The organism is Enterococcus sp. DIV1937 (assembly GCF_050535975.1).
GTDB classification, from domain to species: Bacteria; Bacillota; Bacilli; order Lactobacillales; family Enterococcaceae; genus Enterococcus; species Enterococcus faecalis.
In genome coordinates this window covers 960,344-1,075,686 of the sequence record NZ_CP172909.1, presented here as the reverse complement: position 1 = coordinate 1,075,686, position 115,343 = coordinate 960,344, and the positions used below count along the sequence as shown (strand labels likewise).

General features: G+C 37.1%; 114 protein-coding genes (2 of these 114 running past the window's edge). 22 read left to right on the top strand and 92 right to left on the bottom strand.

What is annotated here, in order from left to right:
• The 10 genes from IGL13_RS05275 to IGL13_RS05230 form a co-directional block, all read right to left on the bottom strand.
• Nucleotides 1–2,153 carry the 5' portion of a phage tail protein gene (locus tag IGL13_RS05275; protein WP_016627154.1) on the bottom strand. It extends 781 nt beyond the left edge of the window, so only the first 2,153 of its 2,934 coding nucleotides appear in the window; its start codon is at nt 2,151–2,153; its stop codon lies off the left edge, out of view.
• The gene (locus IGL13_RS05270) at nt 2,143–2,511 is read right to left on the bottom strand and encodes a hypothetical protein (RefSeq protein ID WP_002365551.1); all 369 of its coding nucleotides are present in this window, start codon (nt 2,509–2,511) and stop codon (nt 2,143–2,145) included. The genes IGL13_RS05275 and IGL13_RS05270 overlap by 11 nt, the downstream gene beginning before the upstream one ends.
• Nucleotides 2,512–2,528: 17 nt before the next feature.
• A complete protein-coding gene (locus IGL13_RS05265; protein ID WP_002357848.1) occupies nt 2,529–2,888 on the bottom strand; it encodes a tail assembly chaperone in 360 nt (119 codons plus the stop codon).
• Nucleotides 2,889–2,920: 32 nt separating this feature from the next.
• Nucleotides 2,921–3,433, bottom strand: a complete 513-nt coding sequence (locus IGL13_RS05260) for a phage major tail protein, TP901-1 family (protein WP_002380206.1) — start codon at nt 3,431–3,433, stop codon at nt 2,921–2,923.
• A gap of 12 nt (nt 3,434–3,445) precedes the next feature.
• On the bottom strand, nt 3,446–3,862 hold the full coding sequence (locus IGL13_RS05255) for a hypothetical protein (RefSeq protein ID WP_002403209.1): 417 nt from the start codon (nt 3,860–3,862) through the stop codon (nt 3,446–3,448).
• Nucleotides 3,863–4,083: 221 nt separating this feature from the next.
• Nucleotides 4,084–4,491 carry a RinA family phage transcriptional activator gene (locus tag IGL13_RS05250; protein WP_002379371.1) on the bottom strand — a complete coding sequence of 136 codons (408 nt, stop codon included), beginning with the start codon at nt 4,489–4,491 and terminating at the stop codon, nt 4,084–4,086.
• Nucleotides 4,492–4,510: 19 nt separating this feature from the next.
• Nucleotides 4,511–4,903: a hypothetical protein gene (locus IGL13_RS05245; protein ID WP_002360492.1), complete on the bottom strand. Its 393-nt coding sequence runs from the start codon at nt 4,901–4,903 to the stop codon at nt 4,511–4,513.
• Nucleotides 4,904–4,969: 66 nt separating this feature from the next.
• Nucleotides 4,970–5,812 (bottom strand): ATP-binding protein, encoded by an 843-nt coding sequence (locus IGL13_RS05240; RefSeq protein WP_002379370.1) that lies wholly within the window; start codon nt 5,810–5,812, stop codon nt 4,970–4,972.
• Nucleotides 5,813–5,830: 18 nt separating this feature from the next.
• Nucleotides 5,831–6,586 carry a DnaD domain protein gene (locus IGL13_RS05235; protein WP_002391825.1) on the bottom strand — a complete coding sequence of 252 codons (756 nt, stop codon included), beginning with the start codon at nt 6,584–6,586 and terminating at the stop codon, nt 5,831–5,833.
• A gap of 45 nt (nt 6,587–6,631) precedes the next feature.
• Nucleotides 6,632–6,814, bottom strand: coding sequence for a hypothetical protein (locus tag IGL13_RS05230; protein WP_073459191.1), 183 nt, complete (start codon nt 6,812–6,814; stop codon nt 6,632–6,634).
• A gap of 167 nt (nt 6,815–6,981) precedes the next feature.
• Here IGL13_RS05230 and IGL13_RS05225 point away from each other — a divergent pair, with 167 nt between their 5' ends.
• Nucleotides 6,982–7,464 (top strand): helix-turn-helix domain-containing protein, encoded by a 483-nt coding sequence (locus IGL13_RS05225; RefSeq protein WP_194180156.1) that lies wholly within the window; start codon nt 6,982–6,984, stop codon nt 7,462–7,464.
• Nucleotides 7,465–7,498: 34 nt separating this feature from the next.
• Nucleotides 7,499–7,984: a toxin gene (locus tag IGL13_RS05220; protein ID WP_002382232.1), complete on the top strand. Its 486-nt coding sequence runs from the start codon at nt 7,499–7,501 to the stop codon at nt 7,982–7,984.
• A gap of 372 nt (nt 7,985–8,356) precedes the next feature.
• Here IGL13_RS05220 and rbfA read toward each other — a convergent pair whose 3' ends face one another.
• The 8 genes from rbfA to IGL13_RS05180 all read right to left on the bottom strand — a co-directional run bounded on the left by rbfA (nt 8,357) and on the right by IGL13_RS05180 (nt 18,223).
• Entirely contained in the window at nt 8,357–8,707 is a 351-nt protein-coding gene (rbfA, locus tag IGL13_RS05215; protein WP_002360497.1) for a 30S ribosome-binding factor RbfA, read from the bottom strand.
• A gap of 24 nt (nt 8,708–8,731) precedes the next feature.
• Nucleotides 8,732–11,125, bottom strand: coding sequence for a translation initiation factor IF-2 (gene infB / locus IGL13_RS05210; RefSeq protein ID WP_002366550.1), 2,394 nt, complete (start codon nt 11,123–11,125; stop codon nt 8,732–8,734).
• A gap of 12 nt (nt 11,126–11,137) precedes the next feature.
• Nucleotides 11,138–11,443, bottom strand: coding sequence for a YlxQ-related RNA-binding protein (locus tag IGL13_RS05205; protein ID WP_002357860.1), 306 nt, complete (start codon nt 11,441–11,443; stop codon nt 11,138–11,140).
• Nucleotides 11,433–11,732, bottom strand: coding sequence for an RNase P modulator RnpM (gene rnpM, locus IGL13_RS05200; protein WP_025194437.1), 300 nt, complete (start codon nt 11,730–11,732; stop codon nt 11,433–11,435). Before rnpM ends, IGL13_RS05205 begins: the two co-directional genes overlap by 11 nt.
• A gap of 20 nt (nt 11,733–11,752) precedes the next feature.
• Nucleotides 11,753–12,952 carry a transcription termination factor NusA gene (nusA, locus tag IGL13_RS05195; protein WP_002357862.1) on the bottom strand — a complete coding sequence of 400 codons (1,200 nt, stop codon included), beginning with the start codon at nt 12,950–12,952 and terminating at the stop codon, nt 11,753–11,755.
• Between the two features lie 143 nt (nt 12,953–13,095).
• Nucleotides 13,096–13,569 carry a ribosome maturation factor RimP gene (gene rimP, locus IGL13_RS05190; protein ID WP_002357863.1) on the bottom strand — a complete coding sequence of 158 codons (474 nt, stop codon included), beginning with the start codon at nt 13,567–13,569 and terminating at the stop codon, nt 13,096–13,098.
• Nucleotides 13,570–13,774: 205 nt separating this feature from the next.
• Nucleotides 13,775–15,661: an Ig-like domain-containing protein gene (locus tag IGL13_RS05185; RefSeq protein WP_002378237.1), complete on the bottom strand. Its 1,887-nt coding sequence runs from the start codon at nt 15,659–15,661 to the stop codon at nt 13,775–13,777.
• 141 nt (nt 15,662–15,802) lie between these two features.
• On the bottom strand, nt 15,803–18,223 hold the full coding sequence (locus tag IGL13_RS05180) for a cation-translocating P-type ATPase (protein ID WP_002401532.1): 2,421 nt from the start codon (nt 18,221–18,223) through the stop codon (nt 15,803–15,805).
• Between the two features lie 218 nt (nt 18,224–18,441).
• On the opposite strand from IGL13_RS05180, the gene rnhC reads away from it, so the two are divergent.
• Nucleotides 18,442–19,359: a ribonuclease HIII gene (gene rnhC, locus IGL13_RS05175; protein ID WP_002401533.1), complete on the top strand. Its 918-nt coding sequence runs from the start codon at nt 18,442–18,444 to the stop codon at nt 19,357–19,359.
• A gap of 66 nt (nt 19,360–19,425) precedes the next feature.
• Here rnhC and IGL13_RS05170 read toward each other — a convergent pair whose 3' ends face one another.
• Nucleotides 19,426–20,598 (bottom strand): class I SAM-dependent rRNA methyltransferase, encoded by a 1,173-nt coding sequence (locus IGL13_RS05170; RefSeq protein WP_002378233.1) that lies wholly within the window; start codon nt 20,596–20,598, stop codon nt 19,426–19,428.
• Nucleotides 20,599–20,855: 257 nt separating this feature from the next.
• Here IGL13_RS05170 and IGL13_RS05165 point away from each other — a divergent pair, with 257 nt between their 5' ends.
• The 3 genes from IGL13_RS05165 to IGL13_RS05155 all read left to right on the top strand — a co-directional run bounded on the left by IGL13_RS05165 (nt 20,856) and on the right by IGL13_RS05155 (nt 24,337).
• Nucleotides 20,856–22,964: an LTA synthase family protein gene (locus tag IGL13_RS05165; protein ID WP_002357869.1), complete on the top strand. Its 2,109-nt coding sequence runs from the start codon at nt 20,856–20,858 to the stop codon at nt 22,962–22,964.
• Between the two features lie 105 nt (nt 22,965–23,069).
• Nucleotides 23,070–23,771 carry a hypothetical protein gene (locus IGL13_RS05160; RefSeq protein ID WP_002357870.1) on the top strand — a complete coding sequence of 234 codons (702 nt, stop codon included), beginning with the start codon at nt 23,070–23,072 and terminating at the stop codon, nt 23,769–23,771.
• 14 nt (nt 23,772–23,785) lie between these two features.
• Nucleotides 23,786–24,337: a hypothetical protein gene (locus IGL13_RS05155; RefSeq protein WP_002357871.1), complete on the top strand. Its 552-nt coding sequence runs from the start codon at nt 23,786–23,788 to the stop codon at nt 24,335–24,337.
• 37 nt (nt 24,338–24,374) lie between these two features.
• On the opposite strand, the gene IGL13_RS05150 is transcribed toward IGL13_RS05155, so the two are convergent.
• Complete coding sequence (locus IGL13_RS05150) at nt 24,375–25,844, bottom strand: sensor histidine kinase (RefSeq protein ID WP_002357872.1); 1,470 nt, start codon at nt 25,842–25,844, stop codon at nt 24,375–24,377.
• Entirely contained in the window at nt 25,844–26,563 is a 720-nt protein-coding gene (locus IGL13_RS05145; protein ID WP_002381953.1) for a response regulator transcription factor, read from the bottom strand. The genes IGL13_RS05150 and IGL13_RS05145 overlap by 1 nt, the downstream gene beginning before the upstream one ends.
• Before the next feature lie 214 nt (nt 26,564–26,777).
• Between IGL13_RS05145 and IGL13_RS05140 the strand changes: the two genes are divergently transcribed.
• Nucleotides 26,778–27,557 carry a Cof-type HAD-IIB family hydrolase gene (locus IGL13_RS05140; protein ID WP_002378232.1) on the top strand — a complete coding sequence of 260 codons (780 nt, stop codon included), beginning with the start codon at nt 26,778–26,780 and terminating at the stop codon, nt 27,555–27,557.
• 17 nt (nt 27,558–27,574) lie between these two features.
• Here the strand turns inward: IGL13_RS05140 and IGL13_RS05135 are convergent, their stop codons facing one another.
• Nucleotides 27,575–27,781 carry a hypothetical protein gene (locus IGL13_RS05135; RefSeq protein WP_002357875.1) on the bottom strand — a complete coding sequence of 69 codons (207 nt, stop codon included), beginning with the start codon at nt 27,779–27,781 and terminating at the stop codon, nt 27,575–27,577.
• A 231-nt stretch (nt 27,782–28,012) separates the two neighbouring features.
• On the opposite strand from IGL13_RS05135, the gene IGL13_RS05130 reads away from it, so the two are divergent.
• Nucleotides 28,013–28,789, top strand: coding sequence for a threonine/serine exporter family protein (locus tag IGL13_RS05130; RefSeq protein ID WP_002378231.1), 777 nt, complete (start codon nt 28,013–28,015; stop codon nt 28,787–28,789).
• Nucleotides 28,790–28,800: 11 nt separating this feature from the next.
• Nucleotides 28,801–29,262 carry a threonine/serine exporter family protein gene (locus IGL13_RS05125; protein WP_002357877.1) on the top strand — a complete coding sequence of 154 codons (462 nt, stop codon included), beginning with the start codon at nt 28,801–28,803 and terminating at the stop codon, nt 29,260–29,262.
• Nucleotides 29,263–29,294: 32 nt separating this feature from the next.
• On the opposite strand, the gene IGL13_RS05120 is transcribed toward IGL13_RS05125, so the two are convergent.
• From IGL13_RS05120 to IGL13_RS05105, 4 genes are all read right to left on the bottom strand, one after another.
• A complete protein-coding gene (locus tag IGL13_RS05120; protein ID WP_002357878.1) occupies nt 29,295–30,062 on the bottom strand; it encodes an ABC transporter ATP-binding protein in 768 nt (255 codons plus the stop codon).
• A complete protein-coding gene (locus tag IGL13_RS05115; RefSeq protein WP_002357879.1) occupies nt 30,059–30,946 on the bottom strand; it encodes an ABC transporter permease in 888 nt (295 codons plus the stop codon). The genes IGL13_RS05120 and IGL13_RS05115 overlap by 4 nt, the downstream gene beginning before the upstream one ends.
• 24 nt (nt 30,947–30,970) lie before the next feature.
• A complete protein-coding gene (trpX, locus tag IGL13_RS05110; RefSeq protein WP_010710171.1) occupies nt 30,971–31,960 on the bottom strand; it encodes a tryptophan ABC transporter substrate-binding protein in 990 nt (329 codons plus the stop codon).
• Nucleotides 31,961–32,998: 1,038 nt separating this feature from the next.
• The gene (locus tag IGL13_RS05105; protein WP_002386659.1) at nt 32,999–33,658 is read right to left on the bottom strand and encodes a hypothetical protein; all 660 of its coding nucleotides are present in this window, start codon (nt 33,656–33,658) and stop codon (nt 32,999–33,001) included.
• Between the two features lie 219 nt (nt 33,659–33,877).
• Here IGL13_RS05105 and efbA point away from each other — a divergent pair, with 219 nt between their 5' ends.
• The 3 genes from efbA (at nt 33,878) to IGL13_RS05090 (ending at nt 36,424) form a co-directional block, all read left to right on the top strand.
• Nucleotides 33,878–35,590, top strand: a complete 1,713-nt coding sequence (gene efbA, locus IGL13_RS05100) for a fibronectin-binding protein EfbA (RefSeq protein ID WP_002378229.1) — start codon at nt 33,878–33,880, stop codon at nt 35,588–35,590.
• A gap of 155 nt (nt 35,591–35,745) precedes the next feature.
• Nucleotides 35,746–36,009 carry a hypothetical protein gene (locus IGL13_RS05095; RefSeq protein ID WP_002381957.1) on the top strand — a complete coding sequence of 88 codons (264 nt, stop codon included), beginning with the start codon at nt 35,746–35,748 and terminating at the stop codon, nt 36,007–36,009.
• 73 nt (nt 36,010–36,082) lie between these two features.
• Nucleotides 36,083–36,424: an iron-sulfur cluster biosynthesis family protein gene (locus tag IGL13_RS05090; RefSeq protein ID WP_010710170.1), complete on the top strand. Its 342-nt coding sequence runs from the start codon at nt 36,083–36,085 to the stop codon at nt 36,422–36,424.
• 38 nt (nt 36,425–36,462) lie between these two features.
• Here IGL13_RS05090 and IGL13_RS05085 read toward each other — a convergent pair whose 3' ends face one another.
• From IGL13_RS05085 to IGL13_RS05075, 3 genes are all read right to left on the bottom strand, one after another.
• Nucleotides 36,463–36,921, bottom strand: a complete 459-nt coding sequence (locus IGL13_RS05085) for a DUF441 domain-containing protein (RefSeq protein ID WP_002357887.1) — start codon at nt 36,919–36,921, stop codon at nt 36,463–36,465.
• A gap of 473 nt (nt 36,922–37,394) precedes the next feature.
• Nucleotides 37,395–38,444, bottom strand: a complete 1,050-nt coding sequence (locus IGL13_RS05080) for an oxidoreductase (protein WP_002385973.1) — start codon at nt 38,442–38,444, stop codon at nt 37,395–37,397.
• Between the two features lie 24 nt (nt 38,445–38,468).
• Nucleotides 38,469–39,902 carry a glycoside hydrolase family 1 protein gene (locus tag IGL13_RS05075; protein WP_002375063.1) on the bottom strand — a complete coding sequence of 478 codons (1,434 nt, stop codon included), beginning with the start codon at nt 39,900–39,902 and terminating at the stop codon, nt 38,469–38,471.
• Nucleotides 39,903–40,144: 242 nt separating this feature from the next.
• Between IGL13_RS05075 and IGL13_RS05070 the strand changes: the two genes are divergently transcribed.
• Both IGL13_RS05070 and IGL13_RS05065 read left to right on the top strand, forming a co-directional pair.
• Entirely contained in the window at nt 40,145–40,858 is a 714-nt protein-coding gene (locus IGL13_RS05070; protein ID WP_002363775.1) for a GntR family transcriptional regulator, read from the top strand.
• Between the two features lie 270 nt (nt 40,859–41,128).
• On the top strand, nt 41,129–41,659 hold the full coding sequence (locus IGL13_RS05065; protein ID WP_002384665.1) for a DUF5067 domain-containing protein: 531 nt from the start codon (nt 41,129–41,131) through the stop codon (nt 41,657–41,659).
• A 32-nt stretch (nt 41,660–41,691) separates the two neighbouring features.
• On the opposite strand, the gene IGL13_RS05060 is transcribed toward IGL13_RS05065, so the two are convergent.
• From IGL13_RS05060 to IGL13_RS04950, 23 genes are all read right to left on the bottom strand, one after another.
• Nucleotides 41,692–42,657, bottom strand: coding sequence for a LacI family DNA-binding transcriptional regulator (locus IGL13_RS05060; RefSeq protein WP_002357893.1), 966 nt, complete (start codon nt 42,655–42,657; stop codon nt 41,692–41,694).
• Between the two features lie 15 nt (nt 42,658–42,672).
• Entirely contained in the window at nt 42,673–45,948 is a 3,276-nt protein-coding gene (locus IGL13_RS05055; protein WP_002378227.1) for a GH36-type glycosyl hydrolase domain-containing protein, read from the bottom strand.
• A 17-nt stretch (nt 45,949–45,965) separates the two neighbouring features.
• Nucleotides 45,966–48,116: a glycoside hydrolase family 3 N-terminal domain-containing protein gene (locus tag IGL13_RS05050; protein WP_010710169.1), complete on the bottom strand. Its 2,151-nt coding sequence runs from the start codon at nt 48,114–48,116 to the stop codon at nt 45,966–45,968.
• Between the two features lie 4 nt (nt 48,117–48,120).
• Complete coding sequence (locus IGL13_RS05045) at nt 48,121–48,885, bottom strand: endonuclease/exonuclease/phosphatase family protein (protein ID WP_002378225.1); 765 nt, start codon at nt 48,883–48,885, stop codon at nt 48,121–48,123.
• Nucleotides 48,866–49,783: an acetylxylan esterase gene (locus IGL13_RS05040; RefSeq protein WP_002385975.1), complete on the bottom strand. Its 918-nt coding sequence runs from the start codon at nt 49,781–49,783 to the stop codon at nt 48,866–48,868. Before IGL13_RS05040 ends, IGL13_RS05045 begins: the two co-directional genes overlap by 20 nt.
• A complete protein-coding gene (locus IGL13_RS05035) occupies nt 49,776–50,369 on the bottom strand; it encodes a DUF624 domain-containing protein (RefSeq protein WP_002357898.1) in 594 nt (197 codons plus the stop codon). The genes IGL13_RS05040 and IGL13_RS05035 overlap by 8 nt, the downstream gene beginning before the upstream one ends.
• A 56-nt stretch (nt 50,370–50,425) precedes the next feature.
• Nucleotides 50,426–52,024, bottom strand: coding sequence for an ABC transporter substrate-binding protein (locus tag IGL13_RS05030; RefSeq protein WP_002357899.1), 1,599 nt, complete (start codon nt 52,022–52,024; stop codon nt 50,426–50,428).
• A 17-nt stretch (nt 52,025–52,041) separates the two neighbouring features.
• A complete protein-coding gene (locus IGL13_RS05025) occupies nt 52,042–52,923 on the bottom strand; it encodes a carbohydrate ABC transporter permease (RefSeq protein ID WP_002357901.1) in 882 nt (293 codons plus the stop codon).
• Nucleotides 52,924–52,937: 14 nt separating this feature from the next.
• A complete protein-coding gene (locus IGL13_RS05020) occupies nt 52,938–53,849 on the bottom strand; it encodes an ABC transporter permease (protein ID WP_002382199.1) in 912 nt (303 codons plus the stop codon).
• Between the two features lie 291 nt (nt 53,850–54,140).
• Nucleotides 54,141–55,031, bottom strand: coding sequence for a metallophosphoesterase (locus IGL13_RS05015; RefSeq protein WP_002384670.1), 891 nt, complete (start codon nt 55,029–55,031; stop codon nt 54,141–54,143).
• Nucleotides 55,032–55,288: 257 nt separating this feature from the next.
• Nucleotides 55,289–55,963, bottom strand: a complete 675-nt coding sequence (locus IGL13_RS05010; protein ID WP_002401417.1) for an AP2 domain-containing protein — start codon at nt 55,961–55,963, stop codon at nt 55,289–55,291.
• A complete protein-coding gene (locus tag IGL13_RS05005) occupies nt 55,914–57,404 on the bottom strand; it encodes a helix-turn-helix domain-containing protein (RefSeq protein ID WP_002378222.1) in 1,491 nt (496 codons plus the stop codon). The genes IGL13_RS05010 and IGL13_RS05005 overlap by 50 nt, the downstream gene beginning before the upstream one ends.
• Nucleotides 57,405–57,815: 411 nt before the next feature.
• Nucleotides 57,816–59,072 (bottom strand): NADPH-dependent oxidoreductase, encoded by a 1,257-nt coding sequence (locus IGL13_RS05000; RefSeq protein ID WP_002360528.1) that lies wholly within the window; start codon nt 59,070–59,072, stop codon nt 57,816–57,818.
• A gap of 18 nt (nt 59,073–59,090) precedes the next feature.
• Entirely contained in the window at nt 59,091–59,699 is a 609-nt protein-coding gene (locus tag IGL13_RS04995; RefSeq protein ID WP_002363762.1) for an NADPH-dependent FMN reductase, read from the bottom strand.
• A 26-nt stretch (nt 59,700–59,725) separates the two neighbouring features.
• The gene (locus IGL13_RS04990) at nt 59,726–60,661 is read right to left on the bottom strand and encodes an FAD:protein FMN transferase (RefSeq protein WP_010710168.1); all 936 of its coding nucleotides are present in this window, start codon (nt 60,659–60,661) and stop codon (nt 59,726–59,728) included.
• A gap of 219 nt (nt 60,662–60,880) precedes the next feature.
• The gene (locus IGL13_RS04985) at nt 60,881–61,771 is read right to left on the bottom strand and encodes a helix-turn-helix domain-containing protein (protein ID WP_002382193.1); all 891 of its coding nucleotides are present in this window, start codon (nt 61,769–61,771) and stop codon (nt 60,881–60,883) included.
• 184 nt (nt 61,772–61,955) lie between these two features.
• Complete coding sequence (locus IGL13_RS04980; protein WP_002415179.1) at nt 61,956–63,284, bottom strand: amidohydrolase; 1,329 nt, start codon at nt 63,282–63,284, stop codon at nt 61,956–61,958.
• The gene (locus IGL13_RS04975) at nt 63,268–65,052 is read right to left on the bottom strand and encodes an adenine deaminase (RefSeq protein ID WP_002401414.1); all 1,785 of its coding nucleotides are present in this window, start codon (nt 65,050–65,052) and stop codon (nt 63,268–63,270) included. Before IGL13_RS04975 ends, IGL13_RS04980 begins: the two co-directional genes overlap by 17 nt.
• A complete protein-coding gene (locus IGL13_RS04970) occupies nt 65,028–66,092 on the bottom strand; it encodes an ABC transporter substrate-binding protein (protein WP_002357914.1) in 1,065 nt (354 codons plus the stop codon). Before IGL13_RS04970 ends, IGL13_RS04975 begins: the two co-directional genes overlap by 25 nt.
• Nucleotides 66,093–66,118: 26 nt before the next feature.
• Nucleotides 66,119–67,159, bottom strand: a complete 1,041-nt coding sequence (locus tag IGL13_RS04965; protein WP_002384674.1) for an ABC transporter ATP-binding protein — start codon at nt 67,157–67,159, stop codon at nt 66,119–66,121.
• A gap of 38 nt (nt 67,160–67,197) precedes the next feature.
• Entirely contained in the window at nt 67,198–67,977 is a 780-nt protein-coding gene (locus IGL13_RS04960) for an ABC transporter permease (protein ID WP_002357916.1), read from the bottom strand.
• Entirely contained in the window at nt 67,970–68,806 is an 837-nt protein-coding gene (locus IGL13_RS04955) for an ABC transporter permease (RefSeq protein ID WP_002382189.1), read from the bottom strand. Before IGL13_RS04955 ends, IGL13_RS04960 begins: the two co-directional genes overlap by 8 nt.
• A 207-nt stretch (nt 68,807–69,013) precedes the next feature.
• Complete coding sequence (locus IGL13_RS04950; protein ID WP_002392180.1) at nt 69,014–69,394, bottom strand: hypothetical protein; 381 nt, start codon at nt 69,392–69,394, stop codon at nt 69,014–69,016.
• 230 nt (nt 69,395–69,624) lie between these two features.
• On the opposite strand from IGL13_RS04950, the gene IGL13_RS04945 reads away from it, so the two are divergent.
• A complete protein-coding gene (locus IGL13_RS04945; protein ID WP_002378217.1) occupies nt 69,625–70,386 on the top strand; it encodes a WxL domain-containing protein in 762 nt (253 codons plus the stop codon).
• Between the two features lie 114 nt (nt 70,387–70,500).
• Here IGL13_RS04945 and IGL13_RS04940 read toward each other — a convergent pair whose 3' ends face one another.
• The 3 genes from IGL13_RS04940 to alsS form a co-directional block, all read right to left on the bottom strand.
• On the bottom strand, nt 70,501–71,583 hold the full coding sequence (locus tag IGL13_RS04940; protein WP_002378216.1) for a PA2928 family protein: 1,083 nt from the start codon (nt 71,581–71,583) through the stop codon (nt 70,501–70,503).
• 157 nt (nt 71,584–71,740) lie between these two features.
• The gene (budA, locus tag IGL13_RS04935) at nt 71,741–72,445 is read right to left on the bottom strand and encodes an acetolactate decarboxylase (protein WP_002378215.1); all 705 of its coding nucleotides are present in this window, start codon (nt 72,443–72,445) and stop codon (nt 71,741–71,743) included.
• A gap of 11 nt (nt 72,446–72,456) precedes the next feature.
• Nucleotides 72,457–74,109 carry an acetolactate synthase AlsS gene (alsS, locus tag IGL13_RS04930; protein WP_002357923.1) on the bottom strand — a complete coding sequence of 551 codons (1,653 nt, stop codon included), beginning with the start codon at nt 74,107–74,109 and terminating at the stop codon, nt 72,457–72,459.
• Between the two features lie 277 nt (nt 74,110–74,386).
• Here alsS and IGL13_RS04925 point away from each other — a divergent pair, with 277 nt between their 5' ends.
• Nucleotides 74,387–75,298 carry an LCP family protein gene (locus tag IGL13_RS04925; protein WP_002385983.1) on the top strand — a complete coding sequence of 304 codons (912 nt, stop codon included), beginning with the start codon at nt 74,387–74,389 and terminating at the stop codon, nt 75,296–75,298.
• Nucleotides 75,299–75,350: 52 nt separating this feature from the next.
• Here IGL13_RS04925 and IGL13_RS04920 read toward each other — a convergent pair whose 3' ends face one another.
• The 3 genes from IGL13_RS04920 to IGL13_RS04910 all read right to left on the bottom strand — a co-directional run bounded on the left by IGL13_RS04920 (nt 75,351) and on the right by IGL13_RS04910 (nt 79,103).
• Nucleotides 75,351–76,694, bottom strand: coding sequence for an NADH peroxidase (locus tag IGL13_RS04920; RefSeq protein WP_002378213.1), 1,344 nt, complete (start codon nt 76,692–76,694; stop codon nt 75,351–75,353).
• Nucleotides 76,695–76,879: 185 nt separating this feature from the next.
• Nucleotides 76,880–77,572, bottom strand: coding sequence for a response regulator (locus IGL13_RS04915; RefSeq protein WP_430604626.1), 693 nt, complete (start codon nt 77,570–77,572; stop codon nt 76,880–76,882).
• A complete protein-coding gene (locus tag IGL13_RS04910; RefSeq protein ID WP_002378211.1) occupies nt 77,553–79,103 on the bottom strand; it encodes a Spo0B domain-containing protein in 1,551 nt (516 codons plus the stop codon). The genes IGL13_RS04915 and IGL13_RS04910 overlap by 20 nt, the downstream gene beginning before the upstream one ends.
• 147 nt (nt 79,104–79,250) lie before the next feature.
• Between IGL13_RS04910 and IGL13_RS04905 the strand changes: the two genes are divergently transcribed.
• Nucleotides 79,251–80,576, top strand: coding sequence for a 2-hydroxycarboxylate transporter family protein (locus IGL13_RS04905; protein WP_002378210.1), 1,326 nt, complete (start codon nt 79,251–79,253; stop codon nt 80,574–80,576).
• 31 nt (nt 80,577–80,607) lie between these two features.
• Nucleotides 80,608–81,777, top strand: a complete 1,170-nt coding sequence (locus tag IGL13_RS04900; RefSeq protein WP_002378209.1) for an NAD(P)-dependent malic enzyme — start codon at nt 80,608–80,610, stop codon at nt 81,775–81,777.
• A gap of 72 nt (nt 81,778–81,849) precedes the next feature.
• Here the strand turns inward: IGL13_RS04900 and IGL13_RS04895 are convergent, their stop codons facing one another.
• The 4 genes from IGL13_RS04895 to ireB form a co-directional block, all read right to left on the bottom strand.
• Entirely contained in the window at nt 81,850–82,698 is an 849-nt protein-coding gene (locus tag IGL13_RS04895; RefSeq protein ID WP_002385984.1) for a helix-turn-helix domain-containing protein, read from the bottom strand.
• Between the two features lie 500 nt (nt 82,699–83,198).
• Nucleotides 83,199–83,504 carry a DUF1292 domain-containing protein gene (locus IGL13_RS04890; protein ID WP_002357933.1) on the bottom strand — a complete coding sequence of 102 codons (306 nt, stop codon included), beginning with the start codon at nt 83,502–83,504 and terminating at the stop codon, nt 83,199–83,201.
• Between the two features lie 37 nt (nt 83,505–83,541).
• A complete protein-coding gene (gene ruvX / locus IGL13_RS04885; RefSeq protein WP_002357936.1) occupies nt 83,542–83,964 on the bottom strand; it encodes a Holliday junction resolvase RuvX in 423 nt (140 codons plus the stop codon).
• Entirely contained in the window at nt 83,961–84,230 is a 270-nt protein-coding gene (gene ireB / locus IGL13_RS04880; RefSeq protein ID WP_002357937.1) for a regulatory phosphoprotein IreB, read from the bottom strand. The genes ruvX and ireB overlap by 4 nt, the downstream gene beginning before the upstream one ends.
• Before the next feature lie 435 nt (nt 84,231–84,665).
• Between ireB and IGL13_RS04875 the strand changes: the two genes are divergently transcribed.
• Nucleotides 84,666–85,418, top strand: a complete 753-nt coding sequence (locus IGL13_RS04875; RefSeq protein ID WP_002357938.1) for a threonine/serine exporter family protein — start codon at nt 84,666–84,668, stop codon at nt 85,416–85,418.
• Nucleotides 85,419–85,423: 5 nt separating this feature from the next.
• Complete coding sequence (locus IGL13_RS04870; RefSeq protein WP_002382172.1) at nt 85,424–85,924, top strand: threonine/serine exporter family protein; 501 nt, start codon at nt 85,424–85,426, stop codon at nt 85,922–85,924.
• Between the two features lie 51 nt (nt 85,925–85,975).
• On the opposite strand, the gene IGL13_RS04865 is transcribed toward IGL13_RS04870, so the two are convergent.
• The 17 genes from IGL13_RS04865 to IGL13_RS04785 form a co-directional block, all read right to left on the bottom strand.
• Nucleotides 85,976–86,842 carry a TIGR03943 family putative permease subunit gene (locus IGL13_RS04865; protein ID WP_002357940.1) on the bottom strand — a complete coding sequence of 289 codons (867 nt, stop codon included), beginning with the start codon at nt 86,840–86,842 and terminating at the stop codon, nt 85,976–85,978.
• A gap of 18 nt (nt 86,843–86,860) precedes the next feature.
• A complete protein-coding gene (locus tag IGL13_RS04860) occupies nt 86,861–87,775 on the bottom strand; it encodes a permease (protein ID WP_002357942.1) in 915 nt (304 codons plus the stop codon).
• A 210-nt stretch (nt 87,776–87,985) separates the two neighbouring features.
• The gene (locus tag IGL13_RS04855) at nt 87,986–88,792 is read right to left on the bottom strand and encodes an MBL fold metallo-hydrolase (protein WP_002357943.1); all 807 of its coding nucleotides are present in this window, start codon (nt 88,790–88,792) and stop codon (nt 87,986–87,988) included.
• A gap of 56 nt (nt 88,793–88,848) precedes the next feature.
• A complete protein-coding gene (locus IGL13_RS04850) occupies nt 88,849–89,703 on the bottom strand; it encodes a two-component system regulatory protein YycI (protein WP_002365516.1) in 855 nt (284 codons plus the stop codon).
• Nucleotides 89,703–91,013 (bottom strand): YycH family regulatory protein, encoded by a 1,311-nt coding sequence (locus IGL13_RS04845; RefSeq protein ID WP_002415183.1) that lies wholly within the window; start codon nt 91,011–91,013, stop codon nt 89,703–89,705. The genes IGL13_RS04850 and IGL13_RS04845 overlap by 1 nt, the downstream gene beginning before the upstream one ends.
• On the bottom strand, nt 91,010–92,839 hold the full coding sequence (gene walK, locus IGL13_RS04840) for a cell wall metabolism sensor histidine kinase WalK (protein WP_002357946.1): 1,830 nt from the start codon (nt 92,837–92,839) through the stop codon (nt 91,010–91,012). The genes IGL13_RS04845 and walK overlap by 4 nt, the downstream gene beginning before the upstream one ends.
• Before the next feature lie 6 nt (nt 92,840–92,845).
• Nucleotides 92,846–93,550 carry a response regulator YycF gene (yycF, locus tag IGL13_RS04835; protein WP_002357947.1) on the bottom strand — a complete coding sequence of 235 codons (705 nt, stop codon included), beginning with the start codon at nt 93,548–93,550 and terminating at the stop codon, nt 92,846–92,848.
• 173 nt (nt 93,551–93,723) lie between these two features.
• Nucleotides 93,724–94,425: an MIP/aquaporin family protein gene (locus tag IGL13_RS04830; RefSeq protein ID WP_002390101.1), complete on the bottom strand. Its 702-nt coding sequence runs from the start codon at nt 94,423–94,425 to the stop codon at nt 93,724–93,726.
• A 117-nt stretch (nt 94,426–94,542) separates the two neighbouring features.
• Entirely contained in the window at nt 94,543–95,403 is an 861-nt protein-coding gene (locus IGL13_RS04825) for a DegV family protein (protein ID WP_002357950.1), read from the bottom strand.
• On the bottom strand, nt 95,396–95,965 hold the full coding sequence (locus IGL13_RS04820) for a DUF1836 domain-containing protein (RefSeq protein ID WP_002361647.1): 570 nt from the start codon (nt 95,963–95,965) through the stop codon (nt 95,396–95,398). The genes IGL13_RS04825 and IGL13_RS04820 overlap by 8 nt, the downstream gene beginning before the upstream one ends.
• A 126-nt stretch (nt 95,966–96,091) precedes the next feature.
• Nucleotides 96,092–96,745 carry a TIGR01906 family membrane protein gene (locus tag IGL13_RS04815; RefSeq protein ID WP_002381967.1) on the bottom strand — a complete coding sequence of 218 codons (654 nt, stop codon included), beginning with the start codon at nt 96,743–96,745 and terminating at the stop codon, nt 96,092–96,094.
• Nucleotides 96,733–97,503 carry a TIGR01457 family HAD-type hydrolase gene (locus tag IGL13_RS04810; protein ID WP_002357953.1) on the bottom strand — a complete coding sequence of 257 codons (771 nt, stop codon included), beginning with the start codon at nt 97,501–97,503 and terminating at the stop codon, nt 96,733–96,735. Before IGL13_RS04810 ends, IGL13_RS04815 begins: the two co-directional genes overlap by 13 nt.
• Nucleotides 97,504–97,508: 5 nt before the next feature.
• A complete protein-coding gene (locus IGL13_RS04805) occupies nt 97,509–98,144 on the bottom strand; it encodes a YutD family protein (protein ID WP_002369593.1) in 636 nt (211 codons plus the stop codon).
• Between the two features lie 34 nt (nt 98,145–98,178).
• On the bottom strand, nt 98,179–99,561 hold the full coding sequence (locus tag IGL13_RS04800; protein ID WP_002378202.1) for a bifunctional metallophosphatase/5'-nucleotidase: 1,383 nt from the start codon (nt 99,559–99,561) through the stop codon (nt 98,179–98,181).
• A 124-nt stretch (nt 99,562–99,685) separates the two neighbouring features.
• Complete coding sequence (locus IGL13_RS04795) at nt 99,686–101,374, bottom strand: ribonuclease J (protein WP_002357956.1); 1,689 nt, start codon at nt 101,372–101,374, stop codon at nt 99,686–99,688.
• Nucleotides 101,375–101,404: 30 nt separating this feature from the next.
• The gene (gene dapA / locus IGL13_RS04790) at nt 101,405–102,277 is read right to left on the bottom strand and encodes a 4-hydroxy-tetrahydrodipicolinate synthase (protein WP_002361644.1); all 873 of its coding nucleotides are present in this window, start codon (nt 102,275–102,277) and stop codon (nt 101,405–101,407) included.
• A gap of 33 nt (nt 102,278–102,310) precedes the next feature.
• Nucleotides 102,311–103,378 (bottom strand): aspartate-semialdehyde dehydrogenase, encoded by a 1,068-nt coding sequence (locus IGL13_RS04785; protein ID WP_002381968.1) that lies wholly within the window; start codon nt 103,376–103,378, stop codon nt 102,311–102,313.
• Nucleotides 103,379–103,584: 206 nt separating this feature from the next.
• On the opposite strand from IGL13_RS04785, the gene IGL13_RS04780 reads away from it, so the two are divergent.
• Entirely contained in the window at nt 103,585–104,043 is a 459-nt protein-coding gene (locus tag IGL13_RS04780; protein WP_002357960.1) for an S-ribosylhomocysteine lyase, read from the top strand.
• Nucleotides 104,044–104,126: 83 nt separating this feature from the next.
• Complete coding sequence (nfsA, locus tag IGL13_RS04775) at nt 104,127–104,861, top strand: oxygen-insensitive NADPH nitroreductase (RefSeq protein ID WP_002357961.1); 735 nt, start codon at nt 104,127–104,129, stop codon at nt 104,859–104,861.
• A 57-nt stretch (nt 104,862–104,918) separates the two neighbouring features.
• On the opposite strand, the gene IGL13_RS04770 is transcribed toward nfsA, so the two are convergent.
• The 13 genes from IGL13_RS04770 to IGL13_RS04710 form a co-directional block, all read right to left on the bottom strand.
• Entirely contained in the window at nt 104,919–105,167 is a 249-nt protein-coding gene (locus tag IGL13_RS04770; RefSeq protein ID WP_002357962.1) for a YtxH domain-containing protein, read from the bottom strand.
• Between the two features lie 90 nt (nt 105,168–105,257).
• On the bottom strand, nt 105,258–106,136 hold the full coding sequence (scrK, locus tag IGL13_RS04765) for a fructokinase ScrK (protein WP_002357964.1): 879 nt from the start codon (nt 106,134–106,136) through the stop codon (nt 105,258–105,260).
• A gap of 226 nt (nt 106,137–106,362) precedes the next feature.
• The gene (locus tag IGL13_RS04760; RefSeq protein WP_002357965.1) at nt 106,363–106,575 is read right to left on the bottom strand and encodes a hypothetical protein; all 213 of its coding nucleotides are present in this window, start codon (nt 106,573–106,575) and stop codon (nt 106,363–106,365) included.
• Entirely contained in the window at nt 106,568–107,632 is a 1,065-nt protein-coding gene (locus IGL13_RS04755; protein WP_002378201.1) for a DUF916 and DUF3324 domain-containing protein, read from the bottom strand. The genes IGL13_RS04760 and IGL13_RS04755 overlap by 8 nt, the downstream gene beginning before the upstream one ends.
• A gap of 138 nt (nt 107,633–107,770) precedes the next feature.
• Nucleotides 107,771–108,181: a glycerol-3-phosphate cytidylyltransferase gene (gene tagD / locus IGL13_RS04750; RefSeq protein ID WP_002384695.1), complete on the bottom strand. Its 411-nt coding sequence runs from the start codon at nt 108,179–108,181 to the stop codon at nt 107,771–107,773.
• A gap of 52 nt (nt 108,182–108,233) precedes the next feature.
• The gene (locus tag IGL13_RS04745) at nt 108,234–108,827 is read right to left on the bottom strand and encodes a hypothetical protein (protein ID WP_002378200.1); all 594 of its coding nucleotides are present in this window, start codon (nt 108,825–108,827) and stop codon (nt 108,234–108,236) included.
• The gene (locus IGL13_RS04740) at nt 108,828–109,574 is read right to left on the bottom strand and encodes a WecB/TagA/CpsF family glycosyltransferase (RefSeq protein WP_002360559.1); all 747 of its coding nucleotides are present in this window, start codon (nt 109,572–109,574) and stop codon (nt 108,828–108,830) included.
• Nucleotides 109,564–110,676: a teichoic acid biosynthesis protein TagB gene (tagB, locus tag IGL13_RS04735; RefSeq protein WP_002378198.1), complete on the bottom strand. Its 1,113-nt coding sequence runs from the start codon at nt 110,674–110,676 to the stop codon at nt 109,564–109,566. Before tagB ends, IGL13_RS04740 begins: the two co-directional genes overlap by 11 nt.
• 316 nt (nt 110,677–110,992) lie before the next feature.
• A complete protein-coding gene (locus tag IGL13_RS04730) occupies nt 110,993–111,262 on the bottom strand; it encodes a type B 50S ribosomal protein L31 (protein ID WP_002357967.1) in 270 nt (89 codons plus the stop codon).
• A 99-nt stretch (nt 111,263–111,361) separates the two neighbouring features.
• The gene (gene rho / locus IGL13_RS04725) at nt 111,362–112,654 is read right to left on the bottom strand and encodes a transcription termination factor Rho (RefSeq protein WP_002357968.1); all 1,293 of its coding nucleotides are present in this window, start codon (nt 112,652–112,654) and stop codon (nt 111,362–111,364) included.
• A complete protein-coding gene (locus IGL13_RS04720; protein WP_002357969.1) occupies nt 112,651–113,943 on the bottom strand; it encodes a UDP-N-acetylglucosamine 1-carboxyvinyltransferase in 1,293 nt (430 codons plus the stop codon). Before IGL13_RS04720 ends, rho begins: the two co-directional genes overlap by 4 nt.
• Before the next feature lie 173 nt (nt 113,944–114,116).
• Nucleotides 114,117–114,986 (bottom strand): class II fructose-bisphosphate aldolase, encoded by an 870-nt coding sequence (locus tag IGL13_RS04715; RefSeq protein WP_002357972.1) that lies wholly within the window; start codon nt 114,984–114,986, stop codon nt 114,117–114,119.
• A gap of 202 nt (nt 114,987–115,188) precedes the next feature.
• Nucleotides 115,189–115,343, bottom strand: the 3' portion of a protein-coding gene (locus IGL13_RS04710; protein ID WP_194181325.1) for a YitT family protein. The gene runs 802 nt beyond the window's last position; 155 of the gene's 957 nt are visible here — the last part of the coding sequence; its start codon lies beyond the right edge, outside the window; its stop codon occupies nt 115,189–115,191.

Below are 115,343 nucleotides of genomic sequence, written 5' to 3'. Positions count from 1 at the left end.
GCTGCAGTAACCAGTTGCGGTAAAATTGAAATAATCCCTTGGATCAAAGCCATTAGCAATTTGACGCCTGCGCTGATGATTTGTGGCAAGGCACCAATTAAGGCATTTACCAATGTCAAAATTAAGGTAATAGCTGCCGCAACTAAGGTTGGTAAAATCGAAATAATCCCTTGAATTAACGCCATTAACAATTTGACACCTGCGCTGATAATCTGTGGCAAGGCACCTACCAACGCAGTCACTAACGCTAGAATAATCGTCAGCGCTGATTGAATTAACTGAGGTAAAATCGTCATAATCCCAGTGATTAATGCCATCAAAATTTGTAAACCAGCAGTCAAAATCAACGGTAACATCGTAACAAATGCATTGACTAAGGCTGTGATAATTGAAACACCTGCAGTAACTAGCATTGGTAACGCTGTGACAAAAGCTGTCACTAATGTAGTGATGATATTAATCGCTGCAGTTGTAATTGTTGGCAAGGCGGTGACAATCGCATTAACTAAAGTCATTAATAAGCTCAAACCAACTTCTATCAACATTGGTAAGACTGTTGTAATCCCCTGAATCAACGTAGTAATAATTTGTGTTGCCGCTTCAATTAAGACTGGCAAATTGGCAACAATCGCACCAACAATTAACGTAATTAAACTAGATAACGCGGTTACGATGCTTGGAATAGCTTCTGTTATTTTCCCGAGAATACTGGTTAAGACTGTTGTAAAAAGTTGTATAACTTTCGGTAGATTAGCCGCAAGCATTGTTGTAACAGATGTAATCGTGTTACCTAAATTATCAAAGACTTGGGTAATACCACCCGCACTCAAATCACCGGTTTTCATCCAGGCCGTCACGAATGAAACAATCAAGGAAATAATTAGACCAAACGGCCCAGAAATTCCTAATGCAGCCAGTGCAACCTTTGTCAGAACTTTTACCAAAAGACCAACCGCTAAACCAGCTTTGTCAAAGGTGCCACCAAATTGCCCTAATAAGTTACTACCTAATTGCAAACCGCTGGCAAAAACGCCTGCTAGCACACGACCAATTGTTGAAAAAATAGTCGCCATTTTCTCTAAGCCTACTGCAAAAAATTGTTTAAAAACTGCCATTACTTGCTGAAAGGCCGGCTGGATCTGTTGTAGCAGTCCTACCAATTTGCCAAACGCCGCTGAAACAGCTCCTTGAATGGCACTAGCTAAGCTATTGATACTATTTCTAAATGTTTCATTGGTTTTATAGAAATAAATAAACGCTGCTACCGCTGCTAAAACGGCTGCTACAATTAAAATTAATGGTCCTCCACCTAAGGCACTAAAACTAGCACTTAGTTTTGATAAGCCACCACCTAACTTCCCAATGTTTCCTTGTACAAGAGCCAAACCAGCACTAAACTGTTGAAATTTTTGCTGAGCCATCGTTACCATAATCAACATGGGCCCAATGGCGGCTAAAATGCCCATAATGGCAACAATAAAAACTTGGACGGGTTTTGGTAATTTGATAAATAAATTCACCAAAGCTGTAATGCCTTTGACGACTGTGATAACCACTTGAACCAAAATTTCCATTCCTGGAGCCATCACGCTTTGAATCACTTGTGCCGCCGCTTCAAATGATTGATTCATCTGAGTCAATGCCCCTTGCAACTCGCCTTGCAATGAATCAGAAATCCCTCCTGCACTGGCCATAATCAGTCCTTGCATTCCTTGAAATTCGCCACTGACCCCAGCACCGACGCCCATAGCTGTTTTTAAAACGTTCAGCATAGGTAAGGAAACGGCACTAGTCATGGCCGTCCCAAAGCTCAGCATATTATTTTGTGCATTAGTAAAGCCATCAGAGGTTTCTTTCCCCGCTTTTTTAGCTGCTTCACCGGCTTGTTCAGCAGAATCTGTTAACTCTGTGTTCATTTGATCTGCTGCCTTTGCTGTTTCGTCTCCTGTTTTTTTCACTGTTTCTCCAGATTGTTGCATGACGGTTTTAAATGTGTTCATGACCGTGGCTGACTGATTGACACCCGCACTAATTTTCCCTAAATATCCACTTAATAAGGCATACTCACCGCTCATACTTTTTAATGCTTGTTGGACGCCTGCAAGGCTTTTCTTTGCCTCCGACAACGGCGTTTTTTCTTTGTCATTCTCCATCTACTCTCCTCCCTTCTCGATAGCGGCGTAGACGCTCTGCCACAGTGGCAAGTTGCGTTTTTTTCCGCTCATTTAATTTCGTTCGTTGTGGCTGGTTAGCTGCCAGAACTTCAGCAACTCGTTTTTCATAATCATAAAAACTTTTAAAGCTTTCAAAAACGGGTTTTCCTTTTTTGTTCGTCGCTTGCGCTTTAACATTTAAGTAGGCAAGCTCGTGCCTTTTCCGCTCTTCATCTACTTCTGCTAAATTAAAAGCAATCATTCGTAATTCAAATTCAGACATGGTCATCCGATCCACTTCTTCAAATGAATGACAGCCTAAGTAGCGAAAAGCAGAAAGAGCGATGTCGTGATACACGTCATCGCTCGTTTTAATTAGTTGGTCGCTTGCGCTTCTGCTTTCTTCGCTTCTTTGCTGAACTGATCGATCATTGGTTTTGTAAGAGGTTGCTTTCCCATTTCTTTAAGCAAATCATCTGAAAGTTTTTTGACATCTTGGGTCATTAACCATGCTTCAATTTCCGACTTACCTATTTTTAATTGCCCACTTTGTAAAGCTTCCATGATGTCAACTAAGATTACTGGATTGTATTGGCGTAAATAAATCATTGCTGAACTGATGCCCATGCCGAATTTGGCAGCGCCATTTTCAATTTGGTAACGTTTATCTAATTCGCGAATCGCGCCAATCGTAAATTTCACTTCAATTGTTTTTCCGTTAATCTCTAAATTCATTTTTTATCCTCCTAAAATTCAACACTTTTTGATTATTCGCCAGGTTGTGGTACTTTATCTGGAACAGTATCTTGGAACGCATATTGTGCTTCCGCAATAATATCTGCTTCTACTGTTGCAAAACCATCTTGTGGTTTGCCATTAATAGAGGCTTCTGTTTCAATTTCTACTAATTCTTCTACATTGGCTGGTAAACTCCATGAATTTACATAACCTTGGGCATAAATTGCTGGATATTTACCTTCCGCATTTTTTTCACCTTTTAAATCAACATCCCAAAATTCCATTAAGATGCCATCTTCAACTGCGTCTTTCATGTATAAATTTTCATCATCTCGAGAGGCTAAACCGCTTAACGATAACGTAACTTCTAAACCAGAAACAGCATTCGCAACGCCATCTTTTGTTTGCGTACCGCTCGATTCACGTGAGAATTCCCATTCATGTTCAATTTGAAATAAGGGTTTCATTGCTTTCTTTGTCGCTGCTTCATCCAAGCGACGAACTAATAAAATACGGTCTTTTCCTTGCATAACTTCTCCCATTGATAATTCCTCCTAGTAAAATTGCATGTGTAATGGTAGTACAGCATGCCAAATTGTTTTTTTCATTTGTTTGGTATCTTTTACCATTTGTGCTTTGACTTCTTGATGTTTGATACCCCAATTAAAATGAGCCGTTCGTTTTAAGTTACTGGTTGCCTGCCGTAAAATCGTTCCTTTAATTGTAGAAATTTGTTGTCGTTCAGATAACGCACCGTAAACATGCATTATTAATTCAATTTCTCCCAAAATAGCTGATTTAGTTGGCTTAGGTAATTCTTTACTATCACCTAAGTAAACAAATGGCTGATCTGGTAAATCTGTCGGCAGTTCCTCTAGCAACAAAAATCCTGACGTCTGGCAGATTGTAACAAGGGCTTCATATAACTCTTGTTCCGCTTCATTCATTTTTAGCGCCACCTTTCCATTCAAAAAATTCAGGATTGGTTAACAAATTGGCTCTCTTCTAGTCAAAATGAAGGATCTTGAAAGTAGCCGGCATTTTCTGCTCCTTCATAGCTGACACAAGAAAGCAGTCAAAATCATAGAATTCCGTGTCTTCATTTTTTTGGTTGCCTCACGTTTATCTATCTCTTTCGACACTATTAATTTACCATGTTGACACCTGAAAAAATTCCACGCTTTTTCCATGTTTACATCCCTAGTTCATCCGCCACCGCTTCAAAGAAATGATTTCTTAATTTATAGGCTTGGCTTTTACTAATAAATAATTGCTGGGCAAGTCCAATTAATGTTAAAGAGGGCCGTTTTTTCATATATAGTTCTTCAATAATCACGCGCGTTTGTTCATCCGCTTCGGCTAAACAATTTTTGATAATGTCTCGATTTCTCTCTAAGTTCCACAGACGACGATCCATAGCTATCGTAATCGCCATTCGTTCGGTCACTACAGAGTGAAGTCCTTGTCCTCTAATACCAGCATTTAAATCTGCTTCTTGATAAGGGTGCCGTAATTCTTCTTCCCGTTGACGGATATACTCTTCTGTTTTATAAAAGTCTGCTAAAATATCTTTGATATAATTAAATGTTGACGTACGCATTGGTTAATCTCCTTTACTTTTATTCATTTAAAAGTGTTAATCGATAAATAAAATAACACTCTTTCGACATATCTAAGCCGTGACGAATCGCTTCATCTGAATAACCGAGCCAAATTAAATAGAGATACTCGCTTTTTGTAAACGATGCGGCCTTGATGGATTGGATGGGTCTTGATTGATCCATCGACCAATTACCGATTGCTTGTCCTAATTCTTGAATTTCCTGCATAATAAGTTTATTTTTTTGACTTGCCCAATCGGGATATTGATTCATTAGTTGTAAGAGTCGTTTTCTTTTTTGTGCTTTTTCGCTTTGTTGCTTTGAAATATCTTTAAATACAACGCTTTTCATTTCAAATAAATCTTTTTTACGTTTTGTTAAATTACTCATGTTTACGGCCTTCTCTTTCACCAATTAGATAACCTAACATTAGTGTCATTGTCCAAAAGATAAACCCAATAATAATTGTTAACATATTTATTTCACACTCCTCATTCGTTTGTCTGTTGTGTCTTTATATTGGAAAACATAGCCACTGGCGTGCTTCATTAGACGAGAAATAATGCGTGTTCCATAGGCCTCCACCAGTTGTTTTCCAGAAAAATTAGTAGTAAAAATAGTTGCTTTATTCTGTCTAGCTTCTAAAATTCGGTTTAAGATGTCATTATTAAAATCCGTACTAACTTTATTTTTAATTCCTAATTCAGCACCTAAATCATCTAAAACCAAAACGTCTGCTTTTTTCATTCTAGTAATATACGCTTGAGCCTTTGCTTGGCTTTTGGCCGATTCATTCATGGACATTTTTAGTTTTTCTAATAACTCAGAGTAGCTGACAAATAAACAATACTTTTGATATGCAGAGCGTTCTAAGACTTCAACTAAAATACTGATAGCCAAATGACTTTTACCGACACCAGGTTTCCCTGAAAAAATAACGTGGATTGGCTTTCCTTCAACAATCGCTGAAACTGCTGCTAAGGCCCGTTCTTTTGCTTGTCTTGTTTCTAATTCAGTGGTTTGGTAATTGGTTAAACGACATTGCCGTAGCGCATCATCAGCAATTAAGGACCCTTGATGAAAAAATTTTTGTGTACGTGCCATAAAACTCTCTTGAGAACGTTGTTGATTGGCTTGTTGTTCATGTTTTTTTAGCATTTTATACCCACACGACCAACAAGTTGGGGCACAACGTTCTGTGCCATCTTTATTTTTTTGTTGCCAAACATATTGTTCACTGCCACATTCAGGACAACGGTCTTCAACTTTTTCTAACAATTGACTCAATAGTATTTGAAAAGTTTGATCTGTCGCATGCATACTGATTTCCTCCTTTCTTTAAAAACCTAACTCTTGATATTCTTCTGTCATTTGCGGCGCATGCTCCAACACTTGTTTTTTATCATTTACCAGAACTTCATGTACGGATAAATAATTTTGTTGCTCCCAACTTTTCAAAATAGCATTTACATAGCCGTAATTCCGTTTATTTCGATCGACGGCAATTCCTAAAGCATGCAAGATTAATTGGCATGCTTCCTCTTGGCTAGCCCCTTTTTGTATAAAATCTTGCAACCAATACTTAAAATCTTGGCTTGTTTTTGAGGCCAGTGTACCAAAGCCGTTTTCCTCATAAAAATGATAAATCGTCTTTAAACAATCGTTTTCTGAACTACTACCTTGACTCTGACCTAACTTAGACTGGACTATGCTTTCCTGTGGTAACCGTTGGTAGTCAGCTGGTTGACCACTGACAGACGATTCTGCTTTAAACGTATAAGCTTTGCTATTTTTTTCAACAATCTGATTTTTCTCTTCTTGATACAAGGTTGGTTTGTAACGATCACTGCGAATATAATTATGAATTTTCCAATGTTTGATAACGATCACACCACTTTCAAATACTAGAATAAATTTTTTAACCATTAGCAATTTTAGATCGTCTTCCCCACAACCAACCATTCGCTGCAATTTTTTGGGATTATTGATAAATCCATCATCATCGGCACGCATCGCTAAATGAAAATACAGGGCCTGACTTGATAAGGGCATATCTAAAAACGCATCACTATCAATAATCGTTTTTGCAAACATGCGTCGTTCTGCCAATCCGCTTCTCTCCTTTTGACTAAATTATTGTTACTCTGTTAGTAATTCCATGAGGCCAATCATACCAATCACGATGGCCCCAATTTTTATTGAGACACTGCTTATTAATAAAATAATTGCTAAAAGTAACATATCCGACAACGTTTTTTTATAATTCCGACTCATTTCTTCACCCTTTCTACAAAAATACGGTTTTCCGAACAAAATGTTCAAAAAATAGTTCAGTTAACCGAACATTTGAATGGCTCTATCTTAGCATCAAATATTTTCACTGTCAACTCATAAGTTCGGTTTTATGAACATCTAATTTTAATTGCGATTGTTACTTGCCTTCTCTAAACAGATATAGTATACTTTGAGGCAATAGGAGGTTCGGAAATATGAACATTTTTGCTGTCCGTTTAAAAGAGGCTTTAACAGCCAAGAACATCAAACCTAGTGAATTAGCGAAAAAAACTGGCATCGGTAAATCTTCGATCAGCGATTGGCTAGCTGGTCGTTACGAAGCAAAACAAGACAAAGTTTATCGCATTGCAGATGCATTAGACATTAATGAGGCCTGGTTGATGGGACAAGAGGTTCCCATGGAAAAAAATGCCTCAACTATCGACCGCATTTATAAAAAATTAGAACCCCAACGACAAGCCATCGTTTATCAATTTGCCGAACAACAATTACACGAACAACAAACGCAAGAAGAAATTCTCTCATTCCCTCGCCGTGACGAAATGACACTGGCTGCCCACGCTGGGGATCCAGAAAAGATATTTTCAAAAGAAGAGATCGAGAAAATTCACGATTACTTGGATGAAATTGATGCCAAATATCAACAATCGATTTCTTCTGACAAAAAAGAGGATTAACTTCCCATCTACTCTTTTTATTAAGTAATGGCAGGTGAATGGTAAAGTGAATGATTATGAAAAACTCGTCAGTTCCATTCAAAAGGATGTGACGGTTTTAGAAATTGATTTATACAATCAAACAGGTTGTTATGGGTTGTATCGAAATGGCAAAATTTATATTGAAAAAACATTGAGTACCCGTCAAAAGAAGAACATTTTAGCCGAGGAATACGGGCATTATCAAACATCCGTTGGCACTATTTTAAATCAAAATTGTACAGAAAATCGGAAGCAAGAGTTGAAAGCTCGCAATGTGGCCTTAGAGCAATTAGTTACATTAGACGATTTAATTCGTTGCTCTGAAGCTGGCTTAAGTAACCATTATTCTTGTGCTGAATTTTTGGAAATCGATGTTGAAACATTAAAAAATGTGATTACGTACTATCGACAAAAGTATGGCGCCACTTATCTTTATAAAGGACGGATTTTTGAATTTAGGGATTATTCTGTGATGGTATTAAATACTGGGTTAACTTAAAAAGCATGGAACAAAATCAATAAGGATTTTGTTCCATGCTTAAAAGTATTCTGGAAAATTCAAGAGCGGTTTTGGTACCAATGGTTAATATGTCCGACGCCAAGCATAAGATTTGGGACAAGTATGAGGACGAATATAAATGACGGCCAAAATCCGATGAACTGAATAATATGTTCCCGCATACTATGTAGTACAAAGAAGAAAAGAAAAAAGTACAGGGAACTCTTGCCTGAACCCATTTCTTTTAAATAACGATCTCCATTTTTATAGAAAACAACAATTCTTTTCATCTTTGCACCTCCATGACTATTTTATCAAGAAATCATGAAAAGAAAAAGCACACCATTCGTCTGGTGTGCTTTTTCTTTTTAATTATTCACCTTGATTCAACTTACGAATCAACTCATCAATGTGATTTCCGTATTGGACAGATTCGTCTCTTTCAAAAATCAACTCTGGTGTTTTATACAAGGTTAACCGTTGTCCTAATTCTTTACGAATCAGTCCTTTGGCTTTGTCTAAGCCTTGTTGAGCTTTTTGTTGTTCGGAAGCTAAATCAGATAACAAGCTGTAATAAATCGTTGCTTGTTGTAAATCACCGGTCACACGAACATCTGTAATAGTGATGCCTTGGACGCGTGGATCTCTGATGCGTTTGTTCAAGATATCATTCACTTCACGCATGATTTCTTGACCTACACGACGGTCACGATAATTTGCCATAGTGTCTTCCTCCAATTACTAAAATTATTGTTTGATTTCTTCCATAATGAAGCCTTCAATCGCATCATCTACACGTAAATCATTGAAGTTTTCAATCATAGCGCCACATTCAAAACCAAGTTTGACTTCTTTCACGTCATCTTTAAAGCGTTTCAAGCTTGCTAATTTACCTTCATAAATAACAATACCATCACGAATGACACGCACGCCACTATCGCGGCGAATAAAGCCTTCTGTAACATAACAGCCAGCGATTGTGCCAACTTTAGATACTTTGTACAATTCACGAACCGTCATTTGACCCGTAATTTTTTCTTCAAATTCTGGATCTAATAACCCTTTCATCGCTGTTTCGATTTCTTCTAGGGCTTTATAGATAATACGGTGTAAACGAATATCAACTTCTTCTTGTTCTGCTTGTTGTTTCGCTTGTGGTGTTGGGCGAACGTTAAAGCCGATAATAATCGCATTACTTGCTGCGGCTAAAGTTACGTCGCTTTCATTGATGGCCCCAACTGCCGCGTGAACAATTTTCACACGAACGCCTTCTACATCAATTTTTTGTAAACTTGCTGAAACGGCTTCGGCAGATCCTTGTACGTCTGCTTTGACAATGATATTAACTTCTTTTAATTCGCCTTCTTTTAGGCTTTCAAATAAGTTATCCAATGTCACACGGCTACTTGCTGAACGTTGTTCAAGCAACGCACGTTTAGCCCGTTCTTCCCCTGCTTGACGTGCTGTTTTTTCATCTTCAAAGACCACAAAACGATCACCCGCTTGAGGAACATCATTTAATCCGGTAATTTCCACAGGAGTTGCTGGTCCTGCTTCTTTATCACGGCGGCCCATGTCATTGGTCATCACACGAACACGTCCGTAAGTATTACCAACAACGATTGGATCACCAACATGTAAAGTTCCTTGTTGAACGAGTAATGTCGCAACCGGACCTTTACCTTTATCTAAGCGCGCTTCAATCACTGTTCCAATTGCTTTTTGCGTTGGATCAGCTTTTAAGTCTTCTACTTCAGCAATCAATAAAATATTTTCCAATAGCTCATCAATGTTTTGATTGAATTTCGCTGAAATATTGACGAAAATCGTATCTCCGCCCCATTCTTCAGGAATTAATTCATGTTCACTTAATTCTTGTTTCACATGATCAGGGTTCGCACCAGGCTTATCAATTTTGTTAACTGCTACAATAATCGGCACTTTTGCCGCTTTCGCATGGTTAATCGCCTCGATTGTTTGTGGCATTACTCCATCGTCCGCTGCAACAACTAAGATGGTAATATCAGTGATGCTGGCACCACGTGCGCGCATACTTGTAAAGGCCGCATGTCCTGGTGTATCTAAGAACGTAATTGGTTTGCCATCAATATCTAACTGATAGGCACCAATATGCTGCGTGATACCGCCCGCTTCACCTGAAGTCACACGAGAATGGCGCAATGTATCTAATAATGTCGTTTTCCCGTGGTCTACGTGTCCCATGATTGTGACAACAGGGGGACGTGTAGTTAAGTTTTCTTCAACAACTGCTTCCGGTTCGAAGAATTTATCAATGTCCGCAATATCAACTTGGACTTTTTCTTGCGGTTCCATGCCATAGTCCACAGCTAATAATTCAATTGTATCTTTATCTAAGGCTTGGTTTTGGTTAACCATGACACCCATCATAAATAATTTTTTGATGATTTCCGCTGGTTCGCGGTGGATTTTTTTCGCAATATCCGCCACGTTCATACCTTCTGTATATTCTAAAACATCTGGTAATTCACGGAATTTACGTGCTGGTACTGCTGGCTTCGCTGATTCTTGTTGATGTTTGCCTTTTTTCCCTTTTTTGTTGAAACGATTGCGGTTTTGGTTATTAAAGTTATTCCGGTTATTACGATTTTGACCGCCACCAAAATTGTTGTTGCGGTTTTGGCCGCCACGGTTTTGGTTGTTCCCGCCATTGTTATTTTGGCTGGTCCGATTTTGATTCGTTGTAGAACCGTTATTGTTTTGGGTATTGCGGTTTTGATTGTTTGTATTTGTTTGATTGCTACGGTTTTGTGTGTTGCTTTGGCCGTGACGATTTTGGTTGTTGTTTCTTTGTTGTCCATTCGTTGATTGATTGTTTGGACGATTTTGGTTATTTCTTTGTTCACCAGGTTTATTGTTCATTGGTTTCTTATTGGCTGGTTTATTTTGTGTTGTTTGTTGCTTTTGGTTGTTTGTTGCTTTTGATTGAGTATTTACGGTACTTCCTCCTCCGAATGCTTGACGAAGCTTTGTTTCTTGCTCGGAACTAATTGCGCCCATATGGTTTTTAACATCCATACCTAATTGATGCGCTTTATCGACAACGTCTTTGCTTGCTTTATTCATTTCTTTTGCTAGTTCATAAATTCTTTTTTTTCCCATGCAATCACCTTCCTAACCTTTTAGTAATTCCTTGATTTTGGTGGCAAATCCTGCATCAGTTACTCCGATAACCATTCGTGGTCGCCCAATCGCTTGGCTGAGCTCGAATTGACTGAACAGTTCGCTAACAGGAACATTATAATAAGAACTTTTGTCCTTGATTTTCTTTCTAGTATTCTCACTGGCATCTTGCGCAACAAACACAAATTTCGCTTTGTTTGCACGAATATCTTTAAGAGTTAATTCCTCGCCTGTGACTAATTTACCGGCGCGCATTGCTAAACCTAAAAGGTTCAAAATTTTGGTTTTATTTTCCATCGCCAAACAACTCTTTGCGGGCTTTTTGATGTGTTACATAATCCAATAGTTCTTGATAAAATTCATCACTTAATTTTGTTTCTAAGACACGATCAAGAATTTTTTTATCCCAAGCTTTTTGGACTTCCGCAGGATCCAAATCAACGTAAGCGCCACGTCCTGGTAATTTACCAGTTGGATCTATGGCCACTTCGCCTTCTTTGGAGCGAGTAATTCTGACTAATTCTTTTTTCGGTTTCATTTCGCCTGAAACAACCGATTTACGCATTGGAATTTTTCTCTTTTTCATTTTTTCACCCTCCAAAAACGTTATTCTTGTTCAGGTAATTCTTCTGTAATTTCTGCTTCAACAACTGCTTCTTCAGCAGCCAAGTTTTCGTAATCATCTGCCGTCATATCTGAATGGATAATTGCTTCATCCATTTCTTCTGCCACTTCGGCAACTTCTTGATTGGCTTGTTGTTCATAAAATTCAGCCATATCAGATTCTGATTTGATATCAATTTTATGGCCCGTTAATTTAGCAGCTAAGCGCGCATTTTGACCACGTTTACCAATTGCTAATGACAATTGATAATCAGGTACAACAACTGTACATGCTTTGCTATTTTCTGGATCAAAAATAACATCTAATACTTGAGCTGGATTCAAGGCATTACTAATATAAATAGCTGGATCTTCGTTCCATTCCACAATATCCATATTTTCGCCTTTTAATTCATTCACAATCGCTTGGACACGTTGGCCTTTTGGACCAACACAGGTACCCACTGGGTCAATATTAGGATCTGTTGAACGAACGGCTACTTTTGAACGATCGCCAGCTTCACGAGCGACGCTTACGATTTCAACAATTCCATCATAAACTTCTGGAATTTCTTGTTCAAAAAGACGTTTTAGTAAATCTGGATGACTACGGCTTACAAAAACTTGTGGGCCTTTTGATGTGTTTTCAACACGTGATACGTAAACTTTAATCCGATCATGCGGTTGGTAAAATTCATTTGGCATTTGATCTTGTTTTGATAAGACTGCTTCGATTTTACCTAAGTTTACATAGATATAACGACGATCTTGACGTTCAACAATTCCTTGCATGATGTCATTTTCGTATTCGCTAAATTCATTATAAATAATTGTTCTTTCTGCTTCACGGACACGTTGTAAAATTACTTGCTTTGCTGTTTGGGCAGCAATGCGGCCAAAGTCTTTTGGCGTAACTTCAAAACGAATTTTGTCGCCGATTTCATATGCCCCATTTAATGCAACGGCATCTTTTAATGAAACTTCCAATTGTGAATCAAATACTTCTTCTGTTACTTCTTTGACAGCATACACGTGAATATTGCCTTTTTTTGGTTCAAATTCAACTTCGACGTTGCTTGCTTGTCCATAATGTCTTTTATATGCAGAAACTAAAGCTGCTTGTAACGCTTCAATCACCGTATCTTTAGGAATCCCTTTTTCAGCTTCTAATACGTCTAATGCATTTAACATTTCTTTGCTCATTGTTTTTCTTTTCCTCCTATGGATTCGTTAAAGCTGAACGAGTGGTTCTTCTTCCAAGGGAAAAACTTCTCGTTAAAACTTGTCACAGGCCTAGCTAAAAGTAAAACTTTTAGTGGACCCTTTTTTACATTCGAGTCTGTTGATTAAAATTGAATGGCTAAACGAGCTTTTGCGATATTTTTACGTTCAAAAGTCATTTCCTTCACTCTGGTTTTAATTTTTACACTTAATGTTAATTGTTCTGAATCAAGATGGACTAAGGTACCCTCAATCTGTTTTTCTCCATCAACTGCTTGATAAAGAGAAATATGAATGTACTTACCTACCGCTTGTTCATAATCGCTTTCTTTCTTTAACGGACGTTCTGCTCCCGGAGAAGAAACTTCCAGAAAGTACGCTTGCGGAATTGGATCTGGATCCATTGCATCTAGTTTTTCACTTAATTTTTCGCTGACAAAGGCACATTCCTCAATATCAATGCCACCTTCTTTATCGATAAATACTCGTAAAAACCAATTTTTTCCTTCCTTAACAAACTCTACTTCCACAAGTTCAAAATTTTGTTCTTCTAAGATTGGTGTGACTAACTTTGTTACAGTTTCCACAGCACTACTCAAAATTTTCGCCTCCTTCGAGATTGATGTAACGAACCGTGTCCTGATGACTTTTCCATCAAAAAGAGTGAGCAGAAATCCGCTCACTCCCAACTAGTATCATTACGCTAAAGATAGTATAGCACAGAACCACTCCAAACTCAAATGAACAAGCTAAATCTCTCGAAATTTGCACATTTTGTCTCGATTACTGAAACTATCTAAGCGATTATTTTTTCGTTTTAAAATAGATAAATAATCCTTGAATCAAAAGAAGGCTACCTAAGAAAAGAAACGCGTTTTCTTTTTTTTCTCCTGTTTTTGGCAATTCCTTATTACGAATCGCCTGTTTTTCAATGGTTATTGAAGTAGTTTCTGTGGTTGAATTCGTGGTAGTATCTGTTGTCCCACTCGTTGGTGGTGTGGTACTTTCTATAGGTTTTTCTGGCGTATAGTGATTAGTAAATACTTGACCTCCATCATACTGAGTAGTTGCTACAAGATTTCCTAAAAGCGCCTCGACGGTTACTTGAACTTGAAGGTTGTGCGTATCGTAGGAAACACCTGTCTGTTGCGTGTTTACTTCCCGAATGGTGTATTGATAGTTTCCAGGAGTTTCAAAGGTTAATGGTGAAAATTGAATTTTCCCTAAAGTATCGTTACTAACCGTTTCTAGTACTGTGCCTTTCTCATCTAACAATTCAAATTGAAATTCAGCATCCTTCAGTGGTTTTCCTAAAAGAACTTTTCCAGCTAAAAATGAAGCAGCGACTGGTTGATATGAAATCTTATGATTCACAACAGTTTTCAGTGCAACTAAGTTTTTACCAAAGTCTTCAGGTGTTATTGGAATCTTGTTTTGCGAAAGTTGGTAACCGGTAGGTGCTTTGGTTTCTACTAAAGTATAGTTATCTTTTAACAAGCCTTTAACAATCGCTGTTCCGTTTTGATCTGTTGTGATTTTAGCCACTGTTTGATTGGTTGAGTTTCGAATGAGTTCAAATTCTGCACCTGCTAAACGCTGGCCTGCTTCATCTTCTTTATGAATTTCAACAACATATTGTTCACCATTAGCTTCTCCACCACCCGTTTGTGAGACACGACTCACTTCGACTTCTTCCACCACCGTTTGATTTTCTGTTAATTTTGCATAATTTGTGAAGGTTTCACCTTTTTCGGGAAGATGATCGATTTTGGTTTTATAGGTGATACGATATTCATTAGTCCCAATATTGCCAAAATGCACCGAAAAATTACGGTCATCAGGACCATACTGGACAGCCAACTGACCAGTTATATCTTCCTCTGGCGTGAACTGCCAAATAGCATTTCCATCCAGTGTCCATTGTCCTCGTTCAATTTTCATAGTGTCTTTCATATAACTTAAACTTTCTGTTTTTAGCACATCTTCCACTTCTAAATCAGTATACGTTTGCCCTGTTGGATTAATCCGTAGTACATTGTAAATTTCGGTTGGATCGTCTTCGATAAACCACGAATACTTGCTAAATTTTTCGTTAACATCATCGCCTTCACCTTGGTAATCAAGATCGCCAGCAAATATTTTTTCCCCTTCAACCGTGACGTAAATAGGAATCTTGGATTCATTTTCGACATTTTCGAAATCAATCAAACTTGTAAAATATAAAGACCCACTAATATTGGCATGGTTTTCTACGTAATCTGTATACGTTAACGTGACCGTTTTATTTGCTACATCGGTCTGTGCGATTGCAACCACAGCACCTGTATCATCTACTACATTAAAGGTCATATTTTTCTCGAGACGTAGCTCTTCGGGTAAAGTAATCACACTCGTATCCCCACTATTAACGGTATTATCCGGTAAGTTGAACTCAATTCGGAGGTAGATGTCTGTATATTGATTAATGGTCCCAAGTGGGTTTCCCTCTTTATCCGTTAGCTGAATCGCTGTCACAATGTTGCCCACTTGCTTACGCGGCACTACGTTTGGCGTAGCAGAAATTTGATTGGTTTCACTGGTACTAGTTGGTTCCGTTTGCGCATATCCTGTTTCAAGTTTCAGAAAAGGCGTTATCAGCATCGACAAAAGAATGAAAAACATTCCCCAATAGACAAAACTTCTTTTTTTCATTTTTATTCAATCCTTCCTATCTAAAATAATTGGTTAGGTTTATACTATCAAGGATTAACTAGGTACAAGTGTTTTTATTTTTCCCAACAATAAAAAACAAAAAACACCGAACCAAAATAATTTTGGCTCGGTGTTTTGCTCCTAATGTCTTTTCTTATAAAACCATAATTGAACTTTTTCAGAAATGGTTGATAAATGTTGGAAAGTTGAGTCTGCTGCAAAGAAAAGAATGGCTAAAAGTAACAAGGCTGTTGGCGATACCGAAGTTAACGAGAACAAGTTTTTCATGGAAATACTTGTAACAACCATTCCGATTAAACAGCCAATCATTACGCGCTTGCGGTAACGATTCATTGGTGAACTAATTTTATAAAGAACCATAAAGCCGACTGAAACTAGCAACAATGTTGCAGTCGTTGAAATGTCCGTTTTTTGAAGTGCAAGAATATCACCACAAATTAGTAAGGCACCGACTACTAACATATCCGTTAACCCACCAGGAATTGCTTTTGATAACACATTGAAAAGAAATTTCCCTTCAATGCGACGATGATTTGGTTCCAAAGCTAGAAATGTCGAAGGAATCCCAATTGTAAATAAACTAATCAATGTGACTTGTGTCGGTTGTAAAGGATATGTCACGGCAAAAATCATAGCAAAGACAGACATTAGCAAGGAGAAAATATTTTTTACAAGGAATAAACTTGAAGAGCGTTCAATGTTATTAACTACTTGGCGGCCTTCAAAGACAACCTCCGGCATCGTTGAAAAATCAGAATCCAACAACACAACTTGCGAGGCTTGTGCTGTAGCTTGATTTCCTGAAGCCATGGCAATACTACAATCTGCTTCTTTCATGGCTAAAATATCATTGACTCCATCCCCTGTCATCGCCACTGTATGATCTAATTTTTTCAACAATAGTACAAATTGTTTCTTTTGTTCTGGCGTGACACGACCAAAAACGGTGTATTTTTCTAAAGCTTCTGTCTGGGCTTCCATTGTAGTTAATGTTCGCGCGTCCACATAATTTTCAGCACCAATAATGCCTGCCGCTTGTGCTACATTGGATACTGTTAAAGGATTATCGCCAGAAATGACCTTAATGGCCACATTTTGTTCAGCGAAATATTCAAAAGTTGCTTTGGCTTCTTTACGAATCGGATTCCAAAGAAGAATGTAGCCTAGAGGTTGAACCTCTGCTGCCAACGTTTCCTGAAATTCTCCTAAATACTTTCCGAACACCAATAAGCGATAGCCTTGACTTGTATAATGTTCCACTTCAGATTGATACATTTCATAATTGTCTCTCAAAATCATCTCTGGCGCCCCAAGAATATACGTCGCTTCTGGGAAAGTCACGCTACTAAATTTTTCGACAGACGAAAACGAGGTATAGCTAACGGCTTCCCTCTGATTATTAGTAACAAAAAATTCTTTCATCGCTTTCATCGTATCATTGTCAGCTGACATTGTTCGGCAAAAATCGCCAATTAATTTTTCGACATTGGTTAAGTCTGTACCATCATTTTCGATACTCACCACAGGAACCAACTCTTGGACTTCCATCGTGTTTTCAGTAATTGTTCCTGTTTTATCTACACATAACACATCGACACGTGCTAAGGATTCGATACTTTTCATGTTGTGCAATAAAACGCCGCGCTTCGCTAAGCGCATTGTGCTGGCAGCTAATGCAACGGTTGTTAAAAGGTACAACCCTTCTGGAATCATCCCAATCAAGGCAGCTTCCATGGAGACAATGCTGTCATGAAGCCCTTGATGGTTGATGAAATAACTTTGGAAAAATAGAACACAGCCGATCGGGATAATAATAATCCCTACCCATTTCACCAAACGGTTAATGGAACCGACCATCTCTGATTGTTCCCCTTTTTTAATTGACTTCGCTTCAAGCGTTAATTGATGAACATAGGCCTCAGCGCCAATTTTATCAATTCTTGCATAACAAGAACCTGACACAATAAAGCTACCTGACAAAAGTTGGCTATCTGCTACTTTGGTAATCTCATCAGATTCCCCAGTTAACAAGGATTCATTCACACGGACTTCACCAGATAAGACAATTGCATCCCCAGAAATCTGTTCACCCGATTTAAAGAGCACCACATCGTCCAAAACCAGTTCATCTGGCGAAATTTCTTGTTCTTGGCCATCCCTCACAACGGTTACTTTTGTAGCATTTAGAATATTTAAGCTATCTAATACTTTCTTCGACTTAATTTCTTGGTAAATTCCAATGACCGTATTAATGATTACTACTGGCAAAAAGGTCATATTTTTATAAGATTGTACCAGCATTAATAACACACCTAGTACCACAAAAATTAAGTTGAAATACGTAAATACGTTATTAATAACAATCTGTTTCGTTGTGATAAATTCTGTATCGACGGCGGCATTGACTAAGCCTTTTCGCTGTCTTTCTTCAACTTGTGCGGCCGTCAAGCCTTGTTTATCTTCTGGATAATAGCGTTCCGCGTTAGCAGTCACTGCTATTGGTTCATTTTCTTGCATTTCTTTTTTTCTTCTCAAACACATCACCCCTTGTTCTAGTCGACTCTTTCATCGTCTCCTTCTCTCCCACAGTATAGCACTGAATAAAAATTTAGATAACAACTAGCGCCCAACTATAGAAAAAAATTATACATTTCCTAAACATTGTCATTTTCAGGAACAAGCTAACGCAAAACCTTTTCATTTACTTGTTTTTCCTTTACTATAGTAAAGAAGAAATATCAAGAAATGAGGAACAATTGATGGCACAGAATCACGTAATTAAAGTTAGTAAAAAAACATTAGCAGAGATGACCACTGTTTATCAACCCAATCGTTTAAATAAAACGGTCCCTTATACTGTCTTTGTGGCCAAGGTTGGCACCACTACCATCACTGCTTATCAATCAGGTAAAGTCATGTTTCAGGGAGCTCAAGCTGAAAAAGAGGCCGCTCGTTGGGAAGGAACGAGTACCACACCAAAGAAAAAAATTTCTCCCCAGACTACTACACTGCCTGCTGATTTTGGCAACTGGTCTGTGATAGGTTCCGATGAAGTCGGTAATGGTAGCTATTTTGGTCCAGTAACTGTCTGTGCTGCCTATGTTGATAAAAGCATGATTAGCAAACTAAAAGCATTAGGTGTTCGTGATTCCAAAGAATTAACCGACCCACAAATTATTCAATTGTCACATGTCATTAAAGAACTGATTCCTTACAAGTTATTAATCGTTGAACCAAAAAAATACAATGAGATCCAACCAAACTACAATGCTGTACACATGAAAGTCGCTTTGCATAACCAAGCGATTTATCTGTTGCTACAAGAATTGGCTCCCACAAAACCAGAAGGGATTTTGATTGACCAGTTCACCCCTGAAAATAATTATCGGAAATATGTTCGTAATGAAAAAAATCAAGTCACTGAAAAATTGTTCTTCGTCACTAAAGGAGAGCAGTATCATGTTGCTGTTGCTGCCGCCTCTATTATTAGCCGCGCTGCTTTTTTAGAAGAGTTAGACAAAGAATCTGCAGAATTGGGTTTCTCTGTGCCCTCTGGTGCCGGCAGCAAATCAGACCAAGTAGCCGCCCGTATTTTGAAAAAAGGCGGCCTAGACTTATTAGCGAACTACGCGAAGCTGCATTTTGCAAACACCCAAAAAGCCCAAAAGTTACTATAAAATAAACACCAAGCAAAAGTCCCAATGCCGATTAGCGGCGCTGGGACTTTTGCTTGGTGTAAAAAATTATTTTTCAATTTCGATAAACAGGACTTTTAAGTAATTACCTTCTGGAAAATTAGGATTCACTTGAAAGTCTGCCGGTAATTGATACGTGTCCGTAATCTTGTAACGGACATTTTTCTCTTGCAAGGCAGTAATCACCATTTTTTGATATTTGGCTAAGGATAAATTTGCCGCATTGGTTGAGGCAATAAGCGTTCCCTTATCCGTTAAAATATCAATAGAATCTTTCACTAGCTCCCCATAATTTTTAGCAACGGAAAAAACTTTCTTTTTGTTGCGAGCAAAACTCGGCGGATCCAAAATGATCATGTCATAACTCAAGCCTTTACGTGAAGCATATTTAAAGTAGTCAAAAACATCCATGACAATAATCTTTTGCGCGGCAAGATTTAAATGATTGACTTCAAATTGCTCAGTCGTTTTCGGTAAGCTTCGTTTAGCTAAATCCACACTAGTGGTGGCCACGGCACCTCCCATAGCGGCAGCTACTGAAAAAGCACCTGTATAACTAAACATATTTAAGACTGTTTTACCTACTGCAAAACCATCTACTAATCGACCACGAACTTCTTTTTGATCTAAAAAGATGCCTGTCATTAATCCTTCGTTTAAATAGGTAGCAAATTGAACGCCATTTTCAGTGACAAGTAATGGCTCGGGTGCTTGTTCGCCATACAAAAACTGTGATTCTGGTAAATCTTTTGTGGAAAAGCGAATCTTTTCGTAGGCACCAATAATGTCAGGGTAAACTGTGCGAAACGCCGTCAAAAGTTCGGCTTTTTTCTGATAAAGGGTTTCATTATACCATGAAAAAACGGCGTAATCTGCATAGCGATCGATGATCACTCCCCCAATGCCATCCCCTTCTCCATTAAATAATCGATAAGCGGTTGTCAGCGAATCCTTTTCAAAAGACGTCCGCTTCTCACGACTTATTTCAAAAAGTTGCTGAAAAAAAGATTGATTAATTGGTCCATGCCATGACAGCAACCAACCAATTCCTTTATTTTGTTCGCCTAAATATCCTTCGGCTAAACGCTGGCCTTTACTATCAATCAAAGTAAGCCAATCTGTTGGCAACGGCGCTGGCACTTGTTGCAAATCTTCTTTCTGAATTAAAGGATATCCTTTTTTAAATTTATGTTCTGCTTTTTTAGTTACTTGAAGTTTCATTCTGTACACCTACTTTTCAAAGTCCTATCTAGTATAGCAAAAAAAGGCCCATCTGTCTTTAAAGGATTCAAGCTTCACGTCATTTAACGAACTAAAAAGTTTAAGGAAATAGTAAGTTTTCTTTAACATCCCCATTCCTCACTTCGGTAAGAATTGACATAAAATTTGTGAAAGAGTAAAATTAAAGCGATATTGTAAAATACGAAATTTACCTAATTTTACTTTTATAGAATCATCGTTTAGAAAGGACGTTTATTTTGAAAAAATTATTTAAAACAAATATTTTGAACACGCGACTGGGGTTATTCTCGCTAATCGCCATCTTACTGTGGCTAAAAAACCTCTTTGCGTACGCCGTTGATTTCCATTTACGTTTGGAAAATATTAACGAGTATTTCATACTCTTAATTAATCCAATTGCCACAACGGTCTTTTTATTAGCCATCGCTTTGTATGTTCGCCGTAAAAAAGCTTCTTATATTACAATGATGATTATTTACTTCTTGATGAGTTTACTGCTCTTCTCAAATGTCGTGTATTATCGAGAATTTACTGACTTCATCACAGTTAATACGATGCTTGGTGCTGGCAAAGTAGCTAGCGGTCTTGGCGAAAGTGCCTTACGTCTCTTTAGACCTTATGACGTCATTTATTTCTTAGACTTCATTATTATTGGCGTATTATTATTAACGAAAAAAATTAAAACAGATGCGCGTCCAGTCCGCGCACGTGTAGCAGTCTCTGTCACACTCCTTTCTGTTGTCTTTTTCTTATTCAATCTATTTATGGCTGAAACAGAACGTCCCCAATTATTAGGACGTCAATTCTCTCGTGACTATATCGTGAAATTCTTAGGCTTAAATGCCTTTACCGTATACGATGGCATTACAACTTACCAAACAAACCAAGTCCGTGCCGAAGCCAGTGCTAACGATATGAAACAAGTTGAAGATTACGTGAAACAACAATATGCGGCACCCGATGATAGTAAGTTTGGTATTGCAAAAGGCAAAAATGTAATTTATATCCATTTAGAGAGTTTCCAACAATTTTTAGTTAATTACAAATTAAAAGATGAAAATGGCGTAGAACACGAAGTCACACCATTTATCAATAGTCTTTACAATAGTAAAAGTACCTTTAGCTTTGATAACTTCTTCCACCAAGTTGGTCAAGGAAAAACAAGTGATGCCGAAACGTTACTTGAAAATTCACTATTTGGTTTAGACCAAGGTTCACTCTTTACACAAGTTGGTGGGAAAAATACGTTTGAAGCAGCACCCGATATTTTAAAACAAACGCAAGGATACACTAGCGCTGCTTTCCACGGAAATGCCGGTAACTTCTGGAATCGAAATGAAACCTATAAACGTTTAGGCTATGACTATTTCTTTGATGCTAGTTATTATGATGTTAATTCAGATAACTCATTCCAATATGGGTTACACGATAAACCATTCTTTAATCAATCCGTTCAATATTTAGAACATTTACAACAACCGTTCTATTCTAAATTTATTGCTGTGTCCAATCATTATCCTTATTCTCAATTTACAAACGATGAAGCAGGATTCCCAATTGCAAAAACCTCTGACGAAACAATTAATGGTTACTTTGCAACAGCGAATTATTTAGATAAAGCGGTCGAAGAATTCTTTAACTACTTGAAATCTTCAGGTCTCTATGAAAACTCAGTCATTGTTCTTTATGGCGATCACTATGGGGTTTCTAATTCAAGAAACCAAAACTTAGCAGAGTTAGTAGGTAAAACCAAAGCAGATTGGAACGATTTTGACAACGCCAATATGCAACGTGTTCCTTATATGATTCACGTTCCTGGTCAAGAAAATGGCGGTGTGAACCATACGTATGGCGGCCAAGTTGATGCCTTACCAACCCTTCTACACTTGCTTGGTGTCGATACGAAAAACTACATTCAGTTAGGCCAAGATTTATTCTCTAAACAACACAATCAAATCGTTGCTTTCCGGAACGGCAATGTTGTAACACCTAAATATACTATTTTAGGTTCTAGCATTTACGATACTAAAACAGGCACTTTAATTACAGAGCCAACCGAAGAAGTTAAGAAAGAAGTCGCTGATTTAAAAGCCAAAGCGACGAAACAATTAGAAACGTCTGACCAAATTACTAACGGTGACTTGCTTCGTTTCTATACCAATAGCGGCTTAAAACCAGTTAATCCAGAAGACTATGATTACAAGAACCAATTGCAACAACTGGAAGCAATTGAAAAAGAAAAAGGTGAAAAATCAACGAGTGTTTACAGTAAAAACAATAATAAATCCACCGTTGATGAATATCACACTGACAGTTATCAAGGCTATCAAAAAACTGGTAAATAAATCTTCAAAAAGCTTGAGCAATTTGCTCAAGCTTTTTTGCTACTTTTTCATAATTAATTCATATTATTTCACTATACTAAAGATAGTTTAGAGAGGTGAAAGTTGATGAGAAGTGTCCGTTACGCTACAGCTAGTAGTTTTTATCATAAAAAAATCACGTTAATCACCGCACTCTTCTTCTTCCTGTTCTCTTTCTTATTGACTGGGCTGTTTAACTTAATTGATTTTGAAAAAGAGTTTTTACGAACGATGCCAGACTTTGTCGATATTGAAAAACAAACTAGTTACCATTACCAACTGATCCAATACTATTGGCACCTCTATCTAGGTAGTGTCATTTTCTTTGGTGTTACTTTTCTTCTGTTGATGTATGTGACATTACGCATAAAAAAGGAAGAAATACATACATGGTATCACATGCACTTTTCAAATATGTATGTCACAAAACAGCTCTTACTAGAGTTATGTTTACCGGCTCTATTAGGAATTTTCAGTTTTTTACTTTTCACTTTAATGTTTCAAGAAACGTATAATACTGTTCTTTGGGCTGCTCGTGATGCTATTTTACAGTGGTCTCATTTGGAAACTCCAGCATTTTTAGCTAAAAGTACCGACCAGGATGTCACGATTACAAATATCCAGCATTTAGGGATTCAAACGATCCAAGCGTTTTCTTTTGATTTTAAAAGTATGCAGTCACTTTATACAATCCGTAATTGCTTTGTTAACTGCTTAATCTTGCTTGGTATTCCTCTTGTTTGCGGGACTCCTTTTACATTGATTTATTTACGCACACATCAGAAATAAGGGAGGGATTTTCTATGAATGTCACACCATCATTCAAAAAAACAACCGAAAAAAAATCCTCATTCGACGCGTTAGCTTTGCGAGAAGTTTATGGAATCATTTATTCTGCTCCAGAACAAGAACTCGCATTGGCCGATGTTTTCCAAACAAACCAACTAACCATTACTAGGCTTTCTTCTAGTGAAACCTTTCTGCCCTACTTGCCATTAGAAGAAAATTTATTTATCGCTAGTACGATCAAAGAACGGGATCGAAAAGTAGTTCTAGCCGAAGCTTTCCAGGTGTTCCAATTAGAACCTGCCTTACTTGGTCGTTCATTTACTTCTTTTACGACTTTTGAAAAAATTAAAATGCGCATAATACAACTTTTGCTTTCAAAAACAAGTACGTTAGTGATTGATGACATCTTTTCTTCATTAACGATTGGACAACGTCAAGAAATTTTACCTCAATTAAAAATAGCAGTTCAAAAAAGAAACAAGCGCTTGCTATTTCTGACAAAAGATCCACAAATTATTGATAGTCCCTATGTGCACCCTCTGTCTCTACATGCGTTATTAAACTAAAAAAACGTCTGGCACTGATTGTGACCAGACGTTTTCTTTAGTTTTCAGTAATTTCAACATCAGGAAATGAAATAATAAATGTGGTGCCTTTACCAAGTTCACTTTCAACATTGATTTTTCCTTTATGCAAACGGACCAATTGTTGAACGATTGGTAAGCCTAATCCTGATTCTCCATATTTCGTATTTTTACGGGATGGATCTACTTTGTAATAACGATCCCAGATATTCAGAATTTGCTCTTCCGTCATGCCGATTCCTGTATCAGAAATACGGACAATAGTTTCTAAATAGCCTTTTTCTAAAGCAATATGAATTTCGCCATTTTCAGTAAATTGGATGGCATTTTGAACAATATTGACAACTACTTGAACGAAACGATCATAATCGGCATACACATCAATTGGTTCGGTGGTGTCTAAATACAATTGATTACCGGCGGCTTCAGCTTTGGCCGTTAGTTGAGTCACAATATTTTCTAAAGCTTCTGTTCCGTTGAACTTCTTCACAACAATTTGAATCTGGTTGGTCCGAATTTTTTCATAATCAAGATTTTCATTGACTAAGCGAATCAAGCGAGCGGTCTCATTTTGCATCAGTTTAATCGCATTCTCTTTTTGATTTTCAGGAATAGCATTATACTGCAATCCCTCTAACAAGCCATTAATAGTTGTTAAAGGCGTCCGCATTTCATGAGAGGCATCCGCCATAAATTGACGACGGCGCTCTTCTTGCCGATTGATTTCTTCTTGTGATTCTTTTAAAGACGCAGCCATTTTATTAAAATCTTCTGCTAGGTCATCAAATTCATCTTTGTCATGAACCGGTAATTGAATATCAAAATTTCCACTAGTGATTTCTTTGGTGGCTTTGCGCATCCGATTAATTCGTTTCACTTGGAAAGTCGCAAATAGATAACTTAGTAACAAGGCAATCACACCAGAAAAAATAAAGCCTTTAATCAAGTTTTGTGTCACGGACTGAACACTTCGGTCAACGTTTTTGGCAGGTTGTGTAATAACGAGTGAACCAATAATCACTTTTTTATCAGAAGACTGATTTGATGCATACACCGGTAACATTACATAGGACGAAGTATTTCGGGCCCCGTAAATATCAATGTTTTCTGTTGCATAAACACGATTGCCTTTCATGATTTGATCCCAATTTTTATCGATTAAGGAAAAGTCTAATTTTTTTGTGCTATCAACTGGTGGGTACTGCACTTCGCGGTCCTTGTTAATAAACACAAATTGCACATCTTGCTTCTGGAGTACACGCTCAGTCAACTGAAATGAATAGGATAAAACATCTCGATCCGAAACGCCTGCGACATTAATAAAAAAGTCACGTGTTTCTAAAGCCGATTCTGCATAACCATATAGCTGTTCATAGTTATTTTCTTGCATTGTGCGCTTGGTCAATTGTGTGAAAGACGTTCCGACAATGAGAATAATCAGAGCGATCACACCTATAAAAGCAAGTAATTGTTGATACAAATACTTCATTAAGCAACACCTGAATCGTCGAATTTATACCCTACGCCCCAAACCGTTTGGATGACTTGAGGACCTACTTTTTCAATTTTTTGTCGTAATTTTTTGATATGGGCATCAACTGTCCGTTCATCGCCAAAGTATTGATAGTCCCAAACCAATTCTAGTAGTTGTTCGCGTGAAAAGACTTGGCGTGGTTTTTTTGCTAAAGTGTATAGCAAATCAAATTCTTTAGGTGTTAAGCCTTCAATTAATTGATTATCTAAATATGTTTCTCGTGTTTTCGTATTCATTTTAAAATGATCCGTAATCACATCAAACGTTTCATCTGTATTCTCAGACGTATCATGCGCAGCCTCTGCCACCTCGGCACGACGATGTAGAGCTTTCATCCGTGCAATCAAAGTTAATGGACTAAATGGTTTTGTCACATAATCATCCGCACCCATTTCAAGGCCAATTACTTGGTCACTTTCAGAATCACGAGCGGTCAACATAATAATGGGAACATTGGCTGAAACTTTGCGAATTTCACGACAAACAGCCATCCCATCCATACTAGGTAAGTTTAAGTCTAACGTAATCATGTCCCATTTTTCTGGCGAAGCAAGAAAAGTCGCCAATCCTTCTTTGCCATCATCTTTAAAGGTAGCTTCCCACCCTTCATTTAAGAAAAACATTTGCATCATTTCTGAGACGGATTCATTGTCTTCAATCATTAATATATTCATTTCATTCACTCCTTATTCACTTTTCATAAAACTGCTCTATTGTAGTATACTCTAAAATTGAATTTGTACCAACCGATTCTATATTTCTTCAAAAATCCTTTACAGAACCATCAAAAATCACTTTTTTTCCTGCTCTTTTAAAGAAAACGAAAGGAACCCATTGTCTTTTCAGAAAAGTTTGTTAAAATAACAAGCGTAGAGAGGATGTTAGGGTATGGATAAAATGAAAGCTATTACTTTTTTTGATTTAGATGGAACTTTGTTAGATGGAACATCGCAAATAACTCCTGAGATTACCGCAGCAGTGGCGGCCTTGAAAGACAATCAAATTTTACCTTTAATTGCGACAGGACGGACCTTGTGTGAGATTCAGCCAATTATGAAAGACAGTGGCATTGATTCTGCGATTGTAATGAACGGGCAATTTATTCATTATGAAGGAAAAACGATTTATTCAGATGAATTTACAACAGAGGAATGTGTTTCACTGCATGAACATGTCAAACAGCGTGGTCATGAATTGGCTTTTTACAATGAGCGCCGTATTTTTTGTACAGGGCATACTGGCACAGTGAAACAAGCCTATGATTATATTCATTCAGCTGTTCCAGAAATTGATCCCACAGGTTATGAGAATGATGCCGTCAACATGATGTTGGTCTTAAGTCAACATGGCGATGATGATGAATATTACTATGAGCGGTTTCCTGAATTGACCTTTTATCGCAATGGTCCTTTTTCAATTGATATTGTTCGTAAAGGGGTTTCTAAAGGCTCTGGTGTCAAAAATCTTTTTAACACCTTGGGATTAAACGGCATTCCGACTTATGCCTTTGGTGATGGCATCAATGATTTGGCGCTGTTTGAGGCCTGTGATTATGGAATTGCCATGGGTAATGCGCGAGAAGAACTAAAAGAAAAAGCCACCTTTATTTCAACTAAAAATACTGAGAATGGCATTGTTAATGGCTTGAAAAAATTTGATTTACTATAAGAGAAAACTACCTTCTTCTATTGATGTACTTTAGAAGAAGGTAGTTCTTTTGTATGTTCATTTTTCTTTTTCTGCTGTGCACAGAGAGCTACTCCCACTACTTGAATCAGCAAAATCGCTCCCAACAAACAACTTAATACGATGTTTCCTGATAGGATTGTTCTTCTGATTAAAATAATTAATACGACACTGCTAATTCCGTAGAGTAACCATTGGTTGTCCATTTTTATTGACCCCTTTGTTTTTCTATGTTTAGGATAGGATGTTTCCTACTAAAATGCAAGGAAAGATCCTAGATTCTTACAACTAAGCCATAATTTTTACTAATTCCTTATTTGTTTTCATTTATTCTTAAGATTCGTTTCATTTTTGTAAAAAATCACACTTTTTTTCTATCTCTGTTTTAAATTGCGTACAGTTCTTAAAAAAAATGATACACTAAAAGTGAACTCGAAATGAAAGGAGCCATTCCTTTGGTTAATAGCGAAAAAAGAAAACAATTAATTATTGATACATGCATTTTAGCTGGAAAAATTATGCTGGAAAGCGGATCTGAAGTATATAGAACCGAAGATACAATTACTCGGATTGCAGCAAATGCTGGCGAGCCAGAGAGCGTTTGTTACACGACGGCTACAGGGATTTTCGTGGGCTTTCGTTCCAGTAATTATACGCAATTAGAAAACATCCCCCAGCGCTCGATTAATTTGGAAAAAGTTAGCCTTGTCAATCAGTTATCAAGAGAATTTGCGCAAAAAGAGATTACTTTACCAGAGCTTTATCAGCGCTTAACTCTATTAGAAACAGATACCCCCACTTTTTCAATTTCGTTACGCTTGTTAGCAGCCGGGATTGTTAGTTGTACGTTAATGTACATTTTTGGTGGCACTTGGCAAGATTTTATTGCAACTTTTTTTGTTGGCGTGATTGGGTATGCCAGTTATCTTTTTACCCAAAAGTTATTCCAAGTTCCTTACCTCGATTCATTCGCAGCCGCTTTTGTCATTGGTTTGTTGGCCTATTTGGCTGTGCATTTTCACTTAGCGGTCAACATCGATAATATTATTATTGGTGCGGTGATGCCGTTAGTTCCAGGTGTGGCGATTACGAACTCTTTTCGCGACATTTTAGCCGGCCACCTCATCAGCGGGACGGCGCGAGGAACAGAAGCTATTTTTATTGCTGGGTCTGTTGGCCTAGGGATTGCCTTGATTTTTAAATTATTTATGTAAGGAGTGTTCAAATGGAACTAATTTTTCATCTTCTCTTTAGTTTTTTAGCGACTGTGACGTTTGGTATTATTACGAACATTCCTCGTAAAGCACTGGTGGCTTGTGGCATTACTGGCATGACAGGCTGGATGATTTATTATGTCTTAACGCAAACTTTTGATGCTAGTCAAACCTTTGCAAACTTTTTAGGAACGGTCGGGTTAGGAATCGCTAGTATCTTTTTTTCCCGTTACAAAAAAATGCCGATGATTATTTTTTATATTCCAAGTTTGGTTCCTTTAGTGCCAGGAGGCCCTGCCTATCAAGCGGTTCGGAGCATTTTGTTAGGAAATATTGATGACGGTTTGCAGTTGATTTTAAAAGTTGTCTTTACTGCTGCAGCTATCGCAGCGGGCTTTATGGTGACCTCGCTACTGGAACGAATTGTCAAACGTTTTTTCCCCAAGCGACTCTTCCGATTGGTCAAAAAATAAAAAAAAACAAGCTCAGAAAACGAGCTTGTTTTTTATTCTACTTCTTCAAAGAACAGCAACAAATCTTGTAGCGTTAATTGTGCTTTTTCAGCAGCGTTTAAATCTTGAACAATTTTACCTTTTTGTAAAACAATTAAACGATTGCCATATCGTAAAGCATCTTCCATTCGATGGGTAATCATCAAACAAGTTAAGTTCCCTTCTTCAATCCGTTGTTCCGTTAAGTGCATCAGCTGCTTGGATGTTTTGGGATCTAAGGCAGCAGTATGTTCATCTAAAAGTAATAATTCTGGTTTTGTGATAGTGGCCATTAATAAACTTAAGGCTTGGCGTTGACCGCCAGAAAGGTTACCTGTCGGTGTATCCAGATGATTTTCTAAGCCATTGCCAACTTCTTGGCAGATTTTTGTAAACAAGGCGCGTTGCTCATTTATCTTCCGTAATGTTAAGGGACGTTTTTGTCCGCGTTTCATGGCAAGCAATAAATTTTCTGCCACAGTCATTCTTGGTGCTGTCCCCATTTTAGGATCTTGAAAAACACGCGCTAAAGATTTAGCCCGTTTGACTTCAGAAAGATTGGTGCGATTGACTCCTTCAATTAAAAATTGTCCCTCTGTTAGTGTCAAAGTTCCTGCTAAACTATTGAACAGCGTACTCTTGCCTGCGCCATTTCCACCTAAAACAGTAATGAAGTCCCCAGGATAAATGGCTAAGTTCACATGATCCAAAATCACTTTTTTTTCGTTCATCCCATTATCAATGATTTTTGTCGCATTTTTTAATTCAACAACTGGTTTCATTTCGTTTCCCCCTTATCAGAAAAGCCATGTAGTCGTAATGCTTTTTTCAATTGTGGGATCATTAAACAGATTGCTAAAATCACTGCTGAAAAGATTTTCAAATATGTCGTATCAAAGCCTAATTTAATCACTAATAAAATCAATAGTTGATAAATAATACTCCCTACAACAATCGCCATCAACCGTTCACCAAACGTTAATTCTCCAAACAGTACTTCACCAATAATGAGTGAAGCCAAGCCAATCACAATGACGCCGGTTCCTTTACTTACATCCGCATATCCATCATTTTGGGCAATCAAAGCGCCAGATAAGCCAATCAAGCCATTCGATAAAACCAATCCTAAAATTTTCATGCGATCCGTTTGAATGCCAATCGAGCGAGCCATTTCTTCATTGTCACCTGTCGCAATATAGGCTTGTCCTAAACTAGTGTTAAAGAAAAATAACAGTAAAATCATTACCACAGCCAAAACACTAATCCCTAAAAAAATAGTATCATAATAATCTGGTAAGGCCATTTTTTGAAAAACATCTTGAATCTTCGGTTGGTTTAATAAAGACTTATTTGGCGATTTCATCACAAATAAAATCACGGAATTTAAACCAGACATCACTAAAATTCCTGCTAAAATAATTGGAATTTTTCCTTTTGTAAATAGTAAACCAGTCACTAAACCGGCAAGCATTCCTGCTCCGACCCCTAAAAGAGTCGCTACAAATGGTGAAACCCCTGTTGTAATGGCAGTTACACAAACCGCCCCTCCTAACGGAAATGAACCTTCTGTGGTCATATCTGGAAAATTTAAAATACGATAAGTCATAAAAATACCTAGTCCTAACAAGGCCCATAACATTCCTTGTCCAATTGCTGAAACAATCATCGCTTCTCCTACTTTCTTTGATAATTAGTTAATCAATTTCGATTTTTTTGCTAACTCTGCGGGAATCGTAATTCCTAACTTTTGAGCTTGTTTTTCATTGATAATTGTGTCGCCTGTATTAAAGGTATAAATGGGTGTAGTTGCTGGTTGACTTTTTCCAGACAGAACCTCTGCTGCCATTTTGCCGGCTTGTACCCCCAACGCATGTTGATTAATCCCAACAGTTGCTAAACCGCCTTGTTCTACCATCGTATCCACCGAAGGAATAATCGGCGTCTTGGTTCGATTTGCTTCTCCGACTACCGTTTGCATGGCATTAGCAATCGTATTATCAGTTGGTATATAAATCACATCTGTTTCCTTAGTCATCACTTGAACCGTTTGTGCAATTTCATTACTTGATGGCACAGCATATGTTTTCACTGTCAATCCTTTGGCTTCAGCTGCTTTCTGCGCTTCAGCTACTTGGTATCGAGAGTTTTCTTCTGAGGAAGCATAGAGAATACCTATTTTTTTGGCAGCTGGTATCAATTCTTTTAGTAAATCCATCTGGGCTGACAAAGGTGATTGATCACTAACACCCGTGATGTTACCGCCTGGCTTTTGATTGTCTTTCACCAATCCTGCACTAACAGGGTCCGTAATGGCGCCTAAAATGATTGGGATTTCTTGGGTAGTGTTGGCTAACGCTTGCGCAGCTGGCGTGGCGATGCCAATTAAAACGTCTGCCTTTTTTTGTACTAATTGTTGACTCATGATTGCTAACTTACTCTGGTCGGCTTGACCATTTTGAAAAATAATTTCTAAGTTTTTGCCTTTGTCATAACCATTTTCCTTTAATCCTTCTTCGACACCTTTATAAATTTCGTCCAATGCGGGGTGACTGACAAACTGCAAAACCCCTACAGTAACTGTTTCTTTCTTTGAATTCGTCTCTTTTTGATTCACAAAAAAAGCACCAATTAAATAAATAGCTAATAAAGACACGACAACCGTTAAACGTTTATTTTTCATTTTGCATTCTCCTAACTGCCCTTTTGTTTGGCAACTTTTTCTTTTTAATAATATAACCATTATCTATAGGGCGTTTCTTCCGTTGAAAGTGAAACTGAGATTCGTAATCCTCTACTTAGTCAAAATCCTAGGAACACTTTTTTACAAATGTCAGGATTTAACTGCGACGAGAATCGCAACTTTGGTGAGAACCGCAGGAGCACTTTTCTACGATTGTGACAACGTTCTCTTCGTTCACCTTGTGCTACTCATCACTCTTGAAGGCCAAACTGCGGCGAGTATGCGCAGCCTGCATCTACTCTGTCACTTCGTGCCAATCGTAGTGCTTGTCAGGATTTAACTGCGACGAGGATCGCAACTTTGGTGAGAATCGCAGGAGCACTTTTCTACGAATGGGACAACGTTCTCTTCGCTCACCTTGTGCTACTCATCATCTACTCTGTCACTTCGTGCCAATCGTAGTGATTCGTAGCAAAAAAACAACGACTTATCCTAAGTGTTTAGGAGTGGTCGTTGTTTTTATGCAAAACAAAAACCACATAGATGGGTCCTCTATGTGGTCGTTTTTTCTTCTTGAATATAACCAGCATAGATACACTTTTTAGAATAAGTCTTCTAAAGTTGTATCTATGAAAGAATCATACATACAACTATCTACGCCAGTTTTGCCATGATTGGTGCATTTCTTTTACGTTAGATAATTGTGTCATGTATTTTCCCTCCTAGTTATGTTGTTAAAGGTAGTCTACACTATATTGATTTTGTTCGTCAAGAAAAAGTTTTTATTTTCTTGCATTTCTTTTACTTCTAAAAAACGAGCCACTCTTATGAGAGGCTCGTTTTTCTTTATTTCAGCATATTTACCACTTAATTGTTTCGGTTTCTTTCAATTTTCACGGGAACTTTAACTGCTTGTTTTTGCGATTGAATCAGCCATAAACTTACTAAAATCGTCATTGAAATTACTAATGCCATCGAAAATCCCCTCTTTCTAATTCCTTAAAACTTTCTACAATCTAAGTTTAACATAGCTAGCTATTATTCACCAGTTTCTGGTACTGTATCAGTGCTTTCTGTCGTCGTTTCAGTAGATTGAGCAACGCCAGTCGTGCTGGTCGTCGTCTGTGTTTCCGCGGTCTTTGCTGCTTCTTTTTCAGCTTCTTGCGCCGCTTTTTGCTGGTCTTTCAAAACGCCAGCCATTGGTAATCGATTTAATTCTGGTATTAATTGTGTTTTTAAATCCATAGATTTTTCGACAACCGTCCGTGTCTTTTCTTTGCCGTTTTCAAAGAAAACAAGCGTAATCTCATCGCCGCTAACATTGTATTGCTCTTGTGCTTTGCCAGCATTATAAATTAACGGATAGATATACAGCGAACGATGAAATTCATTCATTTTATCTGAATTAAACAGCTTCACCATTTGATCGTATTGCTTGCCAGATGGTTTAGCAAACATGACTGACATGGCTCCTGTTTCTTGGATTTTCTTGTCTGCTGTTTTGTAATCTAAGACACTGACTTTCTCTGATTTGATGGGTCCTGCGACTAACGATTCAACTTGAGCAGCTCGAATATTTTTTTGCATCGTTGGAATAAAAATGATTGAGCCAATTATTAATACTAATGCTACAATAGCGGTAATCATTAACAGTTTTCTTTGTCTTAATTCATAAAGTGCCTCTTTTAGTTCTTCCATAAAATTATTCAACTTCTAATCGCTCCTCGCTTTTAGTTCTTATCTATTATACTAATCATTTTCTTTCTTGCCTACCCTTGCGCTTTAATTACTAAAAAAACCAGCAAACTTCCCCAGCTTTCTAAGGAAAACCCAACTCCTTTTTAACAAGCTTCTTTCTTAAATTCAAAAACTCCGCTATAATAAAGCTATTAGTCGGAAAGAAACGAGGGATTTATTATGTCATTTGATGGCGTATTTACTCATAGCATGGTTCATGAGTTGACAGAAACACTCGTAAGTGGCCGGATTTCAAAAATCCATCAGCCTTATGAAAACGAAGTCGTTTTAGTCATTCGTGCGAAAGGTAAAAACCATAAATTATTATTATCAGCACATCCTAGTTATGCGCGCATACAACTATCTACAATTACCTATAGCAATCCAGAAACACCTCCTAATTTTGTGATGATGTTACGAAAATTTCTAGACGGTGCCATTTTAGAAACGATTCAACAAATAGAAAATGATCGCGTGATTCACTTCACCTTTTCAAAAAGAGATGAACTAGGTGACTTACAAAATATTGTTTTGATTGTTGAATTAATGGGACGTCACAGTACAATCGTTTTAGTTAACCAATCTTCTGGAAAAATCTTAGATGCAATAAAACACATTGGAATGAGCCAAAATAGTTATCGTTCGTTGCTTCCTGGAGCAACTTATATTGAACCGCCAAAACCAATGGGACTTAATCCGCTCACGGCCTCAAAAGAAGAAGTCTTTGCGCTTCTTTCTACAGCTCCTGAATTAAACGGACGCTATTTACAACAACATTTCCAAGGTCTAGGCAAAGATACAGCAGACGAATTAAGTGCCCGTTTACTTGCACAACCAAATGAAAAAATGGCCATCTGGACGGAATTTTGGTCCTCAGTCACTGAAGCTGTTGTACCGACATTAACAGTCACTGAAAAAAAAGAATATTTTACGCCCATTCCTTATCAATCATTAGTTGGTGAACAAACAACGTATCCGACACTCAGTGAATTACTAGATGCCTTTTATTCTGGTAAAGCAGAGAAAGACCGTGTCAAACAACAAGGCGGCGAACTAATTCGCAAAATTGAAAATGAACTAAAAAGAAATCAAAAGAAACTTAAAAAATTACAACAAACCTTAGCCGATACAGAAAACGCTGAAAATTACCGTCGCGACGGAGAACTATTAACAACCTTCATGGCACAAGTCCCAAAAGGAGCCACCGAGGTGGAATTACCAAATTATTATGAAGAAAATGCACCGTTGCGTATCTCGCTAAATCCTGCACTTTCACCTAATCAAAATGCACAAAAATATTTTCAAAAATACCAAAAATTGAAAAATGCTGTTCGAGTTGTTAAGACACAAATTCAGCAAACGCAACAAGAAATTTCTTATTTAGAGTCAGTTGTGGCACAACTTGAAATTGCGACACCAATGGACATTGAAGTGATTCGTGAAGAACTGATTGAGCAAGGCTATTTAAAACGAAAAAAAAATAAAAAACAAAAACAGCCGAAAAAAAGCCAACCCGATCTTTTTTATGCCACAGATGGCACACCTATTCTCGTTGGAAAAAACAATTTGCAAAATGATCAATTGACTTTACGAACCGCTAAAAAAACTGATTATTGGCTCCATGCCAAAGATATTCCTGGATCTCATGTAATTATTCGTGACGCACATCCTAGCGAAGAAACCCTTACTGAAGCCGCACTTCTAGCAGCTTATTTTTCAAAATATCGACTTTCTTCACAAGTGCCTGTTGACTATGTCCAAGTAAAACATGTGCATAAACCCAATGGAGCAAAACCAGGTTATGTGATTTATGAAAACCAACGAACGTTATATGTGACGCCAACAGAAGAATCGATCAAAAAAATCCAGCAAAATAAGGATTCTACTTCCTAATTATATTAAACTAAAAAACAACGTACTGCCGATTGATCGTACGTTGTTTTTTTGCATTGGCAAAAACATTTATCAAGTGATAAATAACACAAGTAAGCTCAATTAGTTTACAAACTAGCTATTTCTCTCTATACTGACTGTTGGAGGTGAAATTCATGGTCTTTTTACACATTATTTTTGGGATGTTTGCCTTTATTGGCGCTTTAGGTTTAGGTGTCGCCTTCCGCGATAGCTTTACAGAACTTTCAACACCAAAGAAAGCAGCGATTATTTTATCTTACGTAGGTGCGATTGGTTCAACAGTCCTAGGGTTCACATCAGCAACAAAAAATCCATTTGTTTTAGCTGCAACAGTTGTCTTAGTTGTCGCCTTTTCTATTGCTCTTTTCAAAAAAAGCAGTAAAGAAACAAGCAAATAACAAAACCTTTGAAGAGCGGCATAGCGACAAGCTACCCTCTTCCTTTTACATACTATTTAAAGGAGTGAGGCAAATGTCTCTGACTATTTCTGAAGAAGCAAAACAACGTTTAGCCCCTTTCTTAACTGAAGCGAACACCTTCTTGTTGGTAGCAAATGACGGCTCTAATCCTTATTCTTCCGCAGAAGGTTGTTGTATGATTGGCGATCGTTTCATTATCGTTCCTGTTGATCAAGCGGAAGCGCCTTATACCGAAACAATTGCTAATGATTCTTTTCACGTCTACACTTCGACGTATGACCAAATGTTTTTAACAGGGCATTTACAGCTAGTGATTCATCCGAATGCGGGAACCATTACTTTAAAAAATGAAAGTGGCATATTAGATAGTAATGTGGACATTTATCAACACTAAAAAAGCAAACAAAACGCGTAAACGTTTTGTTTGCTTTTTTAGTGTTGAAAGGCTTGAAAGGTAGTAATGATTACGTACATCATGCCCGATGCAATAATCGGACCAGCTGCAATTCCTTTTAAAAAAACGACGCCAAGAATCGTTCCAAAAACTAAGGCCACCGTAATCTCTGGCGATTGATTAATTAAACCTACTCCTTTTGAGGATAAAACAGCCACCAGAATTCCACAAAGTATCCCCAGCCATCCCATCGGTGTTTTGAATGATTGGATTAAATCCTTTAAGCCAATTTGTCCTGTAGCAATCGGGACTAAAATGGTAATTGAAATAATTGTGACGCCTAAATTAATGCCTTTATCTGACAACCACGACATGATTTTCGCACTATTTGGTAAAGCTTTTAAAGCAAGCACAACAACTGACGCAATTAATAAACTTTGATTTTTTGCAACAAACGCAATCAAGGCAATCAGTAGTAAAAAAAGCCAACTTTCCACTGGTTGTCCTCCTTTCTGATTTGGTTCTTTCGTTAACCAAACTTTCTTGTCTTTCCTATTTTAGCAAAGAACCTCTTTAATTACCATTCAGCTTCAGTAATTATTGTCTTTTTCACACGAATCTTGCTTAGAAAAAACGAGTTAAAAATTAATTTTTTCTCATAACAAGCCTTTTTCTCTTTGAAAAATTATTTTATGAAGTATACTAATATTAACTATAAAGTAGTTTACTTGCATTTATACTGGATATTCGATATCCTATTTAAGGCTCTTCAATTGAGCGAGCATCACAAAAGACATTTTAGTAGCAATTCTTGGGGAAGTAGTGCTACTAAGATGTCTTTCCTTTTTTTATTTTCACTAACGATATACGTTTCTTATATTAAAATTCACAACTCTTTATAAATAAAAGCGCCTGCCCCACAGTTGTCTGGACTGTGGGGCAGGCGCTTTTCAAGTCATTTAAACAAGCTTTAGTTTTCTTTCAAGCGATAAATACTTGGACTTGGGTTAAGAAAACCTGCTTCTAAAATTTCGATGTTAGTTAATGCTTGCTCTTTAGTTACTAGTTGCGGTGCACCATTTTTCAACGTTTCATAGACGGCATCATAATAACGACCGTAATCACCTACAGGCGTTTTAATTTGTTTTTTAATCCAGTCGCCATTGCCATTACGGTAGGTCACTTCTCCATAATACATTGGTGAATCTTCTCCAAAGCCTGGTGCATCCGGCATGATTCCGGCTTTTAAATCATTTTCTTGTTGATCTTCGCCATATTTGATGAACGAGCCATTGCTGCCATGAACAATAAAACGTGGATACGGACTAGCGACAGAATGATTCGTTTTAACTTTTACTTTTAATTTTGAACCATAATGTAAATCAACGTCAAAATAATTATCGACTGCCTCGCTCACTTCATTATTACGAATATCATAAGTGACTTGATCTGGACGCCCGAAAAGAGCAATCATGCGATCCATTAAATGAATGCCTAGTCCGTAAAACGAACCATTTTCTTTAGGTCCTTGTTCCGTGATACTTCCTGGTCGATAATAATCAATATGCGTTTCCACTTCATTGATTTCTCCTAAAAAGCCTTGCTCTACTACTTGCTTCATCGCTAGGTAATCGCCGTCGAAACGTCGATTTTGATAAGGCATCACTACTACCCCTTTTTCTTGCCCTAAAGCAAATAATTCCTCTGCATGTTCTAACGTATCACAGAATGGTTTTTCCACAATCACTGATTTACCAGCTAAAATGGCTTGTTTGGCTAAATCATAATGTGTATGCGCAGGCGTACAGATTGTGACCAATTCAATTTCTGGATCCGTCAATAATTCATTAAGGTCAGTGGTAAAATTTACGCCTTTTTCTTTAAAGGGCGCTGCTGCTTTTTCATTAACATGTAAATCGAAAATCGTTTTCACTTCTAGTGTTTCTCGAATCATTACGTAAGGTAAATGGTAGCGGTTGGCACTTTTACCAAATCCAATAAACCCCATTTTTACTGTCATATTTTCCACACTCTTTTCTTATAATTAGATAAGTCCATTTGTTTCAATGACTTTTTGATACCAATAATAACTGTCTTTCGGGATTCTTTCTAAGGAACCTTTTTGTGTTTCATCTTGATCCACATAGACAAAACCATAACGCTTCTGATAGCCGTTGAGCCACGACAGTAAATCGGTGTAACTCCATGTACAATAACCAATAACTGAAACGCCATCCGTAATCGCCTCTTGAATCGCTTGGATATGGCTTCGTAAATAATCAATGCGATACGTATCATGAATTTGTTTATCTTCTGTTAAGGTATCATATTCGCCTAACCCATTTTCAGTAATTAAAATAGGCACTTGATAGCGACTAGCTAATCGTCGTAAGGCAATTCTCAAACCTTGCGGGTCAATGGCCCAATCCCAGTTCGTTCGTTCAACATATGGATTATTTACTTTTTTAAATAAACCCGGTACCCCAGATTCCGTTTCAGAACCCTTTTCACCCGTTGTATTCATCTTCCCTATTCCAACACCATCTAATGGATTAGCAGCAACCGTATCCGTCCGATAATAATTAATACCTAGAAAATCAGGTTTGGCTGAACGTAGTAACGCTAAATCGCCCTCTTTTATCGTTGGGGCCACACCTTGCTCCTGTAAGTAATTTAATGCGGCAATTGGGTATTCTCCCCAAAGATAGACATCTAACCAAAAATGCGACAGCAAATCTTCTGCATTTTCAGCCGCTAAAACATTGGCAGGATGCGCATCAACGGCATAAACAGGCGTATAAGCAAAGCTAGGGCCAATTTTGCCAGGCATTTCTAATTCATGAAACGCATTAATCACTGCTGCATTGGCTAAATTAGCAATATGATTGGCCTCATACATCCGTTTATTGTCTGTTACGCCGGGAGGATGCACGGCTAATTGATAACCTAACGAAGTAAACACATTTTGTTCGTTTAAACTAATCCAATAGCGAACTTTGCCACGGAAAGCGTCAAATAAAATTTTCGCATAGGCCACAAAATCAGCAATAATTTTTCTTGATTCCCAGCCACCATATTCTTTTTGCAAAACAGCTGGTAAATCCCAATGATATAAAGTTACCATTGGTTCAATTCCTGCCGCTAATAACTCATCAATTAAATCTGAATAAAATTTCAGTCCCGCTTGATTTACTTGACCACGCCCTTCAGGTAAAATTCGTGTCCATGCAATCGAGAAACGATATGCTTTTAAACCTTGTTGTTTCATTAAAGCCACATCTTCTTTGAAACGATGATAATGATCGACGGCTAAATCGCCAGTTGTCTCTTTGAACGTTTTTCCTGGTAGCCGAACAAATTCATCCCAAACAGATGCGCCTTTGCCGTCTTCATTCCAAGCACCTTCCACTTGATAAGCTGCCGAAGCAGAGCCCCATAAAAAATCTTGCGGAAATGCTTTTAGTTGATGATGTTCCATTGTCATACCTCCCTCTTTTCTGTGCTACCCTTTTATTGTAAAAGGTTTTCACAAAAAGTACCAATCAGATCAATAAGTTCTTCTGTTTACTTTTAAAACTATATAGTTTTAAAAAGAATAAGTCAACTACTTTTATTTAAGCACTTGATTATTAAGTGGTTACGTTAAAAATAAATATATAGTTTTAATACGTTAAATTCATGGTATAATGAGAGAAATACTGGTGATAAAGGAGGACTCTGATGCGGACAAATACACGTTATAAAGAAATTTATGCAGCTATAAAACAGGATATTGAAGCAGGTGTTTATCCAATTAATCAAAAGTTACCCCAAGGTCGTCTTCTTGCAGAAAAATATCAGGTCAGCGAACTAACCATTACAAAAGCCTTACATTTGCTTGTGCAAGAAGGTTATGTTGTCAGACGACGTGGCTCGGGCAGCTTTGTTCAAGACTTTCAAAATCGAACCATTACTAAATTTTCTCCGTTAACCGGCACTTACTCAACCTACGATGGAAAAGTTGAATCCGTGGTTTTAGGCTTTGCAACAGAAGTACCTGAGCCTTGGGTGACTGAAAAATTAAGTATTACAGAAGAAGAGTTAGTCTACAAAATTATTCGCTTACGGATTATCGAAGATGTGCCCTCAATTATTGAATACACTTGGATGCCCGTTGCTTTAATTCCGAACTTGACAATGAAAGAATTGAAAGTCTCCATTTATCAATATATTTCGGAACAATTGCATCAAAAAATTCAAAGTGCGCGGGTCAGCATTTCTGGGATTCGTCCTTCTCCGTTGGAAAAAAAATATTTAAACTTAACCGATAATGATTTCCTGATGCGTGCAGAACAAATTGCTTACCTAGGCAATGGGCATATTTTTGAATACTCAATTGCGAATCATATTCCTAGTGAATTCACTTTTGAAACTGTCTTAATTGCAGAAAAATAGAAAACTTTTATGTTGCCATTTCTCATTTCTAACAAAACGATCTCTTTACTTTGAGCCAATACTTTTTGTTAGAAATGTTTTTCTGCTAGTTAAAAATATTTTTCAAATTATATTTCCAAACATGAATTTTGATAAAAGTATTGCTATTTACTAGAACTACGATTAAAATATTGCTTGTAGCACTCTTTTTAATATAGATACAAGCAATTTGTTTTTTACATAGTCAATTAACCAAAGTGAGGACTTTATATGAGGAAACCCTACATTTTAATGAGCTTACTCGTTCTAAGTACCTTATTAAGTGCTTGTTCAACTGTAAGTGGCAGCCCAGCAAGTCAAAGTGCGCCCGCACCTGATGAAGTGTTGGCGACAAGTATTGGGACGTATGAAAATCGAACATTGTTGGTTCCAGATGGGCGTTTAGCCTTAACTGCCTTGCATAAAGGAAAAGATTATCAAGGCAAACCAATGTTTTATGTCCTGTTTGAATTAACCAATACAACCGAAAAAACACAAAATATTCAGCTAATGATTCAAAGTTTTATGGAAGTTAGTCAAACTGTCCACGGAAAAGCCCAAAATTTACAATATGCAGTCTTAACAGATTCACCTTTCCAAGACAAATTAGATCGTTTAGCAGATGAAATCAATCCTGGTGAAACAATCCAAGGCGCTTACCCGTATGAATTTATTAATGAGAACAAGCCGGTCCATTTTAAATTTAGAGATCGCCTTCTCAGTCTGGATGAACCCATTGCATCAGAAGAAATTACCATTACAGAAAAAAGTTTGGTCCGCTAGCTTAGCTAGCATTGGACCAAACTTTTTATTTATTATTCAGATGGAAAAGATTCTCCTTCTATAAAACGTGTGTAAATGTGTTCGCTCTCAGCAAGTTCTCCCCGCATTAAATGAATAATTTTCTCTGCAGCCACCATGCCCCATCGATGTTTAGAATAGGCAATTGTTGCTAATCGCGGTTGCACAAACGCACCTAGTTCAGAATTATCAAAACCAATAATCCGAATGTCTTTCCCCATTTGGTAATTTGTTTCTGCAACATATTTATAGACACCGATCGCCATTTCATCATTAAAAGCAAAAACATCGACTGGTTCTGTCTGTGGTTGACTCAAAATTTTTTTAGCAGCAGCATAACCAGAAGGTTCGGTAAAATCGCCTTGGATAATTTCATAAGGTATCCCAAAACGAGTTAATTCTCGTGTACTAACAGCCAATCGTTCTTGGCTATCATAACCTTTTTCTGGTCCAGAAAGCAGAAGAACCTTTTTTGAACCCACATTGACAAATTGCTCAATTGCCTGCGTGGCACCGCCACGATTATCCAAGAGAACTTGCCGAATATTCCTATGCTCAGTGGTTCGATCAAGGACAACGATCGAATGGCCACGTTCAGCAAACTTTTCAATTTCTTTTGTTGGAAATGTCCAATCTAAAATAATTGCCCCATCCACCATTTTTTCAGGAATGAAAAGATGTGACTTTTTACCGCTGCAGACAATCATCTCATAATCAAACAGTGCTAAGCCTTTCTTAATCCCCTCCAACAATTCACCATAAAAACTACCGCCATAATCGGCCAAATAGACACCAATAATATTGGTTTGACGGCGTTTTAATGTGCGAGCGGCCATGTTAGGAACATAGTTTAGCTCTTCAGCAATTGCTTGGATGCGCGTTCGTGTTTCTTCAGTTACCTTTGAACTACCATTCAATGCGTAAGAAACGGTCGAGATTGATACGCCTGCTTTTTTTGCAATATCTTTAATTCCTACCATGGACTACTCTCCTTTCTAATGGTAAATTTCAATAACACTTGCTTCATTTAATAATGAAAGCACCTCGTCTTTTTGAACTTCCATTCCCCCTTCTCGATAAGGGTTTTCTTCAAACTTAAACGGAACTTCTTGACCATCGATAACTATTTTCGCTGACTGATTTGGATAAAATTTATATGTGACAGGTTTATCAAACAATTGGTAAGTTAGTGTTAAACCAGACAATTTTTCTGGTAACATGGGATCAAAAACCACGCTTTGGGCCTTTTGCCGAATCCCTAAAACAGCTGTAATTAATTGATTTAAATAAATTCCTGGCCCACTTGAATAAATTCGCCAACCACCTTTTACCCCAATACTTCCATCTTTTAGTTTACCAAAATTTTCTTGTGATTCATACCTTGTTTTAAAATCGCCATCGGAACTACTAAAATAGGCATTGGCTTGGCGTAACTCTGCATTGTGAACCACTTCTTTTAATTGAACTGGATTGATTTGCATTAATGCTTGCCAGGTTTTGTCTCGCTGACCAATTTTCGCCATCGCTTCTGTATAGCGAATGTGCGCATGAACATACTGTAAGCCAATTTCGCGACCAAAATTAGCCGCCTGTTCTGCTCGTTTAAAATTAGTGCTCACACCGCCTCGATAGTTCGCTGGTTTGTTCATTAAACGCACGCCATCAGGAAACGTTAATTCTTTTTCAATAATTTCTAAATGATGACTTACTTGTTCCGGTGTTAATAATTCAGCTAACATACTACGGGTCATTGGCAATAATCGATATTGAATCCCTGTTTTTTGGTCATTTGGGTGAATCATTTGTTCAAAAGTTTCTGGTGTTTCCATATAAATAAACCCTGGAATCGTTTCATCCGCCAACATATATTTTTGAAAATCGTTCTTTATTCCTGCGACTAAAATTGCTAAGTGCTGACTATAAGTAGCATCGATTTCCGTAATTAAAGCCGCAAATTTTTTCAACACTTGATACGTTAAGGCAACGGTCCAACTACTAGCCATTTGCTCTTTAAGACGATTATCATAAGGTTGTAACGTGTCATCCCAATCGCCGTCACCGTAACAGGATAGAAAAGTTTCTGGTAAAAAATGTTGTTCAATATAATTTATTTCTTTTTTCAAATGTTCAAATAAAGATGCTGTTTCTTTTGTTTTGTGATTATCTTTGCGACTTGTATAAGGGATTTCCGTAGCTAAGATTGAATAATCTGCGGTTTGTTCCAAATAATCAGTCACTACTTTCAACGGCCAGACGATAATATCGCCATGGCTTTCACTGGCTTTTTGTTCTTCGTATCGGTCAAACATAAACCATTGCGGCCAGTTGCCATCGTCCTCAAATTGATTTTCAAATAGATGCTGAATAATGGAGGCCACGATCTTAGGCTGTTGCGTCGCAAAGAAAAATTCTGTCGGTCCTTGCGACACATCTCGTGTGCCCCAAGCTGCTCCACCATATTGTTCTAAGCCATGTGGCGACAAATAATGAACGAGCATATTATGAGTATACCAACGAGTTAATTGATTCATTTGCTGCACACTTGAGTCTGTGTGTGTTAACTCAAAATGATGCAACAAGCCATTAATGAATGCCAAATATTGACTTTCTGCTTTTTCAAAATCTAATGGTGTATTAACTAATGCTTGGTCCTCTATACTGCCCGTAATAAGTAGTGAAAATTTTTGGGTCTTTTCGATTGCCAAGACTAATAAGTCCGCTTCAGCTCCACCAAATAATGTGCTATCGGTTACTTGAAATGATTTATCAACTGTCAATGTATAGGTTAGTTCTGGGTAATAATTTTCTGTAGCAGAATGATTTCCCGTCACTCGAAGCGTTTTACCAGTTTGTTCTAATTGATAGGTTGGTACTTCTTCCGGTCCTAATAACAAATGGTTAGAAACAGCCCACATATATGCATCCTTTTGACTGGTCACTTCCAATTGAATCACTCTTGAATCAGGCGAAGTGAAGGTGCGTACACGAATTGTGTCCTTTGGCAACTTATAATACCACGTAGCAGAGTTCAACCCCATTTCAAAAGCAGAAGGCATTGTTAGTAAGCGCCATAAGCCATTCTCTAAAATGTAGATTCGTTGACCAGAGCGTTTCATAACGTTTAAAGCGTTTCGGCTATTACTCATTAATTTGTTCATGGTCGTATTTCCTAAAACTACTTGTGAATTGAAAATGCCATACATATACACTGTCGTACTAAGCAAAGGTTCGTCAACCGTTAAGCCTTTACCACTTAATAAAATGTGGCCATGCGCTCTTTCCATGGCAATTTCTTTTTCTTGAAGAACAACATGATGGTAATTTTCCGTGAAAAAGGAATACGTCTGACCTGCTACTTTTTCAATTTGTGTCTGAAGGGGATAAAGTGCGGCCAACTCTTCTTCTGTTAATGGATTTCCTGTGATAGGTTCTCCTAAAAGTTTCGTAGGAGAGTCCTGTGTTTCTTCTAATGAATCGAATGTCACAGTTTCATAAATAGCTTGGAAGGCTTCTTTCGATAAAAAAGGTTCAGCTAATGCTTGCGGATGTGTTTCTGTTACCGCACCATAAAAAACAAATTCCTTACTTTCATTCGTTAATTGGACGGCTTCCGTTTGTAAAGCGGTGTAAGCAAATTCATATTGATAGACTTCATTTGCTAAATATCTTTTCCCCAATGCTTCTGGTGTGTTTGTTTGTTTAAATGAACGTCCGAAAAATTGATAGCCGTCCGTTGAGTAGCCTACTAATTTTTGAAAACTCCCTTGAATAAGGGCTGGAAACTTCTCATTTTGCGGTTGATTTTGTCTCGATAAAACAACAAGCTCTTCGCCCTCTTGCCAAATGTGATGATCAAGATACTGCGACACATACGCTTCATTTGACTGAACGGCTCCTTTGGTCGCTAAGCCAATATCTTGACCATAAACAATATCTACTAAGCCAGTTCCAGTGACATTAACCCGCCAGAACCATTGATTGCTTGGCCCCAAACGAAAGTCAACTTGGTAACGAACCGCTTCAAATTCGCCCCGCCATGTCAATTGGTTATCTGAAAGATAAAAATCACTTTGACTGTTGGAACCAATCATTGGTCGATAATTAATTGTGTCCCCTGTAATTATCCGCAAATAGAGTTGGTTCATACTGCCGTCTAAAGGATTACCTTCTAATTGATTAATCATCATGCCATAGCTATTCAATTCTTTTAAATCACCTGTCTCTAGAAATGTAGCAACTGTGTCTGCTTGCTTAAGCTTCTTTATCTGCATAACTTATCCTTCCCATCTTATTCATTTAACGTGACTGTTGCGGTTTGTACATCGCGACTATTTCCACCAATCATTACGATAAATTCACCTGCATCACTGGTTACCTGATTGTCTGAATGAACATAGCGCACCATATCCTCTGAAAGAAGAAACTGAACTTCTTTTTCTTCCTTTGGTTCCAGCCAAACTTTTTGAAAATCTTTTAACTCTTTAATTGGGCGAACCACTTGTCCCACCAAATCACGTACATAAAATTGCACGGTTTCCTCTCCAGCGATTGGACTGTCATTTCTTACTAAAACAGAGACCGTGACTGGTTGTTCTTTGGTAAATGTTAATGCACTTAGTTGAATTGGTTGATAAGAGAAATGACTATAACTTAAGCCAAATCCAAAGGGATATTTAGCGTAATTAGAGACATCTAAATATTTAGAAACATATTTTTCTTCTGGTGCTGACTCATAAGGACGCCCAGTATTGTCGACATTGTAAAAAATTGGCACTTGACCAACCGTTTCTGGAAACGACATACTTAAACGACCACTTGGATTGTACTGTCCCCACAAAATTTCTGCTAGCGCATTGCCCCCTTCTGTTCCAGGTTGCCAAGCTTGCACAATTCCTTTTGCAACATCTATCCCTTGTAAATCTAAGGGCCGGCCACTGTAGACCGTGACAACAACATTGGGATTTTTCTCAATAATTTGTGCCACTACTGCTAATTGTTTTTCGGGTAGACGAATATCACTGCGACTGGCAGCTTCCCCACTCATCCAATCTGTTTCGCCTAGTGCCACTACTACTTTATCTGCTTGACTAGCTAATGTTAAAGCCTCTTCAATGGCCGCCGCGGTCGGTTCAAAGTAATCAAAGGGTTCTTGGGCAACTAGAAGATTTGTGGTTAATTTTTGGGCCCCAGCCACGAGGGAAATGGCTTCTTCTTTCTTTCCTTGCCATGACCAAGCCCCTAAAATATCTTGTGATTGGGCCCCTGGACCGACAAGCGCGATTTTTTCTTGCGGTGTAAAAGGCAAAATATTTTCATTTTTTAAAAGAACCATTGATTTTTGAGCAATCTTTTTAGCTATTTCTCGATGTTCTTTGCTTAAAATCACTTCTGCTTCCGCTTGTTCATCCGCACCACGATAGGGATTTTCAAATAAGCCTAGCTCATTTTTTAGTTTTAAAATTCGCATAACTGCTTCATCAATAAGTGTTTCAGCAATCCGGCCTTCTTCAAGTAATTCTTTTAAATAATCTGGATAACACGTGGTCATCATTTCAATATCTACACCAGCCTTGATAGCCAATTCTGCTGCCTGTTTTTCATCTTTGGCAACACCATGAGGAATTAATTCTTTAATCGCTCCCCAGTCTGAAATCACAACTCCTTCAAAGCCAAATTCATTTCGTAATACGTCTCTAAACAGCCATTGGTTGCCTGTAGCAGGAATCCCATCCACTGTATTGAAGGACGTCATGACAAGTTTTGCACCCGCATCTAATCCAGCTTTATAGCCAGGTAAATACATTTCTCTTAGCTGCCGTTCAGACATATCTACCGTATTATAATCCCGACCAGCTAAGGCACCACCATATGCCGCAAAGTGCTTCACGCACGCGGCTACTCGCCAATTGTCTTCTTTTAAATTTTCTCCTTGGTAACCTCTAACCATTGCAGCAGCTAAGCGGCTGTTGAGTAATGGATCTTCACCTGTAGACTCCATGACACGTCCCCAACGTGGATCGCGCACTAAATCAACCATTGGCGAAAAGGTTACATGTAATCCTGAAACAGCAGCTTCTTTTGCTGAAATCTCCGCCATTTTTTCAACCGCTGCTTCATCCCAAGTGCTTCCTAAAGCCAAAGGAATCGGAAAGATGGTTCTGAAACCATGAATAATATCCGCCATTAAAAGTGTTGGAATATTTAATCGATGATTTTGCATATATTCTTTTTGAACACGTTTTGCTTCGTTTGCACCAGAAACACCCAGTGTTGTCCCAGCCGTATCAATCGTTTCTTGACTTAGTCCTAGCTCTGACATAGGGCCGGTCTTTTCTTCTGCTTTATCTGAATAAAACGCTGCTGCTAATTGTAATAATTGATTAATTTTCTCATCAATTGTCATTTCTTCGACTAATTGAATCAGTTGATTTTCTTTCATACTCTCACCTTTCTTCAATACATACTTCTGCTTCTAAAGGAAAATGGTCGGAGGGAAAACGTCCATCGATACTATCTGTTAAACTTGCGGTTTGCTGTACTTGCCAACCTTTTACATAAATATAATCAATTTCTTCTAATTCCGCCCAAGGTTTTGTGTAAGTAAAATTTTGAAATGTTCCTCTTGGGCCATAATGAGTAGCTAAATTTTTGCTATCTTGAAATTTTTTTTGAACAAGTTGATGAACCGCTTCCCCCGATTCTGCATTAAAATCGCCCATTAATAAAGTTGGATACTGTGCAATTTTGTCATGTAACTCCTCTAAGATAACGGTCATTCCTGCTAAACGAGCATGAGCTGAAATATGATCCAAATGAACATTGATGACTAAAAAAGGCGTATTTTGAGTCGTTTCCTTAAATAGTCCCCACAAAGCAATTCTTGGACAGCCAGCTTCAGGATGGATACTTGGCTGCTGAGGTGTTTCAGATAACCAAAAATACCCTGTATCAATAGCCTTAACTTTTTGTTCGTTATAGAGAATCGCTAGTCCTTCTCCTTGACCATCCCCTTCTCTTTCCGCAGAAAGACAGGTGAATGTTGTATACGCCTTTAAATCCCTGACTTGATTCGGTCGTACTTCTTGAATACAACAAAGGCTCCAATCATGAAAATTAATTAACTGACAAACAGCCTCTTTACGAAAAAACCATTGCCAATCTTGGTCATACTCTGTATCTACCCGGACATTATACGTAGCTATTTTCATTTTTAACCTCCTGCAATAGTTGTTGAATTTGACGCATCTCACGACGGATCTGGGTTGTTTCACCGCCGCCATGGCCTTTTTTCCAATACACTCTGACTGCTTTTCTTGCCTTTATCTGATGATAAGAAGGGAAAAAATCTTTCATTGGACATATCGGATCGTGACTCCCAACAGAAGCAAAGACTGGATTTTTAATTTGCGAAACAAAGTGACGACTATCAAAATAAGGAAGGACCGCGGCAATTTTTTCATGCGCTTGAGGATGCTCTTGTAAGTACTGATGAATAATTTGATACGAACCCGTTCCTTCTGCTACTCGATTTTCTAAACAAGAATGACTTGGAACATCTGCAAAAGTAGCTAAAATCGGGAAGTCGACTAAACTGTTCACCATTAACACTACGCCACCCCCTTGGGAACCACCACGAAGAATGATTTGGTCCTGATTAATTTCAGTAAAGGTCCGCACCACTTCTACGCTACGTAAATGGTCGGCAAACAAGCGGCGTTGGTACCAATCTTCTTTGTCTAGAAATCCTCGTCCCATTGGTGCTTCATGCCAAATTGTTTGATATGGCACGCGATCTTTGGTTAATCCCCCTTGACCTCGATTATCAATGACAAAACAAGCACAACCAATTTGTGTCCAATGAGCAAATTGCCAAGGTTCTTGAATATGATTCATATAGCCTAAACAGTCAATCACTATTGGCTGTTTCCCCGCCGTTTTAGGAAGTAACAAATAGCCAAAGATGCGCTCACCTAGGAAACTTAAAAAGTCGACCTGTTCCACTTGAACATTTTCCAATGGATAGTCAATGACCCGCCGATGGATATCTAGCGGTATTTTTTGAAGTTCTTCCTTTGTCTTTTCCCAAAACTCAAAATACTCATTCATGTTCCACACCTAACACTTTCTGAAAAAACGCAACTTGAAGAAAAGCCGTTGTCCCGAATCCTAACGCAATATATAAAAACAAATTAAGCTTATAGAAAAAAACAAACGTTAAAAGAGGTAAAATAAACAAAATAATCGCATTTGCACTATTACTTAAGACCACATAAACCGTCTCACCTAGTGTCTTTTTAACGGACCAATTAAAAACGGAAAAGAGAAAAAGAAAACTCGTCAAAAATAATGCAACAAAACTTAATAGAAAAATAGCTAAGAAACCTAAACTAGTGGCTATTTTAAATAAACTTGTTACGACAATACCGCCCAGTAAAAAAGCAACGAACAAGACACCTGTTAAAATAAAACCTCGCATGATGTTATTTTTTAATGCTGTCCAAAACGTTCGCAAAACAGGAATATCTTTTTCACGATACAAACGATAGATCGTTCGATACAACGCAATTAAGCCGACACCGCTAAAGATGCCTGTTATACAGGTAATTAAAAAGAGAAAATTAATAATGATCAAGTTGGCAATAAAAGAAAAAATCCGATAATACCAACCTTCATATGCAAATAGCTTATTCATATTAAAAGAGAAAAGCGGATTTCTCGTTGCTTTATCCGCTTTTCTCTCCTCCTCTCTTACTTAAGTTTGTCTCTGTTTTCTGCCATTTTCTCAGATTTTATTTTTTCAATTGCATCCCATTTATTTGATTTTAAGAATGCTTTGTAGTCTTCTAAAGATTTGTCAAAGGCTTTATCATCTTTCGCACGAATCATTGAAATAACGGTTGTATTTAGTTTGGTTTCAATCGCTTCATTCGCCCGAGCTTCCGGCGTTCCCGCATCTGGATTAATATTTTCAATTACGAAATGTGGGACTAATTTTCCTTTGCCCCATTCTTGCATTTGCGTTAAAGCACTTTCCATTGGCACTTTTAGTTTATTAACACGGTCATTGTTAAAGTATAGGAAACGACTAATGCCATATTTTTTGTTATAGGCATCATTGTCTGTTTGTTCTAATTTTTTCACTTCTGGTAAATAATCAATTTTTCCTTGATCATTGTACGCATAAGTAACTCCTTCAACGCCATATTTTGTTAAAATTTGTCCCGGTTCATCAATTAAATATGTGAACAGTTGAGTGACTTTCGCTGGATCTTTCGCATCTTTCGTAATGTAATTACTTAACCAACCTGAAATGCCGGTTTGATTTAATGTTGGTTTTCGGCCAGAAGTGCTACTTGGTCCATCAATGGCTATATAACGTGTGCCAGATTTTTTCATAAATTCTGTAAAGTTCCCACCTTGACCGCTGGTTCCAGCAACGAGCATGGTTGCATAATTTCCTTGTTTCACTTTTTCATCAAACGTTGCCCCATCATCTGTGAAGCTATCATCACTAATATTTCCTGCTCGGTAAACATCATTAAATGTTTTTAACCATTCTAAATATTCTTTATCTAAATTTCGATCATAGTATTTACCATTTTTATCCTCTAAAGGAACACCTAAGAAGTCTTGTAATTTGTCTAAAAATGGTCCTGCACCATCGCCCACTGTGGTGAAGCCCATTGGGGTCATCTCAGGATATTTTTCTTTAATCTGTTGCATGACTTTTTCAAAATTTTCTGGTGTTGAAACGTCTGGCTTGCCTAATGCATTATAGACATCTTCACGAATAACAAAATTATCATTTACTGGGATATTTCCACTTTCATAATCCGCTTTTGTATTAGAGTAATTAGGGTAACCATATGTTTTTCCATCCTCTAAGGCATACCATTTAAACGTATCTTGGTTAACAACTTTCATTAAATAGGGGTCATATTTTTTAGCTAAATCGTTTAAAGAATAGGCCCAAGAATCTGCTTTCAACGCTGCTTGTCCAGTTTTTTCAGTTAATGTCACAATATCAGGCATATCTCCACTTGAAATCATGGCATTTAATTTTGAATCATCGCCGGAAATAAATTCAATATCCACATTTAAATCTTTTTTAATCTGCGCAGTGGTCACATCTTTCCCAAAAGGTAGCGCCGTCCAATCTGAGTTAATATACCATTTAATCTTGGTCGGTTCTTTCTTCTTATCTAACTTCCAAGCAGGCGTCTTTTCATCTAATTCATACCGATCCTTAATTGAGACATCTGAGCTAGCTTTCTTTTCCCCTCCGCTACAGGCCGCTAAACTAACGACCGCCGTTGCCACCAATAAACCGCCTAAAACTTTTTTCATATTGTTCCCTACTTTCTTTATTCTTTTACTGCACCGGCCATCATACCGCCGATAAAGTGTTTTTGTAGTAATGGATAAATGATTAAAATTGGTATCGTTGTAATGACAATTGTTGCCAGCTGAACACCACGTGTCGTTGCCTGCACCACCATATCTGTACTGCCGCTCTCTGTCATGGTACTCAAGTTGGATTGAACAATAATTTCATAAATTTTCATCTGCAATGGATACAGATATTCTTTGGTAATGTATAATTTCGTGGTCATAAAGTCATTCCATTGACCTACCCCATTAAATAAAATAATGGTGGCTAATGCCGGTTTTGTTAAAGGTAAAAAGATTTTATAAAAAATTTGAAATTCACTGGCGCCGTCTATTTTGGCAGATTCTTCTAAAGATGGTGGAATTTCTCGGAAAAAGTTCATTAAGATAACTACATCATAATAGCTAAATAAAGCTGGAATGATATATACCCAGAAGGTATCTAAGAGTCCTAATGACTTAATCAAAAGATACGTGGGAATCATGCCCCCACCAAAGTACATTGTAATGACACCCATCGTTGTATAAATATTACGCCCGACTAGTCTAGATTTACTAAGTCCATAAGCGACAATTGCACAGAACAGCGTATGCGTCGACGCACCGATGACTGTTTTTAAAACAGAAATCAAAAACGCTCGCGGAATGCTACTATCCGAAAAAACTTTCCGGTAATTTTCTAACGTAAATCCTTTCGGCCATAAAACCAAGCCTTTACCAGCTAAACCCGAACTTGACGAAACTGAGGAAACTAAAATATTCCAAATTGGCACGATAATTAATAAAGAAAACAACACAAGAATTAACGTATTGAAAAAGTAAAACCATTTGTTTTCTTTTGATTTTCTTTTAATCACAGCTGTTGCCTCCTTTATAAAATAACCGACCGACCATTGTTCATTTTTCTAGTAATGCGATCTGTAATGACTAATAAAACAATTGAAATAACAGAAATCCCTAAACCAACTGCCGTCGCATAAGAAAAGTCCCCTTGCGTTAGCCCCATACGATAAACAAATGAATTAATTACTTCTGATTTGTTTTGGTTTTGAGCATTCATTAAAACCAACGTTTGATCTAAGTTCGATCCCAATAAACCGCTAACATTTAGAATTAAGTTCAACGAAATAATCGGCGCTAATAAGGGCAAAGTAATCGTTCGGATTTGTGTTAATTTTGAAGCACCATCAATTCTCGCCGCTTCATAAAACGTTGGATCAATGCGAGACATGCCAGCAAGATAGAGAATCGTGCCCCAACCTACTTCTTTCCACAAATCAGAAAGAACAGCAATCCACCAATACTTATCAGGATCTAACAAATGATTGACGCCCTGATTCATTAAGCCTAACGACATCATGACTTGGTTGATAAAGCCATTTGTTGAAAGCCACGAAATCAACATCCCGCCTAAAACGATCCAAGAAAAAAAGTGCGGAATATAAGAAATTGTCTGAATCACTTTTTTTAAATGTCCATCTCTCATTTCAAAAATCATTACCGCTAAGATAATCGGAATAGCGAATCCTAAAAAAAGTTTCATTAAACTAATCGCTAAGGTATTACGAACTGCTTCCCAAAAAAAACTATCTTCCATAATGATTCGAAAATTTTCAAGTCCAACCCATGGTGCAGAAGAAACCGTGTCAACAATCGTATAATTTTTAAAAGCAATGATAATTCCATAAATTGGAATGTAGTTAAAGACAATCATGAATGCTACACCCGGAAGTACCATCCAATGCAATTGCCGCTGATCATAAAACTTTTTTAGTTTTTTCATAAGCAGGGTTCCTTTCTTTTTAGTGAAACGTTTCTACAAACAGATTATACATTCACTTCAAACTGTTGTAAACCCTTACATTGTGGTTTTATTTAAAAATAACAGCATTAAAAAGCGCTATAGACCATTTATAAAGAAATTATTTTTCCTACTTCTTTTTCCATAAAAATACTCTTTTCTAGATATTTTAAAGCATTTTATAGAAACGTTTCACCAAAATATGAACATCTTTTTCTTAAAAATAATTCTGTTAAATAACAGAAAAAAGTCTGGTCGGATTGACCAGACTTTTTAAATATAGATAGTAAAATGTGTAATTTCAGGGATCACCCCAAAACGGGCATGAATGGCGGTCGTCCCTAAGCCTGTATTAACATATAGTTGCGTTTCTTGGTCCAACTGATACAATCCTCTGGTATACTTTTCTGCTAAAACATTTGTGATTGGATAAAAAGGAATCCAAATTTGTCCGCCATGGCTATGTCCTGCTAAAACTAACTGTGTACCCGTACCAACAAATGCATCCGCGACATCTGGTTCATGGGTCATTAATAACGCATAGTCATACGTTTCTCGATAGGATAATGTTTCTGAAACGGAAGGATTTCCTAATAACGAGTCATCTAAACCACCAATAAAAAGACGGCGTCCATCTGCTAAGGTTACTGTTTCTCCTTGGTTTTTCATAACGGTAAATCCACTGGCCTCCATGACTTCATCATACACCGCAGAAGCACCGCCACCATAATCATGATTTCCCCAAACTGCATATTTTCCAATTGTCGCTTGTAACTGTTTTAACTTTTCAATCATCGGTTCTTTTTGTTGCGGATTTTTGGCATAATTGTCAAATAAATCACCTGTAAAAACGATAATATCTGGTTTTTCACGATTGACTTTTTTTATGACTTTATCTAACCGCTTCGTCTCATAAAATTCTGAAACTTGTATATCCGAAAGTTGCACAACATTCAATGGTTCTCGTTGATTTTTCTTTCCCAAAGTCACCTGATTAACGTGAACTAAATTCGGCTCAATCTTCCACGCATAGATTGGGAGTGCGATAATTAAGAAAAAAAATAAGAGCATTATACTTAAACCAATTTTTTTTACCACATCACTCGCTCCTTTCTTTTCTTTGATTTCCGAAGACTTAGTATAGAGAAAAATCTTCTTAACCACAATCTAAAACAAAGGAAATTAAGGCTTTGTTAAACAACCTAAAGAATTTCCACAATCTCTTATCCTTTTCTTAGCTTTTTTATAAAAAAAGCTAGATAATTTCATCTGTCGATGAAATTATCTAGCTAGAACATTCTTCTCTTAATGATGATGTTTTCGAAACGTTTGATAACCAATTAAGCAAAATAAAATCCCCAATAAAATCATTCCAGTTACTGAAAATAAGCCTGCTAACATCTTTCGCATCCTCTCTGTTGCTAATCTTCCTTATTTATAGTCACTATTTCTTGTTGTAAAATTGGTTGAAATAGACGACGTTCTGCTAATTTTCTTGCTAAAATTGCTTCACTTTTTTTCGTAAAGATACCTAAGTTATGACGCTTGCCTTTCAAAGAGATATAAGCCAGCCATTTCCCAGAAGCGGTCTGGCTCACTCCTTTGTGTCCGCTGCTATTATTTTTGGGGCGTTTACTTTGTAACTTCCCTGGAATTACGCCAGCAACTCTTTGTCGGTAATCCTTCTTTTTACGATGACCGCAACTTTTGGTATGGCCATTCAACAAATTTTCACAGCGAACCCAGCAAGATTGTCCGCACGAACACAGACAATACGCTTTCATTGTCTGTTGAATACTTTCGATCCGTACCACGACTAATTCATGATAGTTTTTTTTCAACATTGTTTGATAGCGATGGTGCGCACATTTGGTTCGATACCCACGAATTAGTTGTCTTCTTGAAGCTTCTGTATAGCTCCCACAAGAACAGCGACAGGCCCAAACAATTAGCCCTTCTTTTCTTTTTACCGTTGGTGCTACTACTGTCAACTCACCAAACTTTTGACCAGTTAAGTCTTTATAGTTACCTGCATGTCTCAATTGACTATCCTTCGTATTCTTGTTCTCGCCACATCTCGATTGGGTCTCTCTCATAGTGCTCATTTTTCTGAGTCTCTCCCTTTCTTAGTTCTCTGACCACCTCAGCAAATACTTGCCAATCTTTTGTTTCCGGCAAATGACGCCATGTCAATTGACGACACCGTACTTTCGAACTATAAAAATCGGACAAATACAAATCGGTTTCTAAGGTTAATTTGTGATCAATCATGACATCCATATAATTGAAAGAAGCAATAATTTTTGCAATAAAGCGGTTATAATCCTCCCCACCAGAAAAATCAACAAATACATGAATCGTTTTTTCAATTGCGCAAAAAGACCGATCATTTAACAAACAAAACATAAAATCATAGTATAGATGCACGCGTTCATACATTAAAAATCGTTTTTGATACAGCGACTCTGTCTTTTGTATAAAACCATCTAAGGCGCGATGAATTTGAGGAAACCGCTCTTCAAAGAAACTGCTCTGCTTGGCGGGAATAAATGCAGCCACTGAAAAGTATAGGCGGTCCCAGCGATAACAAATCAACTTTAATTTTTCTTTTGTTTCCACCGTAATTCGCTTTTCAAAGAAAGGAATAACACTATTCATATGATCAATAAATTCGTCTAACATGGTTAACTTATCTGGAAAAACAATCGGACTATCAATGTATTCATTTAAACTTAAAAAAAGAAAAATATATGAAGTCTCTTTGCCAAAATCCTCTTTAAAAAGAGGGGTTTCGCTTGTATAAATTTTTTCAAACGCATGCTGTAAACAGCTAGGCACATGAACTTCCGTAAAAGAGTCCACTACATGATCAGAAAATACACGAAAACGTTGGATCGTTAAAAGAATAAATAGTTGTGCGCTTTGATTAAGACTAAACGTTCTTTGATACATCAGTTGTAAATCGTTTATAAATCGTTTAATGCCAGGACTATTTTCCAGCAAAATGTTAGGCAGCCTTTCTTGATTACTTCCATAAAAATAATACAAGCATTGAAAACAAAAACTTCGGATATTTTTCTCTTCTCCAACCAAGCCTGTTGACTTTAATTTAATACGCCAATTAGCTAAAATCAGATTTAGCTTATACGAGAAGGCATAAATTTTGCTTTTGCTCATAAAATGAATTTGAGAAAACTCTTGAATCGTATGCTTTTGATAGAGACCCACATCAAGAAGCAACTTGGCCATTAGTGATTGATCAAAATAATATTTTCTTAAGGCTTGATAATCAATTTGCGATAATTTTTGCGCACTAATCAGTCCTTTAGCTGGAAAAAGAATTTGACTCCTTGAAGAAATCTGTGTACATTCATAATTTATTTGACGGCACAACGATTCTAACTTTTGAGTGGATAAATCAAAATATCCATAAAATTCTTCTTTTAATAATGGACCTTCACTATTCATAAAAGTTTGATAAATAAGTAATTTATCTCGGAATTCTTGGTCTAATAATTCATCTAACAAAGTAGTCACATTTTCAACTCCAAACTATCACGCCTTAAGTATCTATTTTTTTAACAAGACGTGAGTGTCAATCTTGCTTATTTTTTCCACAAATTTAAAAATGATTCTTTCAATATTTAGGAATCTTCATAGAAAAGTATTATTTTAACCAAAAAAAGCCCCCTTGCGTCACCAAGGAGGCTTTTTTTGTTATTTTTTTACTTTAAATTTAAAGAAAAGCTGATTTGTTTGACTAATTTTCTGTTTCTTTTCTAGCCTATTCGTCAAAAATGATTGAAACTTTTGGTTCGTCTTCTATACTATCTTCCTATAAAGTTCTTACTCTTTTAAGTATCAGCTTCTGTCAATAAAAGTCCTCATTTGGCATTGCTAATCTGAATACAGTATGACTACTTGTTGCCGCTATTTTTTGCTGTTATTTTACTCTTTAATTGAAGCGCTAGAAACGCTGTCAACTGTTGGCTTTTCGGTCGCTGACTCTTCTTCATGGACTGATGCACTTGAGACACTATCTGCCGTTTCTGGCGCTTCTTTTTTGGAGGCACCACTGACTGCATCGACGTTTTTTCCACCGACTAATTCTTGCCCAGTTTGTTTTAAATACCAATCAACAATTGGTTTAAAGTCTAAAATATACTCATTAATTCCCGCGTAATTTCCATTATCATCATACATCGCTTGATAATTATGCACTACATAGGTATCTGGTCCGTGCATTGGAACATGAACGCGAATAGCATCTGTTTTTCCTGACCGTAATTGTTGAATCACCCATTCTACATTTTTCAATGCTTTTGGCGGATGGCAATTCGCTAATGGATTACCAACTTGTCCTGGTTGCCGTTTAGCAAACATTTCTTCAGCAGCCATTTTTTTATTGTAATATAAAAATTGATTGTTACTGTCTGCATAAGTCAATTCCATTGGCATTGATTTTAAGAAATAATTTAGCTGATCTACGGTTAAAATGCCTCGATCTAATTTTACGTATGTGTCGCCTTCCACAGCCTGAACCGCTTCTGCTGCTTGTTCTACCCAATCATCTGCTGCCATATCAACCCCTTCGATCGTTGTTTCAATGGTTCCTTTTGCATGTAAATCTTCAGGTAAGTCTTTTGGCTTAGCCCCTTCTAATTTTGAAATCACATCAATGAATTCGACGAATTTTTGTAATGTGCTTTCTAAAAATTGACGTGTTCCCTCCGCAATTAAGTTGCCGTTTTCATCAAATGCTTCTTTAGCTTTTCCTAATAAAAACTCGTTTCCAGGCATCACGATTGCATTGACACCAGGTGCATCAAGAATTTGACGGAGATGTAATTGCGCACGTGAGGTTCCTTGATCATAATAAGAGCAACCAACAATCATTACTGGTTTATTTTCCAGCGGATGAATTTTGAAAGATAACCATTCTAACACACTTTTCAAACCGGCAGGAATGGTATGGTTATGTTCGGGCGTCGCAATAATTACGCCGTCTGCTTGTAAAATTTTGCGATTCATATTCTGAATCAAGACACTGTTCGTTTGATCCTTACTTTGATTAAACATTGGAATATCTTTAATTTCTAAAATTTCCAAGTCGAACATTTTATAAAACTCTTTGCCAATATATTGCAGTAGTAACCGATTATAAGAAGAATCAGCGTTTGATCCGACGATCCCAATTAATTTCATTTTATTCACTCCATTTCGTTAAATCGTTTCCCATGAGAAATTTTCTGCTTCTTTTTTATTTTGCGCATGCGCATGTTTCAGCTGTTCTGTAATTTCAATAAATACACAAAAATCTGCAAACAAACCAGCTAGTTTATCTATTTGTTCTGAATCTTTTAACGCATTGTTTTCATCAAAAGCTTGTAAGGAATGCGCTAATAGAAATTCAGAGCTTGGCATAATTCGTGCTTTCAATTCAGGAGCATCTAAAATTTGACGCAGATGCGCTTGTGCTCTAGAGGAACCTAACGTGCCATAGGATGCACCAGTAATCATAACTGGTTTATCAACAAACGGAAAAATCCCGTAAGATAACCAACTTAGGGCATTCATCAAAGAAGCCGGCACCGCATGGTCATATTCAGGCGTACTGATAATGACGCCATCTGCTGCTTCAATTTTTTCAGCAACCGTTTTAACTATTTCTGGCAAAGCTTTGTCTTCTGGCTTGTTAAACATAGGAAAGTCAACAATTTCAACTAGTTCAATGTCAGCCTCCTGCGCAAAATAGTGTTGCATAAATTGCAAAAGTTGACGATTGGTTGATTGCTCTGAGTTCGTTCCTACTAAGCCGATAATTTTTTTCATAATGAGCTGTCCTTTCTTTTTCGGTTCTATGAATGGATAATGTGAAGAGTATCTGCTAACCCGCTGCTATATAAAATTTGCTGGTCTTGTGTAATGATGACTCCTTCAATCCCATCTAGTTGATTGAGGATTTCAAGCGCTTCTGGAATTGGATAACCAAATAAACGCGTTGTCCAAATCTCACCATCCACTGAAGCATCCGAGATAATTGTGATGCTGGCCATTTCAGTTTCCAATGGGTATCCGGTTGTCGGATCCAACAAATGGTGATAGACTCGCCCAGCTTCGGTTAAACTTCTTTCATAAATGCCCGACGTCACAACCGATTGATTAGCCACTTCGACAAGTAAGCTGATTGTTTCTCTGGATTTTTGCGGATTGCGAATACCAATTCGCCATTTTTTGTTTTGATGCGTAGAGGGCCCCAATGTCACAATATTGCCGCCCAGATTAATCAAAGCAGACGTCACATGGACTTCTTTCAAATAGGCAATTAGTAAATCAGCGATATAGCCCTTTGCTAAAGCCCCCAGATCTAATTTCATTCCTTCTTCTTCCAAAAAAACCGTTTGTTTTAATGGATTTAAGTGAATCTTTTCTGGATTAATTTTTTTCAAACAGGCTTTAATCTCCTTTTCTGACGGGACACGGGCATCTTTAAAACCGATTCGCCACGTTTGAACTAGTGGGCCAATGGTAACATTCAAATGACTAGCTGGATCACAACTATGCTTTTTCCCTAATGCAATTAATTGATACAACTCTGGATGAACGCTGACTGGTTTTTGCCCAGCTTGTTGATTGACAGCCATCAGTTCCGAAGTTGAATCATTTGCACTAAAGCGTTGTTCATAAGTGATCAATCGTTGATGCACTTCTTCTAGAATTTTTTCAGGTTCTTCATGGTCTACAAATACATCTATTACTGTGCCCATCAAATAAATAGTTTGACTTTGTTGCACCTCAAGACTTCCTCTCCACGAAAGATTGTGTTTTATTTCACATTTATTCACAAATGAATCATACGCCTTTATTTGATGCCAGTCAAGTCGTTTATATATTTTTTTATATAAAATAACGACCTTAAAATTTTCATTTAAGGTCGTAACGCGTCTTGAACTCTTTTAAAAAACGCTTTTTTTATTATATTTTGAAAATAAATATATAATTTTCTATATAAACTAATTATTCTTAGATAAAATTGTTTCTTTCAATGTTTGAATTGCTTCCAACAAGATGCGGTTTTTATTGATTTTTGCATACGCGCGGGCATCTTGTAGTAGTTCTAAAATTTGCTCTTGCGGCTTTTCTTCAGCTAAGGCATTTTTCGCAAGCTGGAAAGCTGCTCTTGCCAAGTAATACGTGACGTGATTATCAGAACAGATGGAAATCGCATACTCTAACAAAGCATCACTTGTTTCTAAATCGCCTTTTTCTGCATAAAAAACACCACAGTGAAAGACAACATTTAATACTCGCCAAGTATCTTCCATTGATTGAATAGTATAAAGATAAATTTCCTTGAAGACCTTATTGAAATAAAATTCGGCTTTCTCAATTTCGCCTTCTTTGGCATAGGCCATGCCAATTCCAGTAAAAGCTAACAAACGGTAAATATCGCTCGTGTATTTTTGCTCTTCAAACAGAAGTTTTTCAAAGGTAAATAAGCAATCCATCAACGAAGCATTTTGAAAAATCATGACAAAGCCTTGTAAATAATAATATTCTAATAACAGTTGGGAATCTTTGATTTCATCAAAAGGAATATTTTTTAAAATTGTTTGCAATTGGTCATGTTCGCTGGTAATCAAGAAGAATTCTGCTTCTTCCATTTTTTCAAGAATTTCAGGTTGTTTAATCCCTACGCGCGGGAAGAGTTCCCCCAAAGGTAGCTCTAAACGATTACATAGTTGGATCAATATTTTTAAAGTTGGGACTTGACCATTCTTTTCAAAGCGACTAACCGTAACTTGCGTACAAATCCCTTTAGCTAATTCACTTTGCGACAAACCACGTGCTTTGCGTTTTTCTATAAACCGTTGTATATTCATTGCTTTTCCTCTCATTCTCATCTTCTCAAACTTACTATAATACAACTTACCTTAAAAATATATATAGAAAAAGAAAAATGTTTATAACAAAAAAGAACACAGACAACTCTTTCATTAAAAGTTTGTCTGCGCTCTATTAGAACCTGAATCACTAAACGTCAATTCAGCGTTATTTAATCAATCCGATACGTCATACTTGCTTTGTTTAGAGAGCAGCTCTTTTTTTAGCTTCTTTCACAAACGTATTCATGGCCTGATATAATTTTTCCTTGATTTCTTTGAGATTAGCTTGTTGTAATTCTTTATTGGCAACTAACTGTTGACCGTTCACCCAAACGGCTTCAACATTGCTAGCATTTGCTGAATAAACCAATGCTGAATAGGCATCAAAAATCGGAAACATATTAACTGATTGCGTTTCAATTAATGTTATATCCGCTTTTTTGCCCACTTCCAATGAACCGACTTGCTCCGCCAAGCCTAACGTTTTAGCGCCCCCCATCGTTGCCAGATAAACAATTTCTTTAGCAGGAAACAAGGAGCGATCTTGGTGTGCTGTCTTATGAAAATTCGCAACCATGCGCATTTGGGTGAATAAATCTAATGTATTCCCACTACTAGGTCCATCCGTTCCTAAACCGACAATAATCCCTTGATCAAGCATTTGCTTAATCGGCGCTACGCCTTTGGCTGATTTAGTATTCGCACCGATACAATGAGCGACACGCGCTTTTCCATTAGTAGCAGCTAAACTCGCAAGATCTTCATCTGTTGCCAAAATACAATGAGCTAAAATAAACGGCTCGCTCAAATAACCCAGTTCTTCTAAGAAAGCAATTGGTGTTTTTTGATAGGCTTTTTCAAACTCAGCCATTTCATAAGTCATTTCAGCAACGTGCATGGTCACAGGAACTTGGTATCGCCGACTAAGTTCAATAATTTTCGCCAACACTTCTGGTGAATTGGTATTCGGTGCATGTGGCGCAAGTATAGGCGTAATCAACGGATGGCCTTGCCACTTGCGAATAAAGGTTTCCGCGTAAAAAAGACCGCCTGAAGGCTCCGGACTATCACAAGTGGGCATATCAATGATCGTCTCTCCGAGCAAAGCACGAACACTCATTTTTTTACAACTTTTAGCAATTTCATCTTCAAAATAATACATATCACAAAAGCTCGTAATACCACTCAGTAACATTTCAGCAATTGCATAATCACTACTGCATCCTACTAATTCTTTTGTCATGAATTGTTCTAATGGAAAAAGAAAACGCCGGAGTCGATCTGGCACATCGTCTCCTAACGAACGAAACGGAATCATGCCTACATGGGTATGGGTGTTAATCATCCCAGGCATTAAAATTCCATTTTGACCATCGATTACTTGATTTACAGCCATTCGCTTTTCATCAAGTGTGGTCATTGGTGCTAATTCCACAATTGTATCTTCTTCAATCACTAAATAGCCGGCTTTGATTTCTGAAAATTGCTCATCCATTGTTAGTATATGCACATTTTTAATGAGTGTTTTCATGCAAAAGAACTCCATCCTCTGGAAAAACTAATGGATAGAAACGTTGTGACTTCGTATCCATCATCCCAAAATCTGTCACTTTAATGGCTGGCGAGACAGGTAATGATAGTGTAGAAAAGGACATGATTTCATTCATATTTTGATAACCTAACGCTTGCATAGCTTGTCGGACTTTTTGTAAAGAAGCGCCTAATTGTTCAATCGGTGCTTGCGATAAAATCCCACCAATTGGTAAAGGACAAGTTGCCATCACTTGCTGATCCGAAGCAACCAAATAGCCGCCTTGCATCGCTAATAATTCATTCTGCGCTAACAGAATATCCTCAATCGTATTACCCATCACCATTAAATTATGATGATCATGGGCCCAGGTTGTCGCAATGGCTCCTTTCTCGGAAAGGGGTTGATCCATTAAAGAAAAAGAAATATTACCATTTTTTCCGTAACGTTCCATCACAATTAATAAGGCGCAGTTGGCTTTTTGCCATTGCAACAATCCATTTTCAACAGGAATTTCTTTTGTAATTCGCTCTGTAAATGTACCAATTTCTTGTTTTTGAATCACATTACAACGAACTGTTTCTTTTGTTGTAGCCACCTTTAAAAGTAAATCTTCTTCTGTTAACTTTTTACATTGGATGGTTTGTTGGTAAGCGCCTGGAAACTCTTCAATTTTTTCTGGATAATGGAAGGGCTCACCTTTTTCAAAAACGACCTTTCCAGATTTATAAACCGTATTAATATCAAAACTTTCTAAGTCATTTAATAACAAAAAGTCAGCTTTTTTACCAGGTGCAATTTCGCCACGATCATGGAGACCCATTCGTTTGGCCGGCGTATAAGTTGCCATATAAATGGCTTTTTCGATAGGCAATCCTGCATGAACGGCTTTTTTGACATTTTCATTTAGATGACCTTTTAGCAAATCATCAGCCATCACGTCATCCGTGATAATACTTGCATAATTGTAGAAGTCATTGTCTACTATCACCTGAATGTTTTCAGGAGTGATTGATTTATTTTGAAATTGAATAAAGACGCCCGCTTCAATTTTTTCTTTTAACGTTTTAGGAAATTGATGGGTATGATCTGAAGTGATACCACTATATAGAAAATCTGCTAACTCTTGATCTTCGATTTTAGGACAGTGGCCTTCTAAAGGCATGGTTGGTCGTTGTTTTTGACACAAATCGATAATTTGACGAATTAAAGAATCTGGCTCATAGGAAATCCCTTTAAAATTCATGGCTTCCCCTAAACAAATCACTTTTGGCTCTTTGAGTAATTCTGCTACTTCTGCTAAGCCGATAATCCCACCAGTTGTTTCTAATTCGGGAGTGGTCGAAGGAACCGAGGAAGGAATTGCGTGAAAGATATCTAGTTCTGTTTCAGCGGCCATAAAAGCTTTTAAGCCTTCTAAGCCAAATACGTTAGCCATTTCATGGGCATCGGCAATCACCGTTGTCACACCGTAACGCACTACTGCTTTGGAAAAAATAGTAGGTGTCGTCATGGAACTTTCAATATGCATGTGTGCATCAATTAAGCCGGGAATCATCCATTGATTCTCGGCATTAATTGTTTTTTTGGGCTGCAAATTGACGTTCTCTTCTTCATAAATGTAATAAAATTTATCATTTTTAATCGCAACATTTCGTTGAACGAATGTTTGAGTGACTGTTTGATACAGCCACACATTTTTTAGTAATACATCGACGTTCATTTTGTCCCTCTTTTCTAAAACTATTGATTCATCGTCCGATTCCATTGATCAATCCAATCCGCTAGTTGACTATTAATAAAATTAAAATCGACTGTTTTGGCACGTTCGGCAATGGCACCATATGTTTTATTTTTCGCTTCTTTTTCGCTTAACGTTACTTGTTGATTTGTAGGTCCTTCATTTAATGAAATCGCTTTGGCCTTTTGTGATTCTTCACTAATCCGTGCGTTAACAAATTTAAAGGCGGTTTCTTTGTTTTGTGCTTTTTTAGGAATATTGACTGTATTATAGTTGGCATACGTGCCGCTTTCTGGGACGACATACGTCACGTTTTCTGCTGCGCCTTGAATAATATCAACCGCAAAATCAGCAACCACAGCTGCTTCAATTTCACCAGATTGGAACATATTAGCTAAGTCTGACGATTTTGAATACGTTTTAACAACGTTTGGTTTTAATTCTTTCATCGCTTCAAAAGCGGCCTTCCCGTTATCTTTTGTAATATCTTGACCAGCATGTTCACTGGCAACGTATAACATTAAAGGACCTGCCGTCGTGGCAACGTCTGGAACAGAAATTTTACCTTTCAAATCAGCTGACCATAAGTCATCCCAGTTCTTAATTTCTTTGCCTAATTTTTCTTTGTTGTAAACAATCCCGATACTGTTTACAGCGATTGGTACGCCAGCACCACTTTCAAAAACCTCTTTTGCTCCCGGCGTTAACTGACTTAAATTAGGTACTTCTTTTTCTGTAATTTTTTCAAATAACCCTTCTTTTCCACCTTGTGCTGCATTTGCTTGTGCTAATTCAATGACATCAATTCCCGCATTGGGATTATTTTTTAATTTCGTAAAGCGGTCTGCGCTATTGCCTACTTCTAAGGTAACTTTCGCTTCATTCTCTTTTTCAAACGGAGCGATAATGTCTTTTTTGACAATATCTTCACTTAATCCGAAAGTTGAAACGACTAAAGCATTACTTCCACCTTTGCTCTCGCTTTTCGTAGTTGCTTCGCTGTTTCCACAAGCAGTCATTAATAACGTTGCAGCGACTAATGTCCCTAAAATTACGCGTTTTTTCATTTTTAAATCTTCCTCCAAAATGGTTTTTATTTTTCTAAAATAACTAATTTCTCAGCTGGAAAAGCCAAGTGAATGGTTTCGTTTGTTTCATATAACTGTTCACTTGTTCCATTAACCAGCAATGTACCTAACGCTGTTTCCACTTCATATTGATAGCTTTTCCCTAAAAATGTTCGGACAGCGACAGTACCTGCGACAGTATTAGTAGCAGCTTCTGAAACAATCTCAATGTCCTCTGGACGAATCGTTGCCACCGTCGTTGTAACATTTGGTTCAGGATTAGTCGTTTTCACTATTTGATTTGTTTGTGTCCGATAATGACCAGCTTCCATTTTTTCGACAGAGAAAAAGTTTTCAAAACCGATAAATTCAGCGACAAACTTAGTACGAGGCAAACGATAAATCGTTTCTGGTGAATCATATTGTTCAATCACGCCATTATTCATAATGGCCACTTTATCTGAAATAGAAAAACATTCTTCTTGGTCATGTGTGACAAAAACTGTCGTAATGCCTAATTGTTGTTGAATCCGTTTGATTTCAATCCGCATTGCCACTCGCAATTTTGCATCTAAATTACTCAACGGTTCATCTAGTAGTAATAGTTTAGGTTCAATAATCAGAGCACGTGCTAGCGCAACCCGCTGTCTTTGACCACCAGATAATTGTTTTGGATAACGGTCGCCCAAGCTTTCTAAACCACATACTTTTAGCATTTCCGTGACTTTTTGGTCCATGGTTTGTTTGCTTTCTTTGCGTAATTTCAACCCAAAAGCGACATTTTCTGCAATCGTTAAATGGGGAAATAACGCATAGCTTTGAAAAACCATCCCGAAGTTTCTTTTATGGACAGGAACCTTTGTTAGTTCTTCTTGGTCAACGAAAAACTGTCCGTCGTTTGGCTTAATTAATCCAGCAATCACTCTTAACGTAGTCGTTTTACCACAACCACTCGGTCCTAATAAAGAAACTAACTCTCCTTTTTCCATTGAAATATTTAAATCTTTTAAAATATCTTGTTTTCCGTCATAGCTGACGCGAATATCTTTTAAATCCACAAAAGTCAAAATTTTCTCCTCTTTCTATCTCGTGCTTCTTCCATGTTTTAAGCAATGGAAGCTAGTCCCAACGTTTTTTCAATTAAAAACATTAAGCCCATTGTTAGTAGCATCAACAATACAGAAATTGCTGAAACAGTTGGATCATAATTGTATTCCATATAACTTAATAAAGAAGTAGGCAGCATCGTCACACCGGGACCTGATAAAAACATCGATACAGGAACATTGTTAAACGAATTGACAAATGCTAACATAAAGGCTGCAAAAATTCCTGAAGACACATTGGGTAAAACAATTTGAATAAAAGCTCGCAATCTTGTACAACCTAATGTCCAAGCTACTTCTTCCATTGAATAATCTAGTTGTTCCATACTTGACCCAACCACTCGAATAATATAAGGCAAACTAATTAAAAAATGCCCCATTAATAATCCTTGAAAGACAGGCAAACCTAATTTAATAACAATATATTGAAATAACGTATACCCGACCACAATTCCTGGAATCACAGTTGGGGATAAGAAAAAGCTTTTAATAAAGTTGCGCCCGCGAACGGAATAACGTGCCAGCGCATAGGAAGCCGGAATCCCTACTATTAATGCTAAAACAGTCGCTAATACCCCAATCAACAAGCTTAACTTAAAACTGTCCATAAACGTTTCCGATTGTAATGCTTTGGCGTACCAATCTAAAGTAAATCCTTTAATCGGAAATTGAATCGCTGCGGCTGTTCCAAAAGAAGTCACCACAATCAAACATAATGGTAAAAATAAAAACAGAAAAACTAGAATTGCAATAACAGATAGTCCTTTTTGCTTACGCATGATTTGCTTCTCTCCGATCTACTTTCTTAGCGACCATGTCTAGGCCTTTCATCACAATTAATGTTGTTAAAATCATAATAAATGCAAGAACACTCGCCGATTGCCAATCACCTAAAGTATTAGCCTTTTGATATAAGAAGGTCGACATCATCATTTTTTGGTTACCACCTAACAGCTGTGGCGTCGTATAAGCCGTTAAAGTTCCTGTAAACACTAATATACTTCCTACGATGGTGCCTGGAATTGATAAAGGTAAAACAATTTTCCGAAAAGCCGTCATTGGATTGGCGCCTAGCGTCTCAGCCGCTTCTAGCATTTCTCCTTCAATGTTTTCCATAACCCCAACTAAGGTCATAATCATTGTTGGTAAAAATAAATACACTGAACCGATAATAATTGCAAATTCTGTATACAATAAATTCAGCGGTTGCTCAATTAAGCCTGTTTTTAATAACAACGTATTCACTACACCGTTTTTTCCTAAAATGTTAATCCAAGCAAAACTTCGAATAACTGAATTGGTTAATAGTGGAAACAAGGTCATAGCCATTAAAAACCCACGCCATTTTTTGGAAACCCCAGCAATAAAGTATGCCGTTGGAATGCCCAACACGATTGAAATACCCGTCACAATTAACGAAACTCTTATCGTTCGCCAGAAAATTGAAACATTATAGTCATCTTTAAAAAAAGTAACATACTGATTTAGTGTCAAGCCATGATCAGTAAAAATGGTTGGCAAAATGCTAGTAATTAATGGAATCATTAAGAAAAATAATAATAGTACTAGCCCCGGTGCCACAATTAAATAAGGAACTTTCTTGTTCATTCGTACACTCCTCGTTCGTTTTTTCACTTCATCAGTATACGCAAGGAAAACGTATATTTCAACACATTTTCATCTTTTTGTTCGTTTTTAAACCCGAACGTTCGTATATTTTTTCGAAAAAGGTTATTAAAAAATAAAACACGAACATTAAACAAAAAAACACAAACAAGACTGTTTGTGTTTTTTGTCAACTTTTTTATTTATCACTTAATTTTCTTGGAACGTTTGATCCTTTTCCATCATTTTCACTATAATACCATCTTGATACACCTGATAATATCCGAACAATTCATTCTCTTTTGAGACACTATTCTTTTCAGATATAATTTGAACAACATAACTTCCTTTATTTGACTGCTTAAACGTATAATGAAACGCCGAGTCATTCGTTGGTATCCCTAAACCATTTTGTAAAAATTCAATCGCTTCCTGTTTAGTATAAGATTCTGCTTCTAATTGCGTTCCTAAATGCGGATTTTTTTGATCAACAAATTGTCTTGCTTTGTCATTATTAGCAGACTTTTCTATAACGACTTCCTGTTGCGAATTCCTACTTCCTGAACAGCCAGATAATACAAATAAAATCATCAACAACCCGAAACACTTACTCAAAGTTTTCTCCTCCTCTCCATTTTGATTAGTGATACTTGATGATTTCTTTTATATTTTAGCATGCTTGATATAACGAATTGTGCTCAAAAAAGACAGAATCAACAAGTAAAAATTGTCGACTCATCTTTCTCTACTAATATTAAACACTATCTGTCTCAATATTTTCGAATTCCCTGTAAATTACTGATAAATAAAAACAGCTCCTTTTGCGTATACTTATATTATCAGCCCCTAAAGGAGGAACTTTCTTGAATAAAAAAAATCTACTCACTTATCAATCAATGGCAGCCTTGTTGCTAGTATTCAGTCTCTTTAGTTTTGACCCATCGGTTTCTTTTGCCACCCGTTCTGGAAAAACGCCTGTTTCAGTTGAACTAGAACTTGGAGGGCTGCCTGGTGATGAATCGGTTGACGATGCCATTTATCCTGATTTAGAAAATCCTAACACTAGTTTTGACTTGCTCTTTATTCCGAAAGAATTTACTTTTGAAACCCAAGCGATTTCTGGTGATTTAACGGCAGTTCCTATACGACCTTCTGAAGGCAATACTCATACAATGAGACACTTCGGGATGGGGGATGTTCGCGGAGCCTTAACTGGTTGGCATGTCACTGCTGAAATCCCACACATGCGAAACGAAGCTCATTCTTTACTAGGCATCATTACGTTTCAATTAACAGGCGGCTATGCTCGCTATGACAAAACGTTAAGGCGTTTCTTTATGACAAATACAATGTATGGACTGGATTTTTCAGAAGATCCTGCTGCACCCGACTTCCCGACCAACCCAATTATTATCGGTAACGGTGCGACTTTAATGAGTAACGCTGGTGATAGAAAAGGACAAGGAATGTGGAGCGGCCGCATGACCGATATTTCTCTTGCAATCCAAACCCCTGTTTCACAATTATTTCCTGGCGCATATACAGGTTCGATTATCTGGAATTTAATCTCTGGACCTGCATAAAATAAAAAAAACGCTTAGAAAACTAGCGGAATCACTACTCTTCTAAGCGTTTTTTTATATCATAAGGACTATTTGCTCCTTCTATTTGTCTAAGCATGCTTTACCACTTTTCGTTTAACGAATCACTTGGCCCCAACGGTAATCAAACTGATACTCTTGATTACCATTATTCAGGTTAATTTTGTATAAATAACGCGGGACTTTAATGAATAACGCATCCTCTACTTGAAAAGCATCAATAGGTACATTTTCTTTAGTTAAAAGCAACGGTGTTTGCCACTCGTATGTTTTTTTCTGCCAATTGTATAAGCCAACTATCGCTTGATTACTTTGTCTTTTCTTATATGACAGAACATAATAATTTGTTTCATTTTTCTTGCCTAATAAGACTGGTGCTATTAGTTGCTCTTCTAGTTTTCCTTGCACTGTTGCACGTTCTTCCGATGACAGCTCTTGACCAATTTGACTCTCATTTGAATCTACCGTCCATTTAGGCGCTTCTTGTGTTTGAAAGACTTCTTTGAAAGTTGGGTCTTGTTTTAACTGCCAATTTTTCAAATCTAATTGATAATATCGATTGTTTAATCCATAAATATAGAGATAGCGATTATCCATAAAACGATAATCAACGAAATCAGAGCTTAAATAGTCTTTTAATTCAGGGAATTTCTTCACTAAATCCGCTTCGGAAAACTCTTTTTTCCCTGTTTTTGTATCTAGTAAGTAAATGGCCTCGTTATCAGCATTATTCAAAACCACATATTGATCTGTTTGACCAATTAAATAATCACGCCAACCTAAACGTTTACTCCACATTCGTTCGCCCGTCTGACTATTAACAGAAATCACTTGGAACAATGAGTTACTGGTGCTAATGCCATTCGTTCGTCCATTTGGAATAATCATTCGCTCGATTGAAGTTAAGCCTTTCGTTTTTTCAGAATAAAACGTCGCACTTTTCTCTTCAATCGTTACTGAACGAAACATTCCGAAAAAGATTAAACCAGCAAAATGTACCACTGCAAGATAAACCAATAAAATTAACGCATAGGGAACCAGTCTCCTTGTACTCCGCCTTCTTATTAAGGAAATAACCAAAATACCACTAATTACTATAAAAATAATTGCTACAATGATAACAAAAATATCATGATAGAGCCAACCAGACAATTGCCAACTTCTATAAAGTGTGTCCATTACGCCATCCTTTCCAATTGTTATTTGCTTATTATAAAAAGGATACTATTTTTTTTTGAAAAATAACAACAAAAAGCGACGAACAGCAATAAGCCCATTCAAGTTGACTAACTAGGTCAACTTGAATGGGCGTGGAGAAATGTGCCTTGTTATTCAGTTATTCCGCTTCTTCAATTGCGGACAAAGCTTTTGCAATATCAATTTCTTTATTCCGATAATCAGCATCATGAACTGGAAAATGCTGTCGCAATTCTGCTGTTTCCATCCACGAAACAGTCCCTTGTTTAATGCCAAAATCAAGAATGTGCCCACCAAATTGGTGATCCTCACTGATAAAGTGCAAATGAAATCCTGCAGCAGAAGCACCATGAAATAATTTAGGTGTAAAGAACCCTACAACTGTTCCCTGAATATTATCCGCTGTAAATTCAGGTTGATTGCGTGCTGCTTCTACAAATGGTGGATACGGTTTTTCTTGTTTAGGTGCCACACGGACATGCATCTTCGCAAAAAGACCGCTAATTTTAATTGCCGCAAAAAAATTAGGACTAATTTTTTCTAAAATTTGTGCTTTAATATTTTCATCGGTTTCCGTTGATACAGGGAATGCGCCATCTTCTTGAAAACGAGTAACTGCGGCATATGGCGTTAATTCTTCGCCTTCTAAAATAGTAATTTCGCCAGTTTGATTCGCATGATACAATATACCGTCCAATAAAATAATTTCGCCATTTGAGCCTTCTAATGTCCCAATTCCAAAATCACCTTGCGTGAGTAACGTACCAATTTCTGCCGTTCCTGCCATCAAACTTTCCATTAAACCGCCTAGCGTACCATGTTGATAAACATATTGTTCGCTCATTTTTCCATCTCCTAATAAAGTTGATCTGGTAACAATGTTTTACCTAATTCTTGATTATCTGAATAATCCACAGGAACATCAATAATCACTGGGCCTTCTGTTTGCATTCCTTCTTCTAAAGCTGCGGCAAATTCTGCTTGTGAATGAACTCGAACCCCTTTGGCTCCAAAAGCTTCAGCATACTTCACAAAATCAACTGGACCAAAATCTACGCCAGAGGATCGATTATATTTCATTTCTTCTTGGAATTTAACCATATCATAACTACCATCATTCCAAATAATATGCACGATATTTTGCTTTAAACGAACCGCTGTTTCTAATTCTTGCGCCGAAAATAGGAAACCGCCGTCCCCAGAAACAGAGATAATTTGTGTATTTGGACGAACTAGTGCAGCTGAGATTGCCCAAGGCAAAGCGACACCTAATGTTTGCATACCGTTACTAAATAATAAATGACGCGGTTCATAACTTCTAAAGTGGCGAGCCATCCAAATGTAGTGGCTCCCTACATCAACAGTAACTGTCATTTCATTCGTGGTTTTTTCTTGAAGCGTTTGAACAATTTCTAATGGATGTAACCGATTTTCAATTGTACTTGTTTTTACTTCTTTAATCGTTAATTTTTCTTGAAGCGTTTCTAAATAATCTTGCGCATCTTCTGTTAATATTGGTTCACTAAATGCTTCTGATAATTTCAAAATATTTTTAGACATATCACCAATTAGCTCTTCTTCCGGTTGCATATATTGATCAATTTCCATTTGAACTTCATCAATAACAATAACGCGCGCATCTTTTTCTGCATTCCAATTACGTGCCTCATATTCAATTGGGTCATAACCAATCGCAATCACTAAATCACTTCTTTTTAACAAACGATCCCCAGGTTGGTTTCGAAATAAACCAACACGCCCAAAGAAATGTTCTTCTAATTCTTTTGAAATAATTCCTGCTCCTTGGAACGTTTCCACGACTGGCAAACCAGTTATAGCAACCAATTCACGAATGGCTGCGGTAACTTTTCGTGCAGAGGCCCGCATTCCTAAAAGTAAAACAGGTAATTTCGCTTGCTTGATTCGTTCAGCTAAAGCTGCGATTGTTTCTGCTGATGCATGGCCCAGTTTCGGAGCCGACAAAGGCTTAATCGCTTCGCCTGTCACCGGACTATCTGTGACATCTTGTGGGATCGATAAGAATGTTGCGCCTTTTTTCGCTGTTTTGGCGATACGGTAAGCATTGGCAATATTTTCAGATAATGTTTCTGGATCTTGAATTTCTGTACTGAATTTTGTTATTGGACTAAATAATGCAGCATTATTCATGCTTTGGTGAGTTAATTTTGACAAATCGGACCGTTTCACCTGTCCAGCCAATGCTAAAACAGGGTCCCCTTCTGCAGTCGCAGTTACTAACCCAGTTGCTAAATTGCTGGCACCAGGTCCACTAGTTGCAATAACTAAGCCAGGCTCTCCCGTCAAACGACCAATCCCTTGTGCCATAAAGGCAGCGTTTTGTTCATGTCGAGCTAAAATTAATTCTGGTCCTTTATCAACTAATGCATCAAAAACCCCATCAATTTTTGCACCGGGAATCCCAAAAATATAGGGCACTTCGTGATTGATTAAACTTTCTACTATGATATCTGATCCTTTTTTACTCACTGTTATACCTCCGATTAAAATCTGTACTAATTACAAATACAAAAATACCACTAAAATTCTAATTAATCAACAATGAAACACTTTGAAAACGTGTAATATACTAATTCGCATATTTTAATAGAATTGAGATATTTCAAAAGATTAAGCAAAAATAATGCAAAATACCTTAAAGTTTTATAGTCTTTCAACAATTATTATATACTTCTTCACTAAAAATTAGTAAGATTAACCTATAAGAAAAAAATCACAACCTGTGATAAATTATTGGAGGAAAAATATGTCAAAAGGGAAGAAAATTTTTGCCATTATCTTTGGAATTATCTTGGTTCTATTTCTTGCAGTTGTTGGAATGGGAGCAAAACTTTATTGGGATGTTTCTAAATCAATGGATAAAACCTATGAAACAGTAGAACGATCTAAAAAAAGTCAGGTCAATTTAAACAATAAGGAGCCTTTTTCTGTTTTATTATTAGGGATTGATACAGGCGATGATGGGCGTGTCGAGCAAGGTCGTTCGGATACAACAATTGTTGCAACAGTTAATCCTCGTGACAAGCAAACAACCTTAGTCAGTCTTGCTCGCGATACCTATGTTGATATTCCAGGTCAAGGAAAACAAGATAAATTGAATCACGCCTATGCTTTTGGTGGCGCATCTTTAGCAATGGATACAGTTGAAAACTATTTAAATATACCTATTAATCATTATGTTTCAATTAATATGGCTGGTTTAAAAGAATTAGTCAACGCGGTTGGCGGAATCGAAGTGAACAATAATCTGACTTTTTCTCAAGACGGGTATGATTTTACGATTGGTAAAATTTCATTGGATGGTGAACAAGCACTCTCCTATTCAAGAATGCGTTACGAAGATCCTAATGGTGACTACGGCCGCCAAGAACGTCAAAGAAAAGTGATTGAAGGCATCGTCCAAAAAGTCTTAAGTCTTAATAGCGTGAGCAACTATCAAGAAATTTTAACAGCTGTTTCTGATAATATGAAGACAGATTTAAGTTTTGATGACATGAAAAAAATTGCCTTAGATTATCGCAGTGCCTTTGGTAAAGTGAAACAAGACCAACTTCAAGGTACTGGTTTTATGCAAGATGGTGTTTCCTATCAACGTGTGGATGAACAAGAATTAACTCGTGTCCAACAAGAGTTGAAAAATCAATTGAATACAAAATAAAAATAAAACCCACGAGTACTATAAATACTCATGGGTTTTATTTTCTCTTCTATTAACGTTCTTGTTTCACCGCTTCTAAAGCCGCTGTATTAATAATATTCCAAGGTTTGTCAAACGCTGGTTGGAAGAAGAAATCCGCATAGGCTAAGTCTTCAATCGTCATTTTGGCTTGAATCGCTAATGAAATAGCATTAATGTTTGCAGTTAAATCTGCTTTTGACATTAATTGAGCGCCTAAAATTTGTGTTGTTTCAGGATCATACACTAATTTAAACCAAGCTTTTTGTTTGTCTGGATTAAAGTCCATCAAGTAGTCTTCTACTACTGTCACCGCTTTTGTTTCTTTTCCTAATTTTTGAGCCATGACTTCGTTAATCCCTGTTGAAGCAAATTTATAATCAAAGACGGCCAAGCCAGAAGATCCTTGAACACCAGGGAAAGGTTTAACTGGTTCCTCTAGGTTTTTCACAGCAAAGCGACCTTGTTTACGAGCATTCGTTGCTAAGGCAATATTTACTTCTGTGTCTGCAGGATTGTATTTAATTAACGTAGCATCCCCTACTGCAAATACATCCGGCTCACTTGTCCGCATGTATTCATCCGTCTTGATTAGGCCATTCGGATGTAATTCCAAGGTACCTTTTAACCAAGCAGTGTTTGGACGGACACCAACCGCTACAACGACCAAATCAGCATCGTACGCATTTTTATCTGTAACGACTTTTTGCACACGACCGTCGCCTTCGTAACGTTCAACTGTTTCACCAGTTGCAATGGTAATGTTATTGGCTTCCATCTCTTCTGTTAAAATATCTGTAAATTCTTTATCTAGATACACCCCTAATGGACGATCTAAAATGTCAATAACGGTAACCTTTTTACCGGCTTTTGCAAATGCTTCGGCAGCTTCAATCCCAATATAACCACTACCAATCACAACCACATTATTGACTTCTGGATCTACTGTTTTTTGTTTTAATTTAATGGCCCATTGACGACCACGCATCAAGTAAATATTATCCAAATCTTTACCTGGAATATCTAATTCAAATGGGACAGCTCCGGGACTGATGATTAATTTATCATAATTTTCAACACGTTCTTCACCTGACACTAAATCTTTCACTGTCACTTGATGTTCTTTTGGTTGAATCGCTGTAATTTCAGTATTAGAAAAGACATTTACACCACGGCTCTCCATTTTTTCGCCAGTCATATAGCGAACAGAATTAACATCTTTCACTTTTCCTTCTAGGTACAACTGCATGCCACAAGACAAGAATGAGATAAAATCACCTTTCTCATACCATTGAATTTCTGCATCAGGATGAAGATTTAGTAATTCCTCTACCGCTTCATAACCTCCATGTGATGATCCTAAAACAATAACTTTCATCGCTCGTTCCTCCCATATAATATTATTTCTTACATAATAAAGAATATCATATATTCTCAAAAAATAACAAATAATATCCTCTTTTCCATTCTCAATTAAGTTCTTTAAATGAGAATAAAAAGGAGTATCCTCTGTATTTCGCCACTTTTCAATTACTTTTTTTATTTACTAAAAAATAAAAAATACTAAATTCTCCGATACGATTGATAGGGACGCCCCACTTTTAAATAGCTATTTTTACTTTCTAAAAAGTTATTTTTTTCTAGAAACAACACATATTTGCGAACAGAAACATGTGAAAGCTGACTCGCTTCTGATAATTCTTGAATCGTAAAATAGTCGGTAAATTCGTCTATTTTTTTTAACAATAATTGTAATGTTGCTTGTGTTAGTCCTTTTTCTAAGGACATGTTTTGAAGAGCTTGTTCATTTTTACGTGCGTTTGTCTGTGAAGAATGAAACAATTGGTCCACTTTTGTTTGCGAAAGCTCCTTCGTTTCCAGCGTGAATTGAGCAGCTTTTTTCTGATAGTTTTCGATACTTTGTTGAAATCGCTCAAAAGAAAAGGGTTTAACTAAATAGTCTAAAACGCCTAAATGTAAGCTTCGTTTAACATTTTCCAACTCGTTGGCAGCCGTAATCAGGATAACTTCTGTATCAATTTTTTCATCTCTAATTGTTGCCAGATAGGTCAAGCCGTTGCCATCTTTTAAATGAACGTCTAATAAAACAAGTACTGGTTGTTTTTCTTTCGTTAATTGTAGACCTTCAGCAATTGTTGCAACCGTAAAAATAGTCGGTTGGTGAATTAATTTTTCAAGATATTTTTGATGTATATATGCAACCATAGGATCGTCTTCAATAATCAATAGGTTCATTTTCCTCTGCTCCTTCGTAATGAACATTTATGCGAAGGACAAGCCAATTGTTTTGTTGGTTTTCCCAAGTCAATGTCGCTTCCGCATTCTCTAATAATCTTGCCAAATAAGAAGTGAAAAACTCTTGCTCAAAGCGTTCCAGTTGTTCTTTTGGATAAGCAAACGAATAAGTCGTCGTCAAACTTCCTGGCTGATAATCAATGGTTTCAATGATCTCTTCTGGCAACGTTTGCTCCATCAGGAAACGATGAATATAACGGTAGATAGCAATCAAATTTTGCGTATCTTCATCTCGTTTATTTGGTGGAATTTCTGGATAAATTTCAATAGCTAATTGTGTTTTAATTTCTGCAAACTTGATTCTTTCCCCACTTAAAAAACCTGCTAGAATAGGATTTCTGACCAAAATAGCTAAGCGCTGTGCAAATTCCTTTTCTGGTTTCAATAAATCGGCTAGATAATGTTTTAGCGCCTCATAATCTTCTAAATCGACTAAGCCATAAATGACATGCATCTTATTCATAAATTCGTGTGATTGACTTTGTAATGCCGAAGCATATGTTGTTGTGCTGACAAGCTGTTCTGCGACAATAAACGTTTCCGTCGCATTTTTCAGAAAGATAACATGCCCAATTGTTTTTTTACGGACATTAATCGGGGCGATTGAGACGAAATAATCCTGGCCATTTTGGCGATAGAATTGCTCTGTTTTTGAATGTACGATTAATTTTTCAGGAGATAAAACCAATGCTGAAAGTTTCTTTCCTAGTAAATTTTCTTCACTATTTGTTATATTATGATACATTTTAGTTGCTTCAATATTTGCTAATAAAATATTTTGATCGGTATCAATCACAAGGATTGCGTCTTTCGTTTCCTCAAGCATGGCGTTTCGCTCTTCTAATAGACGAGCAATTTCTCTTGGCTCTAAATCGTGAAGTTGTTTTTTTAAATAATAAGAAACTACGATGGCTAATATAAAGCCAAAACCAACACTTAAAAGGACACTCACTGTGTAATCATTTTTTGTTCGTTCAATCAATTGTGAAAGCGAGGTCATTTTAATGCCCATTGCCACAACCCCAATTTGTTTTCCTTGATCATAGACTGGGACAAAACCTCGTAATGATTCTCCTAAACTCCCTTGACTAACAGACAAATGTTCCTCCCCTTTTAATGCTCGCACTTCATCGCCACCTTCAAAATGCTTACCTATTTTTTGGCGATCAGGATGTGTTAAACGAATCCCCTGCATATTCATAATCACGATAAAATCCAACTGATGGATTTCACCTAAACGAACCGTATACGCTTCCAATTCATCTGAATAGTGATCATTCTTTAAGGCTTCAATAACATTCGGTTCAATAGCCAACTGTTCCCCGACGGCTAAAAGTGCTTGCTCTTGGTTTTTACGAACTTCTTTAATTGTTTGAACCGTCGTTACTCCGTAAAAGAAAGTAATCATAATAATTAATGTTGCAATAAAAATCACTGATAAGAAACACCATAATTTCCCGCCACGCTTCATTCCATCCCTCTTTTCTCTTCAAATAAAGTATAGCATAGGAAGATTTGGTTAAAAAACTTTTCTTTAGTTAAATTAATTAAATAATCTACTCTACAGAAAACGTTTACATTATGATGAATATAGATTAAAGTTATAGGAGGAAATAGCATGGAAAAGAAATTGCACGCAACAGCTGCTAATGAAACAGATTGGCGCAACAAATTAACCAAAACGAGGATTGGTTCGGTTACGTTACCTGTTTATCTTGTAACAGCTAGCATTATTCTTGTTACGGCTCTATTAGAACAACTACCAGTCAATATGTTAGGTGGTTTTGCCGTAATTTTAACAATGGGTTGGTTACTTGGAACAATTGGTGGAAATATTCCTATTTTGAAACATTTTGGCGGTCCCGCAATTTTATCTTTATTAGTACCATCAATTATGGTCTTTTTCAATTTACTCAACCAAAATGTCTTAGACTCAACAAATATTTTAATGAAACAAGCAAACTTTCTCTATTTCTATATTGCTTGTTTAGTTTGTGGAAGTATCCTTGGAATGAACCGCAAAATTTTAGTCCAAGGTTTAATGCGCATGATTGTCCCGATGGCATTAGGAATGATTTTAGCAATGGGTGTTGGGACCCTTGTTGGAACGCTGTTAGGTCTCGGTTGGAAACATAGCCTTTTCTATATTGTCACTCCTGTTTTAGCTGGTGGAATCGGTGAAGGCATTCTTCCTTTATCCCTTGGTTATAGTGCCATTACTGGATTGCCAAGTGAACAATTAGTGGGGCAATTAATTCCCGCAACCATTATTGGTAATTTTTTTGCTATTATGTGTTCAGGTTTACTTAGTCGTTTAGGAGAAAAACGCCCTGAACTTTCTGGACAAGGTCAGTTGATTAAAATTACCAATTCAGATGATTTAAGTGATGCTTTAGAAGAAGATAAAGCACCAATTGATGTAAAATTAATGGGCGCTGGTGTTTTAATTGCGTGTACCTTATTTATTACAGGTGGTTTATTGCAACACTTAACAGGCTTTCCTGGTCCTGTTTTGATGATTGTTGTCGCAGCCTTTTTAAAATACTTAAACGTAGTACCGAAAGAAACCCAACGCGGATCAAAACAGCTTTATAAATTTATCTCTGGCAATTTTACGTTCCCGTTAATGGTCGGCTTAGGTATGTTATATATTCCTTTAAAAGATGTCGTAGGAATGCTTAGCTGGCAATATTTTGTTGTGGTAATTAGTGTCGTTTTCACTGTTATTGCTACAGGATTTTTCGTTTCACGCTTCATGAATATGAATCCCGTTGAGGCTGCCATTGTCTCCGCTTGCCAGAGTGGTATGGGTGGGACTGGCGATGTGGCTATTTTAAGTACAGCCAATCGAATGAACTTAATGCCGTTTGCACAAGTTGCGACACGTTTAGGCGGTGCCATTACAGTAATAACAATGACTGCTATTTTTAGAATGCTTTTTTAACTATAAGTGAATTATTTAGGAGGAAAATGATATGTCAACAAAAGATGTAAAAGAATTAGCGATTGAGCAAGCAAAAAAATTTGGGGGGAAATTAGAAGTCTGCCCTAAAGTTCCGATTGAAACAAAAGCAGATTTAGGAATTGCCTACACACCAGGTGTTGCGGCTGTTTCTTCTGCCATACATGAAAAAAAAGAACGCGCTTACGAATTAACAACAAAGAAAAACACCGTCGCCGTTATCAGTGATGGTTCAGCAGTTTTAGGTTTAGGTAACATTGGTCCTGAAGCAGCGATGCCTGTCATGGAAGGAAAAGCTGCATTGTTTAAACGCTTTGCTGGTGTGGATTCGATTCCCCTTGTTTTAGATACACAAGATACCGAAGAAATTATTCAAACGGTGAAATTTTTGGCCCCAACCTTTGGGGGAATTAACTTGGAAGATATCAGCGCTCCTCGTTGTTTTGAAATTGAACAGCGTTTAATCGATGAACTAGATATTCCCGTTTTCCATGATGATCAACACGGGACAGCGATTGTTGTTCTAGCGGCTTTGTACAACAGCTTAAAATTAATCAACAAGAAAATAGAGGACATTCATGTGGTAATCAACGGCGGTGGCTCCGCTGGTCTTTCGATCACAAGAAAATTTTTAGCTGCTGGTGTAAAACATATTATCATTGTTGACCGTGCAGGGATTCTGAGCGAAACAGATACAGCTCTGCCACCACACCACGCAGAAATTGCGAAGCTAACCAATCGGGAACACCGTACCGGTGATTTAGCTACTGCTCTTGAAGGCGCTGATGTCTTTGTTGGTGTTTCGGCACCAGGTGTTTTAAAACCCGAGTGGATTCAACAGATGAATGAGCAGCCAGTTATTTTTGCAATGGCTAACCCGATTCCTGAAATTTTTCCTGATGAAGCTTTAGCGGCAGGCGCTTATATTGTCGGAACTGGTCGTAGTGACTTTCCGAATCAAATTAATAATGTGTTGGCCTTCCCTGGTATCTTCCGCGGTGCCTTAGATGCTCGGGCGAAAAAGATTACGATTGAAATGCAAATTGCCGCTGCCAAAGGTATTGCAAAATTGATTCCCGATAACGAACTCACGCCGACCAATATTATTCCCGATCCATTCCAAGAAGGAGTCGCAAAAGTCGTCGCCGAAAGCGTCCGTAACGCTGTCAAAGAAACAAATTAAAAAGAGAAAAAAAGAACAACCTAACTCCTCTTGAGTTAGGTTGTTCTTTTTAAAATCTGAAACGATAATTCATTATTTAAAACTGATGTTAAACTCTTGCATATCTTTTTCAATATAAGTAAGTAATTTTTTATTTTCAAAGAAACGTGTAAAGTAGTACGCAATACGATAATCTTCAACAGCATCTAGTCCTAGCATTTGTTTATTAAACGCTTTTTCGTATAATAAGCAATCTAAAGAGTAAATAGAACTGTGCGTCCGATTAATTTCGATTCCTTTATCACTTAATTCAATACTCTTTGCATAGTCTTTAATTAATGAATAGAATTTTGCGGTATTATAATAAATACGGCATTGCTCTAATGGATAATCTAATTTGAATTCGCTTAGCAATTGTAAAGATTTATCGTAATAAACTTTTGCTTTTTCAATATCATCTTCTAATTCATATAAAATACCGATCGCATTCATACTCAAAATATTATAAATATTAATATCACGACTAATTTCAGAACCACGATGTAAATAGAACAATGCTTCGCTATTATTTTTCTTACCTAATAAACTCGTAATTCCTTTATAATAGAAAAATTTTGTTTCTAAAATTCTGTTTGAACTTTCGATATCATCTGGATAGTCTTTCAACAAATCATAGGCTTCATCGTGCTTAAAGTAAAAGCATAATTCTTCTACTTTATTTAATAAGCTTTCGAGTTTTTTCTCACTAGAACCTTCGATACATTCTTCTACTTGTAAGTCTAAACGTAGACATACAGATGAGAAAATGTCTAAACTGTCACACACATTTTTGTTTTCAATGTTACTAATTGTTGCTTGTGTACAAATTCCTTTTGCCAATTCAGCTTGCGATAATTTTTTCTTTTTACGCGCTGTTTTGATTTTTTCTCCCGCTACTCTCACAGTCAAAACTCCAATCTTTCTATTTTTTTTGTATTAAACATACCATCATTTTACAGATAATGTTATAATGAAGCTATCATAATAAAGGAGGTGAAATATATGTTTGATTTACTTGCTTTATTAACTGGAATTTCAGTTCGTGGCAATGCACCACACCAATAATTACGTGTTTGTTTAACTGAATTTCTGACGGCTCTACCTATGCCAGTAGGTGGAGCCATTTTTTTATTTAATATTATAAAATTAACAGTATTTCTAAAACCTCACACTTAGTATAACACAAATTATAAATTATGCTAGATAGTTACCAAATTAACGTCATTACAAGGATGTTACGTTTTTACAACATCTTGTAAAACTAGATAATGCTGTCCTTCTTTATCCACCACACTCAATGATAGCGATAGTATCTTATGATAGAAACAACATGTACATTATAACAATTATTATTAAGAAAGCTACTTCTCAATAGGAGAAGTAGCGCTTCTCTCGTTACAGTTTTACTCTTCTTCTTCAGCCATGAATGTATTGAAAACTTCTTCAATCATATCCCATTCAGCGTCTGTTTCGATTTGCTGTAAATCGCCTTCTGTACCTTCTGCGTTTTCCACATATGAGTAAGCTTGCAATTCAACATCTTCATCCTCAGGAATTCCTGCTGGATATAATAAAACATAATTTTTACCGAATTCTTCTTGACCGTCAACAGTTAGTAAGATCTCGTATAATGTTTCATTTCCTTGTTCGTCTACTAAAGTAATGTGTTCATGTCCTTCGTGATCATGATCGTGGTTATGTTCTGTCATTCTTCTTCTCTCCCTTGATGTATTCAAAGCTCGATAATTATCGGCTATGTGCATCTAAATAATTTTGTAGAATCATTACTGCCGCTAGTTTATCAATGACTTTTTTTCTTTTGGCTCTTGAAGCATCTGCTTGCTCCACCAAGAAACGCTCTGCTTGGACAGTTGTTAATCGTTCATCTTGATAGTCAACAGGTAATTGAAATAATTCTTGAATCTTATCACCATATGCCATGGATGCTTCAGCTCTAGGACCGATGGAATTATTCATGTTTTTCGGTAAACCTACGACAAATTTTGTGACTTCGTATTCTTTCACCAATTCACCTAATCGCTCAAAACCGAAGTTCTCTTCCTCTTCATTGATGCGAATAATTTCGATGCCTTGTGCTGTCCAACCTAATAAATCACTAACAGCCACACCGACTGTCCGTGAACCTACATCTAGCCCCATGATCCTCATTTGATATCGATTCCGTGGTTCGCTAAGTAATATTTGGTTAATTCTTCCATGATTTCATCACGTTCATGACGACGAATTAAGTTTCGAGCATCTTGATAACGAGGAATGTAAGCCGGGTCCCCAGAAAGTAAATACCCTACTATTTGGTTAATAGGATTGTATCCCTTTTCTTCTAATGCCCGATATACGGTTTCTAACGTTTCACTGATTGCTTTTTTTCGATTATCATCAAAATCAAAGCGTACTGTTTCGTCTGTAAAACCCATTTTACTACACCTCACTTCTACTTTTATACAATTTCATTTTACTAGAAAAGAACCGAAACTACAAACAAAATTTCTTCTCCTTCTCTCTTTTTTGTTATTTCTTAGTCTTTTATTAATAAAGGCTTCGTAAAAAAATGACAGCCATCGATAATTTTAAAATTATAAAAACAAATACACAACTTTATAAAACAAGAATAAAACTCTGCTAAATCGCCAGAATATCATCTTTCCCTCCAATTCATTTTGCGAAAAAATCGACGTTTTTCTTTTAAAAACTTTTAAATATCTATGATTAAATAATATCAGCCTTTTAATGTTACAATTCGCTAACAATCTGTTTACGATGTAAATTTTCGATTGCAGCTGTTATTTATTTCCTCTTTTTGGTTCGTTTGTAGTACACTAGAAGAAAATACATAAAGTGAGGCTTGCTCAATGACTCCTGCTCATTTGGATTTACTTTTAGAAACCTGTTTGTTAGCTGGTAAAATTATGATAGAAAGCGATGCAGAAATGTACCGTGTTGAAGATACAATGAGCCGAATTGCGCTTGCTTCTGGCAACTATCGAATGGTTAGCTATGTGACACAAACCGGGTTATTTGTTGGCATAGATGGAACCTCCACGATTCGTATGGTTCAAGTAATGAAACGTGGCATTGATTTAGAAAAAATCTCTCGTGTGAATCAGCTGTCTCGTGCTTATGTGGCTGGTGATTTTTCTTTAGAGGAATTACTGAATAAACTAAAAGTGATAGATAGTGAACACCGACATTTTCCAATTAGCGCACGCATTGTTAGTGCGGCCGTTGTCAGCGCTACAATTATGATTCTTTTTGGTGGTGTCTGGTCCGATTTATTCTTGACTTTTCTGATTGGTGGTTGCGGCTATAGTCTTTATTATTTTAGTTTAAAGTTTCTCAAGATTAAATTTTTATCTGAATTTTTAGCTTCGCTGTTCATTGGTGCAGCCGCTATTCTTTCAGTCAAATTGGGACTCGGACAATCACAAGATTTAATCATCATTGGTTGTGTCATGCCTTTAGTGCCTGGTGTGCAAATTACCAATGCTCTTCGCGATTTGCTAGCTGGACACTACTTATCGGGTGTTTCTCGTGGGACTGAAGCATTAATGACTTCAGGAATGATTGGTTTTGGCATTGCTTTTGTCTTTCAACTTTTCTATTAAAAGGAGTGACTTACTTGCTAGGAATCGTTTTGGTACAATTTATCTTTAGTTTTTTAGCTTCTGCGGCGTTTGCAATTATTATTAATGTTCCTCGACGATCACTGGTGGCTTGTGGTCTAACTGGTAGTGTAAGCTGGATGCTTTATTGGGTAATCGTTGAAGTTTTTAGTGGAAATGCGGCATTAGGTTCCCTCATCGGTGCTGTCGGTGTTGCGGCAGTAAGCTACCTATTCTCAAAAATATTGAAAATGCCTGTCACGATTTTTAATATTCCTGGTATTGTTCCATTGGTACCTGGTGGCTTAGCTTATCAAGCTGTTCGGAATATCGTAATTGGCAATTATGAAAAAGGTGCCTATTTTACCGTGCAAGCTGTAATGATTGCTGGGGCAATTGCGTTAGGCTTAGTCGCTTCCGAGGTTTTCAATCAGAATATCCGCAGCTTTCGGGAAAAAAGAGAATCTTTGGGTTTTATTCGTCGTAAGCGCAACAAAATTAAAAAATAGACAGCAAAAAAGTTGGTTGCTTCCATTTGATAAGGAAGCAACCAACTTTTTTTAAAAGGAACGATAGACATATTGATTTTTAGGTGCTTGATCTGCTTTGACTTTCTCCACTTGCACAGTTGGTATTTGTCGTTTAAACGGTGGATAATAGGACAACTCAACCGTTCCGGTAATCGTTACCCAATCATTGTTTTGAAATTGAGTATGTTCAGGAAAATGAACCAACAAGCCAAAAACGCCAGAATCAGCGACACAATGAATAATCCCAAAACGGAAAACAAATTGGTCAACACTTTCTTCTCGTTTTGAATTATAGACAAAGCCTTTATAAGAAATCCTTTTCCCTGCAAATTGACTTGGATAATTATAGATTAGTTCCATAATTTCCAAATAGTTTTCATCCGTAATTGAAATCACAGATTGGCCATCATATTGTTTCATGGCTTTTGCCATCTGCTTGTCATAATCCGTCTTATTGAAATACATACTTGTATCAGGTTTCAAATATTGCGTTTGCATATCAGGATCCCCTACTGATTCTTTACTTACTGGAAAGTTAAATCCTTTTGCTTCAACAATTGTTGTGTCTAAACTAACTGTCGGAAATAATAAGCCAACAATCAACGGTAAAGAAAGTAGTAAATAGGCAAGCCCTCTTTGGCTGGGTTTTTCCAAATTATGCTGATGGCCATGATGTTCATGTCCCCCATGTTGGTGCATGTCTTCATGTTTTTTTTGCATTGATGGATCTGCTTGGTTCCACAAAATCAATTGGACAATCGCCATAATAAAAGCTAAAACCATTGATAAAACAGCTAAGTAATTATAATGAATATTGATATATTGGTTCAGTTCACCTGAAATTTGAAGATACATCATCAACCCCATATATCCAATTAAAATAATAAATCGTATCATCGATTGTAGGCCTCCTTTCTAAACTACTGCCGCATAAATAGTTACGACAAGCGCCACTATCAAAACAAATTGTACAATGAATGACATCTTAAAATAACGTTTCATCATCAATAAATTTTTAATATCTACCATTGGACCAAAAACTAAGAAGGCGACAATTGGTCCTGTGCCAAATAAACTCAAAAGAGAAGAACCAATAAATGCATCTGCTTCTGAACAAAGTGATAGAGTGGCAGCGATGACTAACATGACTAGAATCGCTAAAATCTTTGAATGGCCCAATTGCATAAGCGCACCAGTTGGGATATAGGTTTGCATGATTGCTGCTAACAAAGAACCAAAAATTAAATAACGACCCGTATCAAAAAATTCATCAATACTATGGGTTAACGCTGACCAGCCGTTTTTCCAAAATGAACGAGCTTCATCAACGTGTTCATGCGTATGAGCAACCTGCTCTTCTTTAATCTGCGCCAACTCTTTTTCTGTTAAAATTGATTCTTTTCGAAAATAAGCTAACCAAATGCCGATAACCCACGCGACAATCATACTACCTAAAACTCGCCAAATCACAAATTTTGTTGCGCCACTAAAAGCTACGTATGTTGAGAATAGCACAATTGGATTAATGATTGGTGCCGTTAACATAAAAGCAAAAGCGGTATGTGTTGGTACATCTTTTTTAACAAATTGGTGCACAATGGGTACGATCCCACATTCACAAGAAGGAAAGAAAAACCCTAGGAAACTACCTACACAAATTGATAAAAATTTATTTTTAGGTAACACTTTTTTTACTCGTTCTGGTGTTAAAAAAACATGTAAAGCGCCTGAAATCAAGCAACCTAACATGACAAAAGGCAATGCTTCGATAATAATCGAAAGAAAAATAGTGCTCATCTGTAAAACAGAGTTTGGTAAAAATTGAAACATTATAGACCTCCCACTAGTAAAAATCTAGTTAACTATACTCCTAACACCAGACAAACACAAGTATTTGTCAAAAAATTAACTAAGAGTTTAAAAGTATTATCACAGATGTCTCTGTCAAACCAGCTGGATAAAAGAACAAAAAATGAGCATGGGACAAAAATCACTTTGGATTTTTGCTCCACGCTCAAAAACTGATAAACCACCATTATTCTAAATTTGAAATAACTCTGAGGCTGAATCGGGGTCTGTATCATATACCTTAAATGCTTCACCGACGCCTAAATCTTTTTGCTTCAAAGTAGACTCCATTGCCATTCGCGCATGAAGTTTCGTATTATTTTCTTTGCTAAGATGACCTAAATAAATGCGTTTTGTTTTATCACCTAACACATCCGCCATCACAAGAGCACCATCGTCATTGGATAGATGGCCTTTATCTCCTAAAATCCGTTGTTTAAGACTCCATGGATAAGGTCCTGCTCGCAAAATTTCAATTTCATGATTGCTTTCGACTAAATAAGCATCTGCATTTTCAATCGTACCACGAATATGATCGCTACAATAACCTGTATCCGTTAGAACAACAAAGGAACGATTATTGCGATGAAAACGATAAAATTGAGGCGCAATCGCATCATGTGAGACACCAAAACTTTCAATGTCCATATCTCCCAAGGTCAAAACTTTGCCCATTTCAAAAATATGTTTTTGAGCGACATCGACTTTGCCAATCATGGGATCCATCGCTTGCCACGTTTTTTCATTAGCATAGACATCTAACTTATATTTTCGCGCTAACACGCCAACGCCATGAATGTGATCCCGATGTTCATGTGTAACTAAAATCGCATCTAAATCTTCTGGTTTGCGATTGACTTCTGCTAACAGTGAAGTGATTTTTTTGCCACTTAAACCCGCATCTACTAATACTTTCTTTTGGTTGGTTTCAATAAAAAGGGAATTGCCTGTACTGCCACTGGCAAGAACACTGATATTAAAAGCAAACTCTGAATCCATTTAAAACTCTTCCCTTCTACATTACAACATTAACGTGTTTCATTATACAACGGACCTTAATGTTTTTCCACCTTTGGCACAGTATTATTTGTGATGATGGTATTACTTACGGCATTCACCTGTTCAATTTCAACTGAATCTTCACCAGTAGAAATTCCTACAAACCAGACTGGAACGTATACATTTTTCTCACGAATTTTATAAATTCTTGAATAGGCCAATTTAATGAATGTTATTTTGGAATTACTAGGAATCCGGTTATTCATATAGAGCGTGTCTATCGCATCACGATTGGAATATAAATCCGTTTTGTCTCGTAATTCTTCAATATTTTCAATGTGCGTTTGCGAATATTTACTAATTTTCCATAATTCACCTGACGTATCTGCTAAAATACTTAATTTTGCCGTGTCGTCTCTAAAGGGAATTCCTTTATACGATTGTGCAGCCACAATTTCTGCCGTCGGCTCTTTTAAATGAGAAAATTCTGGTAAGTATTGATATTCGTCTCCGAATAATAAAGCATTTTTTTCATTTAAAAAGGTACTTAAATCTTTATCAATTTTCTTAGGATCAATAAAATAGTTTTTACTAGGTACACTCGTTAAAGTATTATCCGCAATTTGCAGCCCATTTCTCAAAAAATTTTTATTCTTTTCACGTTGGATTTTTAAAGCAGCAGAAAAATTGGTTTGTTCGCCACTTAAATAATAACCTTCCAATCGTTCTGAAGAAAGTGTCCCTTTATACGAGATGTTATCTTTTTCCAACCGACTTTCAATCGATTCTGTTTGGCTGGAAGAAGAGACGTTGCTCTCCTCTTGTTGACCTTCCCGATAAATTCCAAATAAAAAGATATTTAATCCTAAAAACGCTAAGAAGAAAATCCACTCAATTCGTTTAAAATCCATTAGCCCACCTCCAAGCTTGGTAATTGTTTTACCAAGTCCGTTGCAGTGTACCAATTGTTGTTATAAAGGACATACCATTCCGGACTTAAATCAACGACTTGTTTGACTTCTTCAATTGTCTGCCACGTATAACCGATAACAGCCGATTGGATTTTTTCCTTTTTAGCACCAGCCGTTTCTAAACGCTTAATCAATTTTTCCGTGCTTTCCAGCGTCACTTCTTCTTCTGAAGGAATCGGCACTTGGATCGTATTCACACTTGTGTTAATGGTTACGCTTGGCGCAGCACCATCGTTGTTCGTGATGCGAATATCCACTTGGCCTTTTAAATCATTACTGAACACTGGGAAACCTTCCACAAAAGTCCGATAATTGACACTATCTTTCGTTCGATCAAAGTAACGTAAATTTCCCATATTGGTTCCTAAACGTTTTACATAAGAAAAGCTTTGATTATAGATTGAGTCCCGTTTATTCTCTTCTGGCAAGGTCCCTTTAAAATCGATTTTTCCCAGTTTTTCTTCTGCAAACAATCGTTCTTCTTTACTCGTGTAGGTTAAGTCTTGACTGTCTTCATTGGTTTGGATATCTTCCGTTTCATTGAAAAAAGCATTCCTAAAACGAGTAACTGGTTGCGAAGCTAAGATATAACTGTACTTTTTCAACTTCATATCATTGGTTAAATAACATTGCCCTTGTTTGGTTAGCGTATTTTCGGAAACGTCTTGATATTGTAATCCCTCTTTATTGATAATTCCCATTAAGCGCGCCTTATTGACAGTCATGGGCGCTTCATAGACGTTGGCTTGGTCATAATCTAAAAAACGTATCTTATTTTCGTTAAAATCCAATTGAATTTTCGTAAAATACTGGTCCGTCAACTCATTAAAGTTAGTAAAATTAATGGATAGATTATAAATCGAAGCATAGTCCGAGATTAAAAAGGGACCTTGATAAAGAAGTTCAATACCTTGGTCCATTTGATTGTAGCGCTTAAGTTGCTCTGCATTTTTTGTCACAACTTGTGTCAATTTACCAAACGTAGCCATTTTAATATCATTTTGAACATTACTAATTAATGTTTCACGATTACTTTGCATCGCTTTTCCATCAGTTATTCGAATCAATTGCAAAGGTAAATAGACATCGCCAATGGCTTTTTCATTGACAGCTGTTGTGACTTGGCTTCCCGACTTCATTTCTGGTATTTTTTTGGCAGAATTCAGCCAGATATTGACTGAAAAATATATACTTAAAATGACCATTAAAATCAAGCCAATTCTTGTAATCCATTCTGATAATTTCATCATTCCCACCAATCCTCTTCATAAGGTTCATATGGTAGTGAAATATAGAAAGTCGATCCTTCACCTTCTGTACTTTCCACCCAAATACTCCCGTTATGGGCCCGAATTACTTCTTTAGAAATTGCTAAACCTAAACCAGTCCCACCTTGTGCTCGCGCACGGGCTTTATCCACACGATAAAAACGCTCGAAGACTTTCCCGAGATCTTTTTTAGGGATGCCCAAACCTTGGTCCGAGATACTAAAGACGACATTATTATGTGTTTCAACTAGTCGGCAGGTAATGACGCCGCCATCTGGCGAATACTTAATCGCATTGTTCAAAATGTTGTCTAAAACCTGAATTACTTTGTCTGTATCTAACTCTACCCATAAATCGCGTTTAGTAAATTCACGGCGAATTTTGTAATTTTTTTGCTCATTTTCAATCATCATATCAAAGCGATCCAAGACAAAATTAATCAATTCGTTAAAATTCACATACTCTAATTGAAGATGTGTATTCCCAGAGTCCATCCGAGATAGATTCAACAAATCATTAATCATACGAATCATTCGGTCGGTTTCTTCTAACGTGACTTTTAAGAAATTCGGCGCAATCTCAGGGTTTTCCCAAGCTCCTTCACTCAAAGCCTCTATATAACTACGCATACTTGTCAAAGGCGTTCGCAACTCATGAGAAACATTGGAAACAAATTCCCGTCTTTCCCGTTCGTTTTTTTCCTGTTCTGTGACGTCATGAAGTACGCAAACTAAGCCAGTAATAAATCCTGATTCCCGACGAATCATCGTAAAGTCTACCCGGATAATCATTTGGTCTTCTTCACGATCAGACGTTGAGCGATCAATCAGCAGTTCATCTGGCTCTTCTAACAGCTTCCGCAATGTGTAGTCTTCTTCAATATCTAACAACTCTAATAACGAGGTCCCAATCACATTTTCATTTTTTACATTTAATAATGAAAGGGCCATTTCATTAATCGTAATCACCTTTCCGCGGCGATCCGTCGCAATGACGCCATCTGTCATATGCGTTAGGACACTATCTAAACGATTTCTTTCTGCTTCCATTGTTTCTTGTGCTTCTTCAATCCGTTCTGATAATTGATTAAATGTTTCTGCTAATTGGCCTAATTCATCTTTTCCATGGACTTCTACTTTTCCAGCGTAATCACCACGAGCGATTCGAATGGCTTGCTCGCGCATTTCACCAATCGGCTTCGTGATTGATCGTGCAATCAGTAAGGTCACAATAATCGAAATTGCTGCGGCAATAATAGAAGCAGTGAAAAAGATACTTGCTGTGTTGGTAATTTCTTGGTATTTATTTTCTAAATTACTTTTCACATAAAGGACACCAATCACTGTTTCTCCAGTAGGCGATTGAATCGGCTGAACATTCACATACACGCGTTTATCATTATCTAAAGCTTGATATTTTTTACTCGTAAAGTCATTTAAATCACGATAATCATTCTTTTTCCCAATAATATTTTGTTGATTTAAATCATTGGTTGCCCGAATAATCCCTTTATCATCGACAATTCTCGCTTCAGAAATGTCTGCATTTGAAAAATCAGATAACGCTTTTTTTAAATTTGCATCAACGTCACTACGTTCGAGATCTTTATTGCTCATCTGCGTGCTTAACGTATTTGACAATTGGACAACCTGGGAATCCATATTTTTCTTAAAATCGGAAATTGTAGTGGCTTCCAATTCACGAATGAAGTAGCCACCAATGATTTGAATCGCAATCAGTAACAGCAGAATAAATGATAAAGCAATCTTAAAATTAACAGATTGAAAAAAGTGAACTTTTTTCTTCATACCTGATTACTCCTGTTCAGGATTTCTTAGATAATAACCAACCCCACGACGAGTAACTAAATACGTTGGATGACTTGGACTATCTTCAATTTTTTCTCTTAAACGACGTACGGTTACGTCCACTGTCCGCACATCCCCAAAATAATCATAACCCCAAACGGTTTGTAATAAATGTTCACGAGTCATCACTTGTCCGATATGTTTTGCTAAGTAATAAAGTAACTCAAATTCACGGTGGGTTAATTCAATTTTTTCACCCCGTTTTGAGACCATGTATGCATCAGGATGAATGGTTAAATCACCAATCGTTAATTCAGATTGCGTTGTCACCTCGGCTTCTTTCGCATTGGTTGCACCTCGCCGTAAATTGGCTTTTACACGAGCAACTAATTCACGATTTGAAAATGGTTTCGTTACATAGTCATCGGCTCCTAATTCTAATCCTAAAACCTTATCAATTTCAGAATCTTTGGCGGTCACCATAATGATTGGCATATCATGTGTTTTGCGCACTTCTCGCGCGACTTCTAAGCCATCCATTTTAGGGAGCATTAAGTCTAAAATAATTAAGTCTGGTTCCACTTCTTCCACTTTTTCAAGTGCTTCTTCTCCATCGTAAGCAGTAAATACTTCATATCCTTCTTTAACCAAATTATATTTAACGATCTCTGAAATTGGCTTCTCGTCATCAACTACTAAAATTTTCTTCACAAAGAGACACCTCTTTTTCCTTCTAATCTTATTTGATACTTTCCTATTATACCTTATTTTGATGATGTTTTCATCTTTGGTTAAAAATGCGCCTTCAGGTTCTCCTAGTATAACAAAAAAAGAATCTCTGACAACAATTGACGCTTGTTATCAAAGATTCTTCTTCTGCTAATCTATTCTTCCGTATCTAAGACGAATTTTGCTACAAGAGCGGCTAATAATCCACCAATTAATGGCGCAACGATAAAAATCCACAACTCAGATAACGCTGAACCACCCGCAAAAACGGCTGGCGCGATGCTACGAGCTGGGTTGACAGAAGTTCCTGTCAAAGGAATGCCGACTAAGTGAATCATTGTTAGTGTCAACCCAATTACGATTCCTGCTAATGAAGCATTGCCTTTCTTAGCACTTGTAACTGTCATGACAACTAAAACAAAAATAAATGTTAAAATAATTTCGACTGTCAATGCACCAGCAACACTTAATTCCCCTACGCCATTTTGACCTAAGTTCTCAATACTTTTACCAGCACCTTTTAGAATGCTTAATAATGCAAATGAGGCAATCAAGCCACCAACAATTTGTCCCACTACATAGTAGATTAGTTCCATTGTTGTTATTCGTTTATTAAGCCACATTCCTATAGAAACAGCTGGATTTAGATGTGCACCTGAAATTGTGCCAATACTATAGGCAGCAGCAACAATTGTTAACCCAAATGCTAAGGCAATCCCCGTTGTTCCAATCCCTTCCATACCATTTCCTAGAACGGCTGTTCCTGTCCCAAAAAAGACAAGAATAAATGTTCCTAAACATTCTGCTATTGCTTTTTTCACAAAAAATTCCCCCTTTGTAGACAAATTGTAACACATTCGTGAAATTTTCAATATAATTTTCGTTGTTTTTCCAGCAAAATGATATTTCTATGAAAAAGAGAAATCTTAAATGAAAAATCCCCTCAAAAAAATTTGAGGGGATTTTTCATTTAATTAATCATTTAATAACTGTATACCAACACCTAAAAGTCCTGGTCCTGTATGAACAACTAATGCCGGACTAATCGTTCCAAAGTAAATTTCTTCTGCTTGTGGAAAAGCCGCTTTCAAGCGTTCCATCATTGCTTTTGCTTCTTCCTCTGCCGCACCGTGAGCGACTGCCAAACGAAAACGGGGTGCCTCACCTATAAAGTTCGTCACCAACTCAAACGTTTTATCAAGACTTTTTTTACGGCCGCGAGACTTAGCCACCGTATAGTAAATGCCTTCTTCATTACAAGAAATAATGGGGTTTAATTTTAGCGCATTCCCTAAAATAGAAGTGACTAAACCAATTCGTCCACCTTTTTGTAAATATTCTAAAGTGGCTACATTAAAAAATACTTTTGCGTTGGCTACTTCTTCTGTTAATTTTTGTTGTAATTCTTGCCATCCTAATCCTGTTTCAATTAATTCTGCTGCTCGTATCGCCTGAATGCCAGCCCCGATACCAATGTTCTTTGTATCTAAAACAAATACATCTAGTCCTTCGGTTTGTTCTCCAAGCAAGCGAACCACATTATACGTTCCACTTAAACCACTAGAAATGGTCACCGCTAAGACTTTTTCGTAACCCGCTTCTTTAATTTTGTCAAAAATAGCTTGGATTGTTGCACCATCAGGTAATGAAGTACTAGGGATTTCTTTCTCTAAACGTTGATACACTTCTTCTGGTGTAATATCTACCTTATCTGTATAGGTTTTTTCAGGATAAATAATCTGTAAAGGCAAGACATACATGCCGTATTGTTTGACTAATGCCTCTGGAACATCTGTCCCAGAATCAACCAGTAGTGCGATTTTTTCTTTATTCATGTGTCATCTCATCCATTTCTTTTAAGTATTCTTGTTCCAATTCAATCACTTTTTCACTAAACATTTTAGTAGCAAAAGACATTGTCGCTGCTTTTACAGCCAAATATTCAATCCCCATAGGTTCTTGTGATTTGGCCTGAACTTCTTTTTCTTGCGCTTGAGCAGCAATCACATAAATCGCTCGTTCCTGTTCTTGACAAAATAAATTGTACGCTTCACGAATACCAACCGTGGCTCCTTGGAATAAAATGCCTTGCTTAATTTCTGGCAATGTTAACACTTGTTTCAACAACGTAATCGCAATTAAAAACGCTAAATGCTTTTGATTGTAGCGCTTTTTCACTGGGGCCGGGATTAACCCGTGTTTGACATAATTATTAACCATTGAGGACGTTAACAAAGTATGTTTTTCCAGTGTAATCAATGGGGATAAGTATTTTTCTATCAGAGTAATCACTTGATCCATATATAATTCAATGTCTGGTAACTCATGCCATCTTGGCAAATGAACGTTTTCCAATTGTTGGCCCCAATCTTGTAGTGATTTTTCTATCTCGTCCATAAAAACCCTCCTAACCATTTCTAAAAAAGAATATCATACTTTTGACAATTATTCAATCTAGTTTTTAAAACTAGATTGAATAAAAAAGAAAAGCGAGCAATTTTGGAATTGTTCACTTTTCTCTCTTTATTTTTTTAAAGAACGTTTTCCGATTAAAACACCTATCAAAAACAGGCCTTCTAATAAAACAAAAAACAAGATAAAACAATGCATAAAGTAGGCTTCAGGCAAGGCATTGATAATCGGATCAGTCAGCGGATTAAATAACCAAGCATCGTTGTTAAAAAATAATCCATGAAACGCAATAAAAAATTGATCAAAGCCAATCAGCATGAAAAAGCCAAAAAGCACAGGCAAAAACATTCCCCACTGAAATGGCCGTATCAATGTCCATAAACGCTGATTTTTCACCAAATATTTTAAATAAAGGACACTAGGCATCAACGTAACTAGTAATACGCCATAGCACAATAAAAACAATTTTTTCACTTCATAAAAATGAAAAGCCGCGCTATCAGACATTGGAAAATCAGGAAATACTAATGTTTTTTCAAAAGGATTGTTTAAGTACATCATTAAATGATCGTAATTTTTAATCAAGGTCACACGATCAACCTCTACGTCTTTTAAAATATTTAAGTGTTGGATATCAAAAAGATACAATGGACGAAAATTGATCGTGATCGTGATACTTAAAGCCACAATCGTTAAAAACAAACAAATGAGTCCAAGTGTTTCCCTTAAACGCAATTTCGACCTCATCATACTCAAAAAGTCCATTCATCTAAGGAATCAACAACATAAGTTGGAGGCGTTGGCAAAGTTGGAACAGCGGACTTAGGGGTAAAACCCGATGTAACTAACAAGCTATCAATACCATTTTGAATCCCTGATTGAATATCGGTTTCATAATTATCTCCAACCATAATTACTTGCTCTTTTTCTACGCCTAAATGCGCAATCGCTCGTTCCATGATAATCGCTTTTGGTTTGCCAATATAAACTGGTTTTGTTTGAGTAGCTGTCTCCACAAACGTCACAACTGAACCTGCACCAGGTAATAAGCCTCTTTCTGTCGGAATGTTCTTATCTGGATTGGTCCCAATAAACAACGCCCCTTTTTGAATGGCTAAGGTAGCTAAAACCACTTTTTCGTAAGATAATTCTGTATCAAGTCCCACGACAACATAATCAGGGTTTGTTTCATCCCATTCAAAACCTGCTTCTAAAATTAAGTCAATTAAACCAGCCTCGCCGATGACAAAGACTTTCTTGCCTCGATTGGTTTCTTTCATGTAATCAATCGTCGCTAAAGTCGCTGTATAAACAAGGGATGCTGGGACATGAATATCAAATTCATTTGCTAAACGTTGTGCCACTGTTTCAGGAGATTTAGTGGTATTATTCGTTACAAATAAAAAAGGCAAATCTTTTTCCTGTAACTGCTCGACAAAACGTTTTCCGGCTGGAATTGGTTCTTTTCCTAAATAAATCGTTCCATCTAAATCAATTAAATATCCTTGATAGTCTTTTTTCACTCTGTTTACTCCTCACGTTGACGAATCGTAAAGCCTTTGCCAGATTTTTTGGAACTAGGCTGTTTGGGTGTAGTCGTTTTTTTATTTTCTTCTTTTCGCGTACGAATCACTGGCTTGCTATTTTTATTAGCGGGCGCACTCTTTTCCTCGACAAACGCGTTAGAACGATTATTCTTTTTATGGCGACGACGACGATGCGTTGTTTTTTCTTTACGTTCCCCTGTTCGTTCAATTACAAAATAGGCACAGCCAAAATTACAATATTCATACAAATAGTCTTCTAGTGTATCAATGCGTTGATCCGGCGCTGCCCGACGATTAGAAGTATCAAAAAAGCCACGCAAGCGTAACTGTTCATAGCCCCAGTCTCCTACGATATAATCATAACGCGCTAATACTTCACTAAACCGTTCACCTAAGCGTTCAGGATCAAAGGCATCACGATGATTTTTAACAATTCGGTACTCTCTTTCACCAATTTGAATATCTGTTTCATTCACAATGGTGACAATTTCCCCTTTTTTCTTTTCTTTTACAGGTTCTTCTTTTATTTCTTCAAGAACTGCTGTTAGTTCTTCTGTAAAGGTTGCAGCAGTTTCTGTTTCTTTTTCTTTTTTTTCGGTTGTCTTTTTGTCTGTCATTTTTTCACCACCTAGTTTTTATTATACCTTGTTTTTATTTGATTGGATAGTGGGCATGCAGATAGTTCGCCACGACAGTTCTTAAAACGTCTGGAAATAAAAATTCGACTTCTCCAACTAACTCAATCGTTGGGAAAAACGGAACAAATTGAAAGTGATCCACTGTTGTCAGCGTATATTTCTGCTCTGGCTGAATAGGTTTCCCTTGCCAAAAAACGGTCTGGCTATTTCGCTCAAAACGAATCCCATCATAACATAATTCGCCAAAAATTTTCCCGCGGAAGCCCATCCCGCGAATCGGAAATTTCCGCAGAAATTGACGACTTTTTTCCATTTCACGAATCAAACGGCTCATGTCTGACCCTTTCAAGGTAACCTTGATTAAATGCATTGGATGAGGCAAGGCCTCATGTAATTGGTCTGCATTGATTATTCCTTCTGGTAAATCTGCTAAAAATAACCCGTTGTTCAACACAGCCGCTTCGGTCTGCCCCGCTTCTTTTAACGCCTTCAAGGCAACAGTTATAAAGGCATGCGGTTGCCGTAAGTCCGTTGACAAGGTTTCAGGGATTTGTGCAATTTGCTGCGCTTGCAATAGTCGATGACCTTCCGTTAAGTAACCCGCAATTTCCTTGGCATCAGTTGCTTGCTCTTCTAAACTTGCTGTTTCAATCGTTTTTGCATAACTTGTGACTTGCTTCGTGTCGGCATCCACAAACAGATGCACTTCACCAATATACTGTCCATATTTGCCAGCAGCTGCTAGTTGCACATGATTAATTTTTTCACCATCTTTAAATAAATGATGTGTATGGGAACCTAAAATCACTTGAATTTCAGGATAATTCGCCGCAATCATAAAATCAGTATCTATCCCCAAGTGACTAAGCAAAATGAGAACATCACATTGAGGCGCAACTTCTGTAATCAGTTGAGGAAGGACTGCTTCCACTTGTTTGATTGTCCAGCCATTGGGATTATACGTTAAAGGAAATGGTGCGGTTAAGCCAATAAACCCTAACTTCGTGCCTTCTTTAGTTGTCATAATTTTATATGCTTGACAAAAATCTGGTAACGTTTGGGTTTTTGGATCTTCTAAATTAGCTAAGACCACTTCAAATGTTGCCTGATCATATAAATGCTCTAATTGTTTCTTTGAATTGCCGATTCCTTCATTATTTCCAATTGTAACCAGGTCATACGCTAATGTATTCATTATAGCTACATTTGCTCGACCATCTGTTGCTTCGGTCAAAGGATGACACCGATCTGAAAAGTCACCTAAATCAATGGTTACGACTGTTTTGCCCTCTTTTTGGTACAGCGAACGTTTGGATTTAACCAGACGCCGTATTTTGGGCCAATTTTCAAAGTGAGAATGAAGATCATTGGTATGGAACAACACAATCTCTTCCACTAAAATCGCCTCCTTTATTCAGCGCTCTGATTAATAGTACCATATTTATAGAAGAAAGTTACAAAAAAGAACAGATGACTTTAGAAGAATTTCTCCTAAAATCACCTGCTTTTATCAGGACGAACTATGCATTATTTTTGGGACGCTTGCGTTGCGTCGCTTCCATGATAACTGGTAAGATCACAGGACGACGTTTGGTTTGTTCAAATAAATAACGGCTTAAGTTTTCGCGGATTTCTTGTTTCAGTTTGCTCCATTCAAAATCGTCACTTTCTAAATGCTTTTCAACAATTTCTGTAACAATATTGCTACTTTCTTTCATTAGGTCTTTACTTGTTTTAACGTAAACAAAACCTCTAGAAGTAATTTTAGCTGGTGAAACAATTCGTTTTTCTCGGCGATTAATTGTCACAACAGCCACAAAAATACCATCTTCGGAAAGAATACGACGATCTCGTAAAACGATATTACCAATATCGCCGACACCAATCCCGTCAATCATAATATTTTCGGCCGTTGTGCTGCCAGCTACCGACATTCTACCTTTTGTATACTCTAGAATGTCCCCACGACCTGTAATAAAGATATCTTTATAAGGCATGCCAATTTCGTGTGCTAAGTCCGCATGCGCAGCTAACTGGCGGTATTCACCTTGGACAGGAATGAAATATTTTGGTTTCATTAAGTTCAACATCAATTGCAAGTCATTCGGATTAGCGTGACCAGACACACGTAAATTGTCGGAAATTTGCTTCACCGTAGCACCGGCCCGATAGACAATATCCTCTGTTTTGGCAACCGTTGTTTCCATGGCCGTTGTCGGCGTTGTCGTAATATAAACTAAATCGCCTTCTTCAATTCGAACGACACCATGTGTATTATTAGCCATTTTTTGAAGTGACTTAATCGGTTCTCCCATCCGGCCTGTTTCTAAAATTAATAACTGTTCGGGTGCATATTTTTTCATTTCTTTTGGTTTCACTAATAGATCTTCGCTTGGCAATTGTAATTTTTCCAATTTCATCGCCGTCCGAATAATCCGTTCAAAATCTTGGCCTGTCAAAACGACTTTACGACCAGAACGATCCGCTGCATTCAATACTTGTTGGACCCGTTGCAAATTACTTGCCACACATGCCACGATGATTCGTCCTTCCCAATAGCGAATCGTGTCGAACACTTCATCAGCGATTTGGGCTTCCGATGCAACTTGGGCTGGGTTTTCAGCATTTGATGAATCACTAAGTAACGCCAAGACGCCTTCTTTCCCAATTTCAGCCAAGCGGCCATAATCGGTTTGATACATCTCAATCGCACTTTGATCAAATTTAAAATCACCAGTATAAACAATGTTGCCTTCTTTTGTTTTGATGCTAACGCCAATCGAATCTGGAATGGTGTGCGTTGTTTTAAAGAAGCTCACCGTTGCTTGACCAAAATCAATTTCTGTATGCGGGTCAATCACATGGAAATCTTTAAATTTCTTCGTTTCCGCATGACTGTTGACACTTAGTTTTGCTAGTTCAATCGTTAATTCTGTCCCAAAAACAGGCACTTGAATTTTTGAAAGCAAATACGGCAAGGCCCCAATTGCATCTGCATGGCCATGTGTTAAAAAGACCCCTGCAATTCGTTCACTATTTTCTTCTAAATACGTAAAATCCGGAATGACAACGTCAATTCCTAAAAGTTCGTTCTCTGGATATTGTAATCCACAATCCAGTACAAAAATTTCATCTTCCACTTCAGCAACGTACATATTTTTTCCATTTTCACGAACGCCGCCTAATGGAACGATTTTTATTGTACTCACTCTTTTCACCTCTCTATGATTACACGTTCTTTAAATCTCTAACGTGCGAATAATTCTTTGCTCTTCTTCTGGTGTACAAGCAACTAGAGGTAAACGTAAATTTCCAACAGGAATACCTAAATGATTTAAGGCCGCTTTCACGGGTGCCGGCGAAGGCACTGAAAACAATGCGTTCATTTTTGGTAATAACTGTCGTTGAATTTTAGCCGCTTCCGGCAAGTTTCCCTGCTCCAGCGCTTGATACATCTCATACATTGACGAACCGAAGACATGACTGGCTACCGAAATAACCCCTTGTCCGCCAAGTGCCTTGGTGGCAAAAGCCAACCCGTCTTCTCCAGTATACACTAGAAAGTCTTTTGGCGCTCTTTCAATCAACTCAGTAATTGCATCTAACCCTGCACATTCTTTAATTGCCACAATTTTTTCCAATTGTGCTAAGCGCAAAGTAGTTTCCACTTCTAGGCATGCAGCCGTTCTACCAGGAACATTGTACAAAATAATTGGCAGTTCACTTGCTTCTGCGATGGTTTTAAAATGTTGATACATACCTTCTTGATTTGGTTTATTATAATAAGGAACAACCGCCAAAACAGCATCGATACCAGCGATTGTCGCTAACTCTTTCACAAAAGCGACTGAGTCACGTGTATCATTCGTACCTACACCACAAATAATCGGAATACGTCCATCGATCAGTTCAATAATTCGCTGGAATAATTGTAATTCTTCTTCATGAGTTAACGTGGGTGATTCACCAGTTGTTCCTGCTAAAATAACGCCTTCTGTATGATTGGCCAATAAATAGTCTACCAATTGCGGTAGTTTATCAAAATCTATTTCTCCCGATTCTTGAAACGGCGTAACCATTGCCGTAATAATTGTTGCATTCGTTAAATCCATCCTATTCCCTCCCGAGTATACAATACAAACCTTCTAGTCGTTTTCAGGTACACGAAGCAAATTCATTTCGTGTAGCGTTTCAGCAATTTGGACCGAGTTCCAAGCAGCTCCTTTTAATAGGTTGTCTGATACAATCCATAAATGGAAACCGTTCTTCACGTCAACGTCTTGACGAATACGGCCGACAAATGTTTCTTTCTGGTTGACGCTATTTAGCGCTTGTGGATATAGTTGTTCACTTGGCTCATCTTGCAAAATTACACCTGGAGCTTGCGCCATTAATTCTTGGATGGCTGAGACCGATGCATCTGCTTGTTTCACTTCTATATAAACAGATTCAGAATGTCCTGAAATTACCGGAATACGGACACAGGTGGCAACAACTTTTAGCTTGTTGTCTCCCATGATTTTTTTTGTTTCATTCATCATTTTCCATTCTTCGTAGGTATACCCTGCTTCTGAAAAAACATCAATTTGAGGCAACGCATTAAAAGCAATTGGATAATGTTTTTCGTCACTGCCAGCTGGTAAAATTTCAGCTGACCATTCACTGACAGGTTTTCCCTCTAAAAAATCTTCGGCTTGTTCTTTTAGCTCATTAATTGCACGGATACCTGCGCCACTCACAGCTTGATACGTTGAAACGATGATTCGTTCTAAGCCAAACGCTTGCCGAATTGGTTCCAAGGCCACCATCATTTGAATCGTAGAACAATTGGGATTTGCGATGATTCCCTGATGATTTTTCAAGGCTTCCGGGTTCACTTCTGGAACAACTAAAGGAACATCTTTTGCCATTCTAAAATGGCTAGTGTTGTCAACAACAACAGCTCCGCGCTTAACTGCTTCTGGTGCAAACTTTTCGGAAATACTCCCACCAGCACTAAATAATGCTAAATCGATTCCTTCAAATGATTCCGGGACTAATTCTTCCACGATAAGAGGTTGCCCTTTAAACTGAATCTCTTGTCCAGCAGAACGCTTAGACGCCAATAACCTCACACTGGCAATTGGCAAACTTGTTTCTGCTAACAATTCAATCATTCTTGTCCCGACAGCACCTGTTGCTCCTACCACGGCAACATGATATTCTTTTCCCATATTTTCATACTCCCCTCTTACCTTCTTGTAAAAGCTACTTGTCCTATTTTACCATAGTATTGAAAAAACCTACATAGTCAAAAAAATGATTTTTTTATTTTCCCATGATATTTTAAAACTATTACCCATCAAAGGACTATCCATTGACTTTTGACTTAAATTTGTTATAGTTAAAACGAATTTAATTATAAAGGGAGCGAAATTTCATGGCACGCGTAGAAAGTTTTGAATTAGATCACAACACAGTAAAAGCACCATATGTTCGCCTTGCTGGCACAGAACAAAATGGTGATGCGTTAGTCGAAAAATATGACTTACGTTTCTTACAACCAAACAAAGATGCCCTACCAACAGGCGCATTACACACGTTGGAACATTTATTAGCAGTTAACATGCGTGATGAATTAAAAGGAATCATTGACATTTCGCCAATGGGTTGCCGCACTGGTTTTTATATGATTATGTGGGATCAACATTCACCACAAGAAATCCGTGATGCATTAGTCAACGTTTTAAACAAAGTAATCAATACAGAAGTTGTTCCAGCAGTCTCTGCAAAAGAGTGCGGAAACTACAAAGATCATTCTTTATTTGCAGCGAAAGAATACGCAAAAATCGTCTTAGACCAAGGAATTAGTTTAGATCCATTTGAACGTATTCTGTAATCTTTAGCAATTAACGACAGAGAAACCCACTATTAAGCTGTGGGTTTTTCTGTTCTCTTTCTTAATTTAAACGGAGGTTTTTTATGAATCAAACAATCGAACAATTACTAAGTCACCGTTCCGTTCGTCATTTTAAAAAGCAAGCGTTAACGGACAAGCAGAAACAACAGTTAATTACTGCAGCTCAAGCAGGATCAAGCTCCAATTTTTTACAAGCTTATACAATTATAGAAATCAAAGATCCTGAGCTACGCAGAGAATTGGGACGTTTAGCGAATTGTGAAGACTATGTCGTTAACACTGGTGTGTTCTATGTTTTTGTTGCTGATTTGTATCGTCATGCAACGATTTTGTCAAAAGAGGGGCAATCATTGGAACCCTTAAAGACACCAGAATCATTATTAGTAGCTGCCGTTGATACAACGATTGCTGCGCAAAACATGGCCATTGCGGCTGAATCTATGGATTTAGGGATTTGTTATATTGGCGGCATTCGAAATGACTTAGACACAGTAGCCAAACGCTTATCTTTGCCTGAATTAACTGTACCACTTTTCGGATTAACAATCGGTGTACCAGAAACGTTAAATGGTGTAAAACCACGGATGCCTTTTGAAAATATTTTAAGTGAAAATCACTACCAATCAGACAAATTGACAGATATGCACACATATGATGAATTATTAAAAGATTATTATGCCAGCCGCTCAAGTAACGCCCAAACAGCGGATTGGTCACAGAAGTCTTTGTCCTATTTTTCTTATAATCGTCGGCCAGAAGTAAAAACATTTTTACAGAAGCAAGGATTTGATATCTAAACAAAAGAGCGTGGGCTTACGTTATTTCAACGTAAGCCCACGCTCTTTTGTTAATTTTTATTTATCTTTACTAAATTTGTCTTTTAAGTCTTCAAAGCCTTCTTTAACTTTATCAGTTAATTTTTCAGCGCCTTCTTTAAGGTCGTCGCCGGCATCACGTGCTTTGTCTTTTACGTCAGCAAAGGTTGATTGAGCTTTTCCTTCAAGTTCTTTGCCTTTATCATCCGTAACTTTGCCTTGCGCTTCTTTTGCAGTACCTTCTACTTTATCTTTTGCATCGTCAAAACGTCCTTTTAAATCTGCCATGCTAATCCCTCCTAAATAATTAATTACATAATAAGAGTATCATTCTTAGCCATTTCCTTCAAATATAATGCATGAACTGCGAGTAAATGGTTATTTTTGAGCTATTAAAGCTTTTTTTGCCAAGGCAAAGCAACCAATTGTTCCTGGATTATCTTCTAAAAGAGGCGTCACCAAGTATTTTTCTAAAGGCGGTGTTTCCACATATCCATTGACTAATTCAGCAAATTTTTCACGAACTTTCGGCATCAAATGACGTTGTTTCATGACGCCGCCACCTAAAATGATCACTTCTGGCGCTAATAATAAAGTAGTATTGTACGCCGCTTGCGCTAAATAATAAGCTTCTAGTTCCCAAGTTTTATGATCCTCTTCCAATAAATGACCTTTTTTACCAGAACGACCTTCAACTGCTGGTCCTGCTGCAATCCCTTCTAAACAATCTCCATGATAAGGACAATTTCCTGCATACGTATCTTCAGGATGACGACGGACTAACGCATGCCCCATTTCTGGATGGCTAAAGCCTTCAATAAACTCACCGTTTTGAATCGCTCCAGCGCCAACACCAGTTCCAATTGTATAATATACACAACTAGATGTATGTTGCCCATTTCCAGCAACATACTCACCATATGCCGCAGCATTCACATCCGTTGTCCAAGCCATTGGCACATCAAAATGTTGTTTCATAGTTCCTAACAAGTCAAAGTTACGCCAAGCTAATTTTGGTGTAGAAGTGATATAACCATACGTAGGAGAATCAACGTGAATATCAATCGGACCAAACGAACCAATCCCAATCGCTTTTAAAGGATATTGTTGGAAAAATTCTATTACTTTTTTCATTGTTTCTTCTGGGGTTGTTGTGGGAAAACTGACACGTTCTACGATGGTCAAATCATCTGTCCCAACGCCACATACAAATTTTGTGCCACCGGCTTCGATACTTCCTAAAAGTTTTTCTGTCATTGCAATATGCTCCTTCGTTTCCATTTTATAAGTAAGCGGATACATTACTTTTGATTAAATAACTAACATACACGTTTAGTTTACCACTTTTTTGTCGTTTCGACAGAACAATTTAACAATTTCAGTCAGATTGCCCAATGAAATCTGGCAAGTTGCTAAAGAGCATTTTCCTAAAACAAAAAAACGAGCATTCACGGTTATCTAACAATGAATGCTCGTTTTTTGTTTATTGATTCTTTAGCGAAAAATATAACAATAGTCCGATTGTAATCCACCCACCACTAAGTAAAAGCATTAACCAACTTAAAAGCGTTTCTTTTAGAATACTTCTGGGTTCTTTTGCATGCTGAATAAAACTCATACTAGTCAGCAAAGAAAAGAGGAAAAACATAAAACAAATGACCGCTAAACCGCCAGACAACCAAAACCAACTAGCCATTATTCTCACTCTCCTTTTCGCTTGTTTTTTGATAATTATTGCGCCAAATGACACTATAAATTGCCCCAATTGTGATTACTAACAACGTGTAGAAAGTCGGTAACCACCATGTGGGTAGGACCCATTTGATCGTAGCTTCTTGATTCAATTTTTTTGCTTCACGAGTGTTAATCGTAAATTCTTGTTGAAAAGGCCAAGACCGTTGTTCATCTTGTTGTAAAATAGCACGTCCTGTAAATATATAAGTCCCAGCATCTAGCGGTTGTTTGCCCAAATCAAGATGAAAATTCATGGAACTATTTGGGGCAAAGCGAACATTTTTTAGTGTCCGTTGTGCAATTTTTTTAGAGGACCCTTTTTTTATCACTTGACCTTCTAAACGAACTTCTGGAAAAATAGCAGCACACGGATTTTGAATGACCGCCTTTAGCGATTTGGCCCCTAAAGCAATTGTAGGTGTTACTTTCGCTAATTTCAGTTGGTTCACCTCTGTTAAAGGAGCATTCTCAGCACTCCTCATGGCAATCGCAACATTAAACCCGTAGCGACTGGTTAATCCCGTTGCTTGGTTCTCTTCCTCTGTTTTTTCATCTTTGAGATGCGCATAAACCCCGCCTAAAACAACTCCTTTGATAGGCTGATCAAGTCCCTTCACCTTCATCTTTGCTGATACTGTTTGATGAGGCGGCACACTCACTTCCTCATTTTCTAAAGTAACCAAGTCTGTCAGCGGAACCTTTAACGATGAATCAAGTGGTTTATCAAAATCATTGTACACAATCAACCCATTATCATTTGTTGATGCATTTGCTAGAGTCAATACGATGGACAATTTTTCGTCTGTCTTATTTTTTATATCTAAGACAATAGTGGAAGATTGCTTTGGTGCCAGAATTAAATCATAATAACTAGATGTTCCTGACACTTGATTTTCTGGTAAAACAGGCGTTACTGTAAATTTAGTCTTCATTTCTTCTGTAGCTTCTACTTTTGGAACAATAATAAAAAATGTGAAAAACAGAAATAGACAGAAAACACCGACTTTTTTTCTACTCATTTCTTCAAGATCTCCTTTATAAAGCTGAATGTACCTACTAGTCTAACAAATCAGCAAAACAATGCTGATCAATCTTTGACTTTTGGGAAGGATAATCTTGAAAAAAGTCTCCTTGAAAAATACCAAGGAGACTTTTTATTATTCACTATAATATAATTCTTTTTTTATCTGTGTGGTTGATACTTCTGGCGTTCGTGGCAAATAAAGAACCTTTGCGGTTGTTTCAACTTCTAGAAAATCAAAAGCCCCTTGCCAATCATCGCCCATGACTAACGTATCAATTTTAAATTCAGCAATATCGGAAACTTTTTGTTTCCAACTAGTTTCAGGAATAACTAAATCAACATAACGAATTGCCTCTAATAATTGTTTACGTTTTTCATATGAAAAATAACTTTGTTTCTTTTTTTCTAAATTAAAAGCATCTGTTGAAAGTCCAACAATCAGGTAGTCCCCTTGTTGTTTCGCTTTTTTCAACAAATTAATATGACCATAGTGCAGGAGGTCAAATGTGCCGTAAGTAAGTATTTTTTTCATAAAAACCTCCATTGTACTTTGATATTTCTTCGTTAATTATCAATTTTTGTGAATAGAAAAAAGGCTACTCTTGATTGACTTTGATGGTTTTTCGATCAAATTTTTTATTTTCTGTAGCAGTATAAATTAGTAATAACTTACTCAGAGATTTTATAGAGAAAGACGTTGTTGTAGCTTTTTTTAATTGCTTTAACTGCTTTTGCAATTTTAACGGATTTTTATCTTTTAATAATTTAATTTTCGTTAAACGAAAAATGTGTTCCTGATGCTCAAATGAACGTTCAGCATCTGAATGACTAAAACGAAGATATTCTGAAAGCACCTCTTGATTTACAGCAACTTTTCCTTTTGGTAAAAACCATTCTTTGCCATTTTGATCTATTAGATGCCGCTCACTTTGATTTGAAATAACAATTTCTTTATCGTCTTCAAAAAGATACGAAAAAAGCATTGCTTTTTTTATAATTATGTACTCAGTTACTTCATATGAAGACAATTTTCTTAATTCTTCTATCAAACTATTCCATTGATTATTTTGAACAAATTTACTTAGTTTGTGAATAGGTGGTACTCGTAAAATGAACTTCTCATCTTTCTCTATTTTCACGATATAAAAAGTTGTGTCTACGTCATTTTCCCAAATAAACAAAATAATCATTTACTGCCCCCTAGACTTGTTGTTCCGATACTTAATAGTCAAATAAATATATTTAGGAATTTGCATTAACCGATCGTATCTCTTCATTGTCAAACAACGATATAACCATTCCAAATTGTGATTTATATAAAATTCTGGCGCTCTTTTTACTGATCCAGCTAATACGTCAAAAGTACCGCCTACGTCTAAAAATACATTAGCTGTCAGGTGATCAATTGTTTGTTCCAAAAAAATCTCTTGTTTCGGTGAACCTAATGCTACAAAGACAAACCTTGGTTCAGCTTTGTTAATTTGTTCCACAATTTCTTGCTGTTTTTTCTTTGTATAGCCATGTAAAATACCGCTAATAACAATCCCTGGATATTGTCGTTGAATATTTTTAGCTGCTGCTTCAACTACTTCTTGCTTTGCACCATACAAGAAGATTCGTTCCTTATGTTGATTTGCATACTCTAAAAAATTATCCATGACATCAATTCCTGTAACTCTTTCACGAATAGACCCACCCATTAGCTTCGATGCCTTGACCACACCTATCCCATCTGCAATCCGATGAGTTGCTCTTTTCAAATATAACTTAACTTCTGGATGTTCAAATGCTAACAATGAAATCTGCGGATTAACGCTAGTTACAATCATTTTCTCTTTAGCTTTGAGATAACTTTCTAAGTCATCCATAATTTCTTGATGTGTTAATACGTCAACTGGTAATCCCCCAATATATTCAGTGCGTACCTTACTTTTCACAAAATCCCCCCAAGATTCTCTCTACCAACTCTACTATTTTATTAATGGTCTCTTTTGACTGATATTGATTCCATTCTTCGTTAATTCTAGTAATATTATCTTTATAACTATTTATTGAAAAATTTGACAATGCCACAATCAACTGTTTTTCATTTTCAACTAACGGTCCTGGTAAATATTCAAAAAAATCAGGCTCAATTCCAGGATTTAATGCGTATTTTTCTAAATCTGGACAAAAAAATAAAATGTTCGGTTGCTCTTTAACATGCATGTATTCAAAGACCACACTCGAATAATCAGTAATCAAGTAGCCTATTTCACTAAAGCTTTCAAAAATATGCTTTTCCCAAATAGAAACATTTCTCGGTAGTTCAATGGCATCTAACTGGATTGATGGATGTAATTTCATATAAAAATGAAAATTTGGCATAGCAGAAAAAGCCTTTATTGCTTGATTTATCACAAGCATCATTTCATTCATTCCCTCTCGGTAAGTTGGTGCATATAAAACTTTATTATTCTGATTTGTTTCTCCTACCTCTAATTTTTCAAGATAAGCAAGACGCGGCGAACCAAAATGACAAAATTGAGCATTCTCGAGACGATAATTGTTTCTAAAAATTGCTTCCATTTTTAGTGAATTAACGATAAAATAATTCATTTTATCGTAAACTTTTTGAAACCTGATTTGATCCTTGCTACTTCTATGTTTCGTGTGATAAGCACCCCAGCCAAACTGTTTTAAAGCCCCATTAGCATGCCATAATTGGATAACTACTTGCTTTTTTTTTAAAATTGCCAATTCTGGAAAATAATTATCTACAAAAATTAACGGCGCTGACTTCAAGTATGAAATCGCCGTTGTAATCAACAAAGTTTTCTTATCAAAAAGTATCGTCTTTATGCCTTTTTGATTTAAGGATGCTGCGTATGATTGACAATTTTTTGTATAAAGTACTATTATCATTCCGTGATATTGTTGTTCTAATTGTTCAATTAAATGTCCATCATTTCTTGGGAAACTCATTATGTACACAATTTTTACTTTTTTATGCTTGTACGGTCTCCATCTTAATACTGTTAAGTACAATTGTTTTAGCACTTTTATATCCTTTCACAAACAATAGTTTTCTTATAAAAAAGATATGATCAAAGTCTTTAAAAAGAAAAAGCTTACATATAAACTCATTAAAACAAATTATACCTTAAAGATTCTAAAAAGACAATTGCACTTTACAATATGTATACTATCCAAATAATTTAAATTATACGGTATACGGACTAGCTATACTTTCAGTTAAATAAAATAATATTTAAATAATTTCTCTGAATTTAAAACTGCCTATCCAACAAAAATAGAGGTTTCCCACCACAGTGGAAAACCTCTATAAACCTTGTCATAACAATGTTTTGAAAGACTATGCGTCTGGATTTGCGTTTTCGTCTTTGAGACCGTATTTTTTGTTGAAACGGTCCACACGTCCGTCGGCTTGTGTGAATTTTTGACGACCAGTGTAGAATGGGTGTGAGTCTGAAGTAACCTCAACACGTAATAATGGATAAGTATTGCCATCTTCCCATTCAACAGTTTCTGAAGATCCTTTAGTTGAACCTGAAAGGAATTTGAAACCTGTTGTTGAATCCATGAATACTACTGGTTGGTAATTTGGATGGATATCTTGTTTCATACGTTTTTTCGCTCCTTTGCCCTGATCCATTTGCTGTATCAGAGTTATTTTGTCGGTATACAACAATGCTATCTTACCATGTTTTCAGTTGGTATGCAATTATCTTTTTGGATTTCTTTTAATTTGTTTACCAAACGAAACATCATGGAAAACTTCAAATAATTGTTGATTATTTTGGGTCCGTTTTAACATTTTTATGAATTGATCCGTATATTCCAGCGAGTCTCCTGACATATTATTTCTCAATTTCCACGTTTCTTCTAGTTGTTCTGGTGTCATTAGCAACTCTTCTTTTCGCGTACTTGATTTTTTAATATCAATTGCTGGGAAAATACGGCGCTCTGCTAATTCACGAGATAAATGGAGCTCCATGTTGCCTGTACCTTTGAATTCTTCATAGATGACATCATCCATTCGGCTACCTGTATCCACCAATGCCGTGGCTAAAATAGTCAGACTGCCCCCTTCTTCGATATTTCTGGCAGCACCAAAAAATCGTTTAGGTTTGAAAAACGCAGCTGGATCTATTCCGCCACTTAAGGTTCGACCACTAGGCGGGACCACTAAATTATAGGCCCTTGCTAAACGAGTGATGCTGTCCATTAAAATAACTACGTCCCGTTTGTCTTCAACTAAGCGCATTGCTCGATCCAGAACCAATTCAGCAACTCGCGTATGATTTTGTGGTTGTTGATCAAAAGTTGAAGAAACCACATCGCCTTTAACACTTCGCTCTAAATCAGTCACTTCTTCAGGACGCTCGTCAATTAACAACAGAATCAATTCCACATCAGGATGATTTTCTGTAATCCCATTAGCAATTTCCTTTAAAACACTTGTTTTCCCCGCTTTTGGCGGCGCTACAATTAAACCACGTTGCCCAAAACCAATTGGGGCAAATACATCAATCATTCGTGTTGATAATCTGCCAGCCGTTGTTTCTAACGTTAATTGTTTTTCAGGATACAACGGTGTTAGCGCTGGAAAATGTGGCCGCTCTTTCGCTTCTTCAGGATCTTTCCCATTGACACTTTCAACATGCATGAGTCCATAGTAACGTTCTGATTCCTTTGGCGGACGCGCCTTGCCAGCTACTTTGTCCCCATTTCTCAATCCGAAACGACGAATTTGAGAAGAAGAAATATAAATGTCTTCTGCACTTGGTCCATAATTAATTGGCCGCAAAAAGCCATAACCATCCTGAGAAACAATATCTAAAATTCCTTCCATGAAGAAAAACCCTTGCTTCTCAGCTTGTGCACGAATCACAGCTAAAGACAATTCTTTTTTGTTCATTTGGCTATAATAAGGAATTTTAAACTCTTTCGCGTACGCATAAATATCTTTTAACGTACTGTTTTCCAATTCAGCCATTGTTAAATAGTCGCTCATTGATCCACCTCAAACGGACCTTCTTGTTCTTCGGTTTCTAGCATTTGAATATCAGCGCCTAAAGCAGTTAACTTTTCGATAATGTGGTCGTACCCACGTAAAATATATTCTACATTATAAATAGTGGTCGTACCTTCAGCCATCAAGCCGGCAGTGACTAGGCAAGCGCCTGCCCGTAAATCAGAGGCGACTACTTCTGCACCGTGCAATTGATTTGGGCCATTTAAGATAATCATATTGCCTTCAACCGAAGCATCAGCCCCCATCCGCACCAACTCAGGGATATGCTTATTTCGTTGAGCATAAATCGTATCAATAATTTCACCAGTTCCTTGTGCTTTTAAAAGTAATGGCGTTAACGGTTGTTGCAAGTCTGTGGCAAAACCAGGATACGGATAGGTTTTCACCGTCGTCATTTTCAGATCATGTGATGGATGAACTTCAATCATGTCTTCTTCAATTGTCATCTTAACGCCCATTTCTTGCAATTTCGCAATGAAGCTTTCTAAATGCTCATAAATAACATTTCGAACCTTGATTCCTTCACCCATAGCTGCTGCCATAGCTAAATAAGTCCCAGCTTCAATTCGATCTGGAATAATCGAGTGACGACAGCCATGTAATTCTTCGACACCTTCAATCCGAATAACGTCCGTTCCAGCTCCTCGAACTTTTGCACCCATGTTATTTAATAATGTAGCAATATCAATAATTTCTGGCTCACGCGCAGCATTTTCAATAATCGTTTTGCCTTTGGCTTTAACTGCGGCTAACATGACATTGATTGTAGCGCCAATAGATACCATATCCATAAAAATTCGTGTTCCTTGTAAGCCAGCTTCGTCTGTTCTCAAGTACATCGCCCCATGTTCGTTGGTTACATGAGCGCCTAATGCTTCAAATCCTTTGATATGTAAATCAATTGGACGAGGGCCTAAGTAACAACCGCCAGGTAAGCCGACAACGCCTTCCCCAAATCGACCAAGAAGTGAGCCCATAAAATAATAGGACGCACGTAAGCTATTGATTTTTCCTTTTGGCATTGGCACAGAAACAACTTCTGTTGGGTCAATAATTAATGTATTATTTTCAAAAGTAATTTTAGCACCCATAATTTCTAAAATTTCAATTAATGAGTGAACATCCTGAATGTCAGGAACGCCATCTAAAGTCACGGGCGAATCTGCTAAAATAGCAGCTGGAATTAAAGCGACCACACTATTTTTAGCGCCGCTAATGGTTACTTCGCCTTTTAATGGACGATTCCCATTGATTACAATTTTTTTCATTTATATTCTCACCTATCTGTAATATACGTTTTCTAAATAAACTACCCAATCATTCTATCATAATCAAGCTTAAGAAAAAAGAAAACTTCTCAGGTATTTTAATAGAATGAAAAAATAACAAAAAATAAAAAAGACAGCCACGTGCTGTGGCTGTCTTTAACGTAACTAGTTGATTAAGCTTTGTTAGCTGAACCGAACCAATCAATGTGTTCTTCTGCATCTTTGATGATTGCAGCTTTACCTGGTGCTAATAATTTACGAGGGTCAAATCCTTTACCTTCTAAATCTTTACCAGCTTCAATATATTCGCGCGTTGCTTTAGCGAATGATAATTGGAATTCTGTATTTACGTTAACTTTTGAGATACCCATTGAAATTGCTTTTTCAATTTGTTCTTGAGGAATACCAGAACCTCCGTGTAATACTAGAGGTACATCAGAACCGACAGCTTCAGCAATTGCTTGTAAGTGATCAAATGCTAAACCTTTCCAGTTTTCTGGATATTGACCATGGATGTTACCGATACCACATGCTAAGTAGTCAATACCTGTAGCAACCATTTGTTTACATTCTTCGATATCAGCTAATTCGCCAGTACCGATGATTCCGTCTTCTTCACCACCGATTGAACCAACTTCACATTCGACAGAAATACCTTTAGCGTGCGCTTTTTCAACTACATCTTTCGCTAATTTTAAGTTTTCTTCGAATGGTAAGTGAGAACCATCAAACATGATTGAAGTATAGCCAACTTCGATACATTCTAAAGCAGCTTCGTAGTCACCGTGGTCTAAGTGAATTGCTACTGGAACTGTGATATTCATTGAGTCTACTAAATTAGTAATCATGTCTTTAGCTACTTTGTAGCCGCCCATGTATTTAGCAGCGCCCATTGATGTTTGGATTAGAACTGGTGCTTTTTTAGCTTCTGCTGCTTCTAAAATCGCTTGTGTCCATTCTAAGTTATTTGTGTTATAGCCACCTACTGCATAGCCGCCTTTACGTGCTGCTTTTAAGAATTCTGCTCCTGATACTACTGGCATAAAAAATTCCTCCTAAGTTTTTAAAAACTTTATTTGTTAGGTGTTCCCTAACCAACGGTTCTATTTTAGCAGAATTCCTGACACTTTTCTAGTAAAATTCCCTTTTTCAGAAAATTTTTGTCTATTCTTTCACATAACCTTCATTTTTATAAAAAAACCTCCAGTTTTCCCGTTAAGACTTTGGGACCTGAAGGCCGACTTGCTATTTTAATTTTTTCTTTGGCGGATAACGTTTCACCTTGTAAGATTGAAGCTCAGGAAATGTTCCTGTACTATGAAAAATCCGTTGTTCATCTTCATTGGCAAAACGCCCTAAAACCGATTGTGTTGGTAAAATATTTACAAAGGCATTCTCAT

Coding starts and splice junctions, on each gene's coding strand:
- IGL13_RS04825 (WP_002357950.1), bottom strand. CDS start 95,403: ATGAATAAAGAAAAAATCGCACTACTGGTTGATTCTGGGACAGATGTT.
- IGL13_RS05070 (WP_002363775.1), top strand. CDS start 40,145: ATGCGGACAAATACACGTTATAAAGAAATTTATGCAGCTATAAAACAG.
- IGL13_RS04985 (WP_002382193.1), bottom strand. CDS start 61,771: ATGAGAATGAGAGGAAAAGCAATGAATATACAACGGTTTATAGAAAAA.
- IGL13_RS05130 (WP_002378231.1), top strand. CDS start 28,013: ATGAAAGGAGCCATTCCTTTGGTTAATAGCGAAAAAAGAAAACAATTA.
- IGL13_RS04980 (WP_002415179.1), bottom strand. CDS start 63,284: ATGAAAACACTCATTAAAAATGTGCATATACTAACAATGGATGAGCAA.
- tagD (WP_002384695.1), bottom strand. CDS start 108,181: ATGGAGGTTTTTATGAAAAAAATACTTACTTACGGCACATTTGACCTC.
- IGL13_RS05000 (WP_002360528.1), bottom strand. CDS start 59,072: ATGAAATTAATTGGGATCGTCGGATCAAACGCTGATTCTTCTTATAAT.
- IGL13_RS04950 (WP_002392180.1), bottom strand. CDS start 69,394: ATGATTTTATTTGTATTATCTGGCTGTTCAGGAAGTAGGAATTCGCAA.
- IGL13_RS05080 (WP_002385973.1), bottom strand. CDS start 38,444: ATGACAGTAAAAATGGGGTTTATTGGATTTGGTAAAAGTGCCAACCGC.
- IGL13_RS04905 (WP_002378210.1), top strand. CDS start 79,251: ATGGAAAAGAAATTGCACGCAACAGCTGCTAATGAAACAGATTGGCGC.
- IGL13_RS04730 (WP_002357967.1), bottom strand. CDS start 111,262: ATGAAACAAGATATCCATCCAAATTACCAACCAGTAGTATTCATGGAT.
- IGL13_RS04830 (WP_002390101.1), bottom strand. CDS start 94,425: ATGTGTTACAATTTGTCTACAAAGGGGGAATTTTTTGTGAAAAAAGCA.
- IGL13_RS04920 (WP_002378213.1), bottom strand. CDS start 76,694: ATGAAAGTTATTGTTTTAGGATCATCACATGGAGGTTATGAAGCGGTA.
- IGL13_RS04845 (WP_002415183.1), bottom strand. CDS start 91,013: ATGATGAAATTATCAGAATGGATTACAAGAATTGGCTTGATTTTAATG.
- IGL13_RS05040 (WP_002385975.1), bottom strand. CDS start 49,783: ATGAATGAGTATTTTGAGTTTTGGGAAAAGACAAAGGAAGAACTTCAA.
- IGL13_RS05250 (WP_002379371.1), bottom strand. CDS start 4,491: ATGCGTACGTCAACATTTAATTATATCAAAGATATTTTAGCAGACTTT.
- IGL13_RS04720 (WP_002357969.1), bottom strand. CDS start 113,943: ATGAAAAAAATTGTAATCAATGGGAATCGTCCATTAAAAGGCGAAGTA.
- IGL13_RS04940 (WP_002378216.1), bottom strand. CDS start 71,583: ATGGACACACTTTATAGAAGTTGGCAATTGTCTGGTTGGCTCTATCAT.
- IGL13_RS04975 (WP_002401414.1), bottom strand. CDS start 65,052: ATGGAATCGGACGATGAATCAATAGTTTTAGAAAAGAGGGACAAAATG.
- rnpM (WP_025194437.1), bottom strand. CDS start 11,732: ATGAAAAAGAGAAAAATTCCAATGCGTAAATCGGTTGTTTCAGGCGAA.
- IGL13_RS04910 (WP_002378211.1), bottom strand. CDS start 79,103: ATGAAGCGTGGCGGGAAATTATGGTGTTTCTTATCAGTGATTTTTATT.
- IGL13_RS04850 (WP_002365516.1), bottom strand. CDS start 89,703: ATGGATTTTAAACGAATTGAGTGGATTTTCTTCTTAGCGTTTTTAGGA.
- IGL13_RS05020 (WP_002382199.1), bottom strand. CDS start 53,849: ATGAAAAAACTAAAAAAGTTTTATGATCAGCGGCAATTGCATTGGATG.
- IGL13_RS04755 (WP_002378201.1), bottom strand. CDS start 107,632: ATGAGTAGAAAAAAAGTCGGTGTTTTCTGTCTATTTCTGTTTTTCACA.
- IGL13_RS05030 (WP_002357899.1), bottom strand. CDS start 52,024: ATGAAAAAAGTTTTAGGCGGTTTATTGGTGGCAACGGCGGTCGTTAGT.
- IGL13_RS05155 (WP_002357871.1), top strand. CDS start 23,786: ATGAATGTCACACCATCATTCAAAAAAACAACCGAAAAAAAATCCTCA.
- IGL13_RS05260 (WP_002380206.1), bottom strand. CDS start 3,433: ATGGGAGAAGTTATGCAAGGAAAAGACCGTATTTTATTAGTTCGTCGC.
- IGL13_RS05240 (WP_002379370.1), bottom strand. CDS start 5,812: ATGCATGCGACAGATCAAACTTTTCAAATACTATTGAGTCAATTGTTA.
- IGL13_RS05160 (WP_002357870.1), top strand. CDS start 23,070: ATGAGAAGTGTCCGTTACGCTACAGCTAGTAGTTTTTATCATAAAAAA.
- IGL13_RS05145 (WP_002381953.1), bottom strand. CDS start 26,563: ATGAATATATTAATGATTGAAGACAATGAATCCGTCTCAGAAATGATG.
- IGL13_RS04860 (WP_002357942.1), bottom strand. CDS start 87,775: ATGTTTCAATTTTTACCAAACTCTGTTTTACAGATGAGCACTATTTTT.
- IGL13_RS05035 (WP_002357898.1), bottom strand. CDS start 50,369: ATGAATAAGCTATTTGCATATGAAGGTTGGTATTATCGGATTTTTTCT.
- IGL13_RS05140 (WP_002378232.1), top strand. CDS start 26,778: ATGGATAAAATGAAAGCTATTACTTTTTTTGATTTAGATGGAACTTTG.
- ireB (WP_002357937.1), bottom strand. CDS start 84,230: ATGGGTTTTACAGACGAAACAGTACGCTTTGATTTTGATGATAATCGA.
- IGL13_RS05135 (WP_002357875.1), bottom strand. CDS start 27,781: ATGGACAACCAATGGTTACTCTACGGAATTAGCAGTGTCGTATTAATT.
- IGL13_RS05010 (WP_002401417.1), bottom strand. CDS start 55,963: ATGAGAGAGACCCAATCGAGATGTGGCGAGAACAAGAATACGAAGGAT.
- scrK (WP_002357964.1), bottom strand. CDS start 106,136: ATGACAGAAAAACTTTTAGGAAGTATCGAAGCCGGTGGCACAAAATTT.
- budA (WP_002378215.1), bottom strand. CDS start 72,445: ATGAGCGAACAATATGTTTATCAACATGGTACGCTAGGCGGTTTAATG.
- IGL13_RS05105 (WP_002386659.1), bottom strand. CDS start 33,658: ATGGAAGAACTAAAAGAGGCACTTTATGAATTAAGACAAAGAAAACTG.
- IGL13_RS04820 (WP_002361647.1), bottom strand. CDS start 95,965: ATGGACGAGATAGAAAAATCACTACAAGATTGGGGCCAACAATTGGAA.
- IGL13_RS05225 (WP_194180156.1), top strand. CDS start 6,982: ATGAACATTTTTGCTGTCCGTTTAAAAGAGGCTTTAACAGCCAAGAAC.
- IGL13_RS04715 (WP_002357972.1), bottom strand. CDS start 114,986: ATGCCAGTAGTATCAGGAGCAGAATTCTTAAAAGCAGCACGTAAAGGC.
- IGL13_RS05090 (WP_010710170.1), top strand. CDS start 36,083: ATGTCTCTGACTATTTCTGAAGAAGCAAAACAACGTTTAGCCCCTTTC.
- IGL13_RS05235 (WP_002391825.1), bottom strand. CDS start 6,586: ATGTTTGCAAAAACGATTATTGATAGTGATGCGTTTTTAGATATGCCC.
- IGL13_RS04915 (WP_430604626.1), bottom strand. CDS start 77,572: ATGAACCTATTGATTATTGAAGACGATCCTATGGTTGCATATATACAT.
- IGL13_RS05170 (WP_002378233.1), bottom strand. CDS start 20,598: ATGAAACTTCAAGTAACTAAAAAAGCAGAACATAAATTTAAAAAAGGA.
- IGL13_RS04925 (WP_002385983.1), top strand. CDS start 74,387: ATGTCAAAAGGGAAGAAAATTTTTGCCATTATCTTTGGAATTATCTTG.
- IGL13_RS04865 (WP_002357940.1), bottom strand. CDS start 86,842: ATGATACGATTTATTATTTTAATTGGATATATGGGGTTGATGATGTAT.
- ruvX (WP_002357936.1), bottom strand. CDS start 83,964: ATGAGGATCATGGGGCTAGATGTAGGTTCACGGACAGTCGGTGTGGCT.
- IGL13_RS05115 (WP_002357879.1), bottom strand. CDS start 30,946: ATGATTGTTTCAGCAATTGGACAAGGAATGTTATGGGCCTTGTTAGGA.
- nusA (WP_002357862.1), bottom strand. CDS start 12,952: ATGAGCAAAGAAATGTTAAATGCATTAGACGTATTAGAAGCTGAAAAA.
- IGL13_RS04785 (WP_002381968.1), bottom strand. CDS start 103,378: ATGGGAAAAGAATATCATGTTGCCGTGGTAGGAGCAACAGGTGCTGTC.
- IGL13_RS04760 (WP_002357965.1), bottom strand. CDS start 106,575: ATGGCTAGTTGGTTTTGGTTGTCTGGCGGTTTAGCGGTCATTTGTTTT.
- IGL13_RS04960 (WP_002357916.1), bottom strand. CDS start 67,977: ATGCGTAAGCAAAAAGGACTATCTGTTATTGCAATTCTAGTTTTTCTG.
- dapA (WP_002361644.1), bottom strand. CDS start 102,277: ATGGATTTAACGAATGCAACAATTATTACGGCAATGGTTACGCCGTTT.
- IGL13_RS05060 (WP_002357893.1), bottom strand. CDS start 42,657: ATGGTAGGAATTAAAGATATTGCAAAAAAAGCAGGCGTATCAATCTCG.
- IGL13_RS05180 (WP_002401532.1), bottom strand. CDS start 18,223: ATGTGTTTGAGAAGAAAAAAAGAAATGCAAGAAAATGAACCAATAGCA.
- IGL13_RS05125 (WP_002357877.1), top strand. CDS start 28,801: ATGGAACTAATTTTTCATCTTCTCTTTAGTTTTTTAGCGACTGTGACG.
- IGL13_RS04815 (WP_002381967.1), bottom strand. CDS start 96,745: ATGGACTTTTTGAGTATGATGAGGTCGAAATTGCGTTTAAGGGAAACA.
- IGL13_RS04745 (WP_002378200.1), bottom strand. CDS start 108,827: ATGATTATTTTGTTTATTTGGGAAAATGACGTAGACACAACTTTTTAT.
- IGL13_RS04970 (WP_002357914.1), bottom strand. CDS start 66,092: ATGAAAAAACGCGTAATTTTAGGGACATTAGTCGCTGCAACGTTATTA.
- efbA (WP_002378229.1), top strand. CDS start 33,878: ATGTCATTTGATGGCGTATTTACTCATAGCATGGTTCATGAGTTGACA.
- rnhC (WP_002401533.1), top strand. CDS start 18,442: ATGGCACAGAATCACGTAATTAAAGTTAGTAAAAAAACATTAGCAGAG.
- IGL13_RS05120 (WP_002357878.1), bottom strand. CDS start 30,062: ATGAAACCAGTTGTTGAATTAAAAAATGCGACAAAAATCATTGATAAT.
- IGL13_RS05265 (WP_002357848.1), bottom strand. CDS start 2,888: ATGAATTTAGAGATTAACGGAAAAACAATTGAAGTGAAATTTACGATT.
- IGL13_RS05050 (WP_010710169.1), bottom strand. CDS start 48,116: ATGAAAGAAAATCAACTGATTCAATTAGTCGAAGAAATGACAATTGAT.
- infB (WP_002366550.1), bottom strand. CDS start 11,125: ATGGGAAAAAAAAGAATTTATGAACTAGCAAAAGAAATGAATAAAGCA.
- IGL13_RS04955 (WP_002382189.1), bottom strand. CDS start 68,806: ATGAACAAGAAAGTTCCTTATTTAATTGTGGCACCGGGGCTAGTACTA.
- rbfA (WP_002360497.1), bottom strand. CDS start 8,707: ATGGCAAATTATCGTGACCGTCGTGTAGGTCAAGAAATCATGCGTGAA.
- IGL13_RS05150 (WP_002357872.1), bottom strand. CDS start 25,844: ATGAAGTATTTGTATCAACAATTACTTGCTTTTATAGGTGTGATCGCT.
- IGL13_RS04805 (WP_002369593.1), bottom strand. CDS start 98,144: ATGACAGACAAAAAGACAACCGAAAAAAAAGAAAAAGAAACAGAAACT.
- trpX (WP_010710171.1), bottom strand. CDS start 31,960: ATGAAAAATAAACGTTTAACGGTTGTCGTGTCTTTATTAGCTATTTAT.
- IGL13_RS04995 (WP_002363762.1), bottom strand. CDS start 59,699: ATGAAAAAAATTATCGGCTTAGTAGGAACGAACTCAGAGCAATCAACC.
- IGL13_RS04875 (WP_002357938.1), top strand. CDS start 84,666: ATGACTCCTGCTCATTTGGATTTACTTTTAGAAACCTGTTTGTTAGCT.
- IGL13_RS04890 (WP_002357933.1), bottom strand. CDS start 83,504: ATGACAGAACATAACCACGATCATGATCACGAAGGACATGAACACATT.
- IGL13_RS04900 (WP_002378209.1), top strand. CDS start 80,608: ATGTCAACAAAAGATGTAAAAGAATTAGCGATTGAGCAAGCAAAAAAA.
- IGL13_RS05055 (WP_002378227.1), bottom strand. CDS start 45,948: ATGCAGATAAAGAAGCTTAAGCAAGCAGACACAGTTGCTACATTTCTA.
- IGL13_RS04855 (WP_002357943.1), bottom strand. CDS start 88,792: ATGGATTCAGAGTTTGCTTTTAATATCAGTGTTCTTGCCAGTGGCAGT.
- IGL13_RS04770 (WP_002357962.1), bottom strand. CDS start 105,167: ATGGCAGATTTAAAAGGACGTTTTGACGATGCAAAAGATAAAGTAGAA.
- IGL13_RS05185 (WP_002378237.1), bottom strand. CDS start 15,661: ATGAAAAAAAGAAGTTTTGTCTATTGGGGAATGTTTTTCATTCTTTTG.
- IGL13_RS05095 (WP_002381957.1), top strand. CDS start 35,746: ATGGTCTTTTTACACATTATTTTTGGGATGTTTGCCTTTATTGGCGCT.
- IGL13_RS05075 (WP_002375063.1), bottom strand. CDS start 39,902: ATGGAACATCATCAACTAAAAGCATTTCCGCAAGATTTTTTATGGGGC.
- IGL13_RS05045 (WP_002378225.1), bottom strand. CDS start 48,885: ATGAAAATAGCTACGTATAATGTCCGGGTAGATACAGAGTATGACCAA.
- IGL13_RS04780 (WP_002357960.1), top strand. CDS start 103,585: ATGGCACGCGTAGAAAGTTTTGAATTAGATCACAACACAGTAAAAGCA.
- rho (WP_002357968.1), bottom strand. CDS start 112,654: ATGAGCGACTATTTAACAATGGCTGAATTGGAAAACAGTACGTTAAAA.
- walK (WP_002357946.1), bottom strand. CDS start 92,839: ATGAAGAAAAAAGTTCACTTTTTTCAATCTGTTAATTTTAAGATTGCT.
- IGL13_RS05065 (WP_002384665.1), top strand. CDS start 41,129: ATGAGCTTACTCGTTCTAAGTACCTTATTAAGTGCTTGTTCAACTGTA.
- nfsA (WP_002357961.1), top strand. CDS start 104,127: ATGAATCAAACAATCGAACAATTACTAAGTCACCGTTCCGTTCGTCAT.
- IGL13_RS05205 (WP_002357860.1), bottom strand. CDS start 11,443: ATGGAAAATAAAACCAAAATTTTGAACCTTTTAGGTTTAGCAATGCGC.